Source organism: Methanobrevibacter sp., from assembly GCF_030539665.1.
In the GTDB taxonomy this organism is placed as follows: Archaea; Methanobacteriota; Methanobacteria; order Methanobacteriales; family Methanobacteriaceae; genus Methanocatella.
On sequence record NZ_JAUNXR010000004.1, the window covers coordinates 101,088 to 216,430 of the forward strand.

General features: G+C 33.9%; 115 protein-coding genes and 1 pseudogene (1 of these 116 only partly in view). 93 read left to right on the forward strand and 23 right to left on the reverse strand.

From position 1 onward, the window contains the following. The 10 genes from Q4P18_RS06110 to Q4P18_RS06155 form a co-directional block, all read left to right on the forward strand. Positions 1-1,583: Ig-like domain-containing protein (locus Q4P18_RS06110; protein WP_303336817.1), on the forward strand; the 1,583-nt coding region annotated here is incomplete at its 5' end. A gap of 241 nt (positions 1,584-1,824) precedes the next feature. Next, entirely contained in the window at positions 1,825-4,842 is a 3,018-nt protein-coding gene (locus Q4P18_RS06115) for an Ig-like domain repeat protein (protein WP_303336820.1), read from the forward strand. Then, a complete protein-coding gene (locus tag Q4P18_RS06120) occupies positions 4,833-7,412 on the forward strand; it encodes an Ig-like domain-containing protein (protein ID WP_303337227.1) in 2,580 nt (859 codons plus the stop codon). Before Q4P18_RS06115 ends, Q4P18_RS06120 begins: the two co-directional genes overlap by 10 nt. Before the next feature lie 178 nt (positions 7,413-7,590). Then, on the forward strand, positions 7,591-8,892 hold the full coding sequence (locus Q4P18_RS06125; protein WP_303336822.1) for an O-acetylhomoserine aminocarboxypropyltransferase/cysteine synthase family protein: 1,302 nt from the start codon (positions 7,591-7,593) through the stop codon (positions 8,890-8,892). A gap of 11 nt (positions 8,893-8,903) precedes the next feature. Next, positions 8,904-10,106, forward strand: a complete 1,203-nt coding sequence (gene nifS, locus Q4P18_RS06130; protein WP_303337229.1) for a cysteine desulfurase NifS — start codon at positions 8,904-8,906, stop codon at positions 10,104-10,106. Between the two features lie 8 nt (positions 10,107-10,114). After that, positions 10,115-10,486 carry a Fe-S cluster assembly scaffold protein NifU gene (nifU, locus tag Q4P18_RS06135; protein WP_303337231.1) on the forward strand — a complete coding sequence of 124 codons (372 nt, stop codon included), beginning with the start codon at positions 10,115-10,117 and terminating at the stop codon, positions 10,484-10,486. A gap of 69 nt (positions 10,487-10,555) precedes the next feature. Then, positions 10,556-10,945 (forward strand): desulfoferrodoxin, encoded by a 390-nt coding sequence (locus Q4P18_RS06140; RefSeq protein ID WP_303336825.1) that lies wholly within the window; start codon positions 10,556-10,558, stop codon positions 10,943-10,945. A gap of 166 nt (positions 10,946-11,111) precedes the next feature. Continuing rightward, positions 11,112-13,352 (forward strand): DHH family phosphoesterase, encoded by a 2,241-nt coding sequence (locus Q4P18_RS06145; protein ID WP_303336828.1) that lies wholly within the window; start codon positions 11,112-11,114, stop codon positions 13,350-13,352. Between the two features lie 26 nt (positions 13,353-13,378). After that, complete coding sequence (locus Q4P18_RS06150) at positions 13,379-14,281, forward strand: zinc ribbon domain-containing protein (RefSeq protein ID WP_303336831.1); 903 nt, start codon at positions 13,379-13,381, stop codon at positions 14,279-14,281. Beyond that, positions 14,278-15,246, forward strand: a complete 969-nt coding sequence (locus tag Q4P18_RS06155; RefSeq protein WP_303336833.1) for a zinc ribbon domain-containing protein — start codon at positions 14,278-14,280, stop codon at positions 15,244-15,246. The genes Q4P18_RS06150 and Q4P18_RS06155 overlap by 4 nt, the downstream gene beginning before the upstream one ends. Before the next feature lie 46 nt (positions 15,247-15,292). On the opposite strand, the gene Q4P18_RS06160 is transcribed toward Q4P18_RS06155, so the two are convergent. Next, complete coding sequence (locus tag Q4P18_RS06160) at positions 15,293-15,577, reverse strand: transcriptional regulator (protein WP_303336836.1); 285 nt, start codon at positions 15,575-15,577, stop codon at positions 15,293-15,295. Positions 15,578-15,950: 373 nt separating this feature from the next. Here Q4P18_RS06160 and Q4P18_RS06165 point away from each other — a divergent pair, with 373 nt between their 5' ends. The 9 genes and pseudogenes from Q4P18_RS06165 to rrp42 all read left to right on the forward strand — a co-directional run bounded on the left by Q4P18_RS06165 (position 15,951) and on the right by rrp42 (position 22,781). Next, entirely contained in the window at positions 15,951-16,586 is a 636-nt protein-coding gene (locus Q4P18_RS06165; protein ID WP_303336838.1) for a zinc ribbon domain-containing protein, read from the forward strand. A 16-nt stretch (positions 16,587-16,602) separates the two neighbouring features. Next, complete coding sequence (locus Q4P18_RS06170; protein WP_303336839.1) at positions 16,603-17,307, forward strand: pseudomurein-binding repeat-containing protein; 705 nt, start codon at positions 16,603-16,605, stop codon at positions 17,305-17,307. Positions 17,308-17,369: 62 nt separating this feature from the next. Continuing rightward, positions 17,370-18,080 (forward strand): ribonuclease P protein component 3, encoded by a 711-nt coding sequence (rnp3, locus tag Q4P18_RS06175; protein WP_303336842.1) that lies wholly within the window; start codon positions 17,370-17,372, stop codon positions 18,078-18,080. After that, on the forward strand, positions 18,070-18,432 hold the full coding sequence (locus Q4P18_RS06180; RefSeq protein WP_303336844.1) for an Rpp14/Pop5 family protein: 363 nt from the start codon (positions 18,070-18,072) through the stop codon (positions 18,430-18,432). Before rnp3 ends, Q4P18_RS06180 begins: the two co-directional genes overlap by 11 nt. Positions 18,433-18,691: 259 nt before the next feature. Then, positions 18,692-19,462: an archaeal proteasome endopeptidase complex subunit alpha gene (gene psmA, locus Q4P18_RS06185; protein ID WP_303336846.1), complete on the forward strand. Its 771-nt coding sequence runs from the start codon at positions 18,692-18,694 to the stop codon at positions 19,460-19,462. A 30-nt stretch (positions 19,463-19,492) separates the two neighbouring features. Continuing rightward, entirely contained in the window at positions 19,493-20,194 is a 702-nt protein-coding gene (locus Q4P18_RS06190) for a ribosome assembly factor SBDS (RefSeq protein ID WP_303336848.1), read from the forward strand. 16 nt (positions 20,195-20,210) lie between these two features. Then, positions 20,211-20,993 (forward strand): annotated as a pseudogene (gene rrp4 / locus Q4P18_RS06195) (exosome complex RNA-binding protein Rrp4); the annotation flags it as partial. A gap of 296 nt (positions 20,994-21,289) precedes the next feature. Continuing rightward, on the forward strand, positions 21,290-21,982 hold the full coding sequence (gene rrp41 / locus Q4P18_RS06200) for an exosome complex exonuclease Rrp41 (protein WP_303336851.1): 693 nt from the start codon (positions 21,290-21,292) through the stop codon (positions 21,980-21,982). A gap of 10 nt (positions 21,983-21,992) precedes the next feature. Beyond that, positions 21,993-22,781: an exosome complex protein Rrp42 gene (rrp42, locus tag Q4P18_RS06205; RefSeq protein ID WP_303336854.1), complete on the forward strand. Its 789-nt coding sequence runs from the start codon at positions 21,993-21,995 to the stop codon at positions 22,779-22,781. On the opposite strand, the gene Q4P18_RS06210 is transcribed toward rrp42, so the two are convergent. Genes Q4P18_RS06210 through Q4P18_RS06230 form a run of 5 tightly spaced genes read right to left on the reverse strand, consistent with a single transcriptional unit; the run spans position 22,778 to position 26,486 of the window. Then, complete coding sequence (locus tag Q4P18_RS06210) at positions 22,778-23,377, reverse strand: molybdenum cofactor guanylyltransferase (protein WP_303336857.1); 600 nt, start codon at positions 23,375-23,377, stop codon at positions 22,778-22,780. The genes rrp42 and Q4P18_RS06210 overlap by 4 nt on opposite strands. A gap of 1 nt (position 23,378) precedes the next feature. Beyond that, positions 23,379-24,137, reverse strand: coding sequence for a hypothetical protein (locus tag Q4P18_RS06215; RefSeq protein WP_303336860.1), 759 nt, complete (start codon positions 24,135-24,137; stop codon positions 23,379-23,381). 4 nt (positions 24,138-24,141) lie between these two features. After that, positions 24,142-24,705 carry a precorrin-6Y C5,15-methyltransferase (decarboxylating) subunit CbiT gene (gene cbiT, locus Q4P18_RS06220; protein ID WP_303336863.1) on the reverse strand — a complete coding sequence of 188 codons (564 nt, stop codon included), beginning with the start codon at positions 24,703-24,705 and terminating at the stop codon, positions 24,142-24,144. Next, complete coding sequence (locus Q4P18_RS06225; RefSeq protein WP_303336866.1) at positions 24,705-25,253, reverse strand: UbiX family flavin prenyltransferase; 549 nt, start codon at positions 25,251-25,253, stop codon at positions 24,705-24,707. The genes cbiT and Q4P18_RS06225 overlap by 1 nt, the downstream gene beginning before the upstream one ends. Positions 25,254-25,262: 9 nt before the next feature. Next, on the reverse strand, positions 25,263-26,486 hold the full coding sequence (locus Q4P18_RS06230) for an HD domain-containing protein (protein WP_303336869.1): 1,224 nt from the start codon (positions 26,484-26,486) through the stop codon (positions 25,263-25,265). Positions 26,487-26,786: 300 nt separating this feature from the next. On the opposite strand from Q4P18_RS06230, the gene Q4P18_RS06235 reads away from it, so the two are divergent. The 5 genes from Q4P18_RS06235 (at position 26,787) to Q4P18_RS06255 (ending at position 32,247) form a co-directional block, all read left to right on the forward strand. Continuing rightward, complete coding sequence (locus tag Q4P18_RS06235) at positions 26,787-27,845, forward strand: DNA cytosine methyltransferase (protein ID WP_303336871.1); 1,059 nt, start codon at positions 26,787-26,789, stop codon at positions 27,843-27,845. A gap of 10 nt (positions 27,846-27,855) precedes the next feature. Next, positions 27,856-28,908 carry a DNA cytosine methyltransferase gene (locus Q4P18_RS06240; protein ID WP_303336874.1) on the forward strand — a complete coding sequence of 351 codons (1,053 nt, stop codon included), beginning with the start codon at positions 27,856-27,858 and terminating at the stop codon, positions 28,906-28,908. Continuing rightward, entirely contained in the window at positions 28,901-30,376 is a 1,476-nt protein-coding gene (locus Q4P18_RS06245; protein WP_303336876.1) for a hypothetical protein, read from the forward strand. Before Q4P18_RS06240 ends, Q4P18_RS06245 begins: the two co-directional genes overlap by 8 nt. A 303-nt stretch (positions 30,377-30,679) precedes the next feature. Beyond that, entirely contained in the window at positions 30,680-31,897 is a 1,218-nt protein-coding gene (locus tag Q4P18_RS06250; protein ID WP_303336879.1) for an ammonium transporter, read from the forward strand. A gap of 11 nt (positions 31,898-31,908) precedes the next feature. Beyond that, positions 31,909-32,247, forward strand: a complete 339-nt coding sequence (locus Q4P18_RS06255) for a P-II family nitrogen regulator (RefSeq protein WP_303336881.1) — start codon at positions 31,909-31,911, stop codon at positions 32,245-32,247. 45 nt (positions 32,248-32,292) lie between these two features. On the opposite strand, the gene Q4P18_RS06260 is transcribed toward Q4P18_RS06255, so the two are convergent. Next, positions 32,293-32,910, reverse strand: a complete 618-nt coding sequence (locus tag Q4P18_RS06260; protein WP_303336884.1) for a S24/S26 family peptidase — start codon at positions 32,908-32,910, stop codon at positions 32,293-32,295. Positions 32,911-32,919: 9 nt separating this feature from the next. Continuing rightward, positions 32,920-33,594 carry a type I 3-dehydroquinate dehydratase gene (aroD, locus tag Q4P18_RS06265; RefSeq protein ID WP_303336887.1) on the reverse strand — a complete coding sequence of 225 codons (675 nt, stop codon included), beginning with the start codon at positions 33,592-33,594 and terminating at the stop codon, positions 32,920-32,922. Between the two features lie 206 nt (positions 33,595-33,800). Between aroD and Q4P18_RS06270 the strand changes: the two genes are divergently transcribed. The 5 genes from Q4P18_RS06270 to Q4P18_RS06290 all read left to right on the forward strand — a co-directional run bounded on the left by Q4P18_RS06270 (position 33,801) and on the right by Q4P18_RS06290 (position 37,828). Further along, entirely contained in the window at positions 33,801-34,622 is an 822-nt protein-coding gene (locus tag Q4P18_RS06270) for a 4Fe-4S binding protein (RefSeq protein WP_303336890.1), read from the forward strand. Positions 34,623-34,803: 181 nt separating this feature from the next. Further along, positions 34,804-35,529, forward strand: a complete 726-nt coding sequence (locus tag Q4P18_RS06275; RefSeq protein WP_303336893.1) for a hypothetical protein — start codon at positions 34,804-34,806, stop codon at positions 35,527-35,529. A gap of 12 nt (positions 35,530-35,541) precedes the next feature. Further along, complete coding sequence (gene sucD, locus Q4P18_RS06280) at positions 35,542-36,402, forward strand: succinate--CoA ligase subunit alpha (protein ID WP_303336895.1); 861 nt, start codon at positions 35,542-35,544, stop codon at positions 36,400-36,402. Between the two features lie 9 nt (positions 36,403-36,411). After that, on the forward strand, positions 36,412-37,614 hold the full coding sequence (gene hmgA, locus Q4P18_RS06285) for a hydroxymethylglutaryl-CoA reductase (NADPH) (RefSeq protein WP_303336899.1): 1,203 nt from the start codon (positions 36,412-36,414) through the stop codon (positions 37,612-37,614). 1 nt (position 37,615) lies between these two features. Further along, positions 37,616-37,828 (forward strand): hypothetical protein, encoded by a 213-nt coding sequence (locus Q4P18_RS06290; protein WP_303336901.1) that lies wholly within the window; start codon positions 37,616-37,618, stop codon positions 37,826-37,828. 16 nt (positions 37,829-37,844) lie between these two features. On the opposite strand, the gene Q4P18_RS06295 is transcribed toward Q4P18_RS06290, so the two are convergent. The 3 genes from Q4P18_RS06295 to Q4P18_RS06305 are packed head-to-tail and all read right to left on the reverse strand — an operon-like array spanning position 37,845 to position 39,112. Next, positions 37,845-38,480: a DUF116 domain-containing protein gene (locus Q4P18_RS06295; RefSeq protein WP_303336903.1), complete on the reverse strand. Its 636-nt coding sequence runs from the start codon at positions 38,478-38,480 to the stop codon at positions 37,845-37,847. Positions 38,481-38,488: 8 nt separating this feature from the next. Then, a complete protein-coding gene (locus Q4P18_RS06300) occupies positions 38,489-38,935 on the reverse strand; it encodes a hypothetical protein (RefSeq protein WP_303336906.1) in 447 nt (148 codons plus the stop codon). 21 nt (positions 38,936-38,956) lie between these two features. Further along, positions 38,957-39,112, reverse strand: coding sequence for a hypothetical protein (locus Q4P18_RS06305; protein ID WP_303336910.1), 156 nt, complete (start codon positions 39,110-39,112; stop codon positions 38,957-38,959). Between the two features lie 127 nt (positions 39,113-39,239). On the opposite strand from Q4P18_RS06305, the gene Q4P18_RS06310 reads away from it, so the two are divergent. The 27 genes from Q4P18_RS06310 to argH all read left to right on the forward strand — a co-directional run bounded on the left by Q4P18_RS06310 (position 39,240) and on the right by argH (position 69,093). Then, complete coding sequence (locus Q4P18_RS06310; RefSeq protein ID WP_303336913.1) at positions 39,240-39,509, forward strand: hypothetical protein; 270 nt, start codon at positions 39,240-39,242, stop codon at positions 39,507-39,509. 123 nt (positions 39,510-39,632) lie between these two features. Beyond that, positions 39,633-40,856, forward strand: a complete 1,224-nt coding sequence (locus Q4P18_RS06315; protein ID WP_303336915.1) for an FprA family A-type flavoprotein — start codon at positions 39,633-39,635, stop codon at positions 40,854-40,856. 119 nt (positions 40,857-40,975) lie between these two features. Beyond that, the gene (gene thsA, locus Q4P18_RS06320) at positions 40,976-42,628 is read left to right on the forward strand and encodes a thermosome subunit alpha (RefSeq protein WP_303337232.1); all 1,653 of its coding nucleotides are present in this window, start codon (positions 40,976-40,978) and stop codon (positions 42,626-42,628) included. Positions 42,629-42,807: 179 nt separating this feature from the next. Continuing rightward, complete coding sequence (locus Q4P18_RS06325; protein WP_303336918.1) at positions 42,808-45,912, forward strand: collagen binding domain-containing protein; 3,105 nt, start codon at positions 42,808-42,810, stop codon at positions 45,910-45,912. Positions 45,913-46,080: 168 nt separating this feature from the next. After that, complete coding sequence (locus tag Q4P18_RS06330; RefSeq protein WP_303336921.1) at positions 46,081-49,695, forward strand: hypothetical protein; 3,615 nt, start codon at positions 46,081-46,083, stop codon at positions 49,693-49,695. A 525-nt stretch (positions 49,696-50,220) separates the two neighbouring features. Further along, positions 50,221-54,714: a pseudomurein-binding repeat-containing protein gene (locus Q4P18_RS06335; RefSeq protein ID WP_303336923.1), complete on the forward strand. Its 4,494-nt coding sequence runs from the start codon at positions 50,221-50,223 to the stop codon at positions 54,712-54,714. A 138-nt stretch (positions 54,715-54,852) separates the two neighbouring features. Further along, entirely contained in the window at positions 54,853-55,554 is a 702-nt protein-coding gene (locus tag Q4P18_RS06340; RefSeq protein ID WP_303336925.1) for a metal-dependent transcriptional regulator, read from the forward strand. A gap of 75 nt (positions 55,555-55,629) precedes the next feature. Continuing rightward, positions 55,630-56,145, forward strand: coding sequence for a tRNA-intron lyase (gene endA, locus Q4P18_RS06345; RefSeq protein ID WP_303336928.1), 516 nt, complete (start codon positions 55,630-55,632; stop codon positions 56,143-56,145). 103 nt (positions 56,146-56,248) lie between these two features. Continuing rightward, on the forward strand, positions 56,249-57,337 hold the full coding sequence (locus tag Q4P18_RS06350) for a tryptophan--tRNA ligase (RefSeq protein ID WP_303336930.1): 1,089 nt from the start codon (positions 56,249-56,251) through the stop codon (positions 57,335-57,337). Further along, positions 57,338-57,988: a stage II sporulation protein M gene (locus Q4P18_RS06355; RefSeq protein WP_303336933.1), complete on the forward strand. Its 651-nt coding sequence runs from the start codon at positions 57,338-57,340 to the stop codon at positions 57,986-57,988. Positions 57,989-58,033: 45 nt separating this feature from the next. Next, positions 58,034-59,236 carry a threonine synthase gene (gene thrC / locus Q4P18_RS06360; RefSeq protein WP_303336936.1) on the forward strand — a complete coding sequence of 401 codons (1,203 nt, stop codon included), beginning with the start codon at positions 58,034-58,036 and terminating at the stop codon, positions 59,234-59,236. A gap of 219 nt (positions 59,237-59,455) precedes the next feature. Beyond that, a complete protein-coding gene (locus tag Q4P18_RS06365; RefSeq protein WP_368660194.1) occupies positions 59,456-59,656 on the forward strand; it encodes a histone family protein in 201 nt (66 codons plus the stop codon). A gap of 463 nt (positions 59,657-60,119) precedes the next feature. Further along, a complete protein-coding gene (gene rpl7ae, locus Q4P18_RS06370) occupies positions 60,120-60,491 on the forward strand; it encodes a 50S ribosomal protein L7Ae (protein WP_303337236.1) in 372 nt (123 codons plus the stop codon). A 39-nt stretch (positions 60,492-60,530) separates the two neighbouring features. Further along, a complete protein-coding gene (locus tag Q4P18_RS06375) occupies positions 60,531-60,737 on the forward strand; it encodes a 30S ribosomal protein S28e (protein ID WP_116669816.1) in 207 nt (68 codons plus the stop codon). 23 nt (positions 60,738-60,760) lie between these two features. Next, positions 60,761-60,922 carry a 50S ribosomal protein L24e gene (locus Q4P18_RS06380; protein ID WP_178648170.1) on the forward strand — a complete coding sequence of 54 codons (162 nt, stop codon included), beginning with the start codon at positions 60,761-60,763 and terminating at the stop codon, positions 60,920-60,922. Next, positions 60,919-61,371, forward strand: coding sequence for a nucleoside-diphosphate kinase (ndk, locus tag Q4P18_RS06385; protein ID WP_303336941.1), 453 nt, complete (start codon positions 60,919-60,921; stop codon positions 61,369-61,371). The genes Q4P18_RS06380 and ndk overlap by 4 nt, the downstream gene beginning before the upstream one ends. A 35-nt stretch (positions 61,372-61,406) precedes the next feature. Beyond that, a complete protein-coding gene (gene infB, locus Q4P18_RS06390; RefSeq protein ID WP_303336943.1) occupies positions 61,407-63,197 on the forward strand; it encodes a translation initiation factor IF-2 in 1,791 nt (596 codons plus the stop codon). A gap of 36 nt (positions 63,198-63,233) precedes the next feature. Next, complete coding sequence (locus tag Q4P18_RS06395) at positions 63,234-63,617, forward strand: 30S ribosomal protein S6e (protein ID WP_303336946.1); 384 nt, start codon at positions 63,234-63,236, stop codon at positions 63,615-63,617. 62 nt (positions 63,618-63,679) lie between these two features. Beyond that, positions 63,680-64,894, forward strand: coding sequence for a translation initiation factor IF-2 subunit gamma (locus tag Q4P18_RS06400; RefSeq protein WP_303336949.1), 1,215 nt, complete (start codon positions 63,680-63,682; stop codon positions 64,892-64,894). Between the two features lie 17 nt (positions 64,895-64,911). Further along, a complete protein-coding gene (locus Q4P18_RS06405) occupies positions 64,912-65,307 on the forward strand; it encodes a PIN domain-containing protein (RefSeq protein ID WP_303336952.1) in 396 nt (131 codons plus the stop codon). 35 nt (positions 65,308-65,342) lie between these two features. After that, the gene (locus Q4P18_RS06410; protein ID WP_303336954.1) at positions 65,343-65,870 is read left to right on the forward strand and encodes an inorganic diphosphatase; all 528 of its coding nucleotides are present in this window, start codon (positions 65,343-65,345) and stop codon (positions 65,868-65,870) included. Positions 65,871-65,890: 20 nt separating this feature from the next. Beyond that, positions 65,891-66,448 (forward strand): DNA-directed RNA polymerase, encoded by a 558-nt coding sequence (locus tag Q4P18_RS06415; RefSeq protein WP_303337238.1) that lies wholly within the window; start codon positions 65,891-65,893, stop codon positions 66,446-66,448. Continuing rightward, positions 66,445-66,621 (forward strand): transcription elongation factor subunit Spt4, encoded by a 177-nt coding sequence (spt4, locus tag Q4P18_RS06420; RefSeq protein WP_303336957.1) that lies wholly within the window; start codon positions 66,445-66,447, stop codon positions 66,619-66,621. The genes Q4P18_RS06415 and spt4 overlap by 4 nt, the downstream gene beginning before the upstream one ends. Before the next feature lie 11 nt (positions 66,622-66,632). Then, positions 66,633-67,142, forward strand: coding sequence for a GTP-dependent dephospho-CoA kinase family protein (locus Q4P18_RS06425; protein WP_303336960.1), 510 nt, complete (start codon positions 66,633-66,635; stop codon positions 67,140-67,142). Positions 67,143-67,152: 10 nt separating this feature from the next. Then, positions 67,153-67,461 (forward strand): 30S ribosomal protein S24e, encoded by a 309-nt coding sequence (locus Q4P18_RS06430; RefSeq protein WP_303336961.1) that lies wholly within the window; start codon positions 67,153-67,155, stop codon positions 67,459-67,461. Positions 67,462-67,476: 15 nt separating this feature from the next. Next, positions 67,477-67,629 (forward strand): 30S ribosomal protein S27ae, encoded by a 153-nt coding sequence (locus Q4P18_RS06435; protein ID WP_303336963.1) that lies wholly within the window; start codon positions 67,477-67,479, stop codon positions 67,627-67,629. Between the two features lie 45 nt (positions 67,630-67,674). Then, the gene (gene argH, locus Q4P18_RS06440) at positions 67,675-69,093 is read left to right on the forward strand and encodes an argininosuccinate lyase (protein WP_303336966.1); all 1,419 of its coding nucleotides are present in this window, start codon (positions 67,675-67,677) and stop codon (positions 69,091-69,093) included. On the opposite strand, the gene Q4P18_RS06445 is transcribed toward argH, so the two are convergent. Both Q4P18_RS06445 and Q4P18_RS06450 read right to left on the reverse strand, forming a co-directional pair. Beyond that, a complete protein-coding gene (locus Q4P18_RS06445; RefSeq protein WP_368660198.1) occupies positions 69,090-69,290 on the reverse strand; it encodes a hypothetical protein in 201 nt (66 codons plus the stop codon). The two genes, argH and Q4P18_RS06445, sit on opposite strands and share 4 nt — an antisense overlap. A 13-nt stretch (positions 69,291-69,303) precedes the next feature. After that, complete coding sequence (locus Q4P18_RS06450; RefSeq protein ID WP_303336971.1) at positions 69,304-70,323, reverse strand: 7-cyano-7-deazaguanine synthase; 1,020 nt, start codon at positions 70,321-70,323, stop codon at positions 69,304-69,306. Between the two features lie 100 nt (positions 70,324-70,423). On the opposite strand from Q4P18_RS06450, the gene Q4P18_RS06455 reads away from it, so the two are divergent. From Q4P18_RS06455 to Q4P18_RS06470, 4 genes are all read left to right on the forward strand, one after another. Beyond that, positions 70,424-71,041, forward strand: a complete 618-nt coding sequence (locus Q4P18_RS06455; protein WP_303336973.1) for an acyltransferase — start codon at positions 70,424-70,426, stop codon at positions 71,039-71,041. 82 nt (positions 71,042-71,123) lie between these two features. Continuing rightward, positions 71,124-71,282, forward strand: a complete 159-nt coding sequence (locus Q4P18_RS06460; RefSeq protein WP_303336975.1) for a rubredoxin — start codon at positions 71,124-71,126, stop codon at positions 71,280-71,282. 19 nt (positions 71,283-71,301) lie between these two features. After that, positions 71,302-71,460: a rubredoxin gene (gene rd / locus Q4P18_RS06465; RefSeq protein WP_303336978.1), complete on the forward strand. Its 159-nt coding sequence runs from the start codon at positions 71,302-71,304 to the stop codon at positions 71,458-71,460. A gap of 48 nt (positions 71,461-71,508) precedes the next feature. Next, the gene (locus tag Q4P18_RS06470; RefSeq protein ID WP_303336981.1) at positions 71,509-71,667 is read left to right on the forward strand and encodes a rubredoxin; all 159 of its coding nucleotides are present in this window, start codon (positions 71,509-71,511) and stop codon (positions 71,665-71,667) included. Here Q4P18_RS06470 and Q4P18_RS06475 read toward each other — a convergent pair. Then, positions 71,664-72,269, reverse strand: a complete 606-nt coding sequence (locus Q4P18_RS06475; protein WP_303336984.1) for a YigZ family protein — start codon at positions 72,267-72,269, stop codon at positions 71,664-71,666. The two genes, Q4P18_RS06470 and Q4P18_RS06475, sit on opposite strands and share 4 nt — an antisense overlap. Before the next feature lie 76 nt (positions 72,270-72,345). Here Q4P18_RS06475 and Q4P18_RS06480 point away from each other — a divergent pair, with 76 nt between their 5' ends. Beyond that, a complete protein-coding gene (locus Q4P18_RS06480; protein WP_303336987.1) occupies positions 72,346-72,654 on the forward strand; it encodes a hypothetical protein in 309 nt (102 codons plus the stop codon). 25 nt (positions 72,655-72,679) lie between these two features. Here the strand turns inward: Q4P18_RS06480 and arfB are convergent, their stop codons facing one another. Together arfB and Q4P18_RS06490 are read right to left on the reverse strand one after the other, a co-directional pair. Beyond that, on the reverse strand, positions 72,680-73,372 hold the full coding sequence (gene arfB, locus Q4P18_RS06485) for a 2-amino-5-formylamino-6-ribosylaminopyrimidin-4(3H)-one 5'-monophosphate deformylase (protein ID WP_303336990.1): 693 nt from the start codon (positions 73,370-73,372) through the stop codon (positions 72,680-72,682). Positions 73,373-73,381: 9 nt separating this feature from the next. Beyond that, positions 73,382-73,864, reverse strand: a complete 483-nt coding sequence (locus Q4P18_RS06490; protein WP_303336993.1) for an RNA-binding protein — start codon at positions 73,862-73,864, stop codon at positions 73,382-73,384. Between the two features lie 328 nt (positions 73,865-74,192). Here Q4P18_RS06490 and Q4P18_RS06495 point away from each other — a divergent pair, with 328 nt between their 5' ends. Then, positions 74,193-74,423, forward strand: a complete 231-nt coding sequence (locus Q4P18_RS06495; RefSeq protein WP_178648126.1) for an LSm family protein — start codon at positions 74,193-74,195, stop codon at positions 74,421-74,423. An 81-nt stretch (positions 74,424-74,504) separates the two neighbouring features. Further along, positions 74,505-74,693 carry a 50S ribosomal protein L37e gene (locus Q4P18_RS06500; protein ID WP_303337000.1) on the forward strand — a complete coding sequence of 63 codons (189 nt, stop codon included), beginning with the start codon at positions 74,505-74,507 and terminating at the stop codon, positions 74,691-74,693. Positions 74,694-74,759: 66 nt separating this feature from the next. Here the strand turns inward: Q4P18_RS06500 and Q4P18_RS06505 are convergent, their stop codons facing one another. Beyond that, on the reverse strand, positions 74,760-75,086 hold the full coding sequence (locus Q4P18_RS06505) for a hypothetical protein (RefSeq protein ID WP_303337002.1): 327 nt from the start codon (positions 75,084-75,086) through the stop codon (positions 74,760-74,762). A 297-nt stretch (positions 75,087-75,383) separates the two neighbouring features. Here Q4P18_RS06505 and Q4P18_RS06510 point away from each other — a divergent pair, with 297 nt between their 5' ends. From Q4P18_RS06510 to Q4P18_RS06540, 7 genes are all read left to right on the forward strand, one after another. After that, the gene (locus Q4P18_RS06510) at positions 75,384-75,644 is read left to right on the forward strand and encodes a hypothetical protein (RefSeq protein WP_303337004.1); all 261 of its coding nucleotides are present in this window, start codon (positions 75,384-75,386) and stop codon (positions 75,642-75,644) included. Positions 75,645-76,026: 382 nt separating this feature from the next. After that, the gene (locus Q4P18_RS06515; protein WP_303337007.1) at positions 76,027-76,191 is read left to right on the forward strand and encodes a hypothetical protein; all 165 of its coding nucleotides are present in this window, start codon (positions 76,027-76,029) and stop codon (positions 76,189-76,191) included. A gap of 75 nt (positions 76,192-76,266) precedes the next feature. Continuing rightward, positions 76,267-76,962: a hypothetical protein gene (locus Q4P18_RS06520; protein WP_303337010.1), complete on the forward strand. Its 696-nt coding sequence runs from the start codon at positions 76,267-76,269 to the stop codon at positions 76,960-76,962. A 54-nt stretch (positions 76,963-77,016) separates the two neighbouring features. Next, on the forward strand, positions 77,017-77,778 hold the full coding sequence (locus Q4P18_RS06525; RefSeq protein ID WP_303337012.1) for a hypothetical protein: 762 nt from the start codon (positions 77,017-77,019) through the stop codon (positions 77,776-77,778). 76 nt (positions 77,779-77,854) lie between these two features. Next, entirely contained in the window at positions 77,855-78,532 is a 678-nt protein-coding gene (gene rnc, locus Q4P18_RS06530; protein WP_303337015.1) for a ribonuclease III, read from the forward strand. Positions 78,533-78,534: 2 nt separating this feature from the next. After that, positions 78,535-80,013 (forward strand): homoserine O-acetyltransferase, encoded by a 1,479-nt coding sequence (locus Q4P18_RS06535; RefSeq protein WP_303337017.1) that lies wholly within the window; start codon positions 78,535-78,537, stop codon positions 80,011-80,013. Between the two features lie 422 nt (positions 80,014-80,435). Then, entirely contained in the window at positions 80,436-80,681 is a 246-nt protein-coding gene (locus tag Q4P18_RS06540) for a hypothetical protein (protein ID WP_303337021.1), read from the forward strand. Positions 80,682-81,477: 796 nt separating this feature from the next. On the opposite strand, the gene Q4P18_RS06545 is transcribed toward Q4P18_RS06540, so the two are convergent. Beyond that, the gene (locus tag Q4P18_RS06545; RefSeq protein WP_303337024.1) at positions 81,478-82,941 is read right to left on the reverse strand and encodes an asparagine synthetase B; all 1,464 of its coding nucleotides are present in this window, start codon (positions 82,939-82,941) and stop codon (positions 81,478-81,480) included. Between the two features lie 124 nt (positions 82,942-83,065). Between Q4P18_RS06545 and gatC the strand changes: the two genes are divergently transcribed. The 20 genes from gatC (at position 83,066) to Q4P18_RS06645 (ending at position 108,608) form a co-directional block, all read left to right on the forward strand. Continuing rightward, a complete protein-coding gene (gatC, locus tag Q4P18_RS06550; RefSeq protein ID WP_303337026.1) occupies positions 83,066-83,278 on the forward strand; it encodes an Asp-tRNA(Asn) amidotransferase subunit GatC in 213 nt (70 codons plus the stop codon). A gap of 23 nt (positions 83,279-83,301) precedes the next feature. Beyond that, positions 83,302-83,787: an amino acid-binding protein gene (locus tag Q4P18_RS06555; protein ID WP_303337028.1), complete on the forward strand. Its 486-nt coding sequence runs from the start codon at positions 83,302-83,304 to the stop codon at positions 83,785-83,787. Between the two features lie 8 nt (positions 83,788-83,795). Beyond that, positions 83,796-84,815: a homoserine dehydrogenase gene (locus Q4P18_RS06560; protein ID WP_303337031.1), complete on the forward strand. Its 1,020-nt coding sequence runs from the start codon at positions 83,796-83,798 to the stop codon at positions 84,813-84,815. A 30-nt stretch (positions 84,816-84,845) separates the two neighbouring features. After that, positions 84,846-86,075 carry a cofactor-independent phosphoglycerate mutase gene (locus Q4P18_RS06565; RefSeq protein ID WP_303337034.1) on the forward strand — a complete coding sequence of 410 codons (1,230 nt, stop codon included), beginning with the start codon at positions 84,846-84,848 and terminating at the stop codon, positions 86,073-86,075. A 27-nt stretch (positions 86,076-86,102) separates the two neighbouring features. Beyond that, a complete protein-coding gene (locus Q4P18_RS06570; protein WP_303337037.1) occupies positions 86,103-87,479 on the forward strand; it encodes an MATE family efflux transporter in 1,377 nt (458 codons plus the stop codon). A gap of 46 nt (positions 87,480-87,525) precedes the next feature. After that, positions 87,526-88,320 carry an alpha/beta hydrolase family protein gene (locus tag Q4P18_RS06575; protein WP_303337041.1) on the forward strand — a complete coding sequence of 265 codons (795 nt, stop codon included), beginning with the start codon at positions 87,526-87,528 and terminating at the stop codon, positions 88,318-88,320. A 397-nt stretch (positions 88,321-88,717) separates the two neighbouring features. Next, positions 88,718-95,419 (forward strand): Ig-like domain repeat protein, encoded by a 6,702-nt coding sequence (locus Q4P18_RS06580; RefSeq protein WP_303337044.1) that lies wholly within the window; start codon positions 88,718-88,720, stop codon positions 95,417-95,419. 327 nt (positions 95,420-95,746) lie between these two features. Further along, a complete protein-coding gene (locus Q4P18_RS06585; protein ID WP_303337047.1) occupies positions 95,747-96,559 on the forward strand; it encodes a hypothetical protein in 813 nt (270 codons plus the stop codon). 313 nt (positions 96,560-96,872) lie between these two features. After that, a complete protein-coding gene (locus tag Q4P18_RS06590) occupies positions 96,873-98,006 on the forward strand; it encodes an aldo/keto reductase (protein ID WP_303337049.1) in 1,134 nt (377 codons plus the stop codon). A 52-nt stretch (positions 98,007-98,058) separates the two neighbouring features. Next, positions 98,059-99,180, forward strand: a complete 1,122-nt coding sequence (locus Q4P18_RS06595; RefSeq protein WP_303337053.1) for an aldo/keto reductase — start codon at positions 98,059-98,061, stop codon at positions 99,178-99,180. A 257-nt stretch (positions 99,181-99,437) separates the two neighbouring features. After that, on the forward strand, positions 99,438-101,039 hold the full coding sequence (locus Q4P18_RS06600; RefSeq protein WP_303337240.1) for a CTP synthase: 1,602 nt from the start codon (positions 99,438-99,440) through the stop codon (positions 101,037-101,039). 236 nt (positions 101,040-101,275) lie between these two features. Beyond that, positions 101,276-102,421 carry a tocopherol cyclase family protein gene (locus Q4P18_RS06605; protein ID WP_303337056.1) on the forward strand — a complete coding sequence of 382 codons (1,146 nt, stop codon included), beginning with the start codon at positions 101,276-101,278 and terminating at the stop codon, positions 102,419-102,421. Between the two features lie 27 nt (positions 102,422-102,448). Beyond that, positions 102,449-102,781, forward strand: coding sequence for an ASCH domain-containing protein (locus tag Q4P18_RS06610; protein WP_303337058.1), 333 nt, complete (start codon positions 102,449-102,451; stop codon positions 102,779-102,781). 259 nt (positions 102,782-103,040) lie between these two features. After that, positions 103,041-103,847, forward strand: a complete 807-nt coding sequence (modA, locus tag Q4P18_RS06615; RefSeq protein WP_303337060.1) for a molybdate ABC transporter substrate-binding protein — start codon at positions 103,041-103,043, stop codon at positions 103,845-103,847. A gap of 46 nt (positions 103,848-103,893) precedes the next feature. After that, positions 103,894-104,568 (forward strand): molybdate ABC transporter permease subunit, encoded by a 675-nt coding sequence (modB, locus tag Q4P18_RS06620; protein WP_303337062.1) that lies wholly within the window; start codon positions 103,894-103,896, stop codon positions 104,566-104,568. Positions 104,569-104,603: 35 nt separating this feature from the next. Beyond that, on the forward strand, positions 104,604-105,638 hold the full coding sequence (locus tag Q4P18_RS06625) for a sulfate/molybdate ABC transporter ATP-binding protein (RefSeq protein WP_303337065.1): 1,035 nt from the start codon (positions 104,604-104,606) through the stop codon (positions 105,636-105,638). Between the two features lie 112 nt (positions 105,639-105,750). Then, positions 105,751-106,599: a prepilin peptidase gene (locus tag Q4P18_RS06630; protein ID WP_303337067.1), complete on the forward strand. Its 849-nt coding sequence runs from the start codon at positions 105,751-105,753 to the stop codon at positions 106,597-106,599. Beyond that, positions 106,600-107,028, forward strand: coding sequence for a hypothetical protein (locus Q4P18_RS06635; RefSeq protein ID WP_303337069.1), 429 nt, complete (start codon positions 106,600-106,602; stop codon positions 107,026-107,028). A gap of 90 nt (positions 107,029-107,118) precedes the next feature. Beyond that, positions 107,119-107,931 (forward strand): hypothetical protein, encoded by an 813-nt coding sequence (locus Q4P18_RS06640; RefSeq protein ID WP_303337071.1) that lies wholly within the window; start codon positions 107,119-107,121, stop codon positions 107,929-107,931. Next, on the forward strand, positions 107,928-108,608 hold the full coding sequence (locus Q4P18_RS06645; RefSeq protein WP_303337073.1) for a TIGR00289 family protein: 681 nt from the start codon (positions 107,928-107,930) through the stop codon (positions 108,606-108,608). The genes Q4P18_RS06640 and Q4P18_RS06645 overlap by 4 nt, the downstream gene beginning before the upstream one ends. 2 nt (positions 108,609-108,610) lie before the next feature. On the opposite strand, the gene Q4P18_RS06650 is transcribed toward Q4P18_RS06645, so the two are convergent. From Q4P18_RS06650 to Q4P18_RS06665, 4 genes are all read right to left on the reverse strand, one after another. Continuing rightward, a complete protein-coding gene (locus tag Q4P18_RS06650; RefSeq protein WP_303337075.1) occupies positions 108,611-109,153 on the reverse strand; it encodes an AAA family ATPase in 543 nt (180 codons plus the stop codon). Positions 109,154-109,162: 9 nt separating this feature from the next. Beyond that, positions 109,163-109,906 (reverse strand): 4-phosphopantoate--beta-alanine ligase, encoded by a 744-nt coding sequence (locus Q4P18_RS06655; protein WP_303337077.1) that lies wholly within the window; start codon positions 109,904-109,906, stop codon positions 109,163-109,165. Between the two features lie 5 nt (positions 109,907-109,911). Further along, positions 109,912-110,295 (reverse strand): hypothetical protein, encoded by a 384-nt coding sequence (locus tag Q4P18_RS06660; RefSeq protein WP_303337079.1) that lies wholly within the window; start codon positions 110,293-110,295, stop codon positions 109,912-109,914. Between the two features lie 248 nt (positions 110,296-110,543). Continuing rightward, entirely contained in the window at positions 110,544-111,080 is a 537-nt protein-coding gene (locus Q4P18_RS06665) for a methylated-DNA--[protein]-cysteine S-methyltransferase (protein ID WP_303337081.1), read from the reverse strand. A gap of 61 nt (positions 111,081-111,141) precedes the next feature. Here Q4P18_RS06665 and Q4P18_RS06670 point away from each other — a divergent pair, with 61 nt between their 5' ends. Then, a complete protein-coding gene (locus tag Q4P18_RS06670) occupies positions 111,142-112,185 on the forward strand; it encodes a ribonuclease H-like domain-containing protein (protein ID WP_303337083.1) in 1,044 nt (347 codons plus the stop codon). Then, on the forward strand, positions 112,186-113,682 hold the full coding sequence (locus Q4P18_RS06675; RefSeq protein WP_303337086.1) for a HEAT repeat domain-containing protein: 1,497 nt from the start codon (positions 112,186-112,188) through the stop codon (positions 113,680-113,682). Between the two features lie 18 nt (positions 113,683-113,700). Here the strand turns inward: Q4P18_RS06675 and Q4P18_RS06680 are convergent, their stop codons facing one another. After that, a complete protein-coding gene (locus Q4P18_RS06680; RefSeq protein ID WP_303337088.1) occupies positions 113,701-114,468 on the reverse strand; it encodes a 4Fe-4S binding protein in 768 nt (255 codons plus the stop codon). 127 nt (positions 114,469-114,595) lie between these two features. Here Q4P18_RS06680 and Q4P18_RS06685 point away from each other — a divergent pair, with 127 nt between their 5' ends. After that, positions 114,596-115,343: the 5' portion of an MBL fold metallo-hydrolase gene (locus Q4P18_RS06685; RefSeq protein WP_303337090.1), read on the forward strand. 92 nt of this gene lie beyond the right edge of the window; only the first 748 of its 840 coding nucleotides appear in the window; the start codon lies at positions 114,596-114,598; its stop codon lies off the right edge, out of view.

Below are 115,343 nucleotides of genomic sequence, written 5' to 3' on the forward strand. Positions count from 1 at the left end.
ACAATGGATCTGAAAACACTTCATCAGTCACCGTTAACAGAGCATCAAGCCAAATTAGCATAGCTTGTGATAACGTGACTTACGGCAATAATGTAAGCGTTGATGTTTCAGCTGTTGGTAATGGCAAAGGTCTTAACGGTACTGCAACTGTTACCATTGGTGGCGAGGACTATGATGTTGAGGTTGTTAACGGTTCAGGTTCATTGGAGGTTCCTGAAGTCTTGCCTGCTGGAACTTACGATATTTCAGTAAGCTTCACTGAAAAGACAGGAAATTACAATGGATCTGAAAACACTTCATCAGTCACCGTTAACAGAGCATCAAGCCAAATGACTGTAACCATGGACAATATCACAGCTAAGGACAACATTTCCGGTGAAGTAAGTCTTATTGGAAACGGTGTCGGATTGAACGGTACCGTAACAGTCACCATTGACAATAAGGAGTATCAGGTTGAGGTTGTTGACGGAAAAGGAACAATTGACTTGCCTAATGACTTGACACCTGGCGAATACACAGCCAAAGTCGAGTTTGAAGGCAACGAAAACTACACAGGTTCTGAAATTGAATCATCATTCGATGTTGTAAAGAACATTGAACTGTCCGTAGATTCAATCAACATCACCTACGGTGACAACGAGGTTGTCACCATCAAGACCAATGTGGAAGTTCCAATCAACGTCACATTGACCCTGACCAAGATAGGGGACTCCAGGTTCCTCTCCTCATCAGCTGCTCTAAAACCAGGCGAAAGCACAAGGGTAGAGCTTGAGGGATCCGTTGATTTAGGTCTTGGAATGCTTGATGCAGGTCAGTACAGATTGACCGTAAGTCATGAAAATGATGATGACAGCATCGTAAACTCAACTGTTTTCACAGTAAGCAAGGCAAACACAACCGATGAGCTCAACATCGACAACGTCGTCTTCGGTGATGACATTACCGGTGACGTATTGATTACCGGAGCTCATGGTGAAGGTATCAATGGTACAGCTACCCTAACCGTTGCAGGCAAGGACTATGATGTGCCATTGACCAATGGTAAGGGATCATTTTCCATTCCTAACGACTTGCCTGCCGGTGATCACGCTCTTGCAGTAGCTTTCAATGGAAATAAAAACTACAATCCATCAATCAATCAAACTTCATTCAGCATTGACAAGGCAGAGCCTGAAATGAACGTTTCAACCAAGGTCAACGGTGATTCTATTGAAATAGATATCAAAATGCCGGAAACCGTAAACAAAAACGTAATAGTCAATGTGGACGGAGTCAATCATACTGTTGTTGTTGAAAACGGTATAGGAAAACTTACAATTCCTAACGTTTCAAGCGGAAAACACGATACTACTATCAGTTTCCCTGGAAACGAGAATTATACTGATAAACAGATAAGCTTAAACTTCACAGTACCGAAAAACGAAACAGATGATGGTGGCAATGGCGCTCAAATGGGTGACAATGCAGGAAAAACAGCTAATAAAATCGAAAGGAACTCAGTAGTCGAAAAAACAGGTAATCCAATATTGGCATTATTGCTGGTGTTAATGGCATTACCGATAAGAAGAATATTTAAAAAATAATCTTCTTAATTCTCTTTTTTTTTTAAAAATTGAACATTTTTAGTGATGTTTATTTAATCAGTTTCCATTTTGCAAATTTTTTCCTATTTATGCATGCATTTATAACAATGTTTATATGCATTCAAATAAGATATATTTATGTTAACTATATTTTGGTTAACAATGGTTTTTATGAATTGGGTATGACATGATTAAGTTTTCATTTCATGCTTAGTTTTTTTTTTAATAAAGGAGAATATAAATGAAACTGTATAGGTTAATTATTATTGGTTTATTAGTTTGTTTATGTTTTTCATCCGTTGTTAGTGCTGATGTAAACGTCAATGGCACTGAAGGGGAATGGGGAAATCCCAGTGTTGATATTAACATTACAGGGAACGGCTCTTCAAATCCCGTAAATCCTCCCAAATCCACTCATGATTTGCAGGTAGCTATTGACAATACTGAGGATGGTGGGATATTATATCTCAATAATAGCTATTACAGCGTCAATTCCACTATTTTAATCAGCAAAGCAATTACAATTATAGGACATGAGGAAGGCGGAAGTGGATATGCTACCGTTGACGGTGGAAACAAGACCAACCTGTTCATTATTAATAATGAGATTACAGTAACTTTTGAAAATGTAAACCTTATCAATGCAAAGCCGCCTAGAGACAATACTGAAGGTGCAGCCATCTATTCTTCAAATACCAAATCTGTATTGGTGGTGACCAACTGTTCATTTGTAAATGACCATGTATCCCATGGTAACAGTGTAGGAGGTGCTATATCTACCAATGGTAAGCTCATACCATCCTATTGTACTTTCATAAATTGCAGTTCATGGCAGGGTGGAGCTATTGACATCAACTCAGCTAGCCATTACATGACTTTTACAAACTGTACATTTATAGGCTGTTATGCTTATAATGCTGGAGGGGCTATAGCTGGAAAATGGTATGCACTTGTAAACTGTACATTTATCAACAACACTGCTGACCATCTTTATGGTGGTGCAATCTATGCTTCAACAGTACGTGGGTTGAACAACTGTACATTTATCAACAACCATGCTAACAGCTATGGTGGTGCTATCTATACTAATGACATTTACTACACCAACTACAATTCTGTATTTATTAATAATTCAGGATACAATGGTGGAGCAATATACGGTTACTATGCAAAGATAGATGGGTTAGTGAACTTTACATTCATCAACAATACTGCAATAAATGGTGGTGCTTTTTACTTAAGGAATACCAATTATGTTCTTAATGAAAATTTCAACAACTGTACATTCATCAACAATACAGCTACCAATAGCGGTGGGGCTATAGGCGTTGACACTTCATCATCAGTTACATTCAAGTTCTACAATGCAACATTTGTAGGCAATACTGCAGGGGTAAATGGTGGAGCATTGAATTTGCCGGGAAATGTTTATGCAACTATAGACAATTCCGTTTTCTACAACAACACTGCAGAAAGCGGCTCCAACATTTATGGAACTTCAAAGGTAACTGCTGATGGCAATTGGTGGGGTAACAACACCGTAAACGGCGTTGAAGGTTTTGATGTTTCCAACTGGTTGATATTGGAGCTTTCAGAAGATAAGGACAGATTTACTTTATCATTCAAAGTTAAAGACGAAAATGGCGAAACAGAATATGCTGAAGAATTGCCTGTAAGGGACTACAGCTTCTCTACAAACTTTGGAAGCTTTGACCCTGCAGAAGGATCCATCCAAAATGCAGCTACCAGCACCCTAACCACAGATATGGGTGGAGAATACCATATTGTAGGTACTGTTGACGGCCAATCCCTTTCATTAACCATCGACGTCCCTGTTGTTGACTTAACTTCCAATTCACCTGTAAATCATGGTGAAGACATAGTCTTGAGCGCTACCGTAGCAGTCAACGGAAATCCTGTTTCAGGCCAGGTTGAATTTTACGATGGCAATGGAAATCTTATTGATACAACAAACCTCGATGCAGATGGAAAGGCTTCAACCGCATTGGAAAATTATGCTGCAGGCAAATATTCCAACTACTATGCAAAATTCACTGGAAATGACGACTATCTTTCTTCAAGAAGCGACAAGGTCAATTTCACAATCAACAAGGCAGTTTCAGAATGTACAATCTCAATCGACAACATAACCTATGGAAATCAACTTGAGGTTAAGGTTACTGCTACAGTCAATGGCGAAGGTTATACTGGTGAAGTTGAAGTAGCTATTGGTGGTGAAAACTTTGTTGTGGACGTTACAGGAGGAACAGGTTCACTTGTTATTTCAGAAATCTTCGACGCTGACAATTACACAGCAACCGTTGAGTTAGCTGGAGATGAGAATCTTACAGGTTCTGAAGCTACTGTTGAATTTTCTGTTTACAAGGCAACTAGTTCAGTTTCAATTGACGTTTTAGACATTACCTTTGGAGAAAACGTCAAGGGAACAGTGGAAGTCTCAGACAACTTGAATGGTGAAGCAATTGTTGAAATCAATGGTAAAAAGTTCACTGTAACCATCACCAATGGTGAAGGTGCATTTGACTTGGATATCAACTTGGCGGCAGGCCAATATGGTGCCAATGTCAATTTCACAGGTGACAAGAATCATTTGGACTCTGCAGACGACACCACATTTGAAGTTGAAAAGGCTACTCCTGACTGTGAAATCTCCGTTAACAATATAACCTACGGAGATTCTATTGTAGTGGACGTGAAAGTTCTGGTCAACGGCGAAGGCTACACTGGCCAGGTTACTGTAACAGTCAATGGAAAGACCTTTGTTGTTGACATTGAGGATGGAAGAGGTTTTACAACCATTTCAGAAATCTTCGACGCTGACAATTACACAGCGACAGTCAAGTTCACAGGAAACCAGAACTTGACAGATTCAGAAGCTTCAACCGAGTTTACAATAAACAAGGCTTCAAGTCAGGTTCACATTTCATTGGTTGATATGAAATACGGTGAAAATCTGACTGGTGAAGTTAATGTAGACGAAAACTTGGAAGGTAGTGTGGTTTTAAAAATAGAGGGCAAGGAATACAATGTTGATGTATCTAACGGTCATGGTGTTGTAAATATAAATACTAACTTGCCAAAAGGCCAGTATGCAGTAAATGCAATGTATCTTGGTGACCTGAACCACAACAGTTCAACAACTGCAGAAATCTTCAATATTGATCATGCTGATTCCAAAACTGTTTTAACACTTGACAATATACTTATGGAGATAAAGTTAAAGGAACTATCGAAGTAACTGGATTTAATGACACAAAGCTTAATGGAAATGTGACAATCACTATTGATGATACAATTTCATTTAATGTAAATGTTACTAATGGTGTGGGAACTTTCGATAAGGAAATCACTTTGGGTGCAGGAGCCCATACTGTTACTGCACAGTACCTTGGTGAGAGCAACCATTCACCTTCAGCCACTGAAGTGACTTTCAGCATTGAGAAGGCAGAAAGTAATATCGAAGCAGAAATCAATCCGATTACCTATGGCGAAAACATCAAAGGTAATGTGACTCTTACAGGAGTCAATTCCGCTCCTTTGAACGGAAATGTCAACATCACAGTCGGTGGCAAGAACTATTCAGTTGAAGTTGTTGACGGTGAAGCTACATTTGACTTGCCTAACGAATTGGAAGCAGGCGAAAACACAATCGTCTTCACATTTGACGGCAGCAATGATTATAATGCTTCAACCGACATAAAAACCGTAACTGTAGAGAAATCTGATGATGCTGTTGTTTCTGTTGACTTTGATGATATTGTTTATGGTAAGAATATTACTGGTGTTGTGACTCTTGTTGGTGTTAATTCCACTCCTTTGAATGGTACTGTCAACATTTCTGTCAATGGTAAGGACTATGAAATTAATGTTGTGGACGGTAAGGCTTCATTTGAATTGCCTAACGATTTGGATGCCGGAGACTATTCCGTAAATTCCACATTTGTTGGAGATAAGAATTACAAGCCTTCATCTGAAACACAGGAAGTATCTGTAGAGCAATCCGATGATGCTGTTGTTTCAGTTGACTTTGATGATGTTTCTTATGGTAAGAATATTACTGGTGTTGTGACTCTTGTTGGTGTTAATTCCACTCCTTTGAATGGTACTGTCAACATTTCTGTCAATGGTAAGGACTATGAAATTAATGTTGTGGACGGTAAGGCTTCATTTGAATTGCCTAACGATTTGGATGCCGGAGACTATTCCGTAAATTCCACATTTGTTGGAGATAAGAATTACAAGCCTTCATCTGAAACACAGGAAGTATCTGTAGAGCAATCCGATGATGCTGTTGTTTCAGTTGACTTTGATGATGTTTCTTATGGTAAGAATATTACTGGTGTTGTGACTCTTGTTGGTGTTAATTCCACTCCTTTGAATGGTACTGTCAACATTTCTGTCAATGGTAAGGACTATGAAATTAATGTTGTGGACGGTAAGGCTTCATTTGAATTGCCTAACGATTTGGATGCCGGAGACTATTCCGTAAATTCCACATTTGTTGGAGACAAGAACTACAAGCCTTCATCTGAAACCCAGTCAGTAAATGTTGAAAAGGCAGACAGCTCAATTGAAGTGAATGTCAGCGACGTGACCTATGGGGAAAGCGTTGAAGTGAATGTAACTGTAACAGGCGTCGGTTCAGCTCCTTTGAACGGAACAGTCAGTATAGCCATCAATGGCAAGACCTACGAAATCGAAGTGACTGACGGCAAAGGCTCCCTAAGCATTTCAGACCTTTTGGGTGCGGGTGACTACACAATCACTTCAACTTTCGCTGGAGATAAGAACTACAACCCAGCTGTTGCAGAATCTCAATTCAAGGTATTGCCTGTTGAGGTTGAGCTCAATCTGGATTCCATTGACATTGTATACGGTGACAATGAAGTAGTTACCATCACAACCAATCTCGATATTCCAATCAACGTTACATTAAGCTTAAACAAGGTAAACTCAGGACTTTTAAGTGCAGGACTAAATCCTGGTGAAAAGATTACTGTAGAAATAAACGGATCCTATGACTTGAATCTAGGCGTCTTGGATGCTGGAAATTACAGGGTAATAGCTTCCTATGCTGGAGATAGCCATGGGGATTACAACAAGACCGTAAACTCCACAGTATTCACTGTAATCAAGGCAAATACCACCAATGAGCTCACCGTTAAGAATGTAACTTTCGGTGATACAATATCTGGTGAAATTTCAGTTACAGGTGCTCATGATGAAGGAGTTAATGGTAACGCTATTCTCACCATCAACGATAGGGAATTCCCAGTCAGCATTGTAAACGGTGAGGGCAAGTTTAACATAGACTACAAGCTATCTGCAGGAAACCATACTATGGGTGTTGCATTTGAAGGAAACAAGAACTATAACCCTTCAAGCAATGAAACCAATTTCACAATAGAAAAGGCTGAATTGAAACCTGTCATCACAGCTACTCAGGATGGAAAATCTGTTGTTGTTGAAGTCAGACTTCCTAATGATGCGGACGAAACCATCATGATCAACGTAAACGGCGTTGAATACTCTGTTGATGTTGTAGACGGATATGGAAAACTAATAATTTCTAATATTCCAATTGGAAATAATGAATTTATCATTTCCCTACCTGGAAATGAAAATTACACAGATGAAATTATTAAAATGAACTTTACAATGGAAGAGACTAAAAATAATGGTGCTGTTGAAAACGGTACTGTTATGGCTGAAACACAAAGTAATAATGAACTTAAAACAGGTAATCCAATAGCATTGCTCTTGTTAGTGCTAATGGCATTACCAATCAGAAGAATATTCAAAAGATAATATTCTTCACTATTTTTTTTATTTTAGAAAAATCAATCATAATATTTATATAGTAATAATAACTATTGTTATATAACAGCAGTTATTTTTATTTCCCATATAAGATAAATATGCGTTAATACAATATAATTATTATAAAAATTATTTAATTATTGTATAAAATTTTGGTGTGATTTAAATGAGTGATAAAAAAAATTACAAATTAGCAACATTGGGAGTACATGCAGGTCAAGAAGAACCTGATCCAGCAACAGGAGCACGTGCGGTTCCTATTTATTTAACTTCTTCTTATGTTTTTAAAGATAGTGAGGAAGCTGCAAGAAGATTTGCACTTGAAGAATTTGGTCAAATCTATTCCAGACTTACAAACCCAACCAATGATGCATTTGAAGCAAGAATCGCTGCAGTTGAAGGAGGAAATTCTGCAATTTCAACATCAAGTGGTTTGGCAGCTATTAGTTATGCAATATTGAACTTGACAGGTCCAGGTGATGAAATAGTATCTGCAGATAATCTTTATGGTGGAACTTACCAATTGTTTGATTATACATTAAGAGATTTAGGCAGAAATGTGGTATTTGTAGATTCACAGGATTTACAGGCATTTGAAGATGCAATCACAGACAAAACCAAGGCAATTTATGTAGAATCAATTGGAAATCCAAAATTGGATGTTCCTGATTTCGAAAAGCTATCAAAAATTGCACATAAACACGATATTCCTCTAATAGTTGACAACACAATTGGAGTAGGTTTAGTAAAACCTTTGGAACATGGTGCAGACATCATTGCAGCATCTGCAACAAAATACGTTGGAGGACACGGTACAGCAATTGGTGGATACATCGTAGACTCAGGTAAATTCAACTGGGGAAATGGAAAGTTCCCACAATTTTCAGAACCTGACCCAAGTTACCACGGTCTCGTTTACTGGGATGCATTTGGGGATGTTCCTGGAATGGGAAACATCGCATTTACAATGAGGGCAAGAGCAATACTATTGCGTGATCTTGGAGCTACATTATCACCTGTACATGCATTCGCATTCCTACAAGGGCTTGAAACATTAGAGTTAAGAGTCAATAAACATTCCGAAAACGCATTGAAAGTGGCTGAATTCCTAGAAGCTCATCCAAAAGTCAAATGGGTAAGCTATCCGGGATTGAAATCCCATCCAACTTACGAAATCAATCAGAAATACTTAAACGGAAAATCCGCAGGAATCTTAGGATTTGGAATTGAAGGTGGGGAGGAAGCGGGAAGAAAGTTCATAGACAACCTTGAATTGTTCTCACATCTTGCAAACATTGGAGATGCAAAAAGCCTTGCAATCCATCCAGCAAGTACAACTCACCAGCAATTGTCTCCAGAAGAGCAATTAGCTACTGGAGTAACACCTGACTTCATAAGATTGTCTATCGGTTTGGAAGATGCTGATGATATAATAGCTGACATAGAGCAAGCTTTAGACAAAATTTAGGTGAAAACATGATATATATGGATAATTCAGCAACAACACCTACAAACGAGGAAGTTGTTAAAGAAATGCTTCCATATTTTACTGAAGAATTTGGAAACCCATCAACTATTTATAAATTGGGTCAGGAATCTAAAGTGGCATTGGAGGAAGCTCGTAAAAGAGTGGCTGATGCTCTAAATGCAAAACCTGAAGAAATCATTTTCACAAGCGGAGGTTCAGAATCAGACAATATGGCAATAAAAGGCATTGCATTTAAAAATAAAGACAAGGGAAAACATATTATAACATCAAACATAGAACATCCTGCAGTTAAGAATACATTAGCCTTCCTTGAAGGTTTAGGATTTGAAGTAACTTATCTTCCGGTTTATGAAAATGGAATAGTAAAGGTAGAAGATGTGGAAAATGCAATTCGCGATGACACCATTCTAATTACAATAATGCATGGAAACAATGAGATCGGAACAATCCAGCCAATAGCAGAAATTGGAAAGATAGCCAATGAACACGGAATCAAGTTCCACACTGATGCAGTTCAGACTTTCGGTAAAATTCCAGTTGACGTTGAAGAGTTGGGTGTAGACCTATTGTCAGTCTCATCACACAAGATTTACGGTCCAAAGGGAGTAGGTGCATTGTACTTGAAGAAAGGAACCAGAATAGAACCTTTGATTCATGGTGGTGGACAGGAAAGGGGCTTAAGGTCAGGAACCGAAAACATTCCGGGAATTGTCGGATTCGGAAAGGCTGCAGAAATGGCAGCTGAAAATCTTGACGAAAACTATGAAAAGCTCATTACAATAAGGGACGCAATAATTGATAAGGTATTGGAAGAGGTTCCGGAAAGCTACTTAAACGGAGACAGGTATGAAAGACTTCCTAACATTATCAACTTCCGCTTTTCAGCTATTGAAGGGGAATCATTAATACTTCTATTGAGCGCAAAAGGAATCGATGCGTCAACAGGTTCAGCATGTTCCTCTAAGGACTTGCAGGCTTCACCTATATTGCAGGCTTTAGGATTGCCTGTTGTAGACATCCACGGTTCATTGAGATTGTCCTTAGGTTTGGAAAATTCAATGGAAGATGTTGATACTGTTACTGAAGCAATTAAGGAAGTTGTAGCAAGATTAAGGGAAATGTCTCCTTTATGGAACACCGATGAAAAATATGATGACATGATGTGTGGAAGTCATGGAAAATGTAAGAAGTGATTAAGATGATGTATAGTGATAAAGTAATGGATCATTTTGCAAATCCAAGAAATTCTGGTGAAATGGAGGATGCAGATGGTGTAGGAACCGTAGGAAACCCTACATGCGGTGACCTAATGACAATTTACATAAAAGTAAAAGATGATGTTATTGAAGATATTTCTTTCCAAACTTTCGGTTGCGGTGCAGCTATTGCAACCAGCAGTATGATTACCGAATTGGCAGTAGGCAAAACATTGGAAGAGGCATTAAAAATCACCCGTAATGATGTAGCAGAAGAGCTTGACGGCCTTCCTCCAGTAAAAATGCACTGTTCCAATTTAGCAGCAGACGCCCTCCAAGCAGCCATTGAAAATTATTATGAAACTCATGGTGAATAATTAAACTACGATAATTTTATATATAATAAAATTTAATTATTAAAATGAAATAATTAGGAGAGTTTAAAAATGACTGAAAGAGGACAAATTTATAAATGTAAAACTTGTGGAAATGTTGTTGAAGTATTAGATAACGGTGTTGGCGAATTAGTTTGCTGTAATCAACCAATGACTTTATTAGATGCTCAAACCGAAGGTGACAAAGCTGCTAAACACGTTCCTGTTGTAGAAGTTGACGGAAGTGCAGTTTTTGTAAAAGTCGGTGAATTACAACACCCAATGGAAGAAGAACATTCTATCAGATTCATTGAATTAATCGTTGGTGACGAAAGATTAATTGAAGAATTAGAACCTGGTGAACTCCCAGAAGCTACTTTCATTGTAGATGAAAAAGTACTTGCAGAAAATGACATTGTTGTAAGAGAATACTGTAATTTACACGGTCTCTGGGAAAACTAATTTAAGAATTTCATATTCTTAAATCTCTTTTTTTATTTTTCATTATTTTTTCTTTAATCCTAACTGTATTTTAAACAAATTTTTTATACTTCTTTCAATAGATATTAAACTATTATAGTGTATAGAATAATTTATTTTTATATTAATTTGATAGGAGTTATTTTTCATGATGCAAGATTGTCCAAAATGTAAAGGAAAGGGTTCTGTCATTGTAGGATATAAAGAGTGCAGCAGTTGTGGCGGAACAGGATATGCAGATTCTTTTGAAATGGGAAATCATTTTAAAGGAGTGAACAGTAAAGCAGCGGCAAAATTTGATTTAGGAGCAGATCAGGATATTCCATGTGAAATATGTAATGGAAAAGGACAAATTGCAGTATATGAGGATTGCGATTACTGCAATGGAAAAGGAGAAATAAGTGTCTGTAAAAAATGTGGAAAACCGATTGATCCTAAATTTGAAATCTGTCGTGACTGCCATATGAAGATGCAGGAAGAAAAGGCAAGGAAAGAACAGCAAAAGACAGATGTTTATGTAATCGACCCATTATGTGAAATGAAGGATATCAATAAGGATTATCTCTACAAGGGTAAAATAACAAGAGTGGAAAAATATGGAGCATTTGTCACCTTAAATAACAATGTATGGGGTTTAATGAGATGCAATACTTCAGGATATAAGGTTGGAGATGAAGTAATTACAAAAATAGTGGCAGTAAAACCAAGGGAACATAAGATAGACATGGCTCCTGCAGTTGTAAGCAACTATAACATTAAAAAATTAACTAAACAAATTCCAAGAACCAGAATCGAAGACCTTGAGGACGAAATGGGCAAGGTAGTTCGTATCGACGGTGAAGTGTTGCAAATTCAACAGACTTCAGGTCCGACAATATTCACAATCACTGATGAGACAGGAGTAACATGGGTGGCTGCTTTCGATCAGGCAGGAGTTAGGGCATACCCGGACATTGAAGTCGGAGATGCTGTAGAGGTTATTGGGGATGTCAATCAGCATGGCGGTAAAACACAGATTGAAAACCAATCTTTAACCAAATTGGATGGAGCTAAAAAGGAAAAGCTTTATCAAATTATAGAGGAAGCATTGAATAAGAGAGCAGAGCCTGAAGATGTTGATTTCCTTGTTAAAAGTGATGTTCTAAACAGATTAAAGCCAAAAATGAGAGAGGCAGCTCAAAAAATAAGAAGGGCTATTTTGGATGGAAGATCAATTCTAGTAAGGCATCATGCAGATGCAGACGGTATCTGTGCAGGAATAGCTATGGAAAAGGCAGTTATTCCATTAATTGAAAAGGTAAATCAAAGCAGCGATGCCCAATATTATTATTTCAAACGTTCTCCAAGTAAAGCACCATTTTATGAGCTTGAAGATGTTGTAAAGGATTTGTCCTTTGCTTTGGAAGATCAGGAAAGGCATGGTCAAAAATTGCCGTTAATTGTACTTTTGGATAACGGTTCAACAGAAGAGGACATTACAGCATTGATGCAGGCAAAAATCTATGATATTGAAGTTGTTGTAATTGACCATCACTTCCCTGGAGAGCTTATAACAAAAGAAATAGAGGATGGGGAAATCGTTGGTGGAACTGTAGAAGTGGATGAATACGTTGACGTTCATGTAAATCCTTATCTTGTAGGTGGGGATTCCCAATTAACTGCAGGAGCGTTGGCCACTGAAGTTGCCCATATCATCAACCCTGAAATAAAAGATACAATCAAACATCTTCCAGCTATTGCTGCATTGGGAGATCATGCAGATTCTGGAGAGGTTTATCAGTATTTGGAAATTGCGGCTGAAAAAGGATTTGATAAGGAGCATGCTGCAAAAGTAGCTGAATGTATTGATTTTGAAGCTTATTTCCTTAGATTTATGAATGGTAGGGGAATAATGGATACTATTGTAGGTATTGATAATGTTGATAAGCATGATAAGATGATTGAAGCATTATATAAGGAATATCAGAAAAGAGTTGACACTCAACTTAAAGCAGCTCTTCCAAATATCGAAAAAACCCAATTTGACAATGGAATTTACTTCAATTTAATGGATGTGGAGAAATTTGCACATAAATTCACATTCCCTGCTCCCGGTAAAACCTGTGGATTTGTCCACGATAAGGTTGTTAAGGAGTTGGGTGAAGATAAACCAATCATAACTCTTGGTCATGGTCCTGATTTTGGAGTTATTAGGGCGACTGATGCGGTTAACGAAATGTTTGGTTTTAGCGTTAACACAATCGTATCAGAGTTAGCTGAAGACATTCCATCTGCAGGTATTGATGGTGGCGGTCATGAATGTGCAGGTTCAATCAAATATCTTGAAGGATTGGGAGAGGACGTTTTGGATGACTTTGTAGATAAAATAAAGAACATGCAAAAAGTTTAGTTTGGTTTTATGATTTATCAGCATTATTGTCCGAATTGCGGTCATGGATTGTCCCTACAGATGAAGCATGTCCCAATTGTGGTGAGAAGACAGCATTTTCTCCTATCGATAGTGAGGATTTGCTTTTCAATCCTCCAATTCATGACATCGGTTTCTTTAATTTTGACATAGATTTTTCCCCTTACATCAATAGGAACAACAGGAATTTCAATTATTATTTGTGTTCAAAGTGTGGATTTTTAAATGAAAAGGATCATGATTTCTGTTTCAACTGTGGTGAAAAGCATAAGAAAAGCAGATGGGGGAAATTTGTTGATAGATTCAAAAAGGATGATCCGATCGTTGGAAAGGTCACATGTGAAAGCTGCGGTGCTGCAAATTCTCCAGAAAACATTTACTGTGAGGATTGCGGTGAAAGGCTGATTCCCAATGCTGACGAAAAGGATGGTGAAAGTGAAAAGAATTACGTTAATTTTAATTTCACTTATGAAAATCCGGTGTTTTGCTTTTGTGGAGAGGAAAACGATATTGATTCTTCTTTCTGTATAAACTGCGGATTTCCCTTACACAAGTTCAACTATTCACCTAGCAACATAAAGATTCTCTGCACATGTTCAAAACCCAACGACATCAAAAATACCTTTTGTGAGGATTGTGGAATAAGTCTGGACGGGGAGAATGAGGTTTTGAAATGTGCCTGTGGGGCTTCAAATAAACTGAACGCAAAATTCTGCATTAACTGCAATGCTCCTTTAAATCCTCAAAGAACAATCAAAACAAGATATGTGTGTACATGCGGAGCCATTCTCGATTATAATTCCATTTTTTGTGAATTTTGCGGTAAGGATATTTCAAAGGCTATCAAAAAGGATAAATCCATTAAGAAAGCCAAGGACGGATTTAAAAACATCAAAAGGAAATTTTTATGAAAACTTGTCATATTTGCGGAACTGAAAACTTTGAAACCAACAATTATTGTGTTCATTGCGGCAATAGGATAACAAAGATAAACATATGTCCCTGCTGTGGAGAAATCAATGATGATATGGCCAAATTCTGTAAGTATTGTTCCTTTCAGTTAAATCCAATAGATATTGAAAGTTTTGATGATTTGTTTTCAGAATATAACACTCAATTGTTGGCAGATTACAATTTAACTCCTCAAATGTATGTTGATATTCTCAATAGCGTTTTTGAAAAGCTAAAGTATACTAAAGTCAAGGGAAAAACCATCAAGGAGAAAATATTGAACTTGTGCGGGGTTTTTGCAAGATGCTATCCGAAATGTCGGGAAGGGGAATTGGGCCATAATTTCGGTAATGTGATTTTCTATGATGAGCGTTTGGATGATTCTTCACAGATTTCTGCTCTGCTTCATGAATTGGCTCATTGCATACTGTTCAATTTGATTTCCAGTTTGTTATGTGAAATTTTCAATGTCAATCATTCTCCGTTCATTGACAGTTTCGTTTGGTTCTTCTTATCCAACGATGATATGCTGCTTTTGAACGAATATTGCGCCTCTACGGTTTCCGGCAGATTTGTTCCTTATGGATTTCAGGATTATGGAAGCTTTAAGGCAGAACTTAAAAGAAGAGAGATTGATGAACAGTCTTTGGAGAAAATCATTAAACTTTCAATAAATTTTTCCAATGAGATCTGTTCCAGATTGGATAATTATATTGATGAGGCTTTAAGAGAAGATATCAAGTTTCAATTTAAGCTGGATCAGAAAGCTGAAAATTCCAATGCATTTGATTTTGAAATTCTTAGTGAATTTGATTTCAATGACAAAAACAAATTGCTTTTAGAATATTTACTAATGTATTTTGTTGCGGCAAGGTTGCCTGAATTCCGTGAGGAGCTATGTGATTGTCTTCAATTATTCGAATAAGTAAAATTAATAAAAAATAGTTAAGTGGGAAAACTAGAATTTAATTCTATTCTTCCTCATTTTCTTTTATATTTTCTAATACTTCTTTACCAGTATTAGTTAAACGGTATAATCTACCTTTTCTTGCTTCTTCATTGATACATTCAACGATTTCTTTTCCTTTTAGTTCGCTTAAAACTTTAGATATGTGGTTTGTTCTAATTCCACTATCTTTTGCAATATTGGTAGGTATCTTTACATTGTCACCAATGGACTTTACAGTTTTTTCACGGTATTTAGAAATTTGAACGTATGAAGTTAATTTCAATAATTCATCTTCTTCTTTTGCCATAATATCCCTGTTTATTTATTATAAAATTTATTATTATTGATAACTTAAAAAAGTTATAATAATGTGTCTATATAGTAATATAAAGTAGTACTATTATATATATATTATGTTTTTTAGATTTATTCTACATTAACAATAGAATAAATAATATATTTTATCTATTTTATAATATAAATATTGTTATTTTCTCTATTCTTTTTTTAAAAGATTTAATTTGTTATTATATGATTGTTAAATGATTTTTGATATTTTTTCACTAATTGGGATTTGCTGAGGCTTCTTTTCATTTGTTTACCTATAAAAAATTTTATTAGTTTCGAAGTCAATATTAATAATATATTATTATTTTATATTTATATGATTATGTGATAAAATGAAGTGTAGTAAATGTGGACATACAATTACAAAAGCCAATTCTAAGTTTTGTCCTAATTGTGGAAATAACATAGATAATACAAATCAAAAACCTGTTGAGGTTGAATCTAACAGTTCAAACAACAATCAGATGATTATTGCAGTTACCGTTGTCATAATTGCCATTATCATCGCCCTAACCGCTGCATACAGTGTAGGTGTTTTTGGACCTTCTTCTGAAAATAGCTACAGTTCAGATAAGCCTGATGTACAAGTTCAGGAGGAAGCGAAGGAAATACAAACTTCAGATGGTGGCGGTGTTGGCAGTCAAGATAATGAAAAAGGTGAGCAGTCTGGTGGAAGTTGGCAGCCTATCGGTTCATTTTCCGGTTCGGGCTCTGGTTCTAAAACAATCAGCGTCCCGGCAGGTCAGATCAGGATAGATCTATCTGCATATCCCATTAAAAATTATGCAACTAATCATCTGTATGTTTCAGGATCTAACGGTAAAAGTGCAGGTGTGGATTGGGGTTCAAGGAGTGCGGTAGCTACTCGTTCCGATTCGCTTTCATTCACATCTTCCAGTTCAACAACCTTCACAATAGATTATTATGAAACCGTAAGTTGGAATGTTGAGGTTTACAAATATCAATAATTAAAGGTAATTTAAAATGATTTGTCCAGAATGTGGTTTTGAAAATAAGAAAAATGCAAAATTTTGCAGTAAATGTGGTACAAAATTAAAAAATGAGGTTTCACGACCTGTAAATTCTGTAAATTCTGATAGTGACGATAAATCAAAATTAATAATAGCCGTTACAATTGTTATTGTTGTAGCTATTGCATTATTTACTTGCTATAGTTTAGGAGTATTCGGTGGAGGGGAAACCTATGACAGTTCCTCTGCCGATGCTACAAAGGCAGAAGACAGCGGGGTTTCACAAGTATCATTATCAGCATTTCCAGTCTCTGAAGCTCCATTTTTAGCTAGTGAAATTTCTAAAACAGGTAGTGCAGATTCAGTCAACTTTAAAGGAGTAACATTAACCAAATCCCAGGTTGCATATATTCTAACAAAATCCATTGCAATGATTGGCAGTGGAGATTCTCACGGAACTATAAATGTGGGAAGTTATTCCTATGCCGGCCATCCATCTGGAGCAGACAGATCACAGTCAATTTCAAGTGCACAATACATTGACATGTGCAATCGTTTCTCCTCATGGATAGAAAGAAATCATCAGGTTCCAAATTACGTTGGAATCAATACAGGAGGAGTTCCTGACATTTCTCCTACAAAAATGATTAACATTTGTATTAACATTTTGGTTCAATACAAAAATACCGGAAGTTTGCCTAGTTCTGTTTCTGTTTAAACTTCCTCTTTTTTTCTTTTTTTATACAGGTTTATATTTAATAAAAGCCAAAGAATATAATAATGTTTTTTGATTTAAATGTTAAAGGTAGAGATTTAGACTATAATATCGAGTTGGCAAACCACTCAAAAAGGTATGGCTGGACCCATATTAACTTTTCATATTCTCAGGATGACTTCAAAGAAGCTTTGGAAGTAAAGGAAGAGCTTCAAAATCACTTCGATAACGAGATTGCCATTGATTACACTTTGGAAATCAAAACTGATAATGTTAATGACATCGGAAAGGCAGTTAATAAGTACAGGAAAAAGTGCAATTGCATTTCCGTCGTTGGAGGGGATTTGAAAATAAACAGGGCATCCTGTGAGAATGTTAGGGTGGATGTTTTGTCAAGGCCCTACCTGAAAAGATACGATTCTGGCCTTAACCATGTTCTTGCCAAGGAAGCGGTAAAGAATAATGTGGCCATTGAATTGTGCTTTAAGGATATCTTAAGTAGTTATCTATCATACAGGTCCAAGATATTGTCTAACTTTAAGGATATATATGCTCTTCATCGTAAATTCGGATTTCCTTTAATTCTATCTTCAAGGGCAAAATCTATTTTTGATATAAAGTCCCCTAACGACATCAGGGCATTTTTCAAATCCACAGGATTGACAGATGAGGAATTCCTAAAGGCCATGAACAGCTCAGGGGAGATACTGGAATTTAATCGCAATCGCCATAACATGATTTTAAGGGGTGTTAGGAGGATTGACGATGAAGCTTAAGGTATTGCCTCCTACTCTTAGAAAGAACAACCATTATCTTGTTGTTGACATATTCTCACAGGTGGAAATAGATAAGAATGATTTGGTAAACATAGTTTGGGACGGCTGCGTCAGATATTTCGGTGAATGTTATACTGCAAATTTCAATTTGTGGGTGATGAGATTTCAGGAAGTCAAATGTAATTCCGAACATTTCTGTTATCAGGCTGTCATTCGTTGCCAGAGAGGGTATGAGGAGGATTTAAGGGCTGCCTTAGCATGCGTCAACAAATTCAAATCTAAGAGAATTTCCATTCTGACCATGGGAATGTCCGGAACTATCAAATCGGCTGTAGATAAGTATTTTCATTAATTTTAAATTGAACAATTAAAAAGTAACTTTTTGTTAGTTTAAAATAGAAAACTTTATTAATAGATAAGTATATAAATAGTTACTGAATTTATGGATATTGGAAGAAAAATATTTTAATTGGCTACAGTCACTTTAAAAAAATGTGGCGATTAAAATAAATTAAAGACCATGTCATGGAGATATGGGTTAAATTTTTAACATTGTATTTTAAGCAGTAGACTTTAAATTTTATATAAAATATTAAAACGAGGTAAATTATATGCAACCTTTACAAAACGCTGGTTATGATAGGGCAATTACTGTATTTAGCCCAGATGGAAGACTTTTCCAAGTTGAATATGCGAGAGAAGCTGTAAAAAGAGGAACTACTTCTGTTGGAATCAAATGTCCTGAAGGTGTAGTTTTAGCAGTAGATAAAAGAACTACCTCTCCGTTAGTTGAATCAAAATCAATTGAAAAATTATTTAAGATTGATGAACACATTGGATCAGCTACTTCTGGTCTTGTTGCAGATGCAAGAGCACTTGTAGAAAGAGCAAGAGTAGAAGCTCAAATTAATAAAATTACCTACTCTGAACCGATTAGTGTAGAAACATTATCTAAAAAATTATGTGATATGTTACAGTTATACACTCAAAATGGTGGTGTAAGGCCATTTGGTTCTGCATTAATTATCGGTGGAATCTACAACGATAAATGCAGATTATTCGAAACAGATCCAAGTGGAGCATTAATCGAATATAAGGCAACAGCTATTGGTGCAGGAAGAAATCAGGTAATTGATATATTTGAAGACAATTACAAAGAAGACATGACTTTAGATGATGCTATTGAATTGGCTTTAACTGCGATTAATGAAGCAACTGATCATGAAACCAGTTCCAGCAATGTAGAAATAGCTGTAATAACTAAAGAAAATCCGGCTTACACTAAACTTTCATCTGAAGACGTACAAAAATATATTGATGATTTAGTAGCTAAAAAAGAAGCTGAAGAGAAAGCAAAAGCTGAAGAAGATAAAGAAGAATAATATTTAATTTGATTGTTAGGAGATAATTCAATGGTTAACGTAGATGAAGCAATTATTGCAAAATATGAATCGTATGGTGAACATTTTGAGATTTTAGTAGATGCAGATTTGGCTGCAGAATTTAGAAATCCTGATGGTAAAGATGTTGCCATTGAAGATCTTTTAGCAGTTGAAGAAGTTTTTAAAGACTCTAGGAAAGGAGATAAAGCTTCTGATGAAGCGATGAAAAAGATTTTTGAAACTACAGATCCATTGGAAGTTTCAAAAATCATCCTTGAAAAAGGTACAGTTCAATTAACTGCTGAACAAAAAAGAAAAATGCAGCAGGATAAAAGAAAACTAGTTATTAATAAAATCGCTAGAGAGTCTATTAATCCTCAAACTGGACTTCCTCATCCGGCACAAAGAATTGAAAACGCTATGGATGAAGCAAAAGTTAAAATTGATCCTTTTGTAGCAGTAAATCAACAAGTTCAAACAGCTTTGAAAGCCATCAAACCATTAATTCCAATAAGATTTGAAAAAGTTAAAATAGCTGTTCGTCTTCCGGGATCTGCTGCAGGAAATGCATACAATACAATCCATCCGTTTGGCGAAATACTAAATGAAGAGTGGCAGCAAGATGGTTCATGGATAGCTATTGTTGAGATTCCAGGAGGTCTTCAAGACAAATTTATTGCTAAAATGGCAGGAATATCTGCTGGTGAAGCAGAAACTAAAGCTATCAAATAATCTTTGAGGTTTTACAATGATATATGTTGAAAATAAAGATTTGGTTATTCCTGGGCAAGTATTAGCTGATGATGATTATTACTCAGGAAGAGGCACTTTTAAGGAAAATGGCAAGGTATGTTCTTCATTGATGGGCCTTGTTTCTTTAAGAAATAAAAAAATTAGAGTAATTCCATTGAAAAGCAAATATGTTCCTAAAAAAGGGGACGTTGTCATAGGTAAGATTGATGACGTTAAATTTTCAATGTGGGATGTAGATATTAACTCACCTTATTCAGGTATCCTTCCGGCATTTGAAGTATTTGGAAGAGAGAAAAAAGAATTAAACAAGGTTTTTGATGTAGGTGACATCCTCTTTTTAAGAGTAATTGATGTGGATGAAGTTAAAAAAGCAAAATTAGGATTAAAAGGAAGGGGAATGGGCAAATTCAAAGGAGGAATTCTTGTAGAAATTGCACCAACCAAAGTTCCTAGATTAATAGGTAAAAAAGGTTCCATGATCAACATGATTAAAGATAAAACCGGTTGTAAAATTGTTGTTGGTCAAAACGGTCTTGTCTGGGTAAAGGGAGACGAGGACATGGAACAGCTTACCAAGAACATTATTAACATTATTGAAAAAGAAGCTCATACTTCTGGTCTTACTAATAAAATTAAAAATAAATTGTACTTGGAAATCGATGGGGAACTTCCTGAGGAAGAAAAAGAAATCGATCCTAATGATTATGATGAAAACGGTTTGGAAAAACCTAAACTTCAGGATTTCAGAGAAGAATTAGAAGCTGAAGAAAAATTGGAAGCTGAAAAAGTGGAAGAAGAAGATAATGTTGAAGAATCTTCTGAAGAAATTGAAGAAGTAGAAGAAGATAATGATGAAGAGCCTTCTGAAGAAATTGAAGAAGTTGAAGAGGACGCATCTGAAGTCGATGAATTGCCTGAAGAAAACAAACCTAAAAAAGCATATAAGAAATTGGACTTTTATGAAAGATTAGAAGAGCTTAAAAGAAAAAATAGGTCAAAATCTATTTCTATTGGAAGTAAACCTAAAAATTCATTGATTTTAAATAATAAAGATTATTAATGGGGATATTAGACATGTCAGAATTTATTAGAGAGGATGGAAGAAAATATAATGAATTACGTCCTATTAAAATAGAAGCTGGAGTTCTTGAACGTGCAGATGGTTCAGCATATTTGGAATTTGGTGGAAATAAAATATTAGTAGCTGTTTATGGGCCTAGAGAATCTTATATTAGAAGATTATTAGAACCAAATACTGGTGTAATTAGATGTAGGTACAATATGGCACCATTTTCAGTCGATGACAGAAAAAGACCGGGTCCTGATAGAAGATCTTCAGAAATATCAAAAATCACAGCTGAAGCTTTAAGACCTGCTTTAATGTTGGAAAATTATCCACGTTCAATGGTGGACATTTACATTGAAGTAATTGAGGCTGAAGGAGGTACCCGTTGTGCAGGTATTACCGCAGCTTCTGTAGCTTTAGTTGATGCAGGTATTCCAATGAAGGATATTGTAGTTGGATGTGCTGCTGGAAAGGTAAACGATGAGATTGTTCTTGATTTATCTGAAGTTGAAGATAAAGAGGGTCAGGCTGATGTTCCTGTAGCTATAATGCCAAGAACTGGTGAGGTTACTTTACTCCAAAGTGACGGTAATTTAACTGAAGAAGAATTTGATAAAGCTTTAAATTTAGCTATTGAAGGATGTATGGAAGTAAGTAAACTTCAAAAAGAAGCTTTAATGAAGAAATATTCCACAGAATGAGGTTTTTTTTATGACTAAAATTACACCAGAAATTACCAAAGAAAGTATTATTAATCTTGTAAACAACAATAAACGTGAAGATGGCAGAGCGCTTGATGAATATAGGGACATTACTATTGAAACCAATGTAATCTCTAAAGCTGAAGGTTCTGCAAGAGTTAATCTTGGAGGTACTCAAGTCATAGCTGGAATCAAACCTCAAATTGGTGCACCTTTCCCGGATACTCCAAATTTAGGAGTTTTAATGACTAATTGTGAAATGTTGCCAATGGCTGATCCTACTTTTGAACCAGGTCCACCAAGCGAAGATTCAATCGAACTTGCACGTGTTGCTGATAGAGGAATCCGTGAAAGTGAACTTGTAGATTTGGATAAGCTCTGTATTGAAGAAGGAAAGCACGTTTGGATGTTATTCATTGATTTACATATAATTGACAACTGTGGAAACCTCTTTGATGCTGCTGAACTAGCTATTATGGCTGCATTGAAATCAACCCAATTGCCTACCGCGACAGTTGTAGACGATGAGGTTGTTTTAGATAAGGAGAACACAATTCCTTTACCAATCAATAAAGAATTAGCTATGTGTACTTTCGTTAAGATTGGGGATAAATTGGTTTTAGATCCTACTTTAATTGAAGAGGAAATTTCAGAAGCTCGTTTAAACATTGGTGTTACTGAACAGGGCAATATCTGTTCAATGCAAAAAGGAGGATCCGAACCTTTAACCAAGGAAGAGATTCTTGAATGTGTTCATATTGCCGTTTCAAAAACTAAAGAATTAATAGAAAATCTTTAAATGTCCTCTGGACGATTTAAGTTTCTAAATTCTTTTTTTAATAATTTTTTATTATCTATTTTTATAAATTTACAGTTCTTTTCTTTTAAAAGCCCTTTTATATGCAATATGTCTTTTTCTATTAGATTAGTTATTGTATCAATATTGTTTTTATTGTAGATTGAATGTAATGGTTCTGATGTTTTTATTTTATTCTCATCATCATTATATGGCACGATGCAATCATAGTCATTTGATATTTCATTAAAAAGAGTATTTACATGGTTTTTTGTGATGTATGGGCTGTCACATGGAAGCACCAATGCATAATCTGATGAAATGTGTTTGAGGCCGGTTAGAATTCCTGATAATGGTCCCTTATCCTTTATTTCATCTTCTACAAATCTGATTTTATAGGAGAATTCATGTTTTTCAATAAATTCTTTATATTTGATAATCCTATCTTCATTATTTAAAACAATTACTGCTTCATCTATTATGTTATTTAAAGTAGTAAGTATATGAATAATCATAGGTTTACCATGAATATTCATAGAGCCTTTATCCTGACCCATTCTTCTACTCTGCCCTCCACATAAAAGTATACAAGATTTCATTTTAATCAGTAATATAAACATTGGTTTCCGGATTGAAAGGATTGACCCTCATTGTCAGGGAACTCATATAAGGATAGTGGTTATTTAGGAACTGCAAATACTTTATCCATTCATAGGTCAATCTGCAGTAAACTCTGTCAATGTCTCCAATTATATGTTCAAAGTCTGCGGTTCCCACCTGGTCCAAATCTCTTCTAAGTTCAAGTTCATCATCCAAATGGAACATTGCAAGCAAAAGGTTTGAAAAGCTGACCTTCTCGATGATGTTTGGATTCTCAAGGAGGTCTATTAGGAATGGACGCTTTCCCTTTAGAAGGTGCTGCAGGGTTCTTACGAATTGCTGAACTTCATTTTCCGGGATTTCTGGAGTGAAACTGACTCCGTTTGTTTTCAAATACTTGTATGCATGTTTGAAATCATCGTCATCCCATTTGTCAATGTTTTTTAGCTTTTTAATGATTTCTCCATTGTCGCTATTGACTCTGGATATCATTTCAAGAAGGTTGTTCCCGATTTCAGAGAAAAACACTCCTAAAATCATATCTAACTTGTCTAAAACTGCTTCTTTTTCTTTTTTCTCAATTATGCTTTCAATAACTAGCACAACAACCAATATGTCAATAGGTACAAATGCTGAATCGATCACTATGTAAAAGAATACCTTGTCAGGCTCGTTCAAAAAGAAAAATGCAAAACCATACAATAGGCATGAAACAATCAGAAGACCTATTCCAAATTTTATTTTCCAGTTAATTTTCATTTTATCATCTCTTTTTCGCGGTTATTACTGCAATAGGGTTTTCACTCATCATCATAATTCCACGATCAAGAACTCTTCCTTTTGAGATGTTCACTTCCATTATTTGAGGATTGTAGCCCAATTCTTTTAGTTTGTTTATAGCTTCAACCTTTGTATCCACCAATATGGCTGTTACTATTATTCTTCCCTTTGAATTTAGTCTGGAATCCAAAAGTTCAAGAATTTCCTCAAGTTTGCGGCCACTGCCTCCAACTATTGCAATGTCTATTCCATCAATGCTCTTCAAGGCATTTGCCCCATCATTGTTAATTAGGGTTACGTCCCCATCTATATTGAATTTCTTAAGGTTCTTTTTAGTAATCTTTATGGCTTCAGGATTGGTATCGATGGATATGACCCTCCCTGCACGCTGTGCAAATTCACATGTAAATCCTCCAGTTCCACATCCAACGTCTACAACAACATCATCGTTCTTAACATCGGATTTATAAAGAACGATAGCCCTTATGGCTTCTTTGCTAGGTCCTGGAACATCACAGGTTTTTATAAAATCAGAATCGTTTAACATTATTTCCACCTTTTGTAGATATCATTTTCAATTTTTAGGCTGTCCAATATCTTTCCCACTATAAAATCAATTTGATTGTCCACTGTTTCGCTTTCGCTGTAAAATGCAGGCATCGCCGGAAGGATTATTGCTCCCTCTTTTGATAGACTTAGCATGTTTTCAATGTGGACTGTTCTGAGGGGTGTTTCACGAGGAACAATAACTGTTCTTCTGCGTTCCTTTAAAGCCACATCAGCAACTCTTGTGATTGTATTGTCACTGTATCCATTGGCTATTGAGGATAGGCTTTTCATGGAGCATGGCACAACTACCAATCCATCAAATTTAAATGAACCGCTGTTTATTGAAGCGGTCAAATCATGAAACTCGTAATATTCATCTGCAAGGGATATTATCTCTTCTAGGGGTTCATTTGTTTCATGTTCTATTACGGTTTTTCCAGCGTCACTTATTACGAGGCCGGTTCTTACATTTAATTCATTTAAAGCCTTTAGCAGTCTTATTCCATAGACCACTCCACTGGCTCCTGTTATACCTACAATTATCATTTTTATCTCCTAGAATAGTTTTAGTTGGTCATAATGTATTCCATGATGCTTGTCCTTGTCGATTTCAGGCAAGTCAAGGAAATTGTTTATCTTGAACTTTTTGAATTTTTCCTTGTCCTCCTTAGGAACATATAAGCTGATATCTGGAATATTGAATCTGGCTTTACTTAAAGCACCTATAATGTTTGAAATCTCATTTAAGGGGTAGAGTTTTTTATCTACTGACACTTGGGTTTTCATTTCATCAAAACGTGGATATTCGGCTATATTGAGTATCACATAATCCTTATCTAAATTATAATATTCCGCAATTTCCTCTTCAGCTTTTCTAAGCTGATCTTGAGTAATCTTGTAAATCTTTTCAGGATTCTTAAAATTTTCCAATCTCATTGTAAATGCTCTTTTAAAAAAGTTCCTGTTGTCCAGTCTTGTGATTATGTCCTTGATAAAACCATCACTTTGTCTGCAGATACTGATGATGTCTGTATCGTCATATTTGTAGATTTCCTTCTCATTGATTGTGTTGTTGTCGATTAGCCTTTTTAGAATTCTTCTAAACATGGAATTTACAATTCTTGTGGTGTGATGTTGATAAACACTAGGATACATAAAATATCTTGATACTAAAGCTCCTTCCGCTGCTTGAACTCCTTTTAAATCTAATGTTAATGTTTTTTCAAGTTTAAGATTGGAAATCAATCGTTCATAATCGATTACTCCATATGCCACTCCTGTGTAATGGGAATCTCTCAGGAGATAGTCCATTCTATCGACATCCAGCTCACCTGAGACGATAGGGCCAAGGGATCCTTCCCCATTTATGATTTCTATTATTTTGTTGACATCATATTTTTCTTCCAGAACGTCCCTAATGGAAGTATTTTTAATTACATATTTGGTAAGCTCCTCATGGGGAAAGGAAAGCACTCCTTCAGATACGTGTGAAAATGGTCCATGTCCTAGATCATGTAATAATGCAGCCGTTTTTACAAGGCCAACGTCATCCTCTTCAAGTTCTAATTCTTCAGACAATCTTGAGGCAAGATACATTGTGCCTATTGAATGTTCGAATCTTGTATGGTTTGCACCTGGAAATATTAAATTTATAAGTCCTAGTTGTTTTATTCTTCTTAAACGTTGAAATGAAGGTTGATCCATTAAATTTGTTTCAAATTCATTAAAGCTAATATCTCCATAAACACTATCCCTAATAAATTTCTTTTTTTCACCCATTCTATCACACACTTTTTATTTGGCTAATTATTATTATATTATTTATCAATTAAGTGTTTTTATTAGTTATATTGAATATACTTTTCAATTGCTCTTACAAAATAGGAATTAAAAGGTTCATATAAAATTATTTTATAAAGTATTTAAATTATTAATTTATTTTTTAATACATATTAATTAATTTTATTTTAATTTTAATATTATCAATAAATTATTTTATATTAAAACCGTAAGAATAATTTATTATAAAATTTATAAATTAGTATATTATTAGATTTATTTAGTATAATGGGCGATAGTATGAAAGGAGCATCTATGTTTTCTAGTGCAGGAATTGCGGAAACTTATTTCAAGGAAGCGGGTATTGATATCTGTGTTGCTAATGAGTTAATTCCTAAACGTGCTAAATTTTATCAGGAAATGTATCCTGATTCTAATATGATTGTTGGAGATATAAGAGAAAGAGAGATAAAAGATGAATTTATAGAATCTATTGATGATGATGTAAAATTTTTAATAGCAACACCCCCATGCCAAGGTTTAAGTACATTAGGTATGAATAAACATTTGGATCAAATGCAATCCGATCCTAGGAATTATTTGGTTTTTGATATTTTGGATGTAATCGATAAGAAAGATTTTGATTATATTTTAATAGAGAATGTTTCTAGATTTTTGACAATGTATTTTCCATATAAAGATTCATTTTATAAATTAGAAGAAATATTAAAAGATTTGTATTCTGATAAGTATAATGTTGAAGCAGAGTTATTAAATGCGAAAGATTATGGTATTCCTCAAAGTAGGCCAAGAGCTATTATTAAAATGTTTAAAAAGGGTAAAAAGTGGGATTGGCCTGAAACTCAGAGTGAAATAACTTTAAAAGAAGCTATTGGCGATTTGCCAAGTTTAGAATCTGAAGAAATATCCTCATTAAAACATCATTATGCAAGAAAACATACAGAAAATCATATTAATTGGATGAAGCATACGCCAACAGGACATTCCGCTCATGAAAATAAAGAACATTTTCCAGTTAAAAAAAATGGGGAAAAGGTAAAGGGATTTAAATCTACTTACAAAAGAATGAGGTGGGATGCACCAGCACCTGCAGTTACTATGAGAAGTGATGCAATATCTTCTCAAGAAAATGTTCATCCGGGTCGTAAGTTGTCGGATGGGACTTATTCTGATGCAAGAGTGTTAACTCTTCGAGAATTATTCATTGTTTCTTCTTTACCTGAGGACTGGAATATTCCAGAATGGACTACTGATACATTTATGAGACAAATAATTGGTGAGGGTGTTCCTCCAGAATTATCATATAAAATTGTTAAAGGAATTGATCAAAATGATTAAAGGTGCATCTATGTTTTCTAGTGCAGGAATTGCGGAAACTTATTTCAAGGAAGCGGGTATTGATATCTGTGTTGCTAATGAGTTAATTCCTAAACGTGCTAAATTTTATCAGGAAATGTATCCTGATTCTAATATGATTGTTGGAGATATAAGAGAAAGAGAGATAAAAGATGAATTTATAGAATCTATTGATGATGATGTAAAATTTTTAATAGCAACACCCCCATGCCAAGGTTTAAGTACATTAGGTATGAATAAACATTTGGATCAAATGCAATCCGATCCTAGGAATTATTTGGTTTTTGATATTTTGGATGTAATCGATAAGAAAGATTTTGATTATATTTTAATAGAGAATGTTTCTAGATTTTTGACAATGTATTTTCCATATAAAGATTCATTTTATAAATTAGAAGAAATATTAAAAGATTTGTATTCTGATAAGTATAATGTTGAAGCAGAGTTATTAAATGCGAAAGATTATGGTATTCCTCAAAGTAGGCCAAGAGCTATTATTAAAATGTTTAAAAAGGGTAAAAAGTGGGATTGGCCTGAAACTCAGAGTGAAATAACTTTAAAAGAAGCTATTGGGGATTTGCCAAGTTTAGAATCTGGCGAGTCTTCTTCTTTAAAATTCCATAATGCTAAAACTCACAACGAAAGGGAAATTGAAGCTATGAAACATACTCCTGAGGGATGTAGCGCAATTAAAAATGAGATTTATTATCCTAAAAAAAAGGATGGTAGTAGAATTAAGGGTTTTCATAATACTTACAAAAGAATGAGGTGGGATGCACCAGCACCCGCAAGAACTATGAACAATGGAAATATAGGTTCGCACAATAATGTTCATCCTGGTCGTAAGTTGTCGGATGGGACTTATTCTGATGCACGGGTGTTAACTCTTCGGGAATTATTCATTGTTTCTTCTTTACCAGAAGAATGGAATGTTCCTGAATGGGCTACTGATAATTTCATAAGACAAATGGTTGGTGAAGCAATTCCTCCGAAACTATCTTTCCAAATTGTTAATTTAATGGAAAAGGAGTTTAATAATGATTGAATTAAATAGAACAAAAGAGAATAAATGGATATTGCAAAAAAATATTAGTTCTGGTAAATTATTTGAAACTTTTTTAGAAGCCATTGATTCTCAAAATAATTCTACAGATAAAAATAATTTAAAAGATTACTTATCCAAAAAAGATGTTTATAAAGGTAGAAGTGAGGAGGGAAGTTCAAATACTATGGGGGTACGTTTAAGTCAAGCTTGCTTTTATATGTTTGGTTATAAGAAATTTAATAAATTTTTTCCTTCTCCAATGACAAAATTATTTTTGGGTTCTAATAATGATATAAAACATTCTGAGAATATGTTGGTGAATTTGTTTTCAATGCAATTCCCTAGTCCTTACAGTAATACTTCTTCAAATTTTGAGATATATATTGGAAGATTATTTGTTCAATTGCTTTTAGATAAGCGATTAGATGAAAAACTTTATATTGATGAATGTATTTATTTTTTAATGTTTTTAGAGAACATTAATGAAGAATATTATTCAGAGTTAGTTGATAGTATATTGGAATATAGAAGTTTAAGTTATGATGAAAAATGGAATCTTTTTAAAGAAGTTCCTAATTATAATGAAGTTTTTGCAAATGCAACTCATGAAATGAATTACTATTTTATAAAAATTTTTCGTGAATTCGGAGTTTTTGATGTAATAGGAGATGCGTCCCATAATGATGGAAAAATTTTTGAATTTATTCATGGGAATTATAGTGCTATTCGTAAAGATGCTTATGCTCCTAGAAAAAAATATTCGGGTTATATTAAACTAAATGAAAATATTAAAAATCAAGCTATTATATTAATTAAGGAGAACCCATTATTTGAAAGAGTGTCTACGCAGGATACTTATTTGTCTAAAGATGAGTGGATAAGGGAATTATATGAATTTGCTCCATTAAAATATATTGAAACCATAATGGAAAGAAACGATGATAATATTGAAGTCATTGAAAATATAAAGTCAATGGTATATCATTCTAAATACGGATCACGTGATGGAAAATCATTTGAAAATAGTTTATTGCCTATTTTTGAAATGTTTCGGGAGAATAGAAGTGTAACACTTATTAGTGGTTCTGGAGATACTGATTTGTTATGTGTTATGGATAATAAAGATGATGAATTATACAAAATAAATGTTGATGCTAAAACTTCTAGAACATCAACTAATTCAATAACATCTACACGTATTCGAGATCATCTAGATAAAAATGGTTCCGAATATTGTATTATTGTCTCTCCTAGATTTGCTAAGGGAGTTAAAAGGGATATAAAAGATTTTAATATTGTGGTTGTTGAAGCTGAAACTTTAGCTCAATATTGTTTAAATTCATGTTTGTCATCAGAAGATAAATTGGCTGATTTTTCAATGATAAATGATTTAATCAAATCTAATATGGGGAATGATATTACTGTTCCTCTACAAGAGTTAATTGATAAAGAGTTTAATATGGCTTAATATTTTTTAAAAATTTAGTTATATTATTAAGTTTTATAACCTTTTTTATTTTTTTAATATTTTTTTTTATATATTTAATCATATTTTTTTCTTATTTTTATTCAATTGTTTAGATTTTTTTCACTTGCACCTTATTTTGTTTATTCATAAAATTTTTAACAAAACATTTATATACTATACTAATTAATTATTATATATCGGAAGGCGGATACCGACTTCCGTATGCCAGGAGATGATTTAGAAAGTTTAAAAAAATACCTTTCTATTTATTTATTATTACAAAATTTATGAGAAACGATTTATATGGATGTATTTAGCGCAGGTGACACAGCATGGGTGCTCATATGTACTATTTTAGTAATCATGATGAGCATTCCTGCTGTAGCCTTTTTCTATGGTGGATTAAGTAAAAGAAAAAACGTTTTAAACACAATGTTTTTAAGTTTTATTGCATTTGCAATATTTAGTGTAATTTGGGTAGTATTTGGTTATTCAGTGGCATTTGGCGAACCTTCCTTATGGGGATTCATAGGTCAGCCAGGAGATTTCTTCTTGCAGTCAATGGGTATTAACGATTTGAGTGGTTCAATACCTACAATATTGTTTGTTGTATTCCAGCTTGCATTTGCAGGTTTGACAGCAGCACTTGTTTCAGGTGGTCTTGTTGGAAGAATGAAAACAAAAGCATGGGTAATTTTCATTACTATTTGGGCTATTGTAGTTTACCTCCCTATCGCTCATTGGGTATGGGGTGGAGGATGGTTAATGAACATGGGTGCTCTTGATTTTGCAGGAGGTACCGTTGTTCACATCAACTCAGGTATTACAGCTCTTGCAGTAGCATTAGTTTTAGGTAAAAGAAAAGACATTTCATTGATTCCTCATAACTTAGGATATGCAGTTTTAGGTGCAGGTCTATTATGGGTAGGATGGATGGGATTCAACGGAGGATCCGGTCTTGGAGCTAATGGTCTTGCAGCAAACGCAATATTAGTATCAAACATTGCTGCAGCAATCGCATTAATCGTATGGTGTATATTGGATACCATAATTGTAGGAAAACCAACAGTATTAGGTGCAATATCTGGTGGAGTTGCAGGTTTAGTAGCAATCACTCCGGCAGCAGGATTTGTAGATGTTCCAGGAGCATTAGTAATTGGTGCAGTAGCTCCATTCGTATCCTACTTTGCAATTTATTACTTAAAACCAAAACTTGGTTACGACGATGCTTTGGATGTATTCGGAATTCACGGTATGTCTGGTATATGGGGAGCTATCGCAACAGGTATCTTTGCAGCACCAGCTATTAATGAAGCAGCAGGATTATTATATGGAAATCCTGGTCAAGTATGGGTTCAAATAGTAAGTGTAGTAGCTACATTGGTATACTCATTCGTAATAAGTTATGTTCTTGCTAAAATCCTTGACAAAGCATTGGACGGTATTAGAGTTAAAGACAGTGAAGAAATCACTGGTTTGGATACCAATCTTCACGAAGAATCTGCATACAACTTTAACTAGGGGTGTTAATTATGAAAAGTGTAGTAGCAATTATCAGACAAGAAAAATATCCTGATGTAAAAAATGCCCTTACAGCAATTGGCTGTGAAGGTATGAACGTCTCTGAAGTAAAAGGAAGAGGAAGTCAAAAAGGTATTAAAGAATCCTACAGGGGATCCAGCTATTGTATTGATTTAATTCCAAAAACACGTATTGAAATAATTGTAAAGGACGAAGGTGTTGACACAATTGTAAATGCAATTATTGAAGGTGCAAAAACAGGAAACATTGGTGATGGTAAGATATTCATCTACCCAGTTGACAATGTTATCAGAATAAGAACTGGTGAAGAAGGAGATGGTGCTGTCTAAGCCCCATCCATATAACTCTTTTTTTTTTAAAAAATCTTTTTTTTCCTAATAAGATTTTACAACTCCGTAGATATCTGATATATCTACCCATGTTGTAATTCCTTTTGTTTCATAAACAATTCCGTTTATTTCCTCATATTCGACTTTTTTATTGTCACTTACAAGATAAACCTGTTTTCCGTCTATTTGTCCAACTCTTTTTACTATGGTACCATATTCAGGACTTTCAGCTACAACAATATCATTTACGGAAATGTCTTTGGTTTTTTCCACAATGATTGTTTGGCCATCTTGAAGCGTAGGAACCATTGATGTCCCTTCAACATTGAAGTTAACTGGTAGAACGTCATTGCCCAATTCGGAATTAATGTTTACATTGAGATTTTCAATTCCGTTTCTTAAACCTATTTCATGAATTCCTTCTTTTACAGTTGTCAGGTTACTATCAACATTATTTAATTGGGTTGATACGTAATGACATATTTCCTCTTCCAATGCATCCTGATTAGGAACGGGAAAATTCATAGAACAGGAAACGGAATTGTTTTCAACATAAACGTTGGCAGTAGGCTGACTAAAATCTTCAAGATAGACCAATCCGGCAATAGCTACAATAAAAATAATAAAAATAGTTAAGACAAAACTTTTTGAAAGTCTAGCCATATTCACAACCTATTGTTCAATCGGTAAATCCATATTCAATAATGCTTTCATTGTTTCAATATCGATTTGTCCAGGAGCAGTCACGTCAGTTCCTGCAGCAAAAGTAATCGGTGAATTGAATTTGGAAGCCATCACCCTTGTATAACTGCCCAATTCACTCATTGAAATGGCTATTGTATCTTTATAGTGAGATAGTATAGCCAGTATTTTCATGGTGTCTTCAAGATCGTTAGGCATGAAAGCTACTTTTGCAATATCTCCAATGCTTTTCTCTTTTTCCACGATATAGTATATTTCATCAAGCTCTGGAGTCTTTTCAAAATCATGATAGGACACAATCAAGTCAGCATTGTAGTCTTTAAGTTCATTTATATACTTGTCATCGGTTTGCAATTCCACATCAACATATTCAACTAAATCTGCACATCCTTTTAAAATATCTATTCTTTCTTCTTCACTGCCCTTAAATGATCCACCTTCAGTACTTATCCTGTTGGTTACAATCATTGGGAAATTAATCTCATTGATTGTATTGGTAATGTCACTTAAAACAGGGTCTTTAAGCCCATCAACTCTAAACTCTAGAATATCTGCGCCTTTTTTTATACAATCTTCAGCTATGGTTATAACCTTGTCTGTACTTTTTTGAAATATTGGTATTGCGATTTTAGTTTGAGAATACATTTTTCACCCTTAATATGTAATTTGACAATAATTATTTATTAATTTTTTTAAAATCAACAATAGATAAAAAATGTAAATTATATGATAATTATTTATTAATTTTAAATAGTAGGGGATAAAAAATGTAACTTATATAATAAAGTTTTTATAAATACTAATATAATATAAATTGTAGATTTTGAATTGATATAATTATTTGGATAACTATGAAAAAGATAAGTTTTGCAGAAATTAGTATTTTTATTGTTAACAGAATATTCAACTGGCGTTTTAGGATAGCTAGGTTAACAAAACAGTCTAAAATTATGAATAAAATCATCAAAAAGCTTTTGTTTGAAGATGATGAAATTGTTTTTGTTCCTAACACAATTGAAGTTAACAAAAAAATAGAATCCTCAGGATCAGAATTTTTACCTACTGGCGTTTTAAAAGAGGTTATTAAAAAAACAGACGATATAGTTATTATGGATAGTTGTCTTTGCAGATCATCTAGTGGCTGTGAAGATTATCCTCAGGATCTTGGATGTATTTTCTTAGGGCCTACTACAAAAAAGATTCCAAGAGCAATATGTCATGAGGCAACTGTGGAAGAGGCTTTAGAACATGTTGATGAAGCGGATGCCGCTGGTTTAACTCACATGATTGGAAAAAATAAGATAGATTCAGTTTGGATGAATGTAGGGCCTCGTGATGGACTTCTTACAATCTGTCATTGTTGTCCTTGCTGCTGCCTATGGAAAGTAATTCCTGATTTGAACGATGAAATAACCGATAAGATAGAGCCTTTGGAAGGAGTTTCAATTAATTTTGATGAAGATAAGTGCATCAATTGTGGGGCTTGCTTAAAGGATACTTGCATGGCCGATGCCATATCTTTAAAGGATGGCAGGATTGTCATTGACAAGGATTTGTGTGTCGGTTGCGGATTATGTGCTAATAAATGCAAACCTAAAGCAATCACAATCTCATTCACTGACGAGTCAGTTAAAAGCGTTGCTGATAGGATGTACAGCTTGATTAAATATTAAGCTCTTTTTTTCCAAGCTGTAACTCAATATTTTCACAGGTCAATAGATTTGAAAAAATGCTACAATTTATCAAAAAAGCCCATTTTTTTCTTAATATTTAAATAAATTGATGTATATAGTATATATTAATAAAATTTTAATAATTTTATATTTTTATAATTAAAAATTAAAGGGTGTTATTTTGAAAATTACATCTATTGGTGCGGACATATCAAAAAACGACGTGTCATGCAGCAATTCTTTAGTAAAAAACATTGAAGCAGATATTTATAAGTTAAAAACATTAGGTGCTGTCGGTGCAGCTTTAACAAATGTCACTGGAGATGATGTTGTAATATCTGCATTTGTTGAAGATGATTTACTTGAAACTGTTAATGCCGGAATTGTTAATATATTAAAAGACAATGCAGAAAATTACGGTGACTTAAGTGGAATTTCTCAAGATCCAGATACTGCTGGGGAAGGAATTTCCTATGCTGAAGCAAATATTCGTGAAGATAGATATCCTGATGCAATCGTTTTGGGTTTTGATACTTATGGTGGTGAATCATTTGTAGGTAAGGCAGCCAATTCTGCAATTAAAGCAGCCAGAAATATGGATGATGTGACTGATGTTTCAGATTTGATTGAAGAAAAATCTAGAAAAATACCTGGTGTAGGATATGTTTCTCCAGAAACTGATGATCCGGTTATTGTTGCAACTATTGAAGACATAGAGTCAGTAGGTGTTGTTGCAGGTGCAATGATTGGTGCTGCACTTGGAAATAAGAATACATATTTGGTTGAAAGAGGCAGTGTATGTAATGTACTTCCGGGAAGCGTTATTTTTTCAGCTACTGCTTTTATGAATGGAAATGTTATTGATTTAGCTGTTCCGTTCCAGAATAAAACAAGAATATTAAAATAAGGAGTGAAGTTTATGATTTTATTGGATAAGGATACTAAATGTTTAGTTCAAGGAATTACTGGTAAGCAAGGTTCATTCCATACTGAACAAATGTTGGATTATGATACAAATATCGTAGCAGGTGTAACTCCAGGAAAAGGTGGTCAATCCTTTATGGGAGTTCCTATTTTTAATTCAATCGAGGAAGTAAAAGAAGAAGTGGACGTTAACGCTTCTATCATATTTGTTCCTGCAAAATTTGCAAAGGATGCGGCTTTTGAATCAATTAGAAATTTGGAATTGGTTGTTATTATTTCTGAACATATTCCTGTTCACGATTCTATGGAAATTATGAGTTATGCTGAAAAGATGGGTACTACAGTAATAGGGCCTAACACTCCTGGAATAATTTCACCAGGTATAGGCAAATTAGGAATCATGCCTACTCATATTTTTGAAAAAGGTAATGTTGGTGTTATTTCCAGAAGCGGAACTTTAACCTATGAGGTAGCTAGTCAACTTACCCGTGCAGGCATTGGTCAAAGTACCTGTGTGGGAATCGGCGGGGATCCTGTTATCGGTACTAACTACATCGATGTTCTTAAAAGATTCGAAAAAGATGATGAAACCGACGCAATAGTATTGATTGGTGAAATCGGTGGAAATGCAGAGGAAAAGGCTGCTGAATATATCAAAAATAATATTTCAAAACCTGTGGTTTCATATATTGCAGGTATGACTGCACCACCAGGTAAAAGAATGGGTCATGCAGGTGCTATCATTCAAGGTAATTCTGGAACAGCTAAAAGTAAAATCAATGCATTGTCTGAAGCTGGTGTAAAGGTAGCTACCATGCCATCAGAAATCAGCAAACTTGTCAGAGAATCAATCTAATGTGGAAACATGAATTCTGAAGAGATTATTAACAAACTGTTAAACAATGAGATGAGACTGTATGAAATTGAAAAACATGTCTCTGTAAAAGAAGCTACCGATATTAGAAGAGCATTCATTGAACAATACAGTGATGTTAAATTAGACAATATTGGTAATTATAGTCTGGATATTGAAAAGGCATCTAAAAGGAATATTGAAAATCCAATCGGAGTGCTTCAAATTCCAATGGGAGTGGCAGGACCTTTAAAAATCAATGGTGAACACTGCAATCGTGAAGTGATGGTTCCGTTAGCTACCTCAGAAGGAGCACTTGTGGCGTCAATAAATAGGGGAGCATCTACAATTACAGCATCTGGAGGAGCTAATGCTCGTGTTATTTCAGATGTCATGACCAGAGCTCCAGCCATTAAAACAGACAATGTAGCAGATGCCTTAAAAATAAAACAATGGTTCGAAAATAATTTCTCAAAATTAAAGGAAATAGCTGAATCAACAACATCTCATGGAAAACTGATAAAGATAGACCCTATTCTAATAGTTGGAAACTATGTCTATCCTCGTTTTGTCTACTCAACCGGCGACAGCATGGGGATGAATATGGTCACAATAGCCACCGAGAAAATATTGGATGAAATGACAAAGGAAACCAGTGCCATCCATATTGCATTAAGTGGTAACGTTTGTGTTGACAAGAAGGCAGCTGCAATAAACATTATTGAAGGAAGGGGAAAAACAGTAGTTGCAGATATCTTAATCCCGGAGGAAATAGTAAACAAAAAACTCAAAACAACCGCAGAAGGCATTGTTGAGGTTAACACAGTTAAAAACCTAATAGGATCTGCAGCTGCTGGAAGCATGGCGTTCAACGCCCATTATGCCAATATGGTTGCAGCAATATTTTTAGCAACAGGTCAAGATGCGGCTCATGTTGTTGAAGGTTCCTTGGGAATCACAACAGCTGAAAATCGTGATGGGGATTTATATTTTTCAGTAAACCTGCCAGACCTTCCAATAGCTACTGTAGGTGGAGGAACATCCATAGAAACAGCTAATGAAGGTTTGAACATTTTAGGTGTTGCAGGATCAAATAAGGCTTTGGAGCTTGCTGAAATTGTAGCAAGTACAGTTCTTGCAGGAGAATTGTCATTACTTGCAGCATTGTCAGCAGGACATCTTGCAAGAGCTCATCAGGAATTGGGAAGGGGTTAATTTGTTTGAAGATGAATTTGATGAATTGCTATATCCGGAACTCACCCTTGAAACCGATGATATCTTGATGAATTTGACCATAAAAAAAGATTATTCATCATTTCAAAATGTTGAAGATAGAAAAAAAGAATTTATAAAAGATTTGGAGCTTTTTATTAAAGAATTCAATGAATCTCCAGAATCTCTTGAATTTTTCAGATATTATGACGATTAATATCTTCCTTTTAATTTTATTTTTTTGAATTCATTATTTTTAGCAGACTTTTCATATCCACTTTTGTTTCAAAGCAGCCTGTTGTTTTGAGCAATGCTCCTTGAGGATGAAAGTCAGACAAAAGCATCATTATCTGGTTCAAATCAGATTTGCAGGCAACTCCAATAACGGACTTGAACTTCTTTTCCTTGGCTATTTTTTTAACGAAGCTTGAACCTGGCACGATATATATTTTATACCCTAATTCTATTCCTTTCTTTTGAATGGCTCCAATGGAACATTTTCCGCATTCGGTACAAATGAGGCCGGTTTCCTGGAGCAAAGCTTCACAATCCCTATGTCTTAGGCAATGAGGTAGGAAAATTAAGGTTTCCTCTGCTGGAATTTCACTAAATTTTTCCTTGTTTACTCTATTTCTGGCTTCTATTCCTATTGTATCGACGATGGTTTCATCTTTTTTAAAGATTTTCAATACCTTTTTTATGGGGGTGTACAGCAAATCAATTAGGAACACAATTGTCTTTGGAAAAATCAGTATGTTTTTTTTAAGAAGTATCAAACCTAAAATCAGCACGATCGCTATTAGGATAGCTATTAGAATAAGCAGGCTAACCACAAGCTGTCCTAAGAACTGATAAAATGTTTCAATCATAGAATAACCTAAAATTTTTCAATGGTATATTTTGCATCCCTATTTAATTCAATTCCTGTGGATGTCTTTTTAATTTCCAAGTCATGAAGCTCATGGGTTGTGCATAAAACGGTTTGTTCCGGATGGGTTCCTGGAGTAATGTTGCAGTTAAGGTTAACAACATCCCCAACGGAAACGACGGTTGATAATCTTTTTGTAGAGGGGTGGTTTTTATTGAGGATAACCAAAGGTGAATCTTCCTCTCTTGTCAGATAGGCCAGAGCACGTATTGATTTTTTATTGCCTTTTAAAGAAGAAACAGCTATTATGTCATCTTTTTCAAGAACCTGAACTATTTCTTCCTCTTGTGTAGCTATGAATTGCATTTTGTTTTCTTTAGCTACCTTTACAATACCAACAACGCCGATTTCTGATTCTAAAAAGAGAATCTCATCATCTTTTAAGTCAATCTTCAATAAAATCCCTCATGATTGAAACTATTCCTTGCACTCCACATTGTCACTTTGACATGAAGGGCATATTACTCTTTTTCCAATACTTTTAAACTCGTTTCCACAAGCTAAACATCTATATCTTTTTGTCTTTAATTTTTTCAAATCAAAATCGCCCATTGGGCCTCCGGTAGAACACATTTTATCACCTATACCTAATTTTTATAATTAATATTATAAAATTATTATTGTATTGGGCAATTCATACAAAAACTTTATATATGAGAACTTATTACTAATTACTATACATCTTTAGGAGGATGAAAAAATGGTAAAATTTAGTGAAGATATTGAAAATCAAGTATTGGAAATCTTAAAAAAACACGAATATGCTGACAAATCAGAAGTATTAGATTACGATATTTTAGGCGATGAAGTTATTTTTGCTGTCAGTATTAACAATAGTGAAAAAATCCCAATCGATGATTTACAAAAAATTGCAGAAATCATTGGTGGATGCTTCGAATACATTACTGTTGTAAACGAACAATACAGATTCTACTACACTTACAGTGATGATTGTGTTTGTGATATGTAATTAAACATATCTTATTTTTTTATTTTTATTAATTATTATTCAAAACTATTTTTCTAAAATAACTATTTAAGTATTAAAATACATATTATTTATTATTAATATTATTAATTTAGGTGTATTTATATGAAAGCAGATGCATTAAAAATTGCAGATGGTGTTTACTGGGTCGGTGTATTAGACTGGGATCTTAGAGACTACCATGGATATATATTAGATGGAACAACCTACAACTGTTATTTAGTTTTTGGTGAAGATAAAGTAGCTTTAATAGACAACGTTTACCCTGGTCAAGGTGCTCAATTATGGGGTAGAGTAAAAGATGCTTTTGAACAAGAAGGAAGAGAATTTAACATTGATGTAATCATTCAAAACCATATTGAAAATGACCACTCAGGAACTCTTGTTGAATTTGTTAAAAAATTCCCTGATGCAGAAGTCTACTGTTCAAACATGGCTGTAAACGGTTTAAAAAGTCATTTGCCATACTTAAAAGACTTTGATTTCAAAACCGTAAAAACAGGAGATCAAGTCGATTTAGGTGGAAAGACTTTAGCATTTGTTGAAGCTCCAATGCTTCACTGGCCGGACAGCATGTTCACTATGATCATGGAAGATGGAATCTTATGTTCCAATGATGCATTTGGTCAACATATCTGTGTAAGCGAAAGATATGATTATGAAATCGATGAAGCAGTTTTAATGAGACACGCTCAAAAATTCTACGCTAATTTAATTACTCCATCTTCAATGATGTACAGAAACAAATTAAAAGAATTGGAAGACTTAGGATTACTCGAGCAAGTTAAAATGATTGCTCCTTCTCACGGTCAAATCTTAACCGAACCTGGAAAGATTATTGAAAAATACAATGAATGGGCTAATGGAGAATGTAAAGATAAAGTAACATTTGTTTATGATACAATGCATCATTCAACTCCAAAAATGGCTCAGGCTATGGCAGAAGGACTCATGTCTGAAGGAATCGAAGTTAAAATGTACTACATCCATGAAGATGAAAGATGTAACGTTGTAACCGATATTTTAGATTCCAAAGCTGTTTGTTTCGGTTCTCCAACCATGATGAACAACCCTTATCCAAGTCTTGGAGACATTGTTTACTATTTAACAGCTCTTAACTTTAAAGCAACCGGATATACTAAAAAAGCAGTATGCTTCGGTTCCAAAGGTTGGGGTGGAGGAGCTAACAGAAAACTTGATGCTGATTTAACTGCAGCCGGTTTTGAAGTCCTCGAACAATATGATACTACTTACATTCCAACTGAAGAAGTTTTAGACCATTGCTATGAAATGGGTAAAAACTTAGCAAAAGAAATTAAAGACGAATAATTCTTTTAAACTCATATTCTTATGAGTTTCTATTTTTTTTTATTTTATTTTCCGTAACTTTTTTATATAACCTTAAACTCATTTATTATTGTTGAATAATTTAATTAATTTAAGGTGATATAATGGCAAATCAACCAATATTCATTTTACCACAAAGTACTGAAAGGTATTCTGGTAGGGATGCTTTAAGAATGAATATTACTGCTGCTAAAATTTTAGAAAATATTGTAAGAACAACCCTCGGTCCAAAAGGAATGGACAAAATGTTAGTTGACTCTATGGGGGACGTTACAGTAACTAATGATGGTGCAACCATTTTAAGAGAAATGGATATTGCACAACCTGCAGCTAGAATGCTTGTAGAAATTGCTAAAAAGCAAGAAGATATTGTTGGAGATGGAACTACTTCTGTTGTTGTAATTGCAGGAGAATTATTACAAAAAGCTCAAAACTTATTAGAGGATGGAATAGCTACTTCTGTTGTCGTTAGAGGATTTAGAAATGCTTCAGCAAAAGCACTTGAAATTTTAAATAACATTTCTGTTGACGCAAGAGACAAGGACACTCTTAAAAAGGTAGCTATGACTGCTATGACCGGTAAAGGTTCTGATTTTGCTAAGGAACACTTGGCTGACTTAGTTGTAGATGCTGCTTTAAGAATAGAGGAAGATGGAAAAGTGGATAAGGACAGCATCAACATCCAAAGGATATCTGGAGATTCTGTAGAAGATTCATTCTTAGCTGAAGGAATCATAATGGATAAAACTCCTGTTTCTAAAAACATGTCCAGAGATATTAAGGATGCTAAAGTTGCACTTATCAAATATCCTATTCAATTAAAAGAAATCACAACCGATGCTAAAATAGACATAACCAGTCCTGATCAATTTGAGGCTTTCTTAAATAATGAGGAAGAAATGATTAAGGATTTAGTGGATAAGGTTGTTGAATCCGGTGCTAATGTCTTATTCTGTCAAAAAGGAATTGACGACATGGCAGAACATTATTTAAATAAAGCTGGAATTGTAGCTTACAAACGTGTTAAAAAATCCGATATGGAAAGACTTAACAAGGCTACTGGAGCAAAAATCGTAACTGATATTGAAGACTTAACTCCTGAAGTTTTAGGTTCTGCAGGCCATATTTATGTTGAAAAGATCTTTGATCATGAATTGACTTTCATTGAAGAATGTGGAAATCCAAAGGCTACTTCAATCGTATTGAGGGGAAGTACTCGTTATGTAACTGAACAAATCAGCAGGGCATTAGATGATGCTTTAGGTGTAGTTGCAGCTACTATTGAAGACGGAAAAGTTCTTATTGGTGGAGGAGCTACTGAAATCGAACTTGTAAAACAATTAAGAGATTACGGTGATTCTGTAATGGGAAGGGAACAATTAGCTATTTTGGCTTATGCCGAAGCTTTGGAAATCATTCCAAGAACCTTGATTGAAAATGCAGGTTTAGACACAATCAATCTTATTGCAGACTTAAAAGCTGCTCATGAAGAATCTCCAGCAATGGGAATCAATGTATTCACAGGAAAAATAGTTGATATGAAAGAGGAAGGAGTATTGGAACCTTTAAAAGTTAAAATACAAGCTCTTCAAGCATCCACAGAAGCTGCTGAAATGATTTTACGTATTGATGATATGATTGCAGCTAAAAACGGATTAAATTCAACTGGTCCTGACGAATCAGGAAATGATAACAGTGGCATGCCACCAATGCCTCCAGCTCCTGGAATGGGTGGAATGCCTCCAATGATGTAAGAATATTTTTTCTTACTTTTTTTTCTTTTTTTTTTATTTATTGTTTCTTTTTATAGTATTTCTTTTCTTATTTTAACGCTTTAAATGATTATTAGATATTTATATATACATGATATGTATAAATATATTATTGTATTAATATTAAGTTATTAATTTCTAATTATTTTTGGAGAGATATTTTGAAAAGTAAATGGTTGTTGCTCCCGCTAATTGTTCTGGTTATTTTTTGTTCTGTTTCAGCAGTTAGTGCTATGGAGCATGATGTAAATTCGAGTTATGAGATTCAAAATCATAATTTGACTTCTGATTCTAATGTGGGTGACTCAGATGATCAATATGATTTTTTAACGGTCAAACCTGTGAATTTTGTGGCTCCAAGTATTGAGAAATATTATAAAAATGGTACAAGCTTTGATGCGATTTTAACAGATTATAAGGGCAATCCTATTTCAAAACAACCAGTAATTTTCACTGTAAAGGGCGTTAGTTACGTAAAAATTACTAATAATGGTGGAATAGCTTCACTGCCTATTAATTTGGTTCAGGGAACATATTCAATAACTGCATTATATAATGGAACTGAAAACTATAATTCTGCAGTTATTAATTCTAAAATTATAGTTTTACCTACAGTTATAGGAGAAGATCTGGTCAAGTACTATAAGAATGGTACTCCTTATTCTGTTAAGGTTATTGACAGCAAAGGTAATCCTTTGGTTAATTCTAAGGTGGCTTTCACTATCAAAAGTAAAACTTATACTTTGTTAAGTGATTCTGATGGTATTGCCACATTGCCTATCAATCTTGCGGTTGGGAATTATGAAATTGTTGCTAAAAATTTGGCAGATAACACTTATCGCAAGGACAGTATAACCGTAATTCCTAATGTCATTGGTGGAAATCTGGTCAAGTACTATAAGAATGGTACTCCTTATTCTGTTAAGGTTATTGACAGCAAAGGTAATCCTTTGGTTAATTCTAAGGTGGCTTTCACTGTCAAAAGTAAAACTTATACTTTGTTAAGTGATTCTGATGGTATTGCAAGTCTGCCGATTAATTTAAATATTGGCACTTATTCCATCATCTCTAAAAATTTAGCTGACAATACATTCCGTCAAGATACAATTTATGTTATTCCAAATATTGTAACTGCAGATCTTGTTAAAGGATATGGTGATGACAAGAATTTTGAGGCTAAAATCATTGATAGCGAAGGCAATCCTGTTTCTGGTGCTAAAGTTCGTTTTACAGTAGCAAACAAGGATTATAACAGAATTACTAATTCTGAAGGTATCGCTTCATTGTATATTTCATTTAATCCTGGAACTTATAAAATAAAAACAACAAATTTGGACAATGGTCAATCATGCAATAACAATTTGAAAATTTTATCAAGACCTGATTCAAATATCTCAGTTTTAAATACGGTTATTGATGACAATTCAGGCAATTCCCTTAAAATAGTTTTATCTAATGTTTTGGGAAACAAACTCCCTAACAGGAATGTTGTTTTGGTCGTGGATGGGAAATCTTATAATGCCGTATCTGACAATAAGGGTGTTGTTACTTTCAATCCTAGATTAAATGCGGGTAATTATAGTGCTTTATATATTTACTTAGGAAATAACTACAATGGGGAAACATCTATTTATTCCAACATAACAGTTTTAAAAGGAAAAACAACAACTTTGGAGGTTTCAACTCCTATTGTTGTTAGGGGGGAATCATTGGATGTTATTGTAAATGATGTTGATGGCAATATTTTGCCAAATGTCCACATATCATTTAATGTATTGAATAAAAATTATACGGTTATTTCTAATGAAGAAGGTATTGCTAGTTTACCTATTAATTTAAATCAAGGGGTTGTTCCTGTTTCATATGCTGTTGCTGAGCAGGGGTATAGTCCTGTAACAGGTTTGGTTAACGTAACTGTCGTATCCGATAATCCTAATGTTAAATTTGAAAATGATGCCAACTGTTATATTAAAGGTCAGAAATTCAGCGCTAAGCTTTTAGTGGATAATGTTTATTTGGCAAATCAAGAAGTATCAATTTCAGTCAATAATAAAAATTATGATCTTGTCAGCAATGAAAAAGGAATTGTTTCTTTTGTAATCGATGAGGAACCAGGAACATATGATATAACTTGCACTTATGATGGAAATTCAATATTGGATGCTGTAAAAACCACATTTTATATAATTGTATTGGATTCAATGGACACATCATTAAGATATGTTGGTGAAAAACAATTTTCAGTAGAGGATGGAGGCAATTTTTCTGTTAGATTAGTCGGTTCCAATAACATTCCAATCGGGAATCAAAATATTAGCTTTAAATTAAAAAGCATAAGTTACTATGGAACAACAGATGAAAATGGGATTGCTTCATTACCTATTCATTTAAGCAAAGGCAACTATGAAATTTTCTATAAGTTTGAAGGAAATGGTCAATTGTTAGGCAGTTCAGGATCTCAAAAATTCTCTGTGGAATCAAAATTTTATAAAAGAAATGGGTACATGTTTATATGGAGAGACGAGGATGCTGATTTCAAGGCTCTTGCAAAACAGGGAACTACTGATGTGTTTGTTCATTGCAAGAACATAATACAATATGGTGAGGAAAATGTTTTGAAATGGATTAGAAATGCTAATTCATATGGTATCAATGTATATTTATGGGTGCCTATATTCCATAACAATGTACAATTTATTCCACCAATTAATGAGGATGGTACTCAAAATCGTGAGATTGTAAATCAGAGACTTAATGAGGCCAAATATTATGCAACCCTTCCGGGATTAAGTGGAATTCTTATAGATTTCATCAGGTTCCCTGGAACTGCTCACTACTATCAGGATTCTGCCAGCATCATTAGTAATGTTGTAAAGGATTATGCAGACACAGTACGCAGTGCAAATCCTGATTTACTAATGCTGTCTACTATCATTCCTAGGGAAAGGAATACAGTATATGATCATGCTCAGGATATTCACGCTATAGCAAAGTGTGTTGATGTCATAGTTCCATTGATTTACAAATCAGCATTTACAGAAAAGGTATTATGGATTTCAAATTTAGCCAAATGGTGTTATAATAATGCTGAAGGAACTCCACTATGGGTTGCTTTATTGGGTTATAAGGCCGATGCTATTCAAGAACCGATTTCTCTTTCAGAGATTAACAGGGATATTAAAATTACCTTAAAACAACACATTGATGGAATTCAAATATTTAGATGGGGTGCAACACCTCACCCTAACTTCAATGAGCTTTATTAATCATTGATATGGTAAGAATATTTTTTCTTACCTTTTTTCTTTTTTTAAAAATTTTTCACTAATCGTATATAGATTAATTATTTAAGTACGTATTAACATAATTATAAGGTGTGAATATTTTTTTTTTATTCATATGTTCTATAAATTTTTATTGTGGAGAAGATATTTTTGAAAAAACAATTTTTATTCATTCTATTGATGGTGGGACTTATTTTTAGTTCAATTTCAGCCATTAATGCAATGGATAATGCAGATATTAATTCAAATAATGTTCTAACGGATGATGATGTTATTATAGCTTCAAATTCTGATGATATTAGTGTAATTAATGCTAATGATGGATGTGTATCACTTGTGGCTCCGGATATTGTGAAATATTATAAAAACGACACACACTGTGATGCAACATTAAACGACAAAAATGGTAATCCGCTTTCAAATCAAAGTTTAACTTTCACAGTCAAAGGCGTAAGCTATGTAAAAGTCACTAATGAAAACGGGGTTGCTACATTGCCTATTAACTTAAGTCCGGGCAGTTATTTAATTTCCGTTTCATATTTTGGCGATTCATTATTTACAGTCGATTCAAATGTAGTGGTTTTGCCTACTGTTGTTGGTGGCGATCTTACCAAGTATTATAACAACGGTTCAGGATATTCAGTCAAGTTGGTTAATCCGGACGGCACTCCATTGGCCAATTCCAGGGTTGATATTACTGTTAAGGGCAAGACATATTCCAGAACCACCAATAGTGATGGGGTAGCTACCTTGCCGATTGGACTTAGTCAAGGCCAATATACTGTCAAGGCTCAAAACATGGCAGATAAAACATATAGGGAAGATACAATAACTGTTTTGCCTACTGTTGTTGGCGGGGACGTTAAGGGATATTACAAAAATGTCCAGTATTATGTTACATTGGTAAAGAACGATGGCACTCCTTTAAGTTTCAGCAAGCTTTCATATAATATTGCTGGAAAGACTTATTCCTGGACTAGTGATAGTCAGGGAAAGGCTAAGTTAGTAATTAACCTTTCACCAGGTACTTATACAATAACAACAACCAATTTGGCAGACAAGACTTCCAGACAGGATACTATAACTGTTTTGCCTACTATTATTGGTGGAGATGTTACTAAACGCTATAACAACGGTACAGGATATACAGTTAAATTAATAAGAGGAGATGGCAGTCCATTAGCTAATTCCAAAGTTGCAATTACAGTTAAAGGAAAGACATACACTCAAACTACCAATAGTAACGGAGTGGCTACATTAGGAATTGGCCTTAGTCAGGGAACATATACTATCACTGCTCAAAACGTAGCGGACAAAACTTCAGTTTCAAACAAGATTGTAGTTTTACCGAATATTGAATGTGTTTCAGGTACTAAATACTATAAGAGCGGCAATCCATACACAGTAAAGTTGTATGCATTCAACGGCAAAACATTGGCAAATGCTAAAGTGCAATTTGTTGTTAATGGGAAAACATATACAAGTACTTCGGATAGTAATGGATTAGCCAAACTTAATCTCGGTACTTTTGGTAAAGGTACATATACCATAAAAGCAACCAATATGGCAGATAAGACTTATATAACCACTACAGTTCAAGTATTGCCTAGTGTATCTGGTTCTAATGTGGATAAGCTATATTTGGATTATCAAAAACCATATGTTGTAACTGTAGTTGATGATACAGGAAAACCATTGCAAGGTGCTCAACTTAAATGTACCATCTCGTCAAAGAATTATTATATAACAACAGATGCAAATGGTGTAGCTAAGTTGGAAATCAACCTTTATCCAGGTTCATACACTGTCAAAACAGTTTATATGAAAACTGGTGAATCATGTTCAAATTCTATCAAAGTTACTGGAAATGTTAGGACCAATATATATGATGTTACTACAAATATCAAAGAAAATTCAGGTAATACATTCCAAGTACGTTTAACCAACAATTTGAAACATGAGATAGCTAAAGTTCCGGTGATTATGGTAATCGATGGAAAATCTTATACTTCTTACACAAACAAGCAAGGTATTGCTAGTTTCAATCCAGATGTTGGCGTTGGAAACTATGATGTGACTTATGTCTTTTTAGGTGACAATTATATGTTTGGAGCTTATAAAGACTCTAAAATCAGCATATTAAATGGAAAATTAGTTCAAATAGAAGTTAAAGATGATATTTTACATCAAGGAGATAACTTTGAAGTTACAGTTAAGGATACAAATGGAAAACCTTTAGCTAACCTTAGCGGATTCTTCACTGTGAAAGGCAATAACTATAATGTGTTGACTGATGATGATGGAGTAGCAAAATTGAAGATGAATCTCATTCCATCCAATGTTCTTGTTACATACACAGTAAATGAAAATGGATACAGTTTTGTTAAACAATCTAGCTATGTAAAAATAATAGATTCAGATAAGGTCAAATTCAATAGCAATATTGTAAATTATGGAAAAGGTCAAAAATTGCAAGTTAATCTTTTAATTGGAGACATTCCATTTTCAAACCAGCATGTAATTCTTAAAATAAATAATAAGGATTATGATGTAGTTACTGATAAGGACGGTATAGCTAGTTTGGAAATCAATTTGAATCCTGGAAAATATGATGTTATTTGTACATATGATGGTAATTCAAAAATACAGGGTGTTTCAAAAACAATTTCAATTAACGTATTGAACAAAATGGAAACCAAGTTTGAATACCTTGGAAGCACAACATTGTATAAGGAAAATAAAAATAAGGGATGTACTGTAAAATTAACAGGATCAAATGGACTTCCTATTGCTGGTGAAACTGTTAAATTTACAATTAAAGGATCCGGCTTACCTGTTAGTTATAATAAAATTACAGACGAGAATGGGATAGCTACACTGCCTATTAACTTAAATCAAGGTACCTATACCTTCAGTTATAGTTATGGGGGCAATTCTCAGTTCTCTGGAACTTCAGGATCTAAATCAGTTAAGATTGGAACTAAATTATATAATAGGAATAGTTATTATGTGATTTCCATTTCAGCTAACATGAATTTTGCAAACCTTAAAAAATTGGGAACTACCGATTTGTTCATCCATTCCTATAATATTGTCACATATGGTGAGCAGAAATTTATGGATTGGGTAAAAACCGTTAATTCCTATGGCATTTACGTGCACCTTTGGGTTTCAATCTATCAAAGTTCAGGACCTAACTATTCTCCTGTTTTGTCAAATGGACAACCTGATTATACCATCATTAATCAGGCTCTTGCAGAAGCCAAATATTATTCAACTTTGGATGTGGATGGTATTTCTCTTGATTTTGTAAGATTCCCAAGCAATGCTTACAAATATTCCATAGCTACTTCACTTATCAATAATTTGGTAAAGGATTATTCCAATATTGTACGTAGCTATAATCCTGATTTGATACTATCATTTGCTTGCATCGCTAGAGCAGAAAAAACTGCATACTACTTTGGTCAGGATGTTCCTACAATTTCAAAATATGTTGATGTTGTTATTCCTTTAATTTATAAGTCAAGCTTTGTAGGAAATAAAAACGCCATAATTTATAATTATGCAAAATGGGCTCATGATCATAGTAGTGTTCCTATTTGGGCATCTTTATTAGGATATAGGGCAGATGCGCTTCAAATTCCGATACCATTGTCAGAACTTTACAGTGACTGTAGAATAGTTATCAGTGCAGGTGCTTCAGGCATATCTATTTATAAATGGGGGAAGTCATATTCTCCTAACTTTGGAACATTGTTTTAAAATTTAAACATTATGTAAAAATTCATTTTTTTACATCTTTCTTTTTTATGTTTTTGACTTATTCAATTGTTTTTGTAAATTTATGTTATTTTAATTAAAATTAGTTTTTTACTTCAATACTAATTGATATATTGTTATTTTTATTTTTATTAGAACTAATGTATGGATTTTTCTTTATAATCATTGTCATTATTGGTTTTTAGCTTATATAATGATTTATTGTTGAGTTTTATAAAATAATTGTTTTTATTATTTAATTTCTTTTATACTGATGTTAATTTACTTATTTTTTTATTATACTCAAAAACAATCTTTTATATTTATTTTTATCCGCAATACTATTCGTGTTTCTTTTTTAAAGACCACACAATCGATGCTATAAATAAATACATTTATATAATAACATCACCCAAATTAATATTGTATGAATATTTTTAATGATATTCATAGTTGTTAAAATTTAAGTATAGGAGGCAAATAGTTTTGAAGAAACGTTTTTTATTCATTTTATTAATAGTTGGAATAATGTTATGTTCATTTTCCGCAGTTAGTGCAATGGATAATAATGATTTAAATTCTACAGAATTTATTTCACATGATACAAATGCTATAGATTTAGTTAGTGTATCAGATACTTCAGATGTTAACAACGAAAATAATGGGGATGTTGCTTTAAATGCAAATGACAATGCAAAAAGTTCCAGTTCTCAAGAGAGAAATAGGACCGTAACCCTTTCTGCTCCAGATTTAGATAAATATTATAAAAATGGAACAGATTTTGAGGCTATTTTAACTGATAGTGAGGGTAATCCAATTGAAAATCAGGATATTGTCATATGTATAAAAGGTGAAAAGTTCCCTAATGGCATATTTTATACAAAAACCACTAATGATTTAGGTAATGTTAAATTGCCAATTAATTTGCTTCAAGGGCAATATGCCATTACTGCAACCTACAAAGGTAATGAAATTTATGATTCTGCAGTAAGCGAAGCAAAAGTTAATGTCATGCCTAACGTGATTGGTGGAGATCTTACTAAGTATTATAAAAATGGAACTCAATATTATGTTACATTGGTTGGTGGAGTTAATAGTGCTCCTTTAGCAAATGCTAAAGTTGCTATTACTGTAAAAGGTAAGACTTATACTTTCACTACTGATGAGTCAGGTGTAGCATGTTTACCTATTAACCTTAGTCCAGGATCTTATACCATTGTAGCTCAGAACCTAGTTGATAAGACTTCAAGGTCTGATATAGTTAAAGTATTACCTACCATGTCTACTGGTGATTTGACTAAAGTATATTTAGACAATCATCACTTCAATGCAATTGTTGTAAAAGATGATGGTAGTCCATCTGTAGGAAGTAAGGTAAGTTTCACCATTAAAGGTAAGACTTATACTATGACTACTGATGCAAATGGTATAGCTACTTTACCTATTAACCTTAGTCCTGGAACATATAGTATATCTACACGTAATCTACTTGATGGTGTTACTTATACTAATACCGTTAAAGTATTAACTGGGGTAAAAACCAGTATTAAGGTAACTGATAGCACAATTGTTGAAAATGCTGGCAATACTGTTAATGCCACTTTATTCAATGAATTAGGTTATACAGTACCTAATATGGCAATTACTTTGGTTATAAATAATGCAAAATATACTGCTACTACCAATAGTGATGGTGTTGCAATTTTCACTCCTACTGTTAGTGCAGGAAACTATAAAGTTACTTACAGCTTTGCTGCCACCGGTGCGTATAAGGCATCATCAGCAAACAGCGTTATTAATGTATTAAATGGTAAGCAAGTAACTTTCGATGTTGATGAAACACTCATCCAAAAAGGATCTTCTTTCAATGTCCTAGTTAAGGATATGGAAGGTACTCCTGTATCAGATGTTAATTTATACTTTACACTTAATGGTGTAAATTACAATTCAAAAACAAATGATGAAGGTATAGCTAGCATAGTCATTAACGAAAATCCAGGTATAGTAATAATATCCTATGCAGTTAATGAAACTGGCTATTCAAACGCAAAGGGCAGTACTGAATTGATGGTTATTTCATCTAACAAGACTGCTTTATCAACAAACACAACTTCAGTAATTAGAGACAACAATGAGAAATTTTACGTCAAACTTTCAGTGGATGACATTCCATTGGCAAATGAGAACATCGTAATATCAGTCAATGGGGCAAACTACAATGTCATTACAAACGCTGGGGGTTGGGCAAGTTTACCGATTAATTTGTTACCTGGTCAATACAACATGATTTGTACATTTGCAGGAAATTCCAAATTTGAAGGATCTTCCAAAACCTTTGTACTTGAAGTAAAAAACATCGATTCAAGCAATCTCGAGTATTTGGGTGGTGCTGAATATGTTAAGGGAACCAAATCATTTGAGGTCATGTTAACCGATTCAAACAACAATCCTTTGACCAACATGCCTATTTTGATTACCGTCTCTTGCAAGTCATTCACCAAAACCTATACTATGTATACAGATGCTGACGGTATCGCTTCATTGCCTATCAACTTAAACAATGGAGAATACACAATCGGATACAAGTTCGAAGGAAATTCCAAACACGCTCCAGTACAAGGATCACAGGACATTCGTGTAATTCCTGCAGGTTCTTCCTACGGATTCGGATACTGGTTATTTGGAGCAGATATGGAGAAAGCTGATTTAGCAAGTCTTTCAAGTCAAGGAACTACTCAAATATTCCTTAATTCCTACGCATTTACCGTTCACGGAGAAAAAAAGGTAAGTGAATGGATTAAAAAAGCTAATTCACATGGAATTAAAGTACATATATGGATGGAAACATTCTATGACGGTGCATTTATATCACCACTTTTATCTGACGGTACACCAAATTATGCATATTTCAATCAAAAAATCAATGAAGCTAAATATTATGCAGGCGTATCTGGTGTAAGTGGTATTCATCTTGATTATATTAGATTCCCTGGAAATGCATACAAATATACCAATGGGGTCTCAGCAATCAACGAATTTGTACAAATGTGTTGTAATGCTGTTCGTACAGTCAATCCAAATGTTATAATGTCTGCAGCTGTAATGCCTGAAAAATCAGCTAATGCATATTACTATGGTCAGGACATTGCCTTTATGGGAAAACATCTCGATGTTATCATTCCTATGATCTATAAAGGTAATTATGGAGCATCTACTGCTTGGATTACCAGCACAACCAAATGGTTTGTTGAAAATTCACAAGGAGCTCAAATCTGGTCAGGATTACAAGGATACAAATCCGATAGTAATGTGGTTCCATTGTCAGCTTCAGAAATCACTGGTGATGCTAGTGCTGCGCTTAACGGTGGAGCTCAAGGTGCTATCGTATTCAGATGGGGAGTTACAAACTTTGCAGATTTCAAATCTGCAAACAAAGCTCCAGTTCCTGATGTTCCAGTTGGAACTACATTCACCAAAGCTGAAATAGAACAAGGTGCAGCATCTTTGAAAAGCTATATAGAATCTAAAGGTGTTTTGCCGGAATCAATAAATATTGGAAATAAAGTATGTACCGTTCCACAGTTATTATACTTGATGGCACAGTACACTGCAAATTATAATAGTCAGAATCAATTTACTGTAGTTAAAGTAGGCAATCCTGATACTTCAACTGGTGATGGGATGCGTAAGAAATTCATGAAAGCTGATTTCGTCACCACTGCAAAAGATATTGTTGACTATGTCAATCAATATGAAAAAGCACCAAGTTTCATGTCTACTTCCATAGGTAAAATCAAGTATTCTGCATTGGTATATTCATTTGCAAGAATTGTAAGCTTTACTGCAACAAATAAAGCTTTGCCTGCTTATGTTTATGTCACCAACATTGTGGACGACTATTCAATGACTGTTGTAATGAAACCTTCAGTTTCAACCAAAAACTACAAATATATCAATTATGAAACTACTTGGTTGAGTTACTGTCCAAAATGTGGTTATTATGCAACTTTATTAAACAATCCAAAAGGCACTCCTGAAGGTGAAATTACCTGTGCTCAATGTGATTCCGATTACTGTGGAGTTACTGGTAAAAATAAGATTGCATCTTCTAATGTTTATTTAACAAAGCTTAGTGATAGTGTTCCTGCAGATCCGGCAGGTCCAGGTAATGTAGTTACATTTAATGATATTTTAGATGCAGCTATTCGTGTAAAAGGTTATTTAGAAGCAAATGGTGAAATGCCTTTGACAGTTAATGTAGGTGGAAATAAATTATCCACAGCACAATATTTATATTTAGTTTCAAAAGCTATTGCAAATACCGCTAACTCTAACTTTAGCGACATTGAAATTAAAGATGTTAATGATGCTGAAAATCCAAATGGAGATACCATCTCATCAACCTTAAACAAAACCCAATATACAGATTTAGCAAACAGAGTTGCCAAATTCATTTTAGAATATGGACAAGCTCCTAATTATGCTAGTTCTGATGTTGGAAAAATATGTTACGATGAATTGGTTGATGCGTTCTCCAGAATCATGGCATTTTATTCAAATAACAATAAGGTAATGCCGTCCACTGTAGCTATTAAATGGGGAGGAAGCAGTTCCTCAACCATATCTGCATTGGCAGAATCATTGACTAAAGGTTTAACTTCAACCACTGCTAAAGCTACTGCGTTATTCAACTATGTAAGGGATTACATTACTTATGAATATTATGAAAACACCAGAAAAGGTGCTGAAGGAACTTTAGTATCCAAAGGTGGTAACTGTTGTGATCAATCACAATTATTAGTGGCAATGGCAAGATCTGTTGGTTTAACTGTCAGATTTGAACATGGTAAATGTTCATTCAGTTCAGGTTTATACACTGGACATGTATGGGTTCAATTCCAAATTGATGGTAAATGGGTTAACGCTGATCCTACAAGTACAAGAAATTCACTTGGGGTCATTAACAACTGGAGAACCAGTAGTTACACTCATTTCGGATACTATGACGTTTTACCATTCTAAGAAAAATTAATTTTTTTCTTACTTCTTTTTTTTTTATTTTTTGCTTATTTTTTCAGAATTCTTACTTTATTATGAAATTTAGGTTAGCCAAAAATATTTATATGCCTAAAGGCAATATTATATTGATTTGGTGGTAAGATGTCAAGTGATAATATTAGTCAGAATATCGAAGAATATTTAGAAGTTCTTTATCGTAATGGAAGCAATAAAGAACAAGTTTCAACAACTACACTATCTAAAGAATTAAATATAGCTCCAGGTAGTGTAACACAGATGCTCAAAAAATTGGAAAAATTAGACTATATTGAGTATGTTCCATATAAGGGAGCTTCTTTAACAGATGCTGGGATGAAAATAGCTCAAAAGATTACAAGAAAACATAGGATTCTTGAAAAGTTTTTAACAGATATCCTTAAGATCAAGGATGAAAATGTCCATGAACAGGCTTGTGAAATGGAACACAGTTTATCCGATGAGGCTGAAAGGGCATTGTGTTTCATGTTAAACCAACCTGATTTATGTCCTGATGAAAAAATAATTCCTGCATGTAACTTTATGTTTGGCAATTGTAATGATTGCATTTCTGAAAAAGATTTTGATAATGTTGTTATTAGGGATAATAATCTTTTATCTTTGTCTGAAGTTAATTCCAATGCTGATGGAATAGTTCATTTCATACGTGGGAATGAGGATTTGATTGATGAAATCAAAAGCGTTGGGATTGATATTGGAACTGAAATTGATTTTAATAAAAAGGATAATATTATCACTTTACTTGACGATGGGACTTCAATAAGTCCTTCTAAGGACTTTTTAAACAATATTTTTATTAAAATCTAATTTTTTTTTTGACTAATGTTTATATATAAATTAAAACATAATCATAATATTATTAAATATTTTTACGGTGTTTTAATGCGTGGAAATTTATCTAATGACATTATTTCTATTAAGATTGAAGAGGGTAGTAAAAAACCAATAGCTTTGCATGAAAAGAGCCTTTTTGGTAAAATAGAGGCTGATACTTTACAACTTTCTTTGATTGAAGGTTGCTATTTATTGGAAAAGAATAGATTGAACATTTTTAAGGATGATGAAAAGCTTGATGTTGCATATTTTATTGATTTGCTTAAATCCAAAGACTTGTACAGCAAATATATAGTATATAGGGATTTGAAGGACAGAGGTTATGTTATCAAAACAGGATTTAAGTATGGCTCTGAGTTTCGTTTGTATGACCGTGGAAGGTCTCCAGGCAAAGGTCACTCAGATTATTTGGTAAAGGTTATTTTTGAAAATTATGATATTAATGCATTAGATTTTGCAAGCTATGTTCGTATTGCACACGGTGTCAATAAAAAATTGTTATTGGCAATCGTTGATGAGGATTTTGATATTACCTATTACAATGTGGAATGGACAAGGCCGTAATCTTATAATTATCTTTAATATTTTTATATAACTTTATTAAACTATAATGTTTAATTTAGTTAATTTTTAATTTAATTGATTGAGTAGAAATAAGGTGAGTAATTTGATTGATCCATGGGCATCATTTAGTGTGGATTATGACAAGTTAGTTAATCAATTTGGAATTCAAGTGATTTCAGACATGATTGGCGATATTGAAAATCCCGGAAGACTAATGAAAAGAGGAGTAATTTTTGGACATAGAGACTTTGATATAATTAACAAAAAGATTAATGGCAATGAAGAATTTGCAGTTGTTACTGGTATGATGCCAAGTGGGCAAATGCATATTGGTCATAAGATGGTCGTTGATCAATTGAAATGGTATCAGGATAAGGGAGCGATGTTGTCTTTGCCGATTGCAGACATGGAAGCATATGCAGCAAGAGACATGAGTTTTGAAAAGGCGAGGGAAATAACCATTAATGAATATTTGACAAATTACATTGCTTTGGGCTTGGACTTAGAAAAAGATAATGTAAACATATATTTGCAATCTCAAAACGAGGATTTGCATCGTCTTGCCTTTAAGGCTTCCAGAAAAACCAATTTCAATGAACTCAAGGCTATTTATGGTTTTACCCCTTCTACAAACATTGCTCATGTTCAGGCTCCACTTTTGCAGGTAGCCGACATTTTACTTCCTCAGATTGAAGAATTTGGAGGCCCTAAAAAGGTAGTGGTTCCTGTTGGAATAGACCAGGACCCTCACATTAGATTGACAAGAGACATTGCACATAAACTTTCCGAAGAGTTAGGATTTATAGCTCCGGCTTCTACATACCACCGTTTCCTTACAGGTTTAAGTGGTGACAAAATGTCCAGCAGCAAGCCTTCCACTGCAATTTATCTTAACGAGGATTCTGAAACTGCCGCCAAAAAGGTTAAGACTGCTAAAACAGGTGGAAGAGAAAGTTTAAAAGAGCAGCAAGAACTTGGTGGGGAAGTTGACAAATGTGTTGTTTATGAAATGTTGGTATATCATTTGATAGACGATGACGCAGAGCTTGAGAAAATCAGACAGGAATGTTTGGATGGAACATTGCGTTGCGGTGACTGTAAAGCTCATGCAAGCGAATTGATGGCTAAAATGTTTGATGATTTGTCAGATAAACAGGAAGAGGCTCGTGAAATAGCAGAAACTTTGATTTAGATGAACATCAAACATGACGTAAGGGAGGCGTTTGCAGACAATAGATATATAATTCTGATATCTGCACTCATATTTCTAATAACCTTATTTGCAGGTTATTTCTTCCATTCCCTTCTTTCCAGCTATTTAAGTCCTGCTGTACAACAGCTTAGCGAAGGTGTTAAGAACGGCTCAATTCAGATAACGTTCCAGACCATTTTTCTAAACAATCTTTTAATAATATTAAGGTTGTTTGTCTTTGGGATAATATTCTGTTTTTCCTGTGTTGTTCTTGCCTACAATGGTTTGTTTTTGGGATATTTCATAGCAAATGCAGGGAATCTAGTTCCTACAATTCTGTTGATAGTCCCTCATGGAATATTTGAACTTCCTTCAATCGTTATAGCTAATGCTTCAGGTTTGATATTGCTGAAATATCTAATCAGGGTTTTCACTTTGAAAAATTGCCAATCCGAAAAGGAGGAGTTTGTAGTCAACGATTCAATAATAAATAAGCTTTGCAATAGTTTGATTAATAATAGCAAATACTTAAAACATTCTTTGATATTGCTTGCAATTTCAATAGTCCTTATGGCAATTGCAGGTGTTATCGAGGTTTATGTTACAAGAAATTTAGCTTTCTTTTTGATAAATTTCTTTGGTTTAAAGTAAATTTTTTATATTTTTAATTTAATAAAGTAAATTTAAGTGATTTTTATGATAAGATGTGTTGTATGTGGTGAAGAGTACGACGATGATGAAGTAATTTATACTTGTAAGAAATGTGGTTCTGTTCTTGAACTTGCAAGTTTGGATGTTGATATAGATAAAAGCATATTTGAATGTAGAAAAGATACATTGTGGAAATATAAAGAGTTAATTCCTGTTAACAGCGATCATATCGTAACTCTTGGTGAAGGTGGAACCCCATTCTGTAAATGTGATAAGATCGGTGAGGAACTTGGCGTAGACTTGTATGTTAAGGTGGAAGGTTCCAACCCAACCGGAAGTTTTAAAGATCGTGGTATGACCGTAGGGGTTACAAAAGCTGTTGAATTAGGTGTGGACACAGTAGGTTGTGCTTCAACCGGAAATACTTCAGCATCACTTTCAGCTTATGCAGCACGTGCAGGTCTTCGTTGTATTGTATTTTTACCGTCAGGTAAGGTTGCTTTAGGAAAATTAGCACAAGCTATGTTCCATGGAGCGGAAGTTATTTCAATCGATGGTAATTTTGATGAAGCGTTGGAAGCAATGACTGCTTTAGCATTAGACAAATATCTTTATCTGTTAAATTCAATCAATCCATACAGATTGGAAGGTCAAAAAACAATAGGTTATGAAATCCTTCAGGATCTTGGATGGGAATCTCCAGATAGGATTATTTTGCCTGTAGGTAATGCAGGAAACATTTCAGCTATCTGGAAAGGTGTTTCAGAATTCTATGACTTGGGCTTTGTAGATTCTAAACCTATGATGACTGGTATTCAGGCTGAAGGGGCATGTCCAATTACCAATGCGTTTAGAAAAGGAACTAAGGATGTTGTTCCGGTGGATGATCCTGAAACTATTGCAACTGCAATTCGTATAGGTGCTCCTGTAAGTTATATTAAGGCTATGAATGCGATTTACGATTCAAATGGTTATTCTGAAACCGTAACCGATGAGGAAATCCTTGATGCACAAAAATATTTGGCTAGAAAGGAAGGTATTGGTGTTGAACCGGCTTCTGCAGCTTCAATTGCAGGTTTAAGAAAACTTAGAGAGGAAGGAGTAATTGACAAAGGAGAAAGGGTTGCTTGTGTAGTAACAGGTCATTTGTTGAAGGATCCGAACACTGCAATCGATGCTTGTACCAAACCTGTTGAGGTAAGTGCTGACATTGATGCATTGAAAAATCTTTTAACAAATAAAGAATAGGCCCCTATTCTTTTTTTCTTTATTATATTTTCTTTATTTTTTAAAAACCATCATTTATTTTTTTTAGAATTGTTATATTTTTTAAATTCTTCAATTGTATTCAATTATAATTCTTATTCATTTGATTTTTTGAAATTAAGGAAAAATTAACCAATATATTTATATATAATAAAATAAACATTATTAATTACAAAAATTAATTATAAAGAGGTGTCAATTATGGAATTACCAATCGCTCCAGTAGGAAGAATATTAAAAAATGCCGGTGCAGTAAGAGTAAGTGATGACGCAAAAATTGCATTAACCGAAGCAATAGAAGACTACGGAAATGAAGTATCTAAAAAAGCAGTAGGTTTTGCACGTCATGCTGGTCGTAAAACCGTAAAAGCTGAAGATGTAAGATTAGCAACTAAAGCTTAAGCATTTTTTCTTGTGATTTAATATATTAGTAAAACATTTTAGTTTTACTTTTTTAAATCATTTTATCAACCGTTTTATTTTTGTAGAATTTTTAAGACTTATTTTTTTAAAAAAAGAATTTTTTAAGAGTAACATTTATAAAGTATTAATGTTATACTTATAACTGTCTAGTTCTCTAGAATTATTTCATTAATTACTAAATTTTTATTTTTAGCTTTGCTGAAAAATATATAAAAATTCAGAAGTATTTGTATTGAAAGTTTAATCTCTCTTATTTTTTTAAAATGAGATTATATTTAGTGATATATGATTATATTCAAGAATTAGTATATTATTCAAAAATTGAATAATTATTCTGTAATTTAATAGTTAAAATAACTAGAAAATTACAAAATATTATGATTCAAAATGGATTATAATATCTGCCGATGGATGGCAATGCCAGATGAAAAAGGAGGTATATATTATGGCAGCAATTTATGTAAAATTTGAGACACCTGAAGAATTAGTTAACGAAGTCGAAGAAGCTTTAGAAACTGCAGCAAACACTGGAAAAGTAGCAAAAGGAACTAACGAAGTAACCAAACTCATCGAAAGAGGAGATGCAGAACTCGTTGTTATCGCAGAAGACGTACAACCTGAAGAAATCGTTGCACACATTCCTATTCTCGCTGATGAAAAAGAAATTCCTTACGTATACTTACCTACCAAAGAACAAGTTGGTGGAGCTGCAGGTTTAACTGTTGGTACTGCTTCTGCATGTATTGTAGATGCTGGGGACGCTAAAGGCGCAGTTGAAGAAATTGTAGAAAAAGTCGCTGAACTTAAAGATTAGATGTCTTAAGACATTTGTCTAATCAAATGGGTGATTTAAATGGAAGAAGGTACTCCAGCAGAAGTCATTGAAGTTTTAAAAAGAACTGGTATGACTGGAGAGGTAATGCAAATCAAATGCAGAATCCTCGATGGAAGAGATAAGGGAAGAATTTTAACAAGAAACATTATGGGTCCTGTAAGAGAAGGCGACATTTTAATGTTACTTGATACAATCAGAGAAGCTAAGGAAATTAAAACTCCTTAATCCTTATAAGAAGGTGTAAGAACATGAGAACTTGTTCATTCTGTAATAAAGAAATCGAAGACGGAACTGGAAAAATGTATGTAAAAAGAGATGGTTCTATTTATTTCTTTTGCAGCAGTAAATGTGAAAAAAACATGATCAAACTCGGAAGAGTTCCAAGAAAAGTTAAATGGGTTAAAGAATGATTCAAAAAAGTTTTGTAATGATGAAACCAGACGCAGTTTCAAGACGTCTTATGGGTAAAATATTATCTCGTTTTGAAGAAAAAGGTCTTCAAATCATTGCTGTTAAATTAATGCAAATTGATGAAGAGTTAGCAAAAACTCATTATGGAGAACACGCTGATAAACCATTCTTTGAAGATTTAGTTACTTATATTACTTCATCTCCATCATTAGCTATGGTAATCAAAGGTGAAGATGCTATTTCAACAATCAGAAAAATGGTTGGTGCAACTAATCCTTTAGAAGCAGATCTCGGTACTATTAGAGGAGATTTCGCTATGGATACTGGAAGAAATATTATTCATGCTTCTGATTCTCCAGACTCTGCTGAAAGAGAAATTAATCTTTTCTTTAACGAAGATGAAATTTGCGATTACTCAATAGTTGATAATATTTGGATTTACGAATAAATTATTTAATTTAAAATTTTATTATTAAGGATAACATGAAAATCAGGTCACCAATCGTATCAGTATTAGGTCATGTAGACCATGGTAAAACTACATTGTTAGATTATATTAGAGGTAGTACTATTGCTGCAAAGGAAGCGGGAGGTATTACTCAGCATATTGGGGCTACAGAGATTCCTAATGATACTATTGAAGATATCTGTGGTAATTTCATATCAAAATTAGCTATTAAAGATTTGATTCCTGGATTATTCTTTATTGATACTCCAGGACATGCCGCTTTTACCAGTTTAAGAAAACGTGGTGGGGCATTAGCTGATTTGGCAGTTTTAATTGTAGATATTAACGATGGTTTCAAACCACAAACATTTGAAGCTTTGAATATTCTTAAATTATATAAAACTCCTTTTATTGTTGTTGCAAATAAAATTGACATGCTCTTTGGATGGGAAACTCATGAAGGAGCATCATTTAAAGAAACATTTGCACAACAAGCTCCAAGCGTCCAGCAAGATTTAGATACAAAAGTCTATGAGATTGTAGGACTTCTTCATAAAGAAGGATTCCAGTCAGAACGTTTTGACAGGGTTAGCAATTTCGCTTCTCAAATTTCCATTATTCCAATCAGTGCAAGAACTGGTGAGGGAGTCATTGAAGTTCTAGCTATGCTTTTGGGACTTGCTCAGGAATATTTAACTCAACAACTTGAGATTCATGAGGATGCTCCTGCTAAAGGAACAGTTTTAGAAGTTAAGGAAGAAACAGGTCTTGGAATGACTGTTGATGCTATTATCTATGATGGTATTTTAAAAACCAACGATGAAATAGCTTTAATGCTTTCCAACGATGAAGTCTTAACTACTAAGACAAGATCTATTTTAAGGCCATTGCCTTTAGAGGAAATGAGAGATTCTAAAAGAAAATTCAAAAAAGTGGATGAGGTTGTAGCTGCAGCGGGTATTAAAATAGCAGCTCCTAACTTAGATAATGTTGTATCTGGTTCTCCTCTTAGAGTTTTAAGTGATGATTGTGATGTTGAAAGCGAAATTTTAAAAGAGATTGAAGACATCACCATTGACACTGAAGATGAGGGAATTTTAGTTAAAGCTGATACTTTAGGTTCTCTTGAAGCTATTGTAAAATTACTTAAAGAGATGGATATTCCAATAAGATCTGCAGATATTGGAGATGTTAATCGTAGAGATATTATTAATTCTTCAATTGCTCTTAGTGAAAATGAAGCTTATGGTGCTATCATTGCATTTAACGTAGGCGTCCATCCTAATTCTGTAGAGGATTTAAACAATTCCGATGTTAAATTATTCTCAGGAGACGTAATCTATCAAATTATTGAAGATTATGAAGAATGGATTAAACAAAAAGAAGAAGCTAAGAAAAAATCTTTCTACAATGCAATTATCAAGCCTGCAAAATTCATGTCACTTCCAAAATTAGTTTTCCGTCAAAGCAAACCTGCTATTTTAGGTATTGAAGTATTGAGTGGAACCGTTAAACAAGGTCAAAAGGTCATTAACAAAAACGGTGAAACTGTAGGTACCATTGCCAGTATGGAGGATAAAGGAGAGACTTTGCCTGATATATCCAGAGGACAAAGGGTAGCTATGGCAATCAAAGATGCCATTGTTGGAAAACACTTTGAAGAGGGAGATGAATTATATATTGATATTCCTGAAAAGCATTATAAGTTCATTGAAAGGGAATTCAAAGACAAGTTAACTGAAGACGAATATGAAACATTATATGAATTTTTAGAAATTAAAAGGAAAACAGAGCCTGATTGGGGAAGCTTTGGTCTTTTCGAATAATAAAATTTTAGTGAAAAAATTAATGGAGGAAAAAGCATGGTATACAAAGTTGTTGTATCTGATAAGGGCGAAAGTCATCAAATCGAAATCGAAGATGGTGTAGAAATTAACGGTTTAGTCATTGGCGATGAATTTGATGGTAAAGTAGTCGGATTAGATGGATACACTTTAAAAGTTACTGGCGGTAGTGACAAAAACGGGTTCACAATGAAAAAAGATGTACCAGGTACCAGAAGAATAAGAAGCTTATTAAGCAGTGGTGTCGGTTACAATCCTAAAAAAGCTGGTGTTAAAAGAAGAAAAACAGTAAGAGGAAATACTATAGCTGATGATATTGTACAAGTTAATACTGTAGTTACTTCAGCTGGAAGCAAACCTATTGCTGAAATTCTCGGTTCTAATGATGAAGAGGAAGAATAGATTCCCTATTTTTTCTCATTTATTTTTAATGTTGAATTTAAATTTTTAAAAAGGTGGTATCTGTGAATGTACAGTCAGATGTAAACATAGGTTTAGTTGGTCATGTAGATCACGGTAAGACAACTCTTACTAAGGCGTTATCTGGAATATGGACTGATACTCACAGTGAAGAAACAAAAAGAGGTATTTCAATACGTTTAGGTTATGCGGATATTGAATTTAGAAAATGTCCTAACTGTGATGAACCTGAATGCTATACTACTTCTGAGACTTGTGAAAACTGTGGAACTGAAACCGAATTGGTTAAAAAAGTATCATTTGTAGACGCTCCAGGACACGAAACTCTTATGGCAACTATGTTATCTGGTGCTGCAATAATGGATGGTGCAGTTTTGGTTATAGCTGCAAACGAGGAATGTCCACAACCACAAACTAAAGAACATTTGATGGCTCTTGACGTTATTGGTGTTAAGGATGTTATTGTAGTTCAAAATAAAATCGATATAGTTTCTAAGGAAAGAGCTATTGAAAGTTATAATGAAATTAAAGAATTTGTTAAAGGTACTTGTGCAGAAGATGCTCCTATTATACCAGTATCTGCTCAACAAGGTGCAAATATTGATATATTAATCGAAGCAATGATTAATTTAATTAAAGCTCCTGAAAGGAATAAGGATGTTAGTGCTTTAATGCATGTTGCTAGATCATTTGATATTAACAAACCAGGATCAAATGCAGACAAACTTAAAGGAGGAGTTATTGGAGGAACTTTGGTTCAAGGTACTTTAAAAGTTGGAGATACTATTGAAGTAAGGCCTGGAATCAGTAACGATAACAAATGGATTAACTTGAAATCTGAAATTATCGGTCTTGAAGCTAATGGTGAAAATGTTGACGAAGTAGGTCCTGGAGGACTTATCGGTGTTGCAACCAAATTGGATCCATCTTTAACAAAAGCTGATTCATTGTCCGGTTCCGTAGCTGGTGAAGTAGATACATTGCCTGATGTATTGTACAGCTTCGAAATGAAGGTTAACTTACTTGATAGAGTGGTAGGTACTAAGGAAGAACGTGAAGTAGCTCCTATTAAACTTAAAGAACCTTTAATGATTAACTGTGGTACAACAACTACAATCGGTGTTGTAACTTCAACCAAAAACAATATCGTAACCGTAAACCTTAAATTGCCTGTTTGTGCAAGTAAAGGAGATAGGGTTGCTTTAAGTCGTAGGGTTGGAGCTCGTTGGAGATTAATTGGATACGGTATTATCGAATAGGATTTGAGGAGTACTTTATGGACTCTAAAGAGATTTTTATCGATACCAATTTTTTCATGGTTCCATTTCAATTCAATGTTGATGTGATTGACGAACTAGAGAAAAAATTACCTTCCTATAAATTAATAGCCCCTAGCTTTGTTATCGATGAGTTGTATGGACTCAAGCATAACAGCAAAGGAAAAACAAGATTAAATGCTGGTATGGCTCTCAAATTAGCTAAAAGTTCTCCTGTTGAAATAAAGGATATTTCATTGCTGGAGAATGAAACCGTTGATGATGCTTTATTAAGAATATCAGATGTGCTCGCCACAAATGATATTGAATTGAAAAAACGTGCAAAAAAAGATGGTATATCAGTAGTTTATTTAAGACAGAAAAAATATATTGCTATTGATGGTAAAACATTGTAAAATAATTGATTATATTTATAGAAATTGGTGATTAAATGAATCTATGGAATGAAATTGATGCAGGCCCTGATGTTCCAGACATCGTTACTGCAGTAATTGAAGTGCCAAAGGGTTCTAGAAACAAATATGAATATGATAAGGACAAAGAAGCTTTCATATTAGATAGAGTTTTATATTCACCGGTTTTTTATCCAGCTGACTATGGTTTCATTCCAAGGTCTCTATACCATGATGGAGATCCTATGGATGTGCTTGTGCTTATAGAGCAACCTACATTTTCTGGATGTCTTGTTGATGTAAGGCCTATTGGTGTTATGGGGATGATTGATGGTGGAGATAACGATTATAAAATCCTAGCTGTTCCTGTTAATGATCCGCGTTATGATGAAGTTAATGACATTAGTGATGTTCCAAAACATCTTTTAAAAGAAATTGAACATTTTTTTAGCGTTTATAAACATCTTGAAGGTAAAGATGTTAAAACTTTAGGTTGGCAAGATGCTGAAGCCGCTAAAAAAGAAATAATCGAATCTTTAGATTTATTTATTAAAAAATATGATTAAGAGGGATAATCTTGTATTACATGACAAAAATTGAGGATACTGTAAGAATTCCACCTTATAGATTTGATGATCCTCTTGAAGAAGTAGCTCTCCAAACTTTAAACGACACTTATGATGGTCGCTTAGATAAAAAATTAGGTTTGCTTATTTGTGTAAATGAAATTGAAGAAATAGGTGAAGGTAAGCTTATTATGGGTGATGGAGCTTCATACCATAAAGTTGTGTTTAATGCAGTTTTCTTTAAACCTGAACAACAAGAAGTAATTGATGGTGAAGTTATCGAAATAGCTGAATTCGGTGCTTTTGTAAGAATTGGACCTATGGATGGTTTAGTTCATGTTTCTCAAGTTACTGATGATTATATTAACTATGATTCAAGAGGAGAAACTCTTATTGCAAGCGAATCTAACAAAACTCTTGGTGCAGGAGATTTAGTAAGATCCAGAATTGTAGCTATCAGTCTTAAAGATAATTCAACCAAAAATACTAAGATTGGTCTCACCATGAGACAAAACGGTTTAGGTAGGTTTGAATGGATTGAACAGGCTAAAGAAAAAAGTAAGAAGGGTAAAAAATGAAGGCTTGTACACAATGTAAAAGATTAACAACCAAAGACGTTTGTGATGTTTGCGGTAATCCCACTTCTGACAATTGGAGTGGTCTTTTAATTATAACTGATCCTGAAGAATCTGATTTAGCTAAAGAATTAAATATTGAACTTGCTGGTGAATACTGTTTAATCGTAAGATAGAAGGTTTTATTTTGTTCCGTTTAGATCCAGATTTAAATAAAGATGTAATATCTGAGCTTAAAAAGCCATTAGGTGATTTGTATCCTAATTTCGAGGATGCCTTGGATATTATTACATCAGCGAAATTTTTGATTTCAGCTGGAGATGAAACTTTTAATAATCTTATTGAACATAATATTCTACCAGATGTGGGAATTATTGACAATTTAATTCAAAGAAAGAGTCATGCTCATGATTTATCAAAATTGGACAATATTTTAAAGGCTAAAAATCCTGCAGGTACTATTACTGAGAATCTATGGGAAACCATAGAAAAATCTATAGAATTGGCTGATAAGGGTGATAATCAGGTAATTGTTGTAGATGGGGAAGAAGATCTTGCAGTTCTTCCTTGTATTCTAATAGCTCCTGAAGATACCATTGTTTTATATGGACAACCAAATGAGGGGTTAGTACTTTTAAATGTTTCTAATTTAAAGACAAAAGCTCAAGAGCTTTTAAACGGTTTTATAAAAGAATAGAGGTTTAACTATGGAAATTACTATTATTGAAGAAAAAGAAAACAAACTCTTTAACAGAAATGAAGTAAAGTTTTATGTAGAATATGAAGGAGAAGCAACTCCAAAACTTTTAGATGTTAAATCTAAATTAGTTGCTTTATTAAATACCAAAAAAGATTTAATTGTTGTAGATAACATCCAACCTCACTATGGTGAACCTAAAGCATTAGGTTATGCAAAAATCTACGCAACTCCTGAAGATTTAAAATACATTGAAACTGAAGCAGTTATTGCTAAAAATACTGAAGTTGAAGAACCTGCTGAAGAAGATGAAGAATAGATGGAGGGTTATAATATGAAAGTATCCAGTCTTTACAAAGTTGATGGAGATAAATTAGAAAGAAAAAATCCTATTTGTCCACGTTGTTCCGATGGTGTATTTATGGCTGATCATGGTGATAGATACGCATGTGGTAAATGTGGTTACACTGAAATTAAAAAAGATTAGATTTAATCTTTTTTTACACTATTTTTTTTTTAAAAGGTGATTATTGTGGCTATAAGAGATGGAAGGCTTAAAACTGAAATGACTGATGAGGCTGCTGAATATAATTCATCTTTAGAATTTGATAAAATTATTTTTGAAGCTGATATTAAAACTAATTTTGCTCACACTTCAATGCTCAAGCATCAAAAAATCATTGATGAAGAAACTGCTGATAAGATATTGGAAGCATTAGACAAGTTGAAAGAAGAAGGTTTGGATGCATTAGTTTTGGATCATTCAGTTGAAGACGTACATATGGCTATTGAAAAATATGTCATTGATATTGTAGGTCCTGAAGCAGGATTCATGCATACTGCAAAATCAAGAAACGATCAGGTTGCAACTGATTTGAGACTTGTTTTACGTGAAAGAATTAGAAGCATTCAGGTAGGAATCCTAAATTTCATTGAAGGAATAGTTGAATTTGCCAAAGACCATTTGGAAACCGTTTTCATTGGTTATACACACCTTCAGCATGCACAGCCTATTACCGTTGCACATCATTTGATGGCTCATGTTCAGGCTCTTAAAAGGGATTATGAACGTTTGGATGACACCTATAAAAGGGTAAATCTTAATCCTTTGGGTTCTGCAGCCATGACCACTACCAGTTTTCCTATTGATAGGGAATTAACCACCAAATTGCTTGGTTTTGACAGCTATCTTGAAAACTCTATGGATGGTGTTTCAGCAAGGGATTTCATTGCAGAAACAGTTTTTGACTTGTCTTGTTTATGCACTACTTTAGCTAAAATTTGCGAAGAGCTTATTTTATGGAGCACTTATGAATTCGGCATTGTTGAAATTGCAGATGAATACTCCTCTACTTCTTCAATCATGCCTCAAAAGAAAAATCCTGATATTGCAGAGCTTGCACGTGGAAAATCCACTGTTGTTACAGGAGAGTTAATGACTATTTTAAGCATTTTAAAAGCGATTCCATATACTTACAATAAGGATTTGCAAGAAATAACTCCTCATTTGTGGAATGCCTGTGATGTGGCAGAGTCCACATTAAGCATTGTAACTAAAATGTTGCTGTCAGTTGAATTCAATGAGGAAAGATGTTTGGAATTGGCTGGTAAAAACTTTGCTACTGCTACAGACTTGGCTGATATCATGGTTCGCGAAAGAGGCATTCCTTTCAGAACTGCACATCAGATTGTTGGTAGGATCGTTAATGAGGCTACAGAGCAGAATTTGGCTGAAGAGGATATTACTTCCCAATATGTTGATGATGTAGCTGTTGAATTGGGCTTTGAAAAGCTCGAGCTTGACGATGATTTGATTCAAAAGGCTCTTAATCCTTTGGAAAACGTTAAAATGAGAAAAGTTCCAGGAGGTCCTTCTCCTGAAATGGTTAAGTTAGCCATGACTAATATTTCTGATTTTTTAAACGAGGAATATGAGAAAAGAGGAATTTAATCTTCTTTTTCACTTTTTTCTTTTTTTAATTCTTCAACATAACTTTCATGTATTTCTTCTGCCATTTCGGCATTTCCTTCAATGATTGGCCCTATATATCCGCAGGTGTAGCATTTCCACATTGACCAGTTTTGGGGTATTATCCATTTTACTTTTGTTGATCCGCATCTTGGACAAATTTTAAATAACATACCTATCACCTATTTTTTTTTATTTGGTTTTGTAGAAACTCCATATTAAATCTAATGCCTCTCCGGGTTCCAGTGCCGCTGAACGTGTTTCCCTCAATATTCTTTGGATGGAATATTTCTTGTGGTATGGGTATTTTTTATGTGTTTCGTAAAGCAATGGACATCCAAAGCCTTCAAATTCCTGAACATTGTATTCTCGAGTTATTGTTTTTATTTCTTGTTTTCCTGCTGCCAAGCTTGCAGGGAGGTTGAGTCTTGTGATGTTTCCTTCCTGTTTTGTCAGGCATTGTGTTCCTGTTGACAGCATATCTCCAAATATTACGATTGGTATTTTGTTTTCAATTGCAAACTTGTTTACTTCCCTCTCTGTATTTTTTGAACATCTTCCGCAGGGATGGATGTTTCCACTTAACGATTCCTTTATTACATCGGAATAGTCTGTTTTGATGTAGTGGTGAGGGACATTCAATTGTTTCACTAGATTGTTGATGTTTTTTTTAAATTGATTTGGAAGTATTATTGTTCCGGGATTTACAGTTATGGAAATTGGATTGAAGCCTAATTTTTTTGCAAGAATTAGTGAAAAACTACTGTCTACTCCACCAGATAATGCAACTACTGCATCATGTGTTTCACTTTCATTTATTTCATGTTCTAACATATAGCTATTCAAATCAAATTGGTATAACTTTTCAAGTTTTTCACTTACTAGGGATTCCAATGACTCTATTCCAACGGAATTGTTGTCAAAATTCTGCAATGTCCTGTATGACAGCTCCAATTTGTACTGCTTTAAAAGGAAATCGCCATAACTCTCAACATGTATCTTGTTCAGGCCAGTCTTTTCCCTCAATTTTCCAACTACCCAACCCCCTTTTCCAATGATCGAGGATTTGTCGGGACGGTCCTCTGTAATGATCCACAGTTCATTTTTCTTTTCATCAAAGTGAATGTCCTTTATGTGGATATCATTTGGTTCATGGCCTATTTGTTCTCTGATTTTGTTTATATCGTCTAAAAGGGTTTCTTTGGAATACACTTTTTCACCATTTTTGTAAGAATAGCAAAATATATAGTTAACTAATTTTATATAATAATACATAGTGAATTTATAATATTAATCATTATGGTGGATGAGTATGGTTAAGTTTTTAGGAAAGGTTGGAAGTAATAACGAAACTAGAAATTATAGCATTCCAAGGTTTCCTCCATCTGAAAACATAAAGTTTGGAGTGAACTATAGGGAAGGTTCCAGACCGCCGATTATAGGCAATAACCACATCATTCGTTCAAATTCCATTATTTACAATGATGTTGTAATTGGAAATAACTTTAAAACCGGCCATAATGTTGTAATCAGGGAAAATACAAACATTGGAGATGATGTCCTTATCGGAACAAACACCGTGATTGAAGGTGATGTTGTAATAGGAGACAACGTAAGTATCCAGTCAAACGTTTACATTCCTACAAACACCATCATAGAAGACAATGTTTTTATTGGTCCTTGTGCTTGTTTTACCAATGACAAATATCCTGTACGTGTAAATTATGAATTGCAGGGCCCTAAAATAAGAAGGGGAGCTTCAATAGGTGGAAATACTACTTTTTTATCAAACGTTGAGGTTTGTGAGGGAGCTATTGTAGCTGCAGGGGCTATTGTGATACACAGCGTACCTCCATTTTATTTAGCTATCGGAACTCCTGCAAAAATCAAGCCATTGCCTGATCATCTTAGAGTTCCAAACATGATTTAGCTAATTTGTTTGATAATGTCCTAAAAGTTTATATATGATTAAATAATATTTTATAATAATCAATTATATAGGAGATATTCAAATGAAATGGAAATGTAAAATTTGTGGATATGTGTATGATGAAGAAGAAGGTGAGCCTGACAGAGGAATCGAAGCAGGTACCAAATTTGAAGATCTTCCAGACTCATACAAATGCCCTATTTGTGGTGCAGCTAAAAGTATGTTTGTCGAAATTGAATAAATTTATAGGAGATTAAATAATGGCAACTTATATTTGTAAAGTATGTGGATATGTATACGACCCTGCAAATGGAGATGCAAACGCTGGAATTGAAGCTGGAACTTCTTTTGAAGACTTACCAGATGATTGGGTTTGCCCATTATGCGGTGTAGGAAAAGAACAATTTGAAGAACAATAAATAGTTTTTTAAACTCTTTTCTTTTTTTTTAAATTTTCAGGTGATTATATGCAGAAATGGAGATGTAAAAAGTGCGGGTATGTATATGACCCGGAAGAAGGAGCTCCTGGATTTAAAATTGGAACTGCCTTTGAAGATTTACCCGATTCCTTCAAATGTCCAACCTGTGGAGCGACAAAACCGTTTTTCAGAAAAATGAGAGATTAATTCTCAATTTTCTTTAAAGGTTCTCTGTTTTTGTATTTGACATTTATTTTTGATGAAAACTTTTTAAAAAGATTTTTAATATCTATATTTTTGGCACTTATCACTTCATAGCTGACTTTTTCTTTAAATTCTTTATTTATTACAAATAACCCGTTTTCCCTGATTTCTTTTTCCACAATTTTCATGTCAGCATATTCAAAATTAATTGTATATATGTCATACAATTCGATTTCAACGATTTCACTGTTGTTGATGGCTTCCAAAACAGATTTCCCATATGCCCTTACAAGACCTCCGGCACCTAGTTTTATTCCTCCAAAATAACGAGTTACAATAGCTGTGATGTTGTGGAGGTCATTTTTTCTCAATGCATTGAGCATGGGCTTTCCGGCTGTTCCGCTAGGTTCCCCGTTGTCGTCATAACCTTCCCCATCTATTGTTATGTAGGCGGTGCAATTGTGGGTGGCATCGGAATAAATTTCAGATATCTTTTGGATTATTTCCTTGCTCTCGGCCTTGGTGTTTGTTGGGAATAGTCTGCAGATAAACTGCGATTTTTTTATTTTGATTTCGCTTTGACTTTCTTTAGCTATTGTTTTCATGATTTTCACTAGTTTAATAATAATGTTTATATAAAATTTTCACCTATATTTAATTAAAAAAATTTCAGGTGATATCTTGTCAAAAAAATCAGCAACCGTTTTTGTTATTTTTATAGTAGCCATTATCGCTTTTTGCTTAGCTAATGTGGTTGCATCAATGGTTGGAACTTATTCATTAAATGTTTTTGATAATGATGATTTGGTTAACAATACAACTGATTTAAACGACACTAATGACTCTTACATTAATGTTGAAACTTCAAGTTCAGATAATGTTAAATCTGAGGATGTTTATGTTTCAGACAATAGTTATGATAACCCGGGTGGGGACACTCCTCAGGTGGAGCCTGTAAACCCTGATCCACAGACAAATGTAACTTATTAAACATTATCTTTTTTTTTACTTTTTTTTAAAAATCCAATAACTTTTCGGTGTCGAAGATTACTGAGTTGATTGCTAATTCTAAGAGTTGTTTTCCGTATACTTCATCAACATAAACCCCATTTTCTTTTACATCCATTGCACCTGCTTCAATGTTAGGGTCATTTTTACGAGCTTCATTAAAACCATATAGGCCAACCTCTTCATATTTCTCCAAGTTGGTTTGGTTTTCAACTTCATTCTCGTTTATTATTCCCAAAACCTTTGCCATTGATAGCTCTCCGCTGCCTCCATGAGGTCCTTCTGAGTCAATCATCTTGTTGTTGAGAATTATAATCAGTCCGGTTTCGTCTTCAATGGTGGCCAATTCTGTTGTTATTGGAATGTTTCCTCCATGGGCATTTACGATAATCGCCTTCTCAATTCCCAAATATTCCTTTGCACTGTTTAGCGTGGAAATGATATTGTCCCTTAGCTCTTCCAGTGATACGTGCTTTCCGTGATTTATCTCATCCAGTTCATGTGCTGGATATATAATTCCTAAAAATTTAGCACCGCATTTTAAGGAAGCTTCAAGAGCTATGTATGCAGCTATTTTTGCGTCAGTGTCAATTGGAAGTGCAGGCCCATGGTTTTCCAAATGTGATCCAAGGGCAATGATTCCGATTTTATGAATGTCTGGATTGTGTATGTTTCCTGCTGAGAGTCTTAATTCAACCATTTTAAAGCCTCACAATTCAAAGTTCCAGATTGCATCTCCAACATAATGTTTTGTTTCAATTGCCTTTCCGGAATCGTTTTCAACCATTTCTGGACCGGTGATTAAACTTATTCCAATAGCTAATGGTTTCTTGTGGGTTTCATCAATAATGAGGACAATATCTCCCTCTTCGATATCATCACTTGCAGCTACAATTCCAGGACTCATAACATCTGCGCCATTTGTTACGAATCTGATGGCTCCCTTGTCCACTTCCACGGTTTTAGCATCAAATTCATTAGCGAGGGCTGCTTTAAGTGTTGGGAAGTATTCTCCATCAATAATGATTAGGTTAGGTTCATTGTCAACCAATATGAATGAGTAAGGGTCTGCTTCTAGAATTTCCACATTCTTTTTGTTTTCAAGAATTGTGCTGTATTCTCCAAGTTCGTTTTTAATTTCTTTTATTTTCTTTTTCTTCAAGAAATTTCTTTTTTTTACTTTCATTTTCATCCCTTTTCTAATGTTATTTTATTAAGATATATTATTTTATTATAGTTAAATTTATTATGGTATTAGATTTTAATTAATAATATAAAGAGGTTTTTGGTTTTACTCTTAATTTTGTTTGTTTTATTTTGATAAAATCAATTTTTTAATCTTATATCCAAAAAATCAATTACATTTATATATTAGTTTATCCATATAATTTAATATTAGTTTTAATTAGGTTTATTCATTAATCTAATTAGTTCACTTCTAATATTTTGGCTATATGGGATTCAATTCTTTATAGTTTATTTTAAAAATTTGATTTAAATAAATAGTAATAGGTGATATTGTGAGCGGACAAAATGTTCAAAGACCACTTGATGCATTAGGCAAAGCTGTCAACTCTCCAGTTTTAATAAAACTCAAAGGAGATCGTGAATTTAGAGGAATACTTAAGAGTTTTGACTTACACATGAATTTAGTTCTTAACGATGCAGAAGAATTACAAGATGGAGAAGTTACTAGAAGACTTGGTGTCGTTCTTATTAGAGGAGACAACATTGTTTATATTTCACCATAAATACTATTATGATTTTATATATGTTTTAAATCAACTTTAAAGCATATTTTATTTTTGCAATTAATTAAAGGAGGTGTATCAATGTCAAAGGGAACTCCATCAATGGGTAAAAAGAATAAAAAGACCCATATAAGATGCAGAAGATGTGGTAGAAACACTTACCACTTACGTAAAAAAGTATGTGCTTCTTGTGGATTTGGTAAATCCAAAAAACTCAGAAGATACAGCTGGCAAAATAAAAAACCAACTACTAGACAAAGATTAGTATAATCAATCTTTGTTTAGGAGATTACTCTTTTTTAGTAATCTCTCAAAACTTATTTTTTTAAAAAAAAATTATAATTCGTCTTCAACAGCATCCCAGAGATCTGTTGCCCAATTCTGTTTTCCGTCAATTACCATATCAAGTAATCTAATTTTATTGTCCTTAAAACGGAATAGTCTGTAATCCACTGTTTTTTTATCTTCCTTATTGCAGTCTAGGTATAGGCCTTCATCATATTCTTCTTCAAAGTCTCCTGCCTTTACGAAATCGCCTACAAGGGAATATCCGTTTTTAACGCTTTTGTCCAATTCATCTACAGTTTTCAGCCATCCGCCGTTGGCCCTGAACTTTATGTCAGGATCTATTTTCTTTATTTCATCGCTCCAATTGACTAGCATTTTAATCACTTTTTTATTATTTGGATTATTTTTTTTATAAAGTAGTTGCGAGAGCATTTGATAGGTATTATTTCATTCAGGATATTCCTTGTTATGTTGAATTATCCAAGCTATTTATTTTTAAGCTCTTCATTTTTTCTTTTCTCTATTTAGAAACTCCCATATCGAATTTGCATTTTTTTGCACATCGGTATTTGTTAAATTTTGGCTAAAACTTGATTAATTATGGGGTACAATTAGAAACATTTATATACTTGATTAAAATACTATTATGTAATCAATTAGGAGATGATTAATATGCAAATAGAAGAAATTATTGATATTTTAAAAGCAGACTTTGATTGTGACGAAAGCGGCCTCGATTGGCAAGAACACAAATACTTGTTCGAAAACGATGGTGAAAATGCATACGACATTAAAGTAAATGGAATTACCGTACCTTTCGTATTCTCTGTTTTCGCAACCGATGATCAAGTATTAATCTTTAGTAAAGGCGACTTAGTACTTGCTGAAGTGCCAAGAGAAATTATCGAAACTATTGAAGTAATTAAAAAATAATTACTTTAATTTTTTATTTTATCTTTTTTTATTAATTTTAATTACTGCTTATTTTATTTGATGGATTTTTTGAGTATTCTCATAACTTGAAAAATTTATATTGTTGTTTTAGAAATTCATATTTTGTTTCTTTCAGTGTTTTTTCTTTGATATTCATTAAAAAAATTTATTAGATATTATTTACAAATTCTTAATCAATAATATTTTAAAATTTATTAAGTAAATTTGTTAATGTGATAATTTAAATAGTTGTTTTATTTCATTAATTTATTCATTTGGTTGTTAAGTGTATGTTTTGTTAGAAAAAATTTCAAATAATGCAAATTTTATCTTGAAATTCAATATTGATAATTAAAACATTGATAATTTAATTTATTTTATAATGCAAATTGTTGGAGTAGTAATTGGGGCAACTGGCTTTGGATTTAATTTATTAGCTGAGGATTTTGATGAAGGATTTACTTGGAAAAAATTGGAAGACGCAATGGTCACTACAGGTACAGAATATGTAATCGCCTTTTCTACACTTCCACTTCCAACTCCATGAGGTGTTATAATGACATTATCTTATAAAAAACGAATACTTTTACTATCTTTATTTCTGATAATTTTTGTAAGCTTGATGATTATTGGATTATTTAAATCCATGGCACCCCTTTTCATTCTGCTTGCATTGGTGGCATTTAGTGGACTTATTTTTGTATCCTATTATTTGGATGAATTGAATGACAGGTTTGATTTGAACATTCCTAAGGAGGCATATGAAACATTCAATTTCAAATTTAGTTTCGGTTCATATTACCAATTAAATGCAATAATGAATTTTTCTTTCGTTACAGTTTTTATTGCGCTTTTCATACTTTTAGTTATTATGGGAAATTTTGTTGAAGGATATTCAATTACCACTTCAGCAGTCATATGCATTGTAGGGGCAATTCCTTTTGTAGGAATGGGATTGAGACATAGGACATTCAATGACGACAGCAGATTTTATGGGGATGATGGTTATGGCATAGGTTATTCTCCTAATTATTACTTTGCTGTTTCAGCCTTTGTTTGCTGGTTTGGATATATTTCAGCATATTTTTCAAATTCCATTATGAATGGAGCAATATTGTTTATAGCAACCACCTTCTGCTATTCATGGTTGCTGTTCCCGGATAAATATAATAAGTACCTGCCCTTTGAGAATAGGAGCGACTATGGATGCTATCTTTATTTGGGAATAATTGCAGTTTTCTTTATAATCTTTTTAAAGTCATATGCTCCTCCAAGCATTCTGGAATTCATATCTTCAAGAGGACGAAAATTCAGGTAAACTATTAAAAGATTGAATTAACAATTCAATCATTTCATTTTTCACGTGATTATTATGAGTTATAAATCAAGAATGGGTTCAATAATTGTATTAAGCATAGCATTAATATCCATGATGCTTCTGTTGGGTTTTAAAAACAATAGGATTTTGGCCGTAAAGGCGATTTTCATATATCTGGTGGCAATGAGCGGTCCCTTTTTCACATTATATTATTTGGAGGAATTGAATGATCGTCTGAAACTGGGGTTGCCTGAACAGTATTTCAAATCATTTTTGTCAATAATCAACTATCAGTTTATTTCACTCTTGATACTGTCGCTGGTTACATTTTCAATAGCGCTGTTTTTGTTTTTGGCACTCTTTACTCACTTGCCGCTATGGCTATCCGCAGCAATTTCCATAATATCTGCATTTCCTGCCCTTGGGGTGGGATTGAGAAGGGATTGTTTCAATGACAGCAGCAAATTGGATGACGGCATTCATTTTGTACCTGGTGCATGGGGGACTTATAATATGGTTGAAAGCGGCTATGATCCTACAATATTTTATTTACTCAGCCTGGCGATTTGTCTTGTTGGATTTTCATCTTTGCTGTTTGTCCATTCCCTTTTCAACCGATTCATGATTTGCTCAGTAACCGTGTTCTGTTATTTCCTGGTCATATTTCCAGACAAGGTCAACAGGTTTTTGCCTTTTGACAACAGGGGAATTGAAGGTCTGGTAGCTTATGCAATTATTATCATTATAATATTCGGCTGCCTGATTTATTTTTTCCTGCCACAGGAATTCATAAATGTCCTCTCCGGCCACATATGAAAAATAAACAAGCGTAATTAAATTTATATAAAAATAATTCATAAATATAACATATACTATATAAATGGTTATAATTATGAATTTATTTGAAAAATTTGACATTGTTCCTAACAACACCGAGCTTTATGACATTGCCTTCACTCATGGCTCATATGGCATAGAGCATGATGTTGACTATAATTATGAAAGGTTGGAGTTTCTTGGAGATTCTGTTTTAAACCTTATTGTTTCCGAGTATCTTTACAATAAATTTCCTCAATTTGAAGAGGGAAAGCTAACCAAGCTCAGAGCTAATTATGTCTGCCAGACCGCTTTGATTCACTATTCTCATGAATTGGGATTGGATGAATATCTGAAAGTCTATACTGAGGAAAACGGAATATCCAACAATGAAATACTGTCAATAACTGCAGATATTTTCGAATCATTTTTAGGAGCAATATTTTTAGATCAGGGAATAGAATTTGCAAAGGATTATATTTCAAAAATCATTTTTAAATACATTGACGAACAGAAAATATTCTTTTTCGACTACAAGTCCACAATCAAGGAGTATGGGGATGCTGAGGAAGCAGCCATAGAATATGAAGTCGTTGAAGAATATGGAGTTCCTCATGATAAAACTTTTATAATTCGTATTTTAATCGATGGCGAGGAATTTGGCGTCGGAAAGGGAAAGAGCAAAAAAGACGCTGAACAGGACGCCGCTAAAAAGGCAATGGATGTATTGGGTATTGAATTGTATGGGAGATAACAATGAATAAGGAATCAGTAGGTCTTGTTGAAACCAAATATTATGATATTGATGGAACTATTGAACTTGAAAGTGGAGCTACTCTTGATGACGTTGTTGTAGCATATGAAACTTACGGTGAATTGAATAAGGAAAAAAACAATGCTATTTTCGTCTGTCACGCGTTAACTGGCGATGCCCATGCTGCAGGATGGCATGAGGGCGATGAAAAGCCGGGATGGTGGGAAATTGTAATAGGTCCTGGAAAGGCATTGGACACAAACAGATATTTCATCATATGTTCCAATGTTTTGGGAGGATGTAAAGGAACTACCGGTCCAAGTTCGATCAATCCTAAAACAGGAAGGGAATATGCTCGCGATTTTCCTGTAATAACCATCAAAGACATGGTAAAGGTTCAAAAGAAACTTGTTGATTCTTTTGGAATCAAAGAGCTAAAAGCAGTAATCGGGGGATCCATGGGTGGAATGCAGGTTCTGCAGTGGATGGTTTCCTATCCTGAAATGGTCAAGAAGGCAATGCCGATAGCCACTACCGCACGGACATCACCTCAGCAAATCGCATTTAATGAGGTCGGCCGTCAATCAATATTCTCAGATCCTAACTGGAATAACGGGTACTATTATGAAAGTGGAAAAGTTCCGAAGAAGGGTCTTGCAGTTGCACGTATGGTTGCTCACATCACCTATTTGAGTGAAGAGTCAATGTACCTTAAATTTGGACGTGACCTTCAGGATAAGGATGAGGTGACTTATGATTTGGGTATGGATTTCCAGGTTGAAAGCTATCTTCATCATCAGGGAGCAACCTTTGTTAAACGTTTCGATGCAAACAGTTATCTATACATTACAAAGGCTGTTGATTTGTTTGATTTGGCCATTAAGAATTCCTTAACTGACGGTTTGAACGATGTGGATTCAAAGGTTACTGTTGTATCCATTAATTCGGATTGGCTATACCCGATTGATCAGGGGATGGAGATTGTCAGTGCTTTAAGTGCAAATGATGTTGAAGTATCCTTTGCCGAGCTAAAATCAAGCTATGGGCATGATGCATTTCTTTTGGAAAGGGGTCAGCTCAACTATATAATATCTAGATTTTTGTCTGACGATAGGGTCTCTGATATAATGACAAGTGACGTTCAAACAATCAAGCCTACTTCAGACATTAAGGAAGCTGCAAAATTGATGTTGGATAATCAGGTAACTCATCTTCCTGTTGTCAGCGACGACTCTAAATTAATAGGCATTGTCACCAGCTGGGATCTGTCCAAAGCTATTGCAACAAACACATATTCCTTGAACGATATCATGACAACTTCAGTTAAGTATTGTTATAAGCAGGATTCAATCGACGATGTTATTTATAAGATGAGGGAGGATGACATTTCCTGTTTGCCTGTCGTTGACGACGATTTAAAACTTGAAGGTGTAGTGACAATTGACCAGCTTAGTCATTTCATTCCAAACGGTTCTTATTAGAACATTTGGCTCATGACTATTGGTCTTTCAATATTTTTTTATTTTTTTCAGACATTTTTATAATTCATTGAATTTTATTCTATTTTTTTCAATTTTTCTATAAAGTTTTCAAACATTGTTATTTTTTATTAAAAATTATATTTTTTTAAATAATTTATCTATTTTTAATGTTTGCTTTTATTTTTTGTAATAAGATTTTAGATTAAAATAAGTTATTTGTTCATTATTTATAGTTTTAGATATACAAATTAGTATTAATTTAATATCATGATTATTTTTTCTTTGTCTTTATTTTATTTTCATTAAAAAATTTTCAAGGTATAAATGATAAGCTTTATATATGAGCATATTCTAATTATGGTTAGTTAACTTTTGTGAAAAGTTAATTATTAAATATAAAATACGTTGTAGGAGATGTAAATATGAGTTATAATGAACCAAGACCAGGATTTTATGAATTTGATAGTAAAGATGATTTTGTAGAATTTTACGCAGACCACAAAGACTGTATCAACGAAGGTATTGCAAATGGATCTCTTGAAGTTAAATTTTTAGATGATGTTGGTGACGCTTTAGTATCTGCTGAACCAGACAATGAAGGAGATTTAACTGAAGTTATTGAAATCCTTCCAGATAACATTCAAGTTCATGTAATCAAACAAGACTAAATCATAGTTATTTAGTGATGCAATATTAGTGTGGTTTGCCGTTGCTTTGGGCAGAGTCTTAACGATTATGGGTGGCGGCAAACCACAAGGCGAATTTAATACTTTTTTTTTCAATATTTTTAACAATTCTTATTTATTCATTGATTTTTTTATTTGATTAATTTGTTAATTTTCAATATTTTTAAAAATTTATATTTGATTGATGATTTTTTTATTTAATTGATATGTAATTTTTTAATAATTTTAATATTTTATATTATTTTATTCATTTTTTAAATATAATGTTATATATCATGCGTTATATTATTAATTTGTTTAATTTTTTTGTAATATTTTTAAATTTTGTTAATTTATTTTTTAATTTAATATTTTTTAATTATTTTTTTCAAAAAAAATTAAATCATGTTCATAGGTGGTAGAAACCTTTATATATTAGTTCTTACTAACTATTAGTAATTAGCTTTAAGTTTTAGAGTTAATTGTTATATGCTTTAATACATTGTAGGAGATGTGAAGCAGCATTGGTGAATTTCTATGCCGGAGATGTAGGTAGGGAGATATAGGTATAGTTGCTTTGTCAGTGTTGTATGCATAGGTGAATTACTTTAATTGGAGATAAAATAAGGTAATAGATATAGTTATGGTAATTTGTCTGTGAATTCATAGGTGGTTTTGTCTATTATTGGAGATAAAAAAAGGTAATAGATATAATAATATGATGAAGCCACCTACGGTTTGTTTTTTTCTAGTTTTCATTAAGATTATTGTTGATTATTTAGCTTTTTTTTTTTTTAATTTATTTAAGATAATTGTTGATTTCAACTTCTTTAAGAACTTTTTTTCTAAGGATCTTATCGATTCCGGTTCCGTATTGGGCTGCCTTCTTGGCCCTGTATGCAAATTCGTCCGGAAGTCCAAGCTCTGATGCAAGATCTCTTAAAATGTTCTTACGGATCTTATCCTCTTTATTGGATATTTTGTATTCGACAGGAATATTCAATGCGAATTCAACAAGGTTCTTGTCCAAGAAAGGCAATCTGAGCTCGACGCCGTTTGCCATTGATACAGCATCGTCACGTTCCAGATTGACATGATACATGTTTTCGATGTCATGCCTCAATTCTTCATCTAATTTTCCGCTTTCATATGATTTTAAATAGCGATTGTATCCTGCAAATAGTTCATCTGCCCCCTGGCCTGAAATGGCTACTTTTCCACTGTCTTCATGAATCATCTTGCAGGCCAGATATATGGTCATTCCCACTCCAATCTTCATAAGGTTGTTTTCCCCTATGAGCTTTACGACAGTTTCCAGGTTTTCCTTTACAATTTCTTTTGTAATTGGTTGGATTTTCAATGGAAGGTCCAGGAGTTCAGCCAGCTTCTTGCTTGCTATTACGTCCTTTGAGTTTTCTCCACCTACAGAATAAAGTTTGATTTTCAATGGCTTGTTTTTAGCTATTTCCTTTAATAGGAGGGTCAGAAGGGTACTGTCAACCCCTCCTGAAAATATTACTGAAACTTCATCAAGGTAAAGGACCCTTTTTAAAACAGCCAATTTGAGCTTTGTTTCCAGCTGTTTTGAAATGTCTCCGATAATTGGAATTTGTTTTTGAGCTATATTGTCAAGTGCAGCTGTAGATGTCCAGTTGTACAATATGTGTCCCGGTTTCAAGGTTTCAATATTTTCAAAATTCAGCTGTTTTAATGCATACTTTGAACTGGAAAATCCATTTAATTCATCACTTATTGCATAAAACATGGGTTTAACTCCAAGTGGGTCACGGCCGATGGCCAGGTTTTCACCATCCCACACAGCAAAGCTATAGTCCCCATCAAGCAATTTCAAAGTGTTTTTCACAGACTCCAAAAGATCGGACTCCTTGCTGTAGTAATATTCGATGATTCTAAGAATCAGATAGCTGTCGGTAGTTATTTCTTCATCCAAATGTACCTTTCTTATGAAATTCGCCAATGACTTGAAATTATATATTTCTCCATTAAAAACCAATGTCAATTTCCCATTTGTTATTGGCTGATAGTTGCTTTCAGCTTCGCCTAAATTAAAAATGCTCAACAGATTCTGGCCCAAACCTAAAGAATATTCCCCATCATTACAGTCATCCAAGTCAATATCTAAAAAAAGTTCATCGTCCAAAAGCATTCCAGTGGAATCGGGACCTCTATTTTTAGTGTCTTTTAAAAGTTTTATCAAGTCGTTTCCTTTGAATTTTCCCTGAAGGCCTACAATTGAGCACATATAAGATAATTTGATTTGGATTATTATTATATTTTTAGAATTTTTCTCTGGTAATTTGATTAACATTTATTAATATAAAAAAATATATTTATTAGTATTATAGTAATATAAGGAGATTTATCACATGGAAATTAAAGAAGATGCAGAAAAAATCGTAGAAGAATTTTCAGAAAAATTGGCAGATATTCCAGATTTAGAGGAAACATGGTATATTACAGATAATTTAAATCTCACACGTAAAGATGAAGCTCATGAGAAAAATCCTGAAAAAATCTTAAGAAATGCACGTATTGATAAAGACGGAAATCTTATTGTTAAAAAGGCAGATTGGATTTAAATTTATTATAAAGGGGATTAAATATGAGAATGGATTTAGTTCTAGCTGTTCTTGATGTTCCTGGACAGTTAGTTACAGTTTTAGAACCTATTAGTGGATTAGGTGCAAATCTTGTTACAGTTATCCATAAAAGAGATGTTAAAGATGACAAAGGCAAAATTCCTGTTCAATTAACTTTAGAAGGAAAAAGAGAAAATCTCAATAGGGTAATTGACAAATTCAACGAGCTTGAAATTCCTATCCTTGAAATGGATGGAATTGTAAGAAAACTGATTGTAAGCACCATTTTAATCGGACACATTGTCGACAGTGACATTAGAGATACCATGGATAAGATCAACGAATTGGATGGTGTTTATGTGGTTGGATTTGATATTCAGCTTAACGGGGAAAACAAATCATCTGCACTTCTTAATATTGAAACCGATGTTGACAAAAAACAGCTAGTTTTTGATAGAGTTGAAGAAATAGCTAATGAAAAGCAATTATTAATGATTAATGAAGTTTAGGGATTATTATGAAAGATTGTAGAGTCATAATTATGGGATTTGGTGCAGTTGGACAAGGAATCGCTGAAGCCATTTCCCTTAAAAAAGAAATGATTAGAGAAGAGTATGGTGTAGATATAAAGATTGTCGCTGCTGCTGACTCTTCCACTTCCGCAATATGTCAAGATGGTTTGGATGAGCAATTGCTTCTTGAAACCAAAAGGGAAACCGGAAAATTAAGTGACTATCCTGAATACGGTGGTGAAAAGTCCAACCTAGACGTTTTGGATAGTGTTGATTATGATTGCCTGTTTGAAGCAACTCCAACCAATATCAAGGATGGTGAGCCTGGAAGAAGCCTTACCTTAAAGGCATTTGATGAAGGGAAGGATGTTGTAACTTCAAACAAGGGATATTTGGCTTTAAACTTTGGAGAGATTATTGAAGCCGCCAAGGAAAACGATGTCCAGTTCAGATATGAGGCAACTGTTGGAGGGGCAATGCCTATAATCAACCTTGTTAAGGACACTCTTTCAAGCTGTAAAGTTTTCTCAATTGTTGGAATTTTAAACGGAACCACCAATTATATTCTTTCAAGGATGACAAGTGAAGGATCTTCTTATAAGGATATTCTCCGTGAATCCCAGGAACTTGGAATTGCTGAGACAAATCCTGAACAGGATGTTGAAGGTATTGATGCTGCATGTAAGACTGTTATTTTAGCTAATTCACTTTTGGGAATTCCTGCGACTTATAGTGATGTTAGTGTTGAAGGTATTTCCAACATCACTTCAGAAGCAATTGATTTGGCTAAAAGGGACGGCTATTTGATAAAGCTCATAGCTGAAGTATCTCCTGAACAGTTGAAGGTATCTCCTCGTCTTGTAAAAGAAGGGAGTGCTTATGATGTAAACGGTACATTAAACATGGCTACCGTTAAAACTGACTTGGCAGGAGACGTTTCCGTAAGCGGTTTAGGTGCTGGTTCTCTTGAAACTGCATCTGCAATGTTAACTGACTTAATTAGTATTTTAAAACTTAAAAACTAATTTTCTTTTCTTTATTTTTTTCTTGATACTATGAAATATGTAATTTTTATTCCAGATGGTTCTAGTGATTATCCTATTGATGAGCTCGGTGGTAAAACTCCTTTGGAAGTAGCAAATACTCCAAATATCGATGCTTTGGCCAGTAAGGGTATAGGCGGATTTACAAACAATGTTCCCGATAAGTTTACTCCAGGTTCCGATGTGGCCAATATGAGTATTTTCGGATATGATCCTGATGGCTGCTATACCGGTCGTGGCCCTCTTGAAGCGGGAAGTATGGGTATAGAAACAACTCCTTATGACATAATCTTCAGGTGCAACACAATAACAGAAGAGGATGGCAAAATTGAGGATTTCAATGCAGGCCACATCACATCTGAAGAGGCCGAAGTCTTAATGGAAGCATTAAACGAATACTTCAATGAAAAATATGATGACTTCAAGGGGAAATTTTATCCAGGAATAAGCTACAGGCATTTATTCGTATACTCCTGTGAAAATGATAAGGATACAAAAATTTTGGATGAATTGGAAACAATGCCCCCTCATGACATTGTAGGTGAGGACATTGAAGAAAACACCTTATGGAACGATGAGATAGCTATTGAAATTAAGAAAATCATGAAAGAATCAGAAGAGATTCTTGAAAATCATGAAATCAACAAAAAAAGGGTTGCCGAAGGTAAAAAACCAGCAAATATGGTCTGGTTATGGGGACAAGGAACAACCCCAGCATTACCTGACTTTAAAGAAACATACGGTTTGGATGGAGCTGTAATCACTGGTGTGGACTTGCTTAAGGGAATAGGTATCTTTGCAGGTCTTGACATAATTGAAGTTCCTGGAGCTACAGGTTTCTTTGACACTGATTACAAGGCTAAAGGAGAATATGCTATTGAAGGTTTAAAGGATCATGATCTTCTTTTGATTCATGTTGAAGCACCTGACGAGGCAGGTCATGCTCAAGACATTGAAGAAAAGGTAAGGGCCATTGAAAGAATCGACGAATTCATCGTAGGTCCTGTTCTGGACAGTCTTGAAGGACAGGATTACAAGGCGGCTATTTTGCCTGATCATCCGACACCTATTTCTGTTGGAACACATACTCGTGACAATGTTCCTATAGTGGTCTATTCAACAACAGCTGATGTCAGCGATGATGTTGAAAGATTTACAGAAAAGGAAGCTGAAAAAGGTTCCTTTGCATTTAAAGAAGGATTTAACTTAATTAATAGATTAATTAATGATGATTTTAATTAATCTCAATATTTTTTTCGGGATTTTAACATGAATTTAACTGGATTCTCAGATTTGTTTAGAAACAAGGAAGGCTATTTATTTTCAAACAAGGCTTTGCTGTTTTTGTTCCTGCCATTGATTGGTGAAAAGCTGTTGGAAATGTTGGTGGGATTTGCAGATTCAATAATGGTTGCATCTCTTGGTGAGGCGGCAATTTCGGGGGTTTCACTTGTTGATTTTGTAATGCAGCTTTTAATCTTTAGTTTTGCGGCCCTGGCTGCAGGTGGAGCGGTAATTGCAGGGCAATACATTGGGGACAGAAAGCTTGACATGGCCTGCAAATCTGTAGATCAGCTATTGTGGTTTAATGCAATCTTTTCATTTGTTCTCATGATGGCAATATTGATTTTTAGATCAACTATCATTGGATTGTTGTTTGGAAGCATTGAGGCTGACGTATGGGCAAACGCCGACAAGTATCTTGTAATTGCGGCCTTCTCAATTCCATTCATGGCTATTTTCAATGTAGGGGGAGCCATTTTCAGAACCACTGGAAATTCATACCTGCCAATGAAGGTTCTTCTAGTATGTGATGTTTTGAATATAATTGGAAACGCCTATTGCATCTACTTTTTGGGAATGGATGTAACCGGTGTAGCTATACCAACGGTACTGTCAAGGTTCCTCTCTGCGGCAATTATAATATTTTTTGCCCTTAATCCGAAATATGAGCTTCATTTAACAAGATCGTTAAGGTTCAGGTTTAACTGGAGGATGCTGAAAAACATTTTAGGTGTTGGAATCCCATATGGAGTTGAAAACGGATTGTTCCAGCTTGGAAGAATATTGATTTTGAGTTTGGTTTCAACATTCGGAACAATGGCAATAGCTGCAAATTCAGTGGGATATGCATTAACAGTATTTCAGGTTTTGCCTGGCTTTGCAATCAATTTGGGTCTTACCGTGGTCATATCTCAATGTGTGGGAGCTAAGGATTTTGAACAGGCAAAATATTACAACAAAAAGATTCTAATAATCATATTTGCTTCAATAACAACAGCCTCATTGGTGGTTTATGCAGCATTGCCTCAGATATTGGGAATTTATGGTTTATCAACTCAAACAGCTGAACTGACTGCTGAAATGATATTATGGCATACCGTATTTTCAATAATAATCTGGCCAATTGCATTTTCACTTCCTTCAACATTTAGAGGGGCCGGAGACGCCAAATTCCCAATGTATGTTGGAATTATTGTAATGTTCTCCTGCAGAATCGGACTGTCCTATGTCCTATCTTTAAATTATGGGATGGGTGTAATTGGAACATGGTTTGCAATGTTCATCGACTGGTTTGTAAGGGCAGGAGTCTATGTTTACAGGTACTTCTCAGGCAAATGGATGGAATTCAGAGCCATTGAATAATTAAATATTTAAATGATGAAAATTCATTCTTAACTTGGTGATATGTATGGCATTATTTACAGGAGATTTCAAATCAAAAGAATTAAAAAAAAGCACACCAATTACAGTTATTCTACCTTCAGACAACATAAATTACTTGGAAGGCATTGATTCCAGTGCAAAGCCACCATTCAAGACATTGTATTTGCTTCACGGAATGTTTGGAAATAACGAAACATTTGTATATAATACTTTAATCAGGTCATTTGCAACAGATAACAATTTGGCAGTTGTAATGCCTAGCTGTGACAACTCATTTTATCTGAACAATCCTCCGGCTTACGAATATTATTCAAATTATGTTGGGGAGGAATTGGTTAACTTTACAAGGGAAATTTTTCCATTGTCCACCAAAAGGGAAGATACATTTATTGCAGGATTTTCAATGGGTGGATATGGAGCTATAAGAACAGGTTTGCTTTATAACGATACATTCTCAGCTATTGGGGGAATTTCATCAGCATTGATAAGTCATAGGTTGAAATATGTTGTTGATGAATTTAAGGAAGTTGTGGATACCAAGGAATATCTTGAGTCTGTTTTTGGAGATTTGAGCAAGGTTGTTGGCAGTGACAAGGATCCTGAATTTTTGATTGACGAACTTTTGGAGAAAAACAAGGAGATTCCTAAAATATTCATGACTGTAGGTAAGAACGACTTCTTGAGGACAGAAAATGAGGCTTTTCACAAGTTTCTAGTAGAGAAGAACGTTCCGGTAACATTCAATGAATATCCTGGCGAACACACCTGGGATTTCTGCAATACACACATCGAGCAGTTCATCAAATGGCTCGAACTATAGGATTGGTTTCTCTTTCCAAACCAATCGCTTTTTTTTTTAAATTTTATTAAAATATTTTGTTTCGAAATTTTTGTTTTTTTATTTTAAAATTAAATATATTTGATTAATTTTTAAAATTATTTGTATATTGTGTTAAGCAAATGATATATTTTTTATTGTTTATTCAAAATTATAATATTAATTATATGCTTTAAATTTAAATTTATATAAAATTATCAATTAAAATAAGGTTTTTTTTATAAATAAGCATTAATATTTTTTTATATGGGTTTATTTAATAAAAAACCAATATTATATATTTTTAATAAAGTTTATATAATTATTAAACATAATTTTAATTATCAAAATATATTTATATTTTTTAAAGATGTTTTGATATATATTTTGGAGGAAATTCATGAATTTTAAAAAAATTTTACTCCTATTTCTAATATTGGTTTTAGCAATAGGGGTAGCTAGTGCTGAAGACCCATCACAAGCTAATAATGGTTCTTTAGAAATCTCATATGACAATGAGGTATCACCTTTGGTTACTAGTGCATCTAACACATATACAGTAACTGAAGGAAATTACGATCAGTATTTTGCTAGTGATGGAGGAATTAAATCCGGTGCTTTAAATGATGGAGATACTGTGATTTTATCTGGAAGCTTTACAGGTAAAAACTTCATAATAAGCAAGAACATAACCGTTACTGGGGCACAGGACAATTTGATTACAAACGGTAAAATTACATTAACAAGTGCTTCTTCAGGAGCTACAATATCTAAGTTAAACATAGTTAACTTGGATGTTGAAGACAAGCAAGCAATCATACTAAAGGGCGCCACCTACTGTACAATTGAAGGCAACAACATTTCCTGTAGTGGTAAAAGTTCATTTACAATAGCATTGAATACAGGATCTAATTATAATGTTATTTCCAACAACATTTTAAAAACAGTGGGACCAAGTGCTAACTTCGTATTGGGGGGAGCACATTACAATACAATTAAAAACAATTATGTTGAAATTGCAGACTCCAATGGAATCTATCTTTCACAATACGGAAGTGGAGACTTTAGTGGAGGACTCTCAAACAACAATCTGATTTATAACAACACCGTGAAATGCAGCATTGACTGTCCATCATCATGGTGTTATGGGATTCAGATAATGGGTTCTAACAATGTTGTAGACTCAAACACAGTAATAGGCACCTATCTGGGTATTGGGGGAAGTACTAATACCAATATTACCAATAACTTAATAGTTAACTTAACTGGAACCTACATGTCCGGTGGAACTGTTGAAGGTGCTAGTTATGGTATAAGTAGTGGTGCTGGATCAAATATTATAAACAATACAATTAAAGATAGTTACATCAAAGAATCTGCAATTTATGTGGGTGACAATTGTGTTGTTAAAGACAACAGTGTTGAAATAACAGGTGCTGGTGCTGGTGTTACTGCAAATGGGAACAATGTCATAATAAAAGACAATACAATTAAAACAGTATCAGGAGCTACTGTTTACCAGAAAGGAAAATATGATGGGTTGATGGTTGATAACAATACTCTTGTTTCATATTCTGGAATTGGAGTATCTGCAGACAGATCATCAAAGTCCAAATATCCTACAAATATTGTAATAACCAACAATAATATTTCAACTTCAAATGCAAAGGCAATAAACCTTCCTTATACACCATCATATACACTAATAAACAATGATGTTGGTTCTTCATCAGTTGTTACACAATCTGGTACAATGAAACCAACTTCAATAAGTTTGGAAGCAATTCCAGATGTTGAATTTGGTAATGATGTAGTAATCAAAGCTAATATAACTGAGGGTTCAACAGGTACTGTTTCCTTCAATGTGAGTGGCACAATCTATAATGTTGAAATAGTGGATAATAAAGCTACTTTAACATTATCTAATCTAAATATTGGCTCTCATGTTGTAACTGCAACATATGGAGGTTCAGGAACTTATTTAGGTTGTTCTAATAAAACTAATTTCAAAGTAATTAGTCAAAACTCCATTTTTGTTTCTCCTTCAGGTGATGATGACAACGATGGTTACACATGGGAGACTGCTGTTAAAACCATAGAAAAGGCTGTAAGTCTTATCCAAGATGGTGGAAAAATTTATATTGGTAATGGTGTGACTGTTGCTAAAAATCCAGGAATATCAATAACTGTTACTAAAAATGTTGATTTCGTTGGTCAAGACAAAGATTTGACCGTCATTGATGGTCAAGGTTTGGCTAATGGAAATTATGGATTCTTCTACACTGATCAAAACAATAAATTAGGATTCTATAATTTAACTTTCATCAATTGTAAAGGTAAACTTGATGGTGGAGCAATTGGTGTTGATTATTTCGGCAATAGTCCTAATTTCATGACAATTGACAATTGTAAATTTATTAACTGCAGTGCTCTTTATTCAGGTTCTGCTGTATATGTCTACAATGATTGTGGTACACTTAATTTAAACATCACAAATTCATTATTTGAAGACAATAAAATCACCAGTACTCGTTTAGAAGGTGCTGTTTATTTAGGTACACTTGGAAACAACAAAATCAATTTGAAAGTTGACAACTGTACTTTTATTAACAATAAAAATAAAGATGATGTTTTCAATTCCATAACCATTAATTATGCTGGTGCTGTCGATGCAAAAATTAACCACAACATTTTTGCAAACAATACAGGAAATGATATTCACAAAATCAATGAAGTCAACAATGGTGGAACTGTCAGCATAAATGCAGATGAAAACTGGTGGGGAACAAACAACCCAACCCTCAATGATCTTACACTTAATAATTGGATAATATTGAATAGTGATTCTAACTTTACTGATAATCTTAAACCTGGAGATGTCATTTCTATTGAAGCATACTTTGTTTTGAATAATGGAACTCCTATTGCAGATCCTGCTTTATTTGAAGGATACAATGTAACTATTAACGGTGTTAAAACTTCAATTAAAGATGGAAAAGCTAGTTATGATTATACTCTATCAAACGGTGAAAACCTTATTCCAATTAGTGCAGACAGGGCCAATGTGGATTTGACCTATTCTATTAATTATGAACCTGAGGAAGTATATGTCTCTCCTTCAGGTGATGATGACAACGATGGTTACACATGGGATACTGCTGTTAAAACCATCGAACAAGCTTTAACCATAGTTAAGGATGGTGGAAAAATCTATATTGGTAATGGTGTGACTGTTGCTAAAAATCCTGGAACATCAATAACTGTTACTAAAAATGTTGATTTCGTTGGTCAAGACAAAGATTCAACCATCATTGATGGTCAAGGTTTGGCTAATGGAAATTATGGATTCTTCTACACTAATCAAAATAATAAATTAGGATTCTATAATTTAACTTTCATAAATTGTAAAGGTAACATTGGTGGTGGAGCAATTGGTGTTGATTATTTCGGCAATAAGCCTAATTTCATGACAATTGACAATTGTAAATTTATTAATTGTAGAAGTGGATACCAAGGATCTGCAGTTTATGTATATAATGATTACGGCATACTTAATTTAAATGTTTCAAATTCATTATTTAAAGACAATAAACTTACATTGGATTATCCCGACAGTTTAGAAGGGGCAATTTATGTGGGTACACTGAATGAAAAAATCAATTTAAACATCAACAATTGTACATTTATCAACAACACAGACAAAAAAGGCAACTTCAATTCCATAACCATTAATTATGCTGGTGCTGTCGATGCAAAAATTAACCACAACATTTTTGCAAACAATACAGGAAATGATATTCACAAAATCAATGAAGTCAACAATGGTGGAACTGTCAGCATAAATGCAGATGAAAACTGGTGGGGAACAAACAACCCAACAGTCAACGGCATAACACTCAACAACTGGGTGATATTAAATGCTACAGCCAAATTCAATGGTTGTACAGTTGGGGACAATATTCCTGTAGAGGCTTACTTTGTCTTAAATAATGGAACTCCTATTGCAAATCCTGCTTTATTCGAAGGATACAATGTAACAATCAATGGAGTCAGTACTACCATTAATGGTGGGAAAGCTACTTCAAACTATAAAGTAGTTGAAGGCGAAAATCTTATAAATGTTTTCGCTGATAGGGCAGTCGTTACCTTGAATTATAATTTAGTCATACCGGAGATACTTTATGTCTCTACTACTGGTAATGATGAAAATGATGGTTTAAGTTGGGATTCTTCCTTAAAGACTATTAATAATGCTTTGAAAAGAATTAAAAATGGTGGAATAATCTATGTTGCAGACGGAGAATACATTATTGATTCTACAATTACTGCAAGCTCTAAAGATTTCACCATAATTGGTCAAAATAAAGGCCAAGTAATTCTCAATGGTAACTCAAAAAAATTATCCAAGTTTACCAGCTGTAATATTCATTTGATTAATTTAACTTTCACTGGAGGAAATCCTAAAAGTTCAAGTGTTACTCAACGTGTTGGTGGTGCAATTCATGTTACCTATGGTTCTTTAAAGGTTGAAAACTGTACATTTATTGATAATAAAGCGGCCGATGGTGGAGCTATTTACCTTGATGGTGGTGCTAATTTAACCGCATTAAATTCCACTTTCATTTCAAATGATGGTGGAAGTTATGGTGGAGGTATTTCAACCTGGGGAGGTTATTTCACCATAGATTCATGTATTTTCAAATCATGCACTGCTAGTTCTGGAAGTGCAGTTTACAGCAGAGCAAGGGGTGGAAACATTACCAATTCCATCGTTCTCGGATCTGTTTACGACAATAATGAAGGAGTTGTTATAGCCAATAACAATTGGTGGGGATCTAACGATAATCCATATCCTAATGAAGGCAAAGTACCTAAAGTAGAAACTTGGATAGTGCTAAACAGTACTTCAGATTTCACAGACAATCTTGGAGCAGGAGATGTCATTTCTGTTGATGCATACTTTGTTTTGAATAATGGAACTCCTATTGCAGATCCTGCTTTATTTGAAGGATACAATGTAACAATCAATGGAGAAGAAACCACAATTGAAAATGGAAAAGCTAGTAGAAATTACACCTTATTAAAAGGTAGCAACATTATCCCAATAAGTGCAGATAATGCAAATATTGAATTAAGTTACTTTGTTAAAGAATCTACAACCATAGAAATCACTAACATACCTGCCCTTAATGTAGGTCAAAAAGGTGATGTGACTGCTGTTGTTAAAAATGAAACTGGAGATGTAATTGATACTATCACTGTTCCTTATTCTGCTGATGCTGCAGGTAACTTTACTGTTACTTTAACTTATCCTGGTAATGAGACTTATATGAGTGCTACTAGGAATGTTACTGTTGAAGTATGTAAAGGAACAACCACTCTTGAAACTGTTGGTAATCTTCCTAATTTGACTGTTGGTCAGATGGCGGCTATTATGATTAATGTTAAGGATGAAAAGGGTAATGTGATTGACAATATTACTGTTCCTTATTCTGCTGATGCTGCAGGTAACTTTACTGTTCCTGTAAACTTTGCTGGTAATGATAATTACTTGCCAGCTTCAATGAACATTACATTAAATGTTGCCAAGGCATCTGCTTCAATTTCAGTAACAGTACCTGATATAGCTTATGGAGACAATGTCACAGTAACTATTTCATCTTCTAAAGAGTTAAACGGAGAAGTAATAGTCAATATCAACGGCACAGAATTCACAGTACCTATTGTAAATGGTACCGCAAGCTTCAATAAGAATCTTGGTTTATCCGCAGGCAAATATAATGTTAAAGCAAACTTCACTGGAGACAACAGTTACACAAGTGTAGCAGCAAATACTGAATTTACTGTAGATAAAGTTGCTACATCAATAACTGCAGAAAATATCGTGCTTAAAGTCGGAGAAAACGGCAATATCGTCGGAGAAGTCCAAGACGAAAAAGGAAATGTAATTGACAAAATTACTGTTCCTTTCAATGCTACCGATGCAGGTATCTTTACTGTACCAATAGTTTATGCTGGTAATGAAAACTATAATGAATCCTCCATTAATATTAACGTTACTGTTAATAGGGGTTCCACAACAATTGAAATAACCAAGATACCAGAGTTGACAATTGGGGAAACCGGAGATATCACTGCAGATGTTAAGGATGAAAAGGGTAATGTGATTGACACTATTACAGTTCCTTATTCTGCTGATGCTGCAGGTAACTTTACTGTTCCTGTAAACTTTGCTGGTAATGATAATTACTTGCCGTCATCTACAGATGTTACTGTTAGTGTTTTCAAATCATCAGCTGATTTAGAAACTGATGACCTTGAAATGTACTTTAAGGACGGTAGCCAATATAAGGTAACTGTTAAGGATTCTCGCGGAAACCCTGTTGCTGGTGAGAAAGTAACTTTAATTCTTAATGGGGATCGTTTTAAAGATCTCACTTATCAGAGAACTACAGATGAAAACGGTGTTGCATCTCTTCCAATTAACTTAATCAAAGGAGAATACAGCATTACTGCTTGTTATGATTCCAAGAACATAACTTCAAAAGTATCTGTATTGGTCCGTGAAAACAAGTTAAGTGCAGACAATATAGTGAAATACTATAGAAATGGAACACATTACACTGTTAAACTCACAAATGAGAAAGGAAATCCTATTGTTGGTGAGAAAATAACTGTTACTCTTAAAGGTAAAAGTTTCAATGACCTTAAATATGTTATAACAACCAATAGTGATGGAGTTGCTACACTTCCAATTAACCTGGTTGCAGGCAACTACGAAATCACTGCTCAATATGATGATGTGAAAATAAAAACACAAATTGAAGTAAAAGATGTTTTAATAACAAATGACTTAACCAAATCAGTTTCAAAAGCAGCTACACTTGATGCTACTTTCTTGGATGACCATGGTAAACCATTGGTCGGGCAAAAAGTAACCTATACTTTTAAATTCCCAACAAAAACAGTCTCTTATACAAAAATAACAGACAACAATGGTGTAGCAAAACTACCAATCAACCTGGCAAAAGGAACATACAAAGTAACTGTAACCACAGAAACTGGAGTCAAAAAAGAAGCAAACATCAAAGTAACAGCATAAAATTCAAATCAAAAGATTAGACATGGGAAAAAATCCCATCCTAATCAATTTTCTTTTTTTTAAAATACATGAGCATGAATCTTTCACAATAATCTATTTTTCCATTCTAGTATTAGAATTCTTATCTTTTCTGTAAGGGGATATGATTGAATTTATTTTTATGCTCTCCTATAATTAGTTAATAATTGGATTAATATAGGTTAATAATTAAAATTTCATTAATTAATCGAAACAGTTTCAAAGAATAGTTTTAAATAATTTTTAATATAAACCTATTATTGTAATGTTGTGAATAAATAATGGTAATATATTTGATTGGTGGTATCAATGGGTCTTTTCGGAAGCAGAAAAAAATTTAAGGAACCAGTGGAAATCGAAGGAAACATGATAGATTTCATTGGAAACGACGATGGCGAAAGGCTGGAGCTTTATGAAACAGCAGTCGTTCAGTATGACAGGAACCGTGAAGTCAAAAACCTCATAGAATTAGGCGACATCAGGGATCTTGAAAGAAAGATGGAATCGAAGAGGGATACACTCAAGATAAAGGGTGGCGACAAGATAACATTCAAAATCAACAAGGATTTCAGGGATGACTTGAATCGTTTCGCCGACAGATTATCAGACATTTCTGGTGTGGATCAGCATGTGAAGATAGGGGATGTGGACGAGCTTAGGCGTAGACGTGCTGAAGACGTAAAGAACAATATGATCAATTATGATTTCTACGCACCCCACAAGTTTTTCGTGAAGTTTCCAAACAAGGTGGCCGCAGACAACTTTTCAAAGGCCATGGGTGCCATGTGGGGTAAAAGATATTTAGGTTCCGCTCTGGCAGGTTATGCTCTTTTCGACAGGGAATACCAGCAGGACGGAAAATACTATTTCCGCTTTGCCGAAAAGGGAATAGTGTTCGAAAAAGGAAATCCTGATGGCTCAGACAGGAGAATTCCATGGAGAAATATCAGAAACGTTGCCTTTGACGAGAACAGAATCATAATAACCATGACAAACGGCACTATAATAGGCATGCACACCCAGGAATACTACAGAAAGGAAGAGGTCCATGCATTGCATGAGGCATATGTGGACGCCCTTATAGAAAGGCTCCCTTCTCTCAAGGAGGATGACGGCTGGTAATGTTTATTTTCACAAATATACCCTGCCAATTTTCTCGGCTGAAAATAGGGTATGTTAATTGATTCATTTTTTTCATTCTTTTTATAGGATATTGACAATGGTCTATTCTAAAACTGCCGTTTTTATTTTTATTTCAGATTTAAATTTAATTTTTTTCGTGAATATCCTATCAATTCATCATTGTCCTTTTATTTGTATTGCTTATCACCAAAAGCCAATTTTTGAATAGTGATAAGGGTGAAATATATTAAGTACCAAAAATAAAAATAATGTTTGATGGGATTGTAGTTTTATTTGATGGGGATTAAAATTTATGAAAAAATTAAGTTTTGGTTTAATGAGATTGCCGCTCAAATCCGATGACGTAAAGGACATAGACTATGATGAAATCTGCAGAATGGTCGATTACGGAATGGAGAGAGGTTTCAATTTTTTTGATTCAGCATATGAATATCATGATGGAAACTGTGATTTGGCTGTAAAGAAGTGCATTGTTGACAGATATCCTCGTGAAGACTTTATATTATCCAACAAATTTCCAACATATGCTGTAGACTTAGATGTGGATATGGAAGAAATATTCAACGAGCAGCTTGAGAAGTGTGGCGTAGAATATTTCGATTATTACATGCTCCATGCTCTTGACAAGAAACTCTATGAGGGATTCGTAATGGAAAAGAACTGTTTCCAGTTCCTTAAGGATTTGAAAAAGCAGGGAAAAATAAGAAAGATTGGAATTTCATTTCATGATGATGCGGAGCTACTTGAAAGAATCCTGATTGAAAACAAGGAAATAGAATTTGTCCTGCTTCAGATTAACTATCTTGACTGGATCAACAGGTCAATACAGTCCAGCAAATGCTACAAGGTAGCCAAAAAGTACGGAAAGGAAATTATGGTTATGGAACCGCTGAAAGGAGGGGTCCTGGCCAACCTGCCTGACGATGTGAGGATGATGTTTGAGGCATACAACTCCGACATGTCCGTAGCTTCATGGGGAATCCGTTTTGCAGCCAGTCTTGAAGGCGTATCAACAGTCTTGTCAGGAATGAATTCCATGGATGATGTAAAGGACAACATAAGCTATATGGAAGATTTCCAGCCTTTGAACCCTACTGAAAACAAGATATTGAAGCAAGTACGAAGACTGATAATAGAATCAATTCCTCTTGCATGTACCTATTGCGATTATTGCATTCCAATCTGTCCGGAAAACATTCCTATCTCCAAGTTCCTGTCAATCTACAATGACGCATGTGCTTATGATGAACCTCAGGATTTCCATAGGGCATATTACCTGAATTTCGCAAGGAAGCAAAATCCTGCAACCGTATGTACGGAATGTGGTGACTGCGAAGAGATATGCACACAGCATCTGAAGATAATCGACATCTTGAAAAACCTTGAAGACTTTCTGGGCATAGGCTCCAATCAATTCAAGTTGTAATTATATTTCATATACATTTTTTTTTAAATTTAACGCGATTTTGGGATTTATCATGAAAAAGCTAGGTTTGGGATTTATGAGGTTTCCTCTAAAGTCCGACAATAATAAGGACATCGACTATGAAAAGGTGTCTGAAATGGTGGACTATTCAATGGAAAGAGGATTTAATTTTTTTGACTCAGGATATGAATACCATGACGGATTCGCTGATGTGGCCATTAGAAAATGCTTGGTTGAAAGGTATCCTCGTGAGGATTTCCTTATTTCCAACAAGCTGCCTGTTTATAGCTTTACTCCTGAAACAGATATTGAAGCCATTTTCAACGAGCAGCTGGAGAAGTGCGGTGTGGAATATTTTGACTATTATATGTTGCATTGCCTTACTGCAAAGCTGTATGATGGCCTGATGAAGGAGCTTGACTTCTTCGGATTCATCAGTAGGCTTAAGGAGGAGGGAAAAATCAAGAAGCTTGGAATTTCCCATCATGATGATGCAAACGTGTTAAACAGGATACTGACAGATCATCCTGAAATAGAATTTGTCCTGCTTCAGATCAACTATCTTGACTGGATCAGTCCTTCAATACAGTCCAGCAAATGCTACAAGGTAGCCAAAAGGCACGGGAAGGAAATTCTGGTCATGGAGCCTCTGAAAGGAGGAAACCTGGTAAACATTCCTGCAGACGCTTCACAAATGCTTGTCCGCCACAATCCCGATGCTACAATAGCATCATGGGGCTTGCGATTTGCAGGTGGCCTTGAGGGGGTTTCGACAGTTCTTTCTGGAATGTCAAATATGGAGCAGCTGAAGGAAAACATTGAATGCATGGATGAGCTGAAGCCATTGGACAGCTCAGAAAAGAAGGTACTGAGGATGGCTAGAAAAATCATTTCAGATGGGAATCCTATTGACTGCACCTATTGCGATTATTGCATTCCGAAATGTCCGGAAAACATTCCTATCTCAAAGTTCTTTTCACTTTATAACAATGCAAAGATGGCTGCTGAACTGCAGGATTTGCATTTTGTTTATTATAAGAACTATGCAAGGGAAGGCAATCCTGCCTCTGCATGCACAGAATGTGGGGAGTGCGAAGCCATATGTACTCAGCATCTCCGGGTAATCGACGGACTTAAGGATGTCAGGGACCTCTTGGAGAAGGATGATGATTGAATTTCAGATAGAATTTTTCTATCAGTTTAAATTAAAATCAGCTATTGTTAAAATGATATCTCAAAGATTAATTTTATTATTTTTATAGCAGTCTTTGATTATTTTAATATCAGTTATGATTTCAGAATCAAAGGAATATTGTCATCTACATAGAGCAATATTGTTTATCTATTTTTTGCCAGCAATGAAACTTTTATAAATTAAGGATTCTAAATATTATAATATTATTTAAAAATAATGTCATGGAGAGGATTTAGCTGACTAAATTTATTATCATAACTGGAGGAGTAGTAAGCTCCATTGGAAAGGGAATTACTTCAGCTTCCATTGGTCGTATCTTACGTTCATACGGATTAAATGTAGCTGCAATTAAAATTGACCCTTATTTAAACTGGGATTCTGGAACTTTAAACCCATATCAGCATGGTGAAGTGTTCGTAACTCATGATGGTATGGAAACCGATCTTGATTTAGGTCATTATGAAAGATATTTGGATGTTGAATTGCCTGGAATCTCAAATATCACAACAGGAAAAGTATATGAATCTGTAATAGCTAAGGAAAGAGCTGGTGATTTCCTTGGTGCATGTGTACAGGTTATTCCACACATTACAGATGAAATCAAGGAAATGATTAAAATGACAGCAGATAAGGATAATTATGATGTTGTTTTAATCGAATTGGGAGGTACTGTTGGAGATATTGAAAGTCAGCCATTTTTAGAAGCCTTAAGACAATTAAGAAATGATGTAGGTTCTAAAAATGTAATGTTTGTCCATGTAACATTTATTCCATACCTTAATGCTGCTGGTGAATTTAAAACCAAACCAACCCAGCATTCAACTAAAGAGTTAAGAAGTGTAGGTATCAATCCAGATATAATTGTATGCAGGTCTCAAGAACCAATTGACGATGATTTAAAAGCTAAGATTGCTCATTTCTGTGACGTAGATAAAGATGCTGTTGTCAACACTCCTGATGCAGGAACAATTTATGAAGTGCCTTTAGTTCTTGAAGAAAACAACATAGGTAAAATTGTTGTTGATAGAATAGGTTTGGATATTGAACCTGACTCCTCAAAATTAGATGCTTGGAGAGAAATAGTGGAATCTCTCAAAATCCAAGATCCAGTTGTAAGAATAGGAATAGTTGGAAAATATGTTGAATTAGAAGACGCTTATATCAGTATTCGTGAATCCTTACTCCATGCAGCAGCTTCAATAGGCGTTAAATTAGAAATTGACTATATCAGTTCTGATGTTGAACAATTAGACCCTGATGTTATGAAAGCCTTAGACGGAATTTTAATACCTGGAGGTTTTGGAGAGCGTGGTGTTGAAGGAAAACTTTTAGCTGTTGATTATGCAATCGAAAACAATATTCCGTTATTTGGAATCTGTTTAGGAATGCAGTCTATGGTAATCCAATTTGCAAGACGTAATGGATATCCTGAAGCTAACAGTTCAGAATTTGATAAGGAAAATGAACATCCTGTTATTGATATGATGGAAGAGCAGAAAAAAATCAAGAATATGGGTGGAACCATGCGTTTAGGTTCTTATGACTGTAAGGTTGTTGAAGGAACTAAAACCTTTGATGCATATGGTGAAATTGACATTGAGGAACGTCATAGGCACAGATTTGAATTCAACAACGATTATAGGCAAGATCTACAAGAAAAAGGAATCATCATTTCAGGAACAAGTCCTGATGATTTCCTAGTGGAAATCGTAGAACTTCCAGATCATCCATGGGCTGTAGGTTGTCAATTCCATCCGGAATTTAAATCAAGACCAAACAGGCCTCATCCATTATTTAAATCATTTGTAGAAGCTTCTTATGAGCATTCTAAAAAATGATTTTTTTACTTTTTTTACTTAATCGTATTTTTCTTTTTTTCCCTTAGTTATCTTTGTTTAAATCAAATCATATTCATTGAATATCCTTATATTTATTAATTAAAAAAAATAAATAATTTAATAGTTATTTGACATAAAGGTGTAGATTTGGAGATTTAATGTCAAAGAGTGTGTTTAAGTCTAACATGCTACATGATATTTTTTAAAAAGACTTATAAATGTTAGGAATGTAAATTATGAGCTCAAATATTAAACCTAGAAAAAATGACATTGGCAGAAATGAGTTTATGCTTACAAAAGGTCAGGCTAAGTGTGGATATGATTGGTGGTGGCATTCATTTACTGCTCGCAATGCTGAAACAGGTGAAGAAAGGCCATTTTTCTTGGAATTTTTTGTTTGTAATCCTGCTAGTGGTGGGGATGAACCTGTATTTGGTCAATTGCCTGAAAACAAAGCTAAAGGCATTAAACCGTCCTATCTAATGATTAAAGTTGGATGTTGGGGTAAAGGAGCAAAACAAATTCACAGATTCTTTGGTTGGAACAAATTTGATATAACTCCAAATAAGGTAGTGCCATATGAAATCAAGGCAGATGACTGTTATATAACTGAAACAGAGACTTATGGTAAGATTCATTTAAGCGAAGAGGAAAATGCGGCACATCCTGAATATATGTGTGATGCTGGAGATGTTGAATGGAACTTCAAAATCAACAAGATTATTCCATTTAATGTAGGATATGGTGCTGGGGAAGTATTTAGAAACATGCAGGCTTTTGAAATGTTTTGGCATGTTGAAGGTATGAAAACAGAGTATGAAGGCGAAATCACAATGGATGGTGTCAAGTACATAATCGATCCTAAAAACTGTTATGGTTATGCTGATAAGAATTGGGGTAAAAACTTTACTTCCCCATGGGTATGGTTATCTTCATGCAATTTAACCAGCAAAAAGACAGGTAAGAAATTAGAAAACAGTGCATTTGATATTGGTGGGGGAAGACCAAAAGTAGGTCCTATTGTTTTAAACAGGCAATTATTATCCTTGTTTGATTATGAGGGAGAATTATATGAATTCAACTTCTCCAAATTCTGGGATAAGGTATCCACCAAATTTGACTGTAAGGAAACTGATACCCAAATAATTTGGCATGTGGAGCAGTCTACTTGGAACAAAAAGATGGTTACAGACATCACCTGTGAAAAGGAAGACATGCTATTCGTTAACTATGAAGCTCCAACTGGTGAAAAAAGACACAATAGATTGTGGAATGGTGGAAACGGTGTTGGTACCGTAAAACTATATAAGAAGGGCAAATTGGTTGACGAAATAATTGCCGAAAATGTTGGTTGTGAATATGGAGAATTTGATCCAGAATAAATTCTCTTACTTTTTTTTTATTTTCAAATGAAAATCTTAAAGTTTAATGAAAAATTCTACAATCCTGTAATTGAAGGGATTAAGGTAGCTACAACAAGAAATCGCCATAAGGATTTGTCTGCTGGCGATAATATTAAACTAATTTTTACCAATATTGATTCGTTAGACGGGAAACTGTCATTGTTTGCTATTGTAGAGTCAGTTGAAAAAATCAATTATTGCGATATAACATCAATGCATGCAGAATCTGAAGGTCATCGTGATGTCGATTCATTTAAAAATTCTTTAAAAGAATTTTATCCGAGCCTGAGGTATGATTCCGAATTGTATTACATTAAGTTTAAACTAAAGGAAATCTGATTTTACTTACTTTTTCCCTATGTTATGAATAATATTTACTATCATAATTATTTTTTTATAAGAAAATTATTATCTTCGACAAATAACGGTTAAAACATAATATTTATATAATAAATTGAATATAATATCTATTAACCATAACGATATTAATAATTTTTCATATTGAAATATGGGTATTGAATTGTAAAACTTTGTTTTACGATTTGCATGTTGATGTTTTATTAATCATATTTGATTATGAATATTTTGGAGTAAAAAAATGAAATCTAAAACTAAAATAATAATTGGTGTTATCATAATAATAGCAGCTATTTGCATTGGTTATGGTGCATTTAGTGGTGCTTTTGATAGTAATTCAGATTTAGAAGGTCAAACAGTTGATTTGGCTGCAGCGGCTAGTTTAAAAAATGTATTTGATGAAAAGTTAATTCCTATGTTTGAAAAACAATATCCTGGTGTAAAAGTTAAACCTGTCTACGCTTCAAGTGGGGATTTACAAACTCAAATCGAAAATGGGTTAGAAACTGACGTATTCATGTCTGCTTCCAATAAACAAATGAATGCTTTAGCAGAACAAGGAATAATCGATAACGATACTGTTAAAAAATCCATTCAAAACAAACTTGTTTTAATTGTTCCTGCTGATTCAAACACTAACATTACTTCATTTGAAGGATTGAAAGATGTGGATGGAACTATTGCTATTGGTGATCCTGATTCCGTACCTGCAGGACAATATGCTAAAGAAGCATTAACCAGTCTTGGAGTTTGGGATGCTGTACAATCCAAATTATCTTTAGGTAACAGTGTAACTGCTGTATTAAACCAAGTGGCTGATGGATCTGCTGAATATGGTCTTGTATACACATCAGATGCTGATTCTAATGATAAAGTTAAAATAATCTGTGATGCTCCTGAAGGATCTCTTAAAAAACCTATCGTATATCCTATAGGTATCATTAAAGACGCAAAAGATGCTGATGCAGCAGAAAAATTCGTTGAATTCTTACAATCACAAGAAGCTCAAGATATATTTAAAGATTATGGTTTCACAATAGTCAATTAAATTTAATATACTCTTTCACAAATAATATATTAAAGGAAATATTAGTATGATTGACTGGACCCCGTTATTTATTTCAATGAAAACTGCAAGCATATCAATTGTAATAACCTTTTTCATGGGTTTGTTGGTTGCTTGGGGTATCATTATGATAAAGAATAATACAACAAAAGTAATACTTGATGGTGTTTTTACACTATCTCTTGTATTGCCTCCAACCGTAGTAGGATTCTTCCTATTATATGTTTTTGGTGTTAAAGGTCCAATCGGAAGCTTTTTTATAAACTTCTTTGCTTATAAAATAGCTTTTTCATGGGAAGCAACCGTTATTGCTGCAGTTGTCATGTCATTTCCTTTAATGTATCGTTCTGCTAGGGGAGCTTTCGAACAAGTCGATCCCAACTTGGTTGATGCTGCTCGTACATTGGGCATGTCTGAATGGAAAATCTTTTGGAAGGTTTTATGTGCCAATGCCTTGCCTGGAATTATAAGTGGGGGAATTCTTGCTTATGCAAGGGGATTGGGAGAATTTGGTGCTACAGCAATGCTTGCAGGTAACATAGCTGATTTGACTAGAACTTTGCCTATTGCTGTTTATTCGGATGTGGCTGCAGGAAACATGGGAAGCGCATTTAATTATGTTGTAATCATTATAATCATAGCTTTTGTAGCTATTTTCTTCATGAATTATCTTACTATCCGTCAAGGAAAACAATGGAAATGATTTCCATTAACTTCTTTTTTTAAATGGTGTACATTATGAGTGACAAGTTATTGAAAGTGGATATTAAAAAGGAACTTAATGAATTTGATTTGGACGTTGATTTTGAACTAAAAACTCAAAATTTCGGTATTTTAGGACCATCTGGCTGTGGTAAGAGTATGACTTTGAAATCCATTGCAGGTATTGTAAATCCCAATTCAGGCATCATTAGCGTTAAATTAAATGAAGAGGAAGTTTATTTTGATTCTAGCAAAAAAATTAACTTGAAACCTCAGAAAAGAAATGTAGGCTACCTATTTCAAAACTATGCATTATTTCCAAACATGACCGTTGAGGAGAATATTGCAGTAGGCCTGTCTAAAAAGGACGATGAAAAGGTAAGCGAACTGATTAAAAATTTCCGTTTGGAAGGACTGGAGAAAAGATATCCTAGGCAATTGTCCGGAGGTCAGCAACAGAGAGTGGCTTTGGCCCGTATTATAGCATATGATCCGGACGTCATATTGTTGGATGAGCCATTCAGTGCATTGGATACGTACCTAAAAGATCAATTGAGAAGGGAACTTATCAAATTGCTGGAAAATTTTGAAGGATTTATTATTATGGTTACCCATGACCGTGACGATGCATTCCAGTTCTGCGATAAGCTTATAGTAATGGATAAGGGTAAGATCATAGCAAAAGGAAATACCTACGACATATTCGAAAATCCGAAAAAGGTTCAGGTGGCTAAAATTACAGGATGTAAAAACATTTCAGCAATTGAAATTATTGACGATTATCATGTAAAGGCTTTGGATTGGGATAATATAATACTCGAAACCGAAGAGAAGGTTTCTGAAAACATCAATCATATTGGAATAAGGGCTCACGACTTTACATTTGCAGACAAGGATGACGTTAATGTAATTGGTACAAAAGACGCGGAAATTGTTGAAATGCCTTTTGAATGGGATATAAAATTGGCCAACGGTTTGTGGTGGATATACGACAAAGAGATTCACAAGCATGATTTTACAATGCCGGAATATATAAAAATCAGCCCCAAAACCATAATATTATTGGAATAATTATTTATTTCAATATAAAATTCATAAACAAAAATCAATTTAACAATCTTATTTTCTATCTAATTAATATATATTCTTTATTTAACAATAAAACATGTTTTATGAATATATTTTGATTATACAGTTTATTATAACAATATTTCTTTGCGTTGTTGCTTCATATTATGACATTAAAAAGGGAATAATTCCAGACAAGATTTCCATATTCTTAATTTCCTTCGGTATTGTTTCAAACATGATTTTGTCTTTATTGTCAGGCAATTTAAAACATATTCTGGCCTCAATTCTTTCTCTATCTTTGACATATTTGGTTTGCTATCTGCTGTGGAGACTGAAAGTATGGGGAGGGGGAGATGTGAAGCTTCTTACGGGGATAGCTGCAATAATTCCATTTGCAAGCATTCCATTTCTAAACGTTTTTCCCGAACTTTCAATATATCCATTTTCATTTTCAGTGATTCTAAACGCAATACTCATCAGTTTCCCGTTTTTATTCATGATGATATTTTATCTGAATATGAAAAACATGATCTTCAATAGAAACACCGAGCTCCTGTTTAACTTGATTAACTATAAGAACTTTTTATTCTTCATAAAATCAAATTTTAACAGGTTTATACCAGTAAAAGATTTGGAGGAGGGAATGATAGTCAACGAATACTACTTTAACGATAAGCAGATAATTGACTTGATTAACGATTCCAAGGGTAATTTAAAGGTCTATAGGCTTAACGACGATTCCAATTATTCATATTACTTCAAGTCAATAAGCGCAGGAGGGCTTACGGAAAAGGACATGTTCCTCTTGAAAATAATGAATTCCCAGAATATTATCTCAGACTATATTTCAATTAAATTGGGCTTTCCATTTGCTCCATTTATTACGATTGGGTTGTTGACAGCCATTTTCCTGGGGGACATTATAATGGTCATCTCTAAAAATATGGTGCTTGTGGTTTAAATGGTTGGGGATGATTCTGGTCAAATGTCTGTAGAGATACTGTTTTTATTTGCAGTTTCCATCATTCTTCTGTTGGTATTTACATTGCCATTAACCCAAATGGCCATCGAGAACAATTTGGATGTTTCGAATATTTTGAATGTTAAGTCTTCAGTTTTACAGCTGGCCAATGGTATTGATGATGTATATGCTCAGGGAATGGGTTCCAAAAAAGTCATAACTATAGAATCCCCGGCTGATTTGTCTATTTTAATTAAACCTCGGTCGATTTCTACTGAGATTTCATTGCATGATGGCAAGATTAAAAAGTTTTCCAATAATCATAAGGCGGAAAATGCATTTTCTAATTTGAATCTTGATAAGGGGGTCAATAAAGTTCTCATATGCTGGCCTGATGATTCGGCCAATATTGTTGTAAAAAGAATTTAAATCTCCTTTTTATTTTTATACAAACTTTTTTTATATATTAAAAATAAATCTTATAGTATTAAATATAACTTTTAAATGGCGAGTGAATTTATGGATATTTTAACAACAGTTGTTTATATAATATTATTTATTATTATAATGATTTTTGTTTTTTCTATTGGAATGCTAAAGCCTTTCATGCGTAAAAAGGAAACAGCTTTGGTTTTAGTATCTGCATTTATCATTGGATGTTTGGGAGGTGCTTTCTTTTTATCTCCAATCTATGATGATGTTCCGGAAGTTATGAGCACAGTTCAGAAGGTTATTCCTAACAATGATAATGAGACAATGTATTTGGATGTTTCATCATCTGTTGATTTGGATGCTTTAAAAAACAATTTGACTCATATTGATGGAGTTCATTCCTTTGAGGTTACAGGTATCACATTTTACATGTGGCAGTTTACTGATAAGGAAATGACATATATGAATGCGGTTCTTGAAAATATTGATGCAAACTATAAGAATTTTACTGTTAACGAATCAGGTAAGATTGATATAGATTTGGTCCCTGGATATGAGGTTAATAGTGCATTGAAGTCCTTCTCTGATTGGTATAAGAATGTTTATGCTGGAACTATTTCCTATGCGCAGGTTCATATTAAAGTTGTTTTAGCACCATCAGCTATTGATCAAAGTAGGGAATACCTGTTGGAAGAAGGAATAGTGCCAACCAAGATGGAAGGGCCTGTTCAAGATAGTATCAACAAAACCAACAGCACCATGTTAAACAACGGGGAATTTGTACTGATTTCTGGTGGTATTGGTGTTATTGTTGCATTGTTGGGTATTTATGTTGATAAAGTTGTTGTTGTATTTAGAAAATTTAAAAAATCAAAAAAATCAGGAAGACGTAGAAGATGAAAGTAGCAGTTTTATTTTCAGGTGGAAAGGACAGTACTATGGCATTGTACAATGCTTTGGAGAACGGGGAAGATGTTCAATATCTTCTTTCCATGAGGTCAGTTAATGATGAGTCTTACATGTTCCATGTACCAAACATCCACCTCACCGATATGCTTGCAGAAGCGATTGAAATTCCTATAATCATAGCTGATACTAATGGAGTTAAAGAAGAGGAACTTGAAGATTTGAAAGGGGAGTTTCAAAAGCTTAAAAATTTAGGCATTGAGGGTATATACACTGGTGCTTTATACTCCCAATATCAAAAATCCAGGATTGAAAAGCTTGGTCAGGAAGTGGGGCTTGAAATTATATCACCCTTCTGGCATGTTGATGAATTGGAATACATGAAAAAAATAGTCTCATTAGGTTTCAGGGTAATAATCAGTGGAGTCTTTGCAGAAGGCTTGGACAAATCATGGCTAGGTCGTGAAATTGACGATAAAGCTATTGAAGAAATTGTAGAATTAAACAAAAAGTATCATGTTGACATTGCCTTTGAAGGCGGTGAGGCAGAAACTTTAGTTTTGGACGGTCCGATATTTAAGAAATCAATAAAGATTCTGGATGCTGAAAAAGAGTGGAATTTTGATAATGGAGTTTATATAATTAAAGAAGCCTTCCTTGAAGACAAATAAAATTATAAACTCATTATATTATCTAAAAATTCATTTATTTTTTTTCCATAGCTTTCCAAGTCGGTTTCATTTGTTATGAGTCTATCTGATAAAGCTATGACAGATCCAATTCCAAAATCAAGTTCCATTTTGTCTCTTTTTTTGAATTCTTCATAATCGGTTGAATCATCGGATCTTTTTCTTTGTTTAAGTCTTTCAAATCTTAAGGTAGGATTTGCAAATATGGAAAGGATAATGAAGTTGTCAAAATTGCTTTTGAAAAGATCCACTTCATAAGGGCTGCGAATGCCTTCAATTATTATAAGGTCGCTTACATTTTGTTCAATCAGTTCTTTTACTTTAGCAACTGTAAGTTCAGCCACAATGTACTGTCCATGTTCTTCTCTGAGTTTTTGAGCTGTAGTTTTAGTATCTTCATTTCTTTTTTTAGCTTCCTCACGAATGATGTCGCCCATGCTAACTATCTCAGCGCCTTTTTCAACAGCCATAACAGAAACTAAACTTTTTCCTGATCCGGGCATTCCAGATATTCCCATAACTTGCATTATATGTCACTACTCTTCTTTTATTTTAAATTCTTCTAATGAATCTTTAAGATTCTCTTTATTATTGTAACTTTCTATCAATTCAGTCAAAAGCTCTTCGTCTTGTTCTTTTAAATCCTCAGCGATTTGAGTCATTAGTGGAATGGCACGAATAATGTTGTCCACAATTGAAACTTCTGATTTTATTGAAGTTCTGGATAATGGATTCAAATCTATGGTGATTATTTTTTTGCCGGTCTTTTCAAGAATTTCCGCCCTATCACCATCTTCCAAAGGAACAAGAACAACATCCGCATCATAAATTCCGTTTTTACTTGCGCTGGCTCTTGGGTTTTCAATATTTTTGAGATATTTTAATTCATCATCATCAGTTCCAAGAACATTAGGATATCCATGTTCCTCATATAATTCTGCTATTTTTTTAACTCTTTCAGGAGTCCTGTAAAATAAATTGATTTCAATTTTAGCGTCAACAGCTTTAGCAAGCTTTATGATGTCATTAATAACTAATGCGGTTGTGTTTCCATTCACTGAAATTACAGGATTTTCAGCGAGCAATAATGAAGCAACAGCTATATACATCGCCCTTTTTGCAGGCAATGTTGTTTTCTCACCAAGCAAATAGTCAAAGGCTTCTCCTCTTCCATGAGCAATTAATGCAGAAGGTGCTAAAATACCTTCCTCATTTGCTTTCACCATTTTGTCTCTAATTACTAATGATTCGTATCTTGGATGGTTTTTTGGTACTTTCATTTAAATCACCTTAATTCTATTTCCATTTGAGCTAAATATCCAATAAATGTGGTTATTAAAGGAATCATAATCAACATGGATAGTAAATGAAGTGTGTAGTCCTGAACCAATACGTTAGATCCGTTTGTTATATGGAAAAGTATTATGTCACAGAGGACATCGATTATGTAGAACAGTATACCTAATTTGAATCCTTCAATTACTTCATTGGAGTCAATATTTCTGATATATGCCACTCCAAAAACACCGGTTACGATAATGATGGATATTGGAATGGTCACGTCAATATAAGGCACATTATCCACAATAAATGGATGTATTAATTTTGATATGATGTAAACCAATGCCCATGATAGTATTCCATATATGATTGCTTTTTTATACTTCATTTTATTCCTTTATTTTTTTTGAATATCTAAAATTCTGTCTTTCATGTTCCAAGTGTTCTCCATTGGATATGGGAATTATAATGCTTGGAACATATTCCATTTGTTTTTTTTTTGGATTTTCATTTCACGAATCCCTGACAGAAAAGTCAGAATTCTTATTTTTCATGATGTCGTCCTTCTTTTGCAGTTCATGCAAGACATTTCATATTTTTCAAAATTTTATATTATTATAAATTATGATAATATGACTATATAGATTTTTTTAAAATTTTATTGTCCTTAATTTCATTGCCTTCATGATGTAATAATATTTTTTTATAGAAATTTTTCACATCACCTGAAAAACCTCCAATCTCATTATTTCCTTTTATGGTTCTATGGCAAGGAACAACAATGGGAAATGGATTGTTTCTAAGGGCATTTCCAACAGCTCGTGAAGCATTAGGGTTATTTATGGCAATGGCAATGTCTTTATAGTAATTTGTCGATCCAAATTCTGTTTTGCATTGTTCTTTAAGAACCCTTTTTTGAAAATCCTTGCATTTGTCTAAATTGAGATTTTTCAAATCGAAATCATAGTTTTCAGATTTGAGGTAATGATTTAAAAAAGTCTCAAATTCTTCTACAGAATCATTTTTGCCCATTTCAAGAGGCCCATATCGTTTAAAGGCCAAGGACATTGAATTTTCTTGAGGGTTCGATAGTATTATTTCCTCTATCTTTTCATTTGAAATAATCGAAATAGGACCAATCAGATCCGTTTTCAAGTTCCATTGTTTGTACATTAATTTAAGATTATATAGAAAACTATTTTTAAATATTTGTCTAAAAATTATTTTGAGTGTTATGTCAAGGCAAGAACATGAAGATTATTTGTTCAAGGCAATAATTGGTGAAGATGGTAATGAGGAGAAACTTTTTGATTCTCCTTTTGAGGACGAATTTCTTTATTTTAAGCAATATAAGAACGCTTTGCTAAACAAATATGAGAATTATTCCTTTGAAGATTTCAAGGGAAGTAAAATTGAAAACAATGATTTTGGTGAAGTTTTAAAGATTACAACCGAAGAGCCATTTGATTTCAAGTTGAAAGACAATGATTATAAGGAATCGCTCAAAGGCAATCTTAAACTTATTCCTGGAATCGGCCCTGCCAAGGAAATGAGGCTAAGGGAGAAGGGATATTATAATTTAAAAGACCTGGCCAGTCATGATGCCTATTCCAGGAAGGCTTTAAAGGCAATCGAAAACATTGACAATTTTGAAACTGGGGATTTGATTAATTTAGCTAAGAAAAATTGTTATGATAAGGACAGCAAAAAGGAAATTATAAATTCGGCAAGTCTTTTTGATGCAAAGGACTTTAAATTTATGGATATTGAAACATTAGGGCTTTCCAATGTTCCGATTATATTGTTGGGTGTGGCTGAAATTAAAAAGGATAGAATTGTTTCTACCCAATATTTGCTTAGAACAATTGAAGAAGAGGCTGCAGTACTGGAAGCCTACAAATCTCATTTGGATGAATATTCCGCACATGTGACTTTCAATGGAAAATATTTTGATGTTCCATTCATAAGAAACCGTTTGAATTATTACAGGTTGTCTGACGATGAATTGAACATTCCTCATTTTGATTTGCTGTATTATGCAAGACAGCTCTGGAAAAACAAGCTTCCCAATTGCCAACTGCAAACAATCGAAAAGCATGTTTTCGGCATTGAAAGGACAGGGGACGTTCCGGGCCAACATATTCCGGATTATTACAATACTTATCTGAAAGAGAATAACATTGGACCTTTAGTGCCAATCGTAGAGCACAACAGACAGGATATAGTATCATTGGCAAGTTTTTTAATGAAAATGTATGATGAGGTTAATGGTGATTAAATGGGCTTTTTTGACAGGTTTAAAAAGAAAAAGGAAGAGAATCTGGATTTAGAAGACATTGAACATGAAATTGATCAAGACCAACTGGATTTAAAGGAGATAGCAATCCACAATAAAAATCGTCATAAGAGAGCAAATGCAACAAATGAAATCACAGATCAGTTTGTCCTCTTGGACATTGCCAAAACTGTTAAGGATAGGGCAATACGACTATTGGCTATCAGCAAAATCGATGATGAAATGTTACTGAGGGATGCTGCAGAAAATGCAAACTTTTATGATGTTAGAAGTTTTGCATATGAAAGGTTGGGTGAAAACAACAAGTCAATAACTCAAATAGTCATCAATCAGAAAAAATCAGATGCAGTTGATGAGATATTTAATAAGATAACTGACAATGAAACATTGGCCGAAATAGCTATAGAGGCAACTGATAAAAGATATAGGTTTGCGGCTCTTGAAAAAATAGATGATAATCGTGTATTGGAAGATCTGGCATTAAATGCAAAAGATCGTCAAATTAGGGTAGCGGCACTTGAAAAGGCTGAAAATATTGATTTGGATATTCTTAGAGAGTTAATGGAAGAAGAAAAAGATGAAAACGTAAAGGGAGCAGCTATTGACAAGATTGAGGATGAGGAGCTGTTGGCAGATATAGTTAAAGAAGAGCAAAACGCCAAATTAAGATTAAAAATATTTAAAAAGATCAACAGTGACAAGTTATTGGAAGAAATAGCTTTAAATGCAAAGAAGGCTGATGTAAGGTTGGATTTAGTTAAGAGGATTGATAATGAGGATCTGTTGAAAAAAATTGCCACTAATGATGTAGATAAAATCGTTAGGGTTGAAGCGGTCAAAAAGATTTCAAATCAGGATACATTAACTTTAATTGCAGAAACTGATCCTGACAGGTTTGTTCGCCAGAATGCGGTTAACCTAATTGAAAATAAAAACAATCTTCTTGAAATTGTTTTAAATGATGATGATTTTATTGTAAGAAAGCATGCTTTATCAAATCCGAATATTGATGATGAGGAATTATTTGCGGAAATAGCTATTAAAAGTGATGATGTTGAAATTGCACAGCAAGCTTTAGGCAATGTGGATTCTGAAGATCTATTTATTGAAATATTCAAGAATTCAAAACTGGAGGACATCAAAAAACAGTCCTTGGATAATATTGATAATCTCAAGTTCCTGATTGATGTCATTCGCTTTGGCGACAACTTGGACTTTTCAATTAAAGCAATTAACAAGATTCATGATGATGAAATTTTATTTAAGCTTTATGAGTTGGATATTGCAGATGAGATTTCAATAAGGGCAGTTTCCAAAATCAGGACTCAAAAATTGTTGTTTAAGGTAGTTGAAAATGAAGAATCCTGGAGAATACGTGAAGCTGCAGTTAAAAATATTTCAAACAGGAAAGTTTTAAAAGAAATAGCCGATAATGATGAAGTTGAATATGTAAGGAATGTTGCTAAAAATAGATTGTAAAAAAAAGAAAGTGAATTTTTAGAAGAAAAATTCAGGTTCTTTTCTTTGTGAGAATTTTTCTGCAAATGCTGCAGCTGCTTCGTCAAATCCTTCATTTACAAAGGATCTTGCATCTTCAGGACAAATGTAGATACATGCGGAACATCCATCACATTTATCAACATCTGTAACTACAGGGTCGTCATCTGGAATTGCACCTTGTGGGCAAGCAGGTACACAATCATAACAGAAAGTACAAAGCATTTCGTCACAGCCTGCTTTAAATGGAACTACTTTATATTCTTTGTAAGGTTTGTTTCCAGGTACTTCAATGTCTGCTGTGGAATCAAGGTTTTCTCCACATTTGTCTGCAAATTCTTTGATTTTTTCTAAATCTTTTTCATCTGGTCTGCCTTTAGCTACGTTGGTGAAAATGGAATGTTGACTTACAAATATTGCAGCTCCGATTACATTAAAACCATTATCTTTAAGTAAATCAGTTAATTCTAATAATGCGTCTCCAACGTCTGCATTTCCAATATTTACAAATGCGATTGTTGGGGTACCGTCTGATTTGAATCTTTGTAATTTTTCCCTTGCGATTTTTGGAATTCTTCCTGCAAATACAGGCATTCCAACTACTACAAGTTCGTCGTCACCAAATCTTCTTGGTTCTTTGTCTTTTTCGTAGTTTAATAAATCGTATATCTCATATGTTCCTTCAAAGTTACTTGCTATTTTGTTAGTTATCTCTTTTGTTGTACTAGATGGACTAAAATATATTTCTGAAATTTTTTCGAATAACATATATAATCACCATTTTTAAATTATTTAAAGGTATATATAAATATTTGTCTTATTTCATTGGTTTCATTGAAAAATTTAAGTCAAAAATCATATAAAATTAACATTTAGCTATAGTTTGGTTGATATGATGAAAGTTGTAGTGTTGGTTGAAAACTCATCAAAGGACAATTTAAGAGGGGAGCATGGATTAAGTTTTTATATAGAGCACAAGGGTAAAAGGTATCTGATTGATGCTGGAAAATCTAATCTATTTTTGGAAAATTCAAATAAGTTGAATGTTGATTTGGCTGGTGTTGATATGGCTTTTTTATCCCATGCCCATTATGACCATTCGGGAGGCTTTGAGGAATTCTTTAAAATAAATGAAAGTTCCAAGGTTTATTTGCAAAATGCATGCAGGCAAAAGGAATATTATAAGATTGTCGATTCTAGAAAAAAGTATATTGGTATTCCGAAGGGTCTTTTGAAAAATTATGACGATAGGTTTGAATTTGTTGACGGCTTTAAAAAGGTTTCAGAGGATGTTTTTATCTGCCCCCATAATTCGAAGGATCTGGCACTTCGTGGCAAGCGTGCTCACATGTATGGAATTTTAGATGGTGAAGTGGCTGTTGACGATTTCTCCCATGAACAGACTATTGTTTTCAAGCAGGACGATGGGTTATTCTTGTTTAATAGCTGTTCTCATGGAGGGGTTGAAAATATTATTGATGAGGTTAGGGCAGTTTTCCCGAACTATGAAATAATGGCATTCTTTGGAGGTTTTCACATGATGGGTGTCGATGGTGTTGACAGCTGTGAATTTTCAGAGAATGAGGTTAAGGAAATCGGAAAGTCACTTCTCAAAGATACTGATGCCACTTTCTATACTGGTC

What these genes read in the sequence shown, in the direction of transcription:
- Q4P18_RS06650 (WP_303337075.1), bottom strand. Translation starts at nt 109,153, where the DNA reads ATGCAAGTTATGGGAATATCTGGAATGCCCGGATCAGGAAAAAGTTTA.
- Q4P18_RS06590 (WP_303337049.1), top strand. Translation starts at nt 96,873, where the DNA reads ATGAAAAAATTAAGTTTTGGTTTAATGAGATTGCCGCTCAAATCCGAT.
- Q4P18_RS06470 (WP_303336981.1), top strand. Translation starts at nt 71,509, where the DNA reads ATGCAGAAATGGAGATGTAAAAAGTGCGGGTATGTATATGACCCGGAA.
- Q4P18_RS06250 (WP_303336879.1), top strand. Translation starts at nt 30,680, where the DNA reads ATGGATGTATTTAGCGCAGGTGACACAGCATGGGTGCTCATATGTACT.
- Q4P18_RS06270 (WP_303336890.1), top strand. Translation starts at nt 33,801, where the DNA reads ATGAAAAAGATAAGTTTTGCAGAAATTAGTATTTTTATTGTTAACAGA.
- Q4P18_RS06525 (WP_303337012.1), top strand. Translation starts at nt 77,017, where the DNA reads ATGAGTTATAAATCAAGAATGGGTTCAATAATTGTATTAAGCATAGCA.
- Q4P18_RS06230 (WP_303336869.1), bottom strand. Translation starts at nt 26,486, where the DNA reads ATGGGTGAAAAAAAGAAATTTATTAGGGATAGTGTTTATGGAGATATT.
- Q4P18_RS06335 (WP_303336923.1), top strand. Translation starts at nt 50,221, where the DNA reads ATGTTATGTTCATTTTCCGCAGTTAGTGCAATGGATAATAATGATTTA.
- infB (WP_303336943.1), top strand. Translation starts at nt 61,407, where the DNA reads ATGAAAATCAGGTCACCAATCGTATCAGTATTAGGTCATGTAGACCAT.
- rnc (WP_303337015.1), top strand. Translation starts at nt 77,855, where the DNA reads ATGAATTTATTTGAAAAATTTGACATTGTTCCTAACAACACCGAGCTT.
- Q4P18_RS06235 (WP_303336871.1), top strand. Translation starts at nt 26,787, where the DNA reads ATGAAAGGAGCATCTATGTTTTCTAGTGCAGGAATTGCGGAAACTTAT.
- Q4P18_RS06395 (WP_303336946.1), top strand. Translation starts at nt 63,234, where the DNA reads ATGGTATACAAAGTTGTTGTATCTGATAAGGGCGAAAGTCATCAAATC.
- Q4P18_RS06515 (WP_303337007.1), top strand. Translation starts at nt 76,027, where the DNA reads ATGCAAATTGTTGGAGTAGTAATTGGGGCAACTGGCTTTGGATTTAAT.
- Q4P18_RS06680 (WP_303337088.1), bottom strand. Translation starts at nt 114,468, where the DNA reads ATGTTATTCGAAAAAATTTCAGAAATATATTTTAGTCCATCTAGTACA.
- Q4P18_RS06115 (WP_303336820.1), top strand. Translation starts at nt 1,825, where the DNA reads ATGAAACTGTATAGGTTAATTATTATTGGTTTATTAGTTTGTTTATGT.
- Q4P18_RS06570 (WP_303337037.1), top strand. Translation starts at nt 86,103, where the DNA reads ATGAATTTAACTGGATTCTCAGATTTGTTTAGAAACAAGGAAGGCTAT.
- Q4P18_RS06225 (WP_303336866.1), bottom strand. Translation starts at nt 25,253, where the DNA reads ATGATAATTGTAGGTATAACAGGAGCCAGTGGAGTGGTCTATGGAATA.
- Q4P18_RS06510 (WP_303337004.1), top strand. Translation starts at nt 75,384, where the DNA reads ATGCAAATAGAAGAAATTATTGATATTTTAAAAGCAGACTTTGATTGT.
- Q4P18_RS06170 (WP_303336839.1), top strand. Translation starts at nt 16,603, where the DNA reads ATGATTTGTCCAGAATGTGGTTTTGAAAATAAGAAAAATGCAAAATTT.
- Q4P18_RS06435 (WP_303336963.1), top strand. Translation starts at nt 67,477, where the DNA reads ATGAAAGTATCCAGTCTTTACAAAGTTGATGGAGATAAATTAGAAAGA.
- ndk (WP_303336941.1), top strand. Translation starts at nt 60,919, where the DNA reads ATGATTCAAAAAAGTTTTGTAATGATGAAACCAGACGCAGTTTCAAGA.
- Q4P18_RS06430 (WP_303336961.1), top strand. Translation starts at nt 67,153, where the DNA reads ATGGAAATTACTATTATTGAAGAAAAAGAAAACAAACTCTTTAACAGA.
- Q4P18_RS06665 (WP_303337081.1), bottom strand. Translation starts at nt 111,080, where the DNA reads ATGTACAAACAATGGAACTTGAAAACGGATCTGATTGGTCCTATTTCG.
- Q4P18_RS06475 (WP_303336984.1), bottom strand. Translation starts at nt 72,269, where the DNA reads ATGAAAACAATAGCTAAAGAAAGTCAAAGCGAAATCAAAATAAAAAAA.
- hmgA (WP_303336899.1), top strand. Translation starts at nt 36,412, where the DNA reads ATGAATTCTGAAGAGATTATTAACAAACTGTTAAACAATGAGATGAGA.
- cbiT (WP_303336863.1), bottom strand. Translation starts at nt 24,705, where the DNA reads ATGTTAAACGATTCTGATTTTATAAAAACCTGTGATGTTCCAGGACCT.
- Q4P18_RS06145 (WP_303336828.1), top strand. Translation starts at nt 11,112, where the DNA reads ATGATGCAAGATTGTCCAAAATGTAAAGGAAAGGGTTCTGTCATTGTA.
- rrp41 (WP_303336851.1), top strand. Translation starts at nt 21,290, where the DNA reads ATGTCAGAATTTATTAGAGAGGATGGAAGAAAATATAATGAATTACGT.
- Q4P18_RS06140 (WP_303336825.1), top strand. Translation starts at nt 10,556, where the DNA reads ATGACTGAAAGAGGACAAATTTATAAATGTAAAACTTGTGGAAATGTT.
- rnp3 (WP_303336842.1), top strand. Translation starts at nt 17,370, where the DNA reads ATGTTTTTTGATTTAAATGTTAAAGGTAGAGATTTAGACTATAATATC.
- modA (WP_303337060.1), top strand. Translation starts at nt 103,041, where the DNA reads ATGAAATCTAAAACTAAAATAATAATTGGTGTTATCATAATAATAGCA.
- Q4P18_RS06500 (WP_303337000.1), top strand. Translation starts at nt 74,505, where the DNA reads ATGTCAAAGGGAACTCCATCAATGGGTAAAAAGAATAAAAAGACCCAT.
- rd (WP_303336978.1), top strand. Translation starts at nt 71,302, where the DNA reads ATGGCAACTTATATTTGTAAAGTATGTGGATATGTATACGACCCTGCA.
- Q4P18_RS06560 (WP_303337031.1), top strand. Translation starts at nt 83,796, where the DNA reads ATGAAAGATTGTAGAGTCATAATTATGGGATTTGGTGCAGTTGGACAA.
- Q4P18_RS06245 (WP_303336876.1), top strand. Translation starts at nt 28,901, where the DNA reads ATGATTGAATTAAATAGAACAAAAGAGAATAAATGGATATTGCAAAAA.
- Q4P18_RS06585 (WP_303337047.1), top strand. Translation starts at nt 95,747, where the DNA reads ATGGGTCTTTTCGGAAGCAGAAAAAAATTTAAGGAACCAGTGGAAATC.
- Q4P18_RS06165 (WP_303336838.1), top strand. Translation starts at nt 15,951, where the DNA reads ATGAAGTGTAGTAAATGTGGACATACAATTACAAAAGCCAATTCTAAG.
- Q4P18_RS06460 (WP_303336975.1), top strand. Translation starts at nt 71,124, where the DNA reads ATGAAATGGAAATGTAAAATTTGTGGATATGTGTATGATGAAGAAGAA.
- sucD (WP_303336895.1), top strand. Translation starts at nt 35,542, where the DNA reads ATGATTTTATTGGATAAGGATACTAAATGTTTAGTTCAAGGAATTACT.
- Q4P18_RS06255 (WP_303336881.1), top strand. Translation starts at nt 31,909, where the DNA reads ATGAAAAGTGTAGTAGCAATTATCAGACAAGAAAAATATCCTGATGTA.
- Q4P18_RS06655 (WP_303337077.1), bottom strand. Translation starts at nt 109,906, where the DNA reads ATGAAAGTACCAAAAAACCATCCAAGATACGAATCATTAGTAATTAGA.
- Q4P18_RS06595 (WP_303337053.1), top strand. Translation starts at nt 98,059, where the DNA reads ATGAAAAAGCTAGGTTTGGGATTTATGAGGTTTCCTCTAAAGTCCGAC.
- Q4P18_RS06635 (WP_303337069.1), top strand. Translation starts at nt 106,600, where the DNA reads ATGGTTGGGGATGATTCTGGTCAAATGTCTGTAGAGATACTGTTTTTA.
- Q4P18_RS06405 (WP_303336952.1), top strand. Translation starts at nt 64,912, where the DNA reads ATGGACTCTAAAGAGATTTTTATCGATACCAATTTTTTCATGGTTCCA.
- Q4P18_RS06180 (WP_303336844.1), top strand. Translation starts at nt 18,070, where the DNA reads ATGAAGCTTAAGGTATTGCCTCCTACTCTTAGAAAGAACAACCATTAT.
- psmA (WP_303336846.1), top strand. Translation starts at nt 18,692, where the DNA reads ATGCAACCTTTACAAAACGCTGGTTATGATAGGGCAATTACTGTATTT.
- Q4P18_RS06260 (WP_303336884.1), bottom strand. Translation starts at nt 32,910, where the DNA reads ATGGCTAGACTTTCAAAAAGTTTTGTCTTAACTATTTTTATTATTTTT.
- Q4P18_RS06555 (WP_303337028.1), top strand. Translation starts at nt 83,302, where the DNA reads ATGAGAATGGATTTAGTTCTAGCTGTTCTTGATGTTCCTGGACAGTTA.
- Q4P18_RS06355 (WP_303336933.1), top strand. Translation starts at nt 57,338, where the DNA reads ATGAACATCAAACATGACGTAAGGGAGGCGTTTGCAGACAATAGATAT.
- endA (WP_303336928.1), top strand. Translation starts at nt 55,630, where the DNA reads ATGCGTGGAAATTTATCTAATGACATTATTTCTATTAAGATTGAAGAG.
- Q4P18_RS06305 (WP_303336910.1), bottom strand. Translation starts at nt 39,112, where the DNA reads ATGTGTTCTACCGGAGGCCCAATGGGCGATTTTGATTTGAAAAAATTA.
- Q4P18_RS06575 (WP_303337041.1), top strand. Translation starts at nt 87,526, where the DNA reads ATGGCATTATTTACAGGAGATTTCAAATCAAAAGAATTAAAAAAAAGC.
- thrC (WP_303336936.1), top strand. Translation starts at nt 58,034, where the DNA reads ATGATAAGATGTGTTGTATGTGGTGAAGAGTACGACGATGATGAAGTA.
- Q4P18_RS06125 (WP_303336822.1), top strand. Translation starts at nt 7,591, where the DNA reads ATGAGTGATAAAAAAAATTACAAATTAGCAACATTGGGAGTACATGCA.
- Q4P18_RS06295 (WP_303336903.1), bottom strand. Translation starts at nt 38,480, where the DNA reads ATGATTGAAACATTTTATCAGTTCTTAGGACAGCTTGTGGTTAGCCTG.
- Q4P18_RS06540 (WP_303337021.1), top strand. Translation starts at nt 80,436, where the DNA reads ATGAGTTATAATGAACCAAGACCAGGATTTTATGAATTTGATAGTAAA.
- Q4P18_RS06415 (WP_303337238.1), top strand. Translation starts at nt 65,891, where the DNA reads ATGACAAAAATTGAGGATACTGTAAGAATTCCACCTTATAGATTTGAT.
- Q4P18_RS06580 (WP_303337044.1), top strand. Translation starts at nt 88,718, where the DNA reads ATGAATTTTAAAAAAATTTTACTCCTATTTCTAATATTGGTTTTAGCA.
- Q4P18_RS06380 (WP_178648170.1), top strand. Translation starts at nt 60,761, where the DNA reads ATGAGAACTTGTTCATTCTGTAATAAAGAAATCGAAGACGGAACTGGA.
- Q4P18_RS06155 (WP_303336833.1), top strand. Translation starts at nt 14,278, where the DNA reads ATGAAAACTTGTCATATTTGCGGAACTGAAAACTTTGAAACCAACAAT.
- nifU (WP_303337231.1), top strand. Translation starts at nt 10,115, where the DNA reads ATGTATAGTGATAAAGTAATGGATCATTTTGCAAATCCAAGAAATTCT.
- Q4P18_RS06490 (WP_303336993.1), bottom strand. Translation starts at nt 73,864, where the DNA reads ATGAAAATGAAAGTAAAAAAAAGAAATTTCTTGAAGAAAAAGAAAATA.
- Q4P18_RS06375 (WP_116669816.1), top strand. Translation starts at nt 60,531, where the DNA reads ATGGAAGAAGGTACTCCAGCAGAAGTCATTGAAGTTTTAAAAAGAACT.
- Q4P18_RS06670 (WP_303337083.1), top strand. Translation starts at nt 111,142, where the DNA reads ATGTCAAGGCAAGAACATGAAGATTATTTGTTCAAGGCAATAATTGGT.
- Q4P18_RS06410 (WP_303336954.1), top strand. Translation starts at nt 65,343, where the DNA reads ATGAATCTATGGAATGAAATTGATGCAGGCCCTGATGTTCCAGACATC.
- Q4P18_RS06520 (WP_303337010.1), top strand. Translation starts at nt 76,267, where the DNA reads ATGATTATTGGATTATTTAAATCCATGGCACCCCTTTTCATTCTGCTT.
- aroD (WP_303336887.1), bottom strand. Translation starts at nt 33,594, where the DNA reads ATGTATTCTCAAACTAAAATCGCAATACCAATATTTCAAAAAAGTACA.
- Q4P18_RS06310 (WP_303336913.1), top strand. Translation starts at nt 39,240, where the DNA reads ATGGTAAAATTTAGTGAAGATATTGAAAATCAAGTATTGGAAATCTTA.
- gatC (WP_303337026.1), top strand. Translation starts at nt 83,066, where the DNA reads ATGGAAATTAAAGAAGATGCAGAAAAAATCGTAGAAGAATTTTCAGAA.
- Q4P18_RS06215 (WP_303336860.1), bottom strand. Translation starts at nt 24,137, where the DNA reads ATGAAAATTAACTGGAAAATAAAATTTGGAATAGGTCTTCTGATTGTT.
- Q4P18_RS06365 (WP_368660194.1), top strand. Translation starts at nt 59,456, where the DNA reads ATGGAATTACCAATCGCTCCAGTAGGAAGAATATTAAAAAATGCCGGT.
- Q4P18_RS06535 (WP_303337017.1), top strand. Translation starts at nt 78,535, where the DNA reads ATGAATAAGGAATCAGTAGGTCTTGTTGAAACCAAATATTATGATATT.
- Q4P18_RS06610 (WP_303337058.1), top strand. Translation starts at nt 102,449, where the DNA reads ATGAAAATCTTAAAGTTTAATGAAAAATTCTACAATCCTGTAATTGAA.
- Q4P18_RS06545 (WP_303337024.1), bottom strand. Translation starts at nt 82,941, where the DNA reads ATGTGCTCAATTGTAGGCCTTCAGGGAAAATTCAAAGGAAACGACTTG.
- Q4P18_RS06455 (WP_303336973.1), top strand. Translation starts at nt 70,424, where the DNA reads ATGGTTAAGTTTTTAGGAAAGGTTGGAAGTAATAACGAAACTAGAAAT.
- Q4P18_RS06505 (WP_303337002.1), bottom strand. Translation starts at nt 75,086, where the DNA reads ATGCTAGTCAATTGGAGCGATGAAATAAAGAAAATAGATCCTGACATA.
- Q4P18_RS06240 (WP_303336874.1), top strand. Translation starts at nt 27,856, where the DNA reads ATGTTTTCTAGTGCAGGAATTGCGGAAACTTATTTCAAGGAAGCGGGT.
- Q4P18_RS06640 (WP_303337071.1), top strand. Translation starts at nt 107,119, where the DNA reads ATGGATATTTTAACAACAGTTGTTTATATAATATTATTTATTATTATA.
- modB (WP_303337062.1), top strand. Translation starts at nt 103,894, where the DNA reads ATGATTGACTGGACCCCGTTATTTATTTCAATGAAAACTGCAAGCATA.
- Q4P18_RS06645 (WP_303337073.1), top strand. Translation starts at nt 107,928, where the DNA reads ATGAAAGTAGCAGTTTTATTTTCAGGTGGAAAGGACAGTACTATGGCA.
- Q4P18_RS06340 (WP_303336925.1), top strand. Translation starts at nt 54,853, where the DNA reads ATGTCAAGTGATAATATTAGTCAGAATATCGAAGAATATTTAGAAGTT.
- Q4P18_RS06565 (WP_303337034.1), top strand. Translation starts at nt 84,846, where the DNA reads ATGAAATATGTAATTTTTATTCCAGATGGTTCTAGTGATTATCCTATT.
- Q4P18_RS06190 (WP_303336848.1), top strand. Translation starts at nt 19,493, where the DNA reads ATGGTTAACGTAGATGAAGCAATTATTGCAAAATATGAATCGTATGGT.
- rrp42 (WP_303336854.1), top strand. Translation starts at nt 21,993, where the DNA reads ATGACTAAAATTACACCAGAAATTACCAAAGAAAGTATTATTAATCTT.
- spt4 (WP_303336957.1), top strand. Translation starts at nt 66,445, where the DNA reads ATGAAGGCTTGTACACAATGTAAAAGATTAACAACCAAAGACGTTTGT.
- Q4P18_RS06675 (WP_303337086.1), top strand. Translation starts at nt 112,186, where the DNA reads ATGGGCTTTTTTGACAGGTTTAAAAAGAAAAAGGAAGAGAATCTGGAT.
- Q4P18_RS06605 (WP_303337056.1), top strand. Translation starts at nt 101,276, where the DNA reads ATGAGCTCAAATATTAAACCTAGAAAAAATGACATTGGCAGAAATGAG.
- Q4P18_RS06660 (WP_303337079.1), bottom strand. Translation starts at nt 110,295, where the DNA reads ATGAAGTATAAAAAAGCAATCATATATGGAATACTATCATGGGCATTG.
- arfB (WP_303336990.1), bottom strand. Translation starts at nt 73,372, where the DNA reads ATGGTTGAATTAAGACTCTCAGCAGGAAACATACACAATCCAGACATT.
- Q4P18_RS06625 (WP_303337065.1), top strand. Translation starts at nt 104,604, where the DNA reads ATGAGTGACAAGTTATTGAAAGTGGATATTAAAAAGGAACTTAATGAA.
- Q4P18_RS06210 (WP_303336857.1), bottom strand. Translation starts at nt 23,377, where the DNA reads ATGAAATCTTGTATACTTTTATGTGGAGGGCAGAGTAGAAGAATGGGT.
- Q4P18_RS06160 (WP_303336836.1), bottom strand. Translation starts at nt 15,577, where the DNA reads ATGGCAAAAGAAGAAGATGAATTATTGAAATTAACTTCATACGTTCAA.
- Q4P18_RS06315 (WP_303336915.1), top strand. Translation starts at nt 39,633, where the DNA reads ATGAAAGCAGATGCATTAAAAATTGCAGATGGTGTTTACTGGGTCGGT.